Consider the following 98,680-nt stretch of genomic DNA (forward strand, 5'->3'; position numbering starts at 1 on the left):
ATCTCGATCACGATTGCCTGTGGTGCGATTTCCGGCTTCCATGCCTTCGTTGGCTCCGGAACGACACCAAAGATGATCAATCGTTGGAGCGATATCAAACCGGTCGCCTTCGGTGCGATGCTCGTTGAGTGTCTGGTCGCTGTCATGGCTTTGATTGCCGCGACTTCCCTTGAAGTCGGGGATTACTTCGCCATCAACTCGACACCGGAAGTCTTTGCGACACTCGGGATGAGTACGGTCTACCTCGATGAATTGTCGCGGGAAATCGGTCTCGATCTCGCAGGGCGGACCGGTGGAGCTGTTTCACTTGCCGTCGGTATGACGTTCATCTTCCGGGCCATCCCTTGGTTCCGTGAAATTGCCGGCTTCTTCTTCCAGTTCGTGATTCTTTTCGAAGCGGTCTTCATCCTGACGGCAATCGATGCCGGAACACGAGTGGCCCGCTACCTGATCCAAGATTTCTTCGGTGAATTCTACAAACCGTTGAAACGGGTCGACTGGATCCCGGGTGCGATTTTCGCCAGTGCGCTTGGAACGTTCTTTTGGGGTTACCTGCTCTTCTCCGGTGATATCGGTTCGATTTGGGCCTTGTTCGGTGTCTCGAATCAATTGATGGCTTCCATCGGCTTAATCATCGGAACGACAATTATCCTAAAGATTGCCGATAAAAAAGTTTATGCGTTGACGACGTTCATTCCACTTGTCTATCTGCTCGTAACGGTCACGTTCGCCGACATCTGGATGGTCGCTAACGTCTATGCCAACCCAGCCTCTGCCGGCTTCAGTATTCTGAATACGATCTTATCGGTCACGATGGGTGTTTTAGCCATCGTCATCACGATTTCAGCTGTGCGGAAATGGATCGAATTGCTCAATTCACCACGTTGGGAAAAAGTGAAAAAATCAGCTTGATGGATGGAAACCCATCAAATGGGTTGACTCAAAAGTCAGTTTCTATAAAAGCAGGGGTGGCAGATTACAATTCTGTCACCCCTGCTTTGTTCTAAAAGAACTATTTTTCATATCTTCATCTGCTTTTAGCGAAAAGGATTATAAAACCGGTTCCCATCATAAAAAGTGATGAAGCAAGACAACAGTACAAGTAACCCGACACAGGCAATCGCTGTAAAGTCGGCTTTGGTCATGGGACGTTGATTGTACCAGGTCCGCTTTTTGCCTGCTCCGAACCCTCGCAAATCCATCGCGTTACTGACAGTCTCAATCCGTTCAAGACTTGTAAAAACAAGTGGCAACAGAATGTTTAAACTGTTACGGATTCGTTTGAACAACGGCGCATTGGATAAAGCGACGCCTCTCGCTTCCTGTGCATCTTTAATCGTTCGAAAGTCTCGCTGAACATCCGGAATGTAGCGTAAGGCTAAGGACACGGCAAAGGCAATTTTATAAGGAATACCGATCCGGTTCAAAGACGCCGCAAATTCTGTCGGATGAGTGGTCACCAAAAACAAGACAGCAATCGGCACAATCGCACTGTATTTTAAAATTAAATTCAGCATGTAAAACAGTTGTTCCGATGTCACGGTGAAACGACCGATTCCTTCTGCCAATACATGACGCGTTCCATAGATGGCAACTCCCTGCTCAGGAGCAAACAGGTAGACGGCAATCGAATTTAACAAGATAAATGACAGTGTAAACAAAAGGACGAATCGAACTTCTTTAAAAGAAATCTTTGAAACAGAAAATAAGCCGACACTTGCCAACAATAAAACAATGAGGACGCGTGTATCGTATGTGACAATCGTCGCAATCGTCCATAATAAAAAACAAATCAACTTTGTTGCTCCCGTCAGACGATGGACAGGAGATTTTCGTTCGATGTACCCTAGCATATCTACTGCCATCCTGCTCGCTCCTTCCGTTCTGCCTCAATCACCTGTGTCACGAGTCCTGCAGGATCAAGTTCATACTGCTGTGCTACTGTAAATAACGAAGTTTGCTTTAGGTGTGCTTGTTGTAGCAATTCTTTTTGCGACAATAGTGCAAGTGGGGTTCCTTCAAACTGAACCTGACCATTCTGGATGAGACAGACATGATCACTGTATTCCAAAACGAGATGCATATCGTGGGTAATGACGAGCAGCGTCATTCCCTCATGCTTCAATCGTTCCAAAAAGTCCATGATATCCGAGTAATGCCGGTAATCTTGACCCGCAGTCGGCTCATCCAAAATTAGCACATCCGGTTGACGGACCAGAATCGATGCAATCGTCACCCTTTTCTTTTGTCCAAAACTCAAAGCATCGATTGGCCAATTGCGGAACGGATACAATCCGCATCGACGAAGCGTTTCCTCAACCCGTCGATTTTCTTCTTCCTCACTCAGCGCAAGAACCTGCATGCCGTAGCGTATTTCTTCCTGCACAATTTGTTTTGAAATCATATGGTTGGGATTTTGCAGGACAAATCCTACTCGATCGGCCCGTTGACCAATTGATTGGTTTGTAACATCCGAACCGGCGAGATGAATTGTTCCGCTTCCCGCCCGGCGATAACCGCTCAAAATTTTAGCCAGTGTCGATTTTCCGGCACCGTTCTGTCCGACGATACTCGTTAACGTACCTTTGGCGAAAGAAGTCGATACTTGATTTAAAATCAATCGCTCTGCATCATAACGGAAATTCAGCTGTTTGACATCCAGCAATGGTTCACGACGTTGAACCGGCTCAATAGACTGTCTTTGCAACAGAGTATGCAGAAGCCCCCTGTCAAATCGGGTGATAAACGTCTCCATTCGACTTGGTTGCATCTGTGGATGAATCGGCATTCCGGCAAAACGGGCCAGACTCAAATATAACGGTTCACGCAACGCAGACGCGCTAATAATGCCTCCACTCAACACTTCATCCGGACTTGCATCCGCGACGATTGTGCCTTCTTTCATCACGATCATCCGGTCAAATGGAATCGAAAGCACATCTTCAATCCGGTGCTCGATCACAATCAACGTCTGTTCCGTCCGTCGTTGCAACTGATCAATCAATTCCATCGCTTCCATGCCGGCAATCGGATCCAAATTAGCCAACGGTTCATCAAATAACAGCACTTCCGCTTCTTCGACGAGGACACCCGCTAACGCAACCCGTTGCCGTTGCCCACCGGACAGTGCCTCCAGACGGGACCCCAACAAAGAGTCGACATCGACCAGACGGGCTGTTTTTTCTACCAAATGTCGCATGTCCTGCTGTTCGACTTGCTTATTTTCCAAAGCAAACGCAATATCTTCTGCTACTGACAATCCGACAAACTGAGTATCCGGATCCTGCATAACGGTTCCGACAATACTTGAACGGTCAAACAAAGAGAGCGTTCGGGCATCGATTCCGGTAATTTCGACAGACCCTTCCCACGTACCGGGATAAGAAAATGGAATTAAACCGTTGATACACTGGGCGAGTGTACTTTTTCCTGAACCGGATGGTCCAACGATTAATACACGCTCACCTTTAGAAATTGACAGGTTAATCTTCTGTAAAGTTGGTTCCGACTGGCTCCGGTACGTAAACGAAAATTCATTGAATGCTACACTTACCTGCTTCATGTTAATCCCCCCGACTAAAAAGACTGCCCCCCTTGAGGGGACAGTCCTGGTTTATGCTTCTCGCTTCAGACTGCCTGCCTTGCTTCTCGTTTTAGCATACGCCACTAAGAGAAGACTTCCGATAACACCAACTGTAATGATGTTGGATGCGGCCGCGACCGCTCCTTGAACGAATACTTTATTGGCAGGTTCTGCATAAATTAAAATATCTAAAACAGGTGCTAGAATGACCCAACCAATCAGTTGAACAAGTGCTTGTGTGCCGTTAAACAGCACTAATTTTTTTGTCGTCAAACCGCCTTCTTCAATCCGGATCCGACGGGCAATCAAACCGATTGAAAAACCGACAAATCCGGAGACGATGACCCAACTCCACCAAGGTGCACCATAAAAGATGGCATCTTTTAAAGCATGACCGATTAATCCAATTAATCCCGCTGCAATCGGTCCAAACAAAATAGCCATGAATGCTAAAAAGGCATAGGCTGTCTCAATCGATGTATTCGGAATTCCCGTCGGTAATGCAGCAAACCGTCCTAAGATGACGAATACTGCTGCCCCAACGCCTGTCGCCACAATTTGTTTTGTCGTTAATCCATTCATGTCACTTCTCTCCTCTACTCTTTTGAATACGAACCTGCCATGCGTTTCCGATACCGACCTGATACCGTTCAGCAAACGAATCTTGATTTAATGCGAGCGCCAGATGATCCATTGAATTGACATAGACCAGTCCCTTTCCCAGTTCAACGTTGGCAAATGAATGTCCCCACGTCAGTTCATCTGAAAATACGATATTCCCGTCGTGGACCACTTCCACTTGCACCGAACATCCGATTTCCAGCCCGATATGCCGTATGAAAGTAGAAGGAATGTTGGTCCAGACGTTCCCAAACCGGACATCAAAAATTTCAATAATCCCTTCCAGCCGTTCATCTTGCTGACGAGCCGGCTCCCGGTTCAGCAAAATCAGCGACTCCAAGTCAATCAGCGGACCAATATCAGAGTACGTGATGGTTCGACTCGATAGCCGGGCGCCTGTGTAAGCGTAAATATCACGACCATGGAACGTATACGATTCACCCATGACCGGCAGACGGTGGATTGTATCGTCCAACAAACGGGCATCCGCTAATAAGTTCCCTTGCACCAAATGTGTTAATGTCCCATTATCCGGTGTGATGATGAATTGATTCGTATGGGTCCGGGCGACGACACTCTTCCGATTCGATCCGACTCCGGGATCAACGACAGAAACAAATACCGTCTGTTCTTTCCAGTACGGAACCGTCTGAATGAGTCGATACGAGGCTTCCCAAATCTGAAACGGCGGGATATCATGCGTTAAATCAAAAATACGGATTTCGGGATTAATACTATGTGCGACACCATACATGGCACTTACCGCCCCATCACTCATTCCAAAATCGGATTGTAACACCAATGCCTCTGCCATCTTTCCGACTCCTTTCTTATCTCATAAAAAAAGACATCCCGCCCTTATCAGATAAGGACGTGATGTCTCACGTGGTACCACCTTCGTTCATCATCTGACTCGCATCAAATGACCTCATAGAGTCGAGGACTCCCAAGAATGATAACGGTATCCGTTCGTACCGGTCGATTCTACTTACGAAGTTCGTGTTCTATCGACAGCTCAAGGACCATCTTCCGACAGACTGTTTCACTTCATTCCCACCAACAGAAGCTCTCTGTTCAAACAGTCGCGTCGTACTCTTCCTATCAACGCCAGTATATTTAATTAGTCTGAAAATTTAAACTTATCTTACAACCCTTTTTTTATTTACGCAAGTCTTTTATTTACGAACACTCAAATCAGTTGCCCGAACCGTACCCCATGGCGAGACATCAGCTCTGACTTCTAATTTTTTCGCATCCTCATATCCTTTTCCTGTTCCCTGCGCCACATAATACTGATTCAATTGGGGGATGGTGACGTATTTGTCGTAATAATCTCCGGCAACTGAACCGAAAAAGCGTTCATTCGAGATCCGGTCGATCTTGGCATAACCATCAGAATCCGTCGTAAACGTAACGTAGACCAATCCTTTTTTGACGGAATCTGCCGGCTTCAGGTCAGGATACTGCAACATGACATATTCACCGAAGACCGGGCTAAACGGATCGTACGGTTCCGCCCGAAAACGATAGCTGTCACCGAACCAGGAAATGGAATAAAAACTGAGGATCACACCGAGGACAACGATGATTTGCAGGACTGGAAACAGATACCGTTTCATGACGGAACCCCTCCTTCATGACGTTTTCGAATCCACCATAAGACACCGGCAATCAGGAAGACGAGCAGTGCTCCGACGAGGAAGAACAATGACATATCGAGACGATCCCAGGCATAGATGAAATAAATCGTCAGTTGGACCGCGATGAAGTAGATGAATGGAATCGTCAGACGACGACCTTGACGCTCTTGCTCAATCAAATAGACAAAGGCAATGAGTTCGACGAGCGCAGCAATCAAGATGGCTTGTTCATCAAACCAAAGGAATCCGAACAAACCGAGCGGTAAAATCCAAAACAACGGACGAAATTTTTGATACATCAAGTATCCGATTGCGAGACCGAAAACAGCAAGCGCGATTGCTTCTCCCAAAGGAATGACGGAGTCCGTCGTTTCCGCACGTATCGTTAAATAGATCAGTGAATTGATTGCGGCGACAATCAAATACAGATGGTATAAAAAATGACGGTCCTGTTCCTGTTTGACGACGAGTAACAGCGGGACAAGGGCAAACAAGGTCCAAATCGGCCAAAGGAGACCGTCATAAGAGACAAGGGCAAACAACTCAAGTCCCGATAGATAAAGAAATAACCAACTGAGAATGAGGGACGGAAAAGACTGGCTGAAATAGAACCAGGCAAGCGAAACAATCACGACGAAGACAATCGATGTCCAGTCGAGAAACGTGGCGTGCTCACTTCCGAATCCGCCGACTCCGGTAAAGATATTCAAACCCGAGATGAATGCGAGAATGGCATAGGCCGGATGACGCCACGTGAAGAAGTGGGCAAGCGCGGCAAGAAAGACGGCCCAACCGATGAAGGAACCTTGCATCGACATATGGAAGCTCTGAACGGTGACGATGAGGGCTCCGGCAAAAGCGATCAGTCCAAGGATCCGGAAAGCGACGGGATTCCAAATGGTTCGACGTTCCGATACATCTGCCAAGACATAACAACCGACCATGATGACTAAAACCAAACCAATCTTAATGAGGGCAGGAATCGCCTGCCAATTCGCAGCTAAAAAACTGAGTAAGGCTAAACCGACAAAGGTCAGTCCGACAATCAACAACAATGGGACACGCTTTTTATTTTTCCGATGAGCTTCATACTCCTTAATTCGTTGAATCGTCTCTGCATCAATCAAACCGGCCTGTTGCCACTCCATTAACTTCGTCAGTCGCGCCATCATTGACACCTCCCGATTACAAGTTGCTAGGCTACATTTATATTTTCCCGTTTGTCGTCGAATCTATGCGGACATTAACAGAAATACAAGTCACCACCATGACTTTTCCCGACACAAAAACGACCGCCTCCGTAAAGGGGACGGTCGTCTGCTGAATTAGACTTTGAAACGTGAAACCAGCACTTGCAATTCTTCCGCCATATCAGACAATGTTTTCGCCGATTGCGAAATATCTTCCATCGAGCCGAGTTGTTCTTCCGTCGTTGCTGCGACGCGCTCTGATGCGGCAGAATTTTCATCTGCGATATGGGCGATTTCCGTTGCGGATGCCGAGACTTCCTGGACGTTGGCAGCAATCTCTTCGACCGTTGCCGTGACATCCTCGATCCGCGGTGTCATCTCTTGGGTCCGCAACATGATTTGTTTGAAACGAACGGCCGAATCTTCCGTCGTTTCCAGTCCCGCTTTCGTATGATGCGATACTTCTTTCATCAGGAAGACCGAACGTTCCGTTTCCTGTTTGATATTTTGAATCAGATGGGAGATTTGTTTCGTCGATTCCTGCGACTGTTCCGCAAGCTTCCGCACTTCACTGGCAACGACGGCAAATCCTTTTCCGTTTTCCCCCGCCCGTGCGGCTTCAATCGCTGCGTTTAAGGCAAGTAAATTTGTCTGGGTGGCAATGCCGTTGATGACATCGACAATCTTTCCAATCTCGTTCGAGCGGTGTGCGAGTGATTGGATGACCTCACCAAAATTCTCGACCGATGTATCGATTGCCTTCATCTGCTCCACGTTTTTAGTAACAGCGGCCGTACCGTCTTCTGCTTCTGAAGCCGTCGCACGCGACAATTCCGAGACGTTGGTTGAACTTTCGGCAATCCGCATGACACCTGACGTAATGGCTTGAAGTGATATAGCATTGCCGTCCAGCTGACGTTTCGATTGACCGGCGCCTGCCGCCATCTCTTGAATCGAACCGGCAATTTGTTCCGAGGCTGCCGTCGTCTGCGCCGCATTTGCCATTAATTCTTCTGAAGAGGCCGCGACCTGTCCAATCGATTGATCAAGATTCGTGATGATGCCACGCAACGACAGAATCATCGTATTGAAGCTTTCTGCGACTTGTCCGATTTCATCATCCGACTCGACGACGACCTCTTCCGTCAAATCGCCTTCTTGAATCCGTTCCGCACTTTTCGTCAATCGATTCAGCGGGCTGATGATCGAACGTAAGATAAAGAATAACAGTAGTGCAGCCAGGAGGAACGTACCAGCAATGACACCTAATGTCGTCCATAAAATACTGGATGTTTCATCCGTGATTTCATGATCGTATAATGTCCCGGCGACTTTCCAACCGGTCAAACTGTTCGTCATGAAATCCATCTGCTTTTCTTCATCTTCAAATAAGTAGGAAAAGCGTCCTTCCTTACCCGCATAAAGGGAACCAACCCAACTGCCGGACGCTGTTTCACCCGGTTTCAACGTCGGATGGGTAACGAATTTTTTTTTCGAATCCAAAATCGTGACGTAACCTTCTTTTCCGATTTTGATTTTTTTAGCGATTTCTGCAATCCGGTCGACATCAACGTCGACTGCAATGACACCGCGTCCGTTTCCACCCGTCTGCGAGAGCGTGACCATCATCTTGCCCGATGCCGCATCCACATACGGATCCGTGATGACGACTTTCCCACCAGCGTCTTCTGCTGCTTTGTACCAAGGACGGTCCCGAGGATCATAATCATCCGGCATCGACTGTTCCGGATAGATTGTCATCTCTCCTGATGTCGTCGCATAATAAATATTAGCGGCTTGTGGATGGGTATCTAAGTATTCGGTCATTTTTTCTTTTAAGTCGAGGTTCTGTTTACCTGATTGATAAAGTGTCCCGTCAATCCGGTCCGCGAAAAAGGCGACATCGCGTCGCATCGGATCGATGATGTTCATGATTTCATCGTTCATCCGGTCGACTCCGGCATGAGCTGACTGCAGGATTTCATTCGTAATTTTTTGTTTGGCCTGACTGTAAGAAACAAAGCCAATCAATAAAGACGGAATCAATAATAAGAGCATCGATGTCAGGATCAACTTCTGTTTAATACTCAACGTACGCTTTTTCTTCTGTTTCATATCCAACTCCCATTCTCGAGCTAAGTACTCGTCGTTCTAGTTTCTTTATCGGTTAAAATGTATGTTTTTTCACAGAAAATCAAAAAAAAGAAACGGATCCTTTTAGGAATCCGCTTCCATTTTTTAAACACTTACGCTTCTTGATCGCCCTTCCAGTTCATCATGCCGCCTTCGACGTTGACGACGTCATAGCCATACTGTTCGAGGAACCGTCCGACGTTTTCACTTCGTCCGCCTGCCTTACAAATCAGATAATAGGTCTCGCCTTCTTGCAGCTCTGTATACCGCTCACCGATCTCAGACATCGGCAGAAAACGGACATTCGGAATGTGGCCGGCATCGTATTCGTCTTGTTCCCGGACATCCACAACGTGTAACGCTTCACCAGCTTCAAGCTTTTCTTGCAGTTCATCAACATGAATCGTTTTCATAATTAATCCTCCTCTGACGTATCTGTGTCCAGTGTAGCAAAACTGACGTCGAAACAGAACAAAAGAGACCAGCCGAAGCTGATCTCTCCTGTTATTATTCCCCGGACGCTTGATCCAGTGGCTGACGCTTTTGTTTATGCATTCCCCGTGCATAATACACAGCAATCAAAATCACATACCAGAGTGGTCCGACAATCAGTGCAATCCGTGTTCCGGCATCAAATGCCATCAGGACAATGACCCCCGCGAGAGCGGCTAACGCAAGATAGTTCGCAATCGGGAAGAATGGAACGGCGAATTCAGCCGTACCATGCACTTTCCGTGCCCTCATTTGAGCAATCAAAATCATCGCCCACGTCCAGACTGCTCCGAATGTCGCGATACTTGTGACAATCGCAAAGACATCGTCCGGCAAGAAGTAGTTGAGTGCGACACCGACTAGCAACGCAACCCCAGAAAGAATCGTCGCGAGTGCCGGTACACCATTTTTCGAAATTTTTGCGAAACGTTTTGGTGCTTCCTGATTTTGTGACAAGTTCATCATCATCCGGGCTGTCGAGAAGATCCCGGAATTACATGATGATAACGCTGCCGTCAAGACAACGAAGTTGATGATTCCGGCAGCTGATGGAATACCAAGTGATTCAAATAATAACACGAATGGACTGCTGTTATTCTGCCCGACTTGATCCCATGGATAAATCGAAAGAATGACGAACAGAGCACCGATGTAGAAGACTAATATCCGTAAGAAGACATTGTTGACCGCTTTGCGAATCGTTTTCTTCGGATTTTTCGCTTCTCCTGCTGTGACCCCGATCACTTCAATCCCTAAGAAGGCAAACATGACCATTTGCATCGCCAGTAAGACGCCACCGAACCCATTCGGCAGGAACCCGCCATGCGACCAAAGATTTGAAATCCCGACCGGCGTACCGCCGTTCCCGAAGCCGATGACGATCGTCAACGTTCCAAGGATAATCATTGCGACGATGGCAACGATTTTGATTAATGCAAACCAGAATTCAAATTCCCCATAAAACTTAACCGCAATGAAGTTGATGCTTGTCATCAAAATCAGTGCACCAAGCGCCCACATCCAAGTGGGTGAATTCGGGAACCATTCTTGCATATAAATCCCGACGGCCGTAATTTCGGCCATACATGTGAAAATCCAGAGTAACCAATAATTCCACCCTGTCAGAAAACCGGCTAGCGGACTGACATATTTTCGGGCATACTCGGCAAAACTGCCTGCTACCGGTTCACGGACCGCGAGTTCCCCAAGAGCCCGCATGATAATGAAGATAATAAGACCACCGATTAAGTACCCGATCAGTATTCCTGGTCCAGCTAATTGAATCGCTTTTGCGGACCCCAAGAACAGTCCGACACCGATCGCCGCCCCCAGCGACATCAATGTAATGTGACGTTCTTCTAATCCCCGATTCAGTTCTGTCTGTTGTTTCATCTGTACGACGTCCTTCCCGTCTCTGTTTGTTTCCTAGCAGTTCCCCTAACCGCTACGTTGTCAGTATAAAGAAATTGTGTCCGTTTTGTAAACGTTTTCAAGAGATATTTTCTCCGAATCCCACATACTCGAAATATTCTGATTTATGTAACGGTACATAAAAGGAGCAACCACCTATACCGAATAGTATACATGACTGCTCCTTTCATAAAGGTTACAAATCTTATTCAACCTTTGCCAAAGGTGATTTTTTCATTGTGGTTTTCTTTTCCGTCAATCGGAATAAACCGTTTAAGAGCAACGCCGTTACTGATCCGGCAACGATCGGGCTATCTGTCAAGACACGGACCTGATCCGGAAGTGACGCGACAATCGCCGGATTCATGCTGATACCGAGTCCGACACCAAGCGCAAGAGCCACCGTGATGACATGGTCATTTTTAGAAAAATCGACGCGGGATAAAATCCGGATTCCGCTCGCTGCGACCGTTCCGAACATGACGAGCATCGCTCCACCGAGAACTGGTTTTGGAATCAGCGTCGTGAATGTTGCGACTTTAGGTAAGAAACCAAGCACAATCAAAAAGAACCCGGCAAAAATAATGACTTTTCGTGTTTTCACACCCGTCAACTGAACGAGACCAACGTTTTGACTGTACGTCGTATACGGGAAACTGTTGAAAATCCCGCCAATGATCGTTGCGGCCCCTTCCGCCCGGTAGCCACGGGCCAAATCTTTATCCGTCAACTTCTTATCGGTGATTTCCCCAAGCGTCAAGAAGACCCCTGTCGACTCGACCATCGAAACGAGCCCGACCAGCGTCATCGTCAAAATGGCCGTCGCATTAAAGGTCGGAACACCAAAATAAAACGGTGTCACCATCTGGAACCACGACGCTTCGGCAACCGGGCTAAAATCAATCATGCCCATACCGAATGCGACCAACGTGCCGATCAAAACAGCAATCAACACCGCTGCCGCTTTTGAAAAGACAGTCCCGTATCGGTTGAAGATCAAAATCAGAACAATCGTCAACGCGGCGAGTCCCAAGTAGCGTAAGTCACCAAAATCCTTTGCTCCCTGTCCGCCGCCGATATCGTTAATAGCAGCCGGAATCAGCGAAATGCCGATAATCGTCACGACAGAACCGAGGACGACCGGAGGAAACAAAATCGCAATCCGGCTGAACCAACCGGAAATCACTAAGATGATTAATCCACTGGCAATCAATGCTCCGTAAATCGCGGTGATACCTTGCAGACTGCCAATCGCAATCATCGGACCGACGGCTGTAAATGTACAACCGAGGACAACCGGCAAACCGACACCCGTGTACTTCGTCACGAACACCTGCAACAATGTCGCCACGCCGCACATGAATAAATCGATCGCGACGAGATATGCCAGTTCCTCACCGGATAAACCAATCGCACTACCGACAATCAACGGAACAATCGCTGCTCCCGTATACATCGCGAGGACATGTTGCAGACCAAGACTCGCCGCTTTGACGTTGGATAGCGTCTTCATGTCGTCACCGGGTCAACAAATGTCGCTTGTCCGGCTTCGAGCTTTTCGATGCGGGCAAGGGATTCAACACGGAAACCGGCATCAAGTAACTTTTGACGTCCGGGTTGGAAAGATTTTTCAATGACGATGCCGAAGCCTGCGACTTCCGCTCCTGCCTGTTCGACGAGTTTCGCGAGACCAAATGCCGCTTCCCCGTTCGCTAGGAAATCATCGATGATCAAGACTCGTTCTCCCGCCTGCAAATACTTTTCCGCGACCGTAATCGTACTCGTCTGTTGTTTTGTAAACGAGTAGACTTCCGCTGAAATCGTGCCTTCGTTTAACGTCAACGACTTCGTTTTCCGGGCATAGACCATCGGTACACCAAGGCGCAGGGCTGTCATCATCGCCGGTGCGATTCCGCCTGCTTCAATCGTCAAAATCCGGGTGATTCCGGCATCTTTGAACCGGTCCATGAATTCATAAGCAATTTCCCACATTAAAGTCGGATCGACCTGGTGGTTTAAAAAGGAATCGACTTTTAAAACTTGATCCGATAAGACTAATCCTTCTTGTGTAATCATTTCTTCCAAACGTTTCATAACTGATTTCTCCTTTTTTTGAACGAAAAAAAACGTACAGCCGCTACCCGGGGGCAGCCACTGTACGCTAAAAAGAGAGCAGTAACTCACCACCCGTAGTCGGACCGTTACGGCGATCCGGTAGAGACTCGTGGGCCAATTCCCACTATTATACGAGCGTTGCTATACGTTTATTCGTTGATGCGTGATGTGTTCCATTTTACGGAGTTCGCTGAAAAAGTAAAGTCTTTTTCGAAAATGGCTTACGCTTGGCGTTCTTCAACAGCTTGTGCTGCCGTGATGATTGCCAATTTGTAGACGTCTTCTTCGTTACATCCGCGTGAAAGATCGTTAACCGGTTTGTTAAGTCCTTGGAGAATCGGACCAATCGCTTCGAAACCACCAAGACGCTGGGCGATTTTGTAGCCGATGTTTCCAGACTCAAGGCTTGGGAAGATGAAGACGTTCGCTTGACCGGCAACATCTGACTCCGGTGCTTTTGATTTCGCGACACTTGGAACGAAAGCTGCATCAAATTGTAATTCTCCGTCGATTGCGAGTTCCGGCGCCCGTTCTTTCGCGAGACGTGTTGCTTCGACGACACGTTCTGTTTCCGGTGATTTCGCCGAACCTTTTGTCGAGAAGCTGAGCAAAGCAACTTTCGGCTCGATGCCGAATGTTTTTGCCGTTTTGGCAGATGCGATCGCATTTTCAGCTAAATCGTTAGCATCCGGTGCAATGTTGATTGCACAGTCAGCAAACACATACTGCTCGTCGTCACGGACCATGATGAAGACACCTGATGTCTTTTTATAACCTTCTTGCATTTTGATGATTTGAAGTGCCGGACGAACCGTATCACCTGTTGCATGCATCGCGCCGGAAACAAGACCTTCTGCTTTTCCCGTATGAACAAGCATCGTACCGAACGTGTTGACATCTTTAAGGATGACTTCACGTGCCTGCTCGGCTGTTGCTTTTCCTTTACGACGCTCGACGAATGAGGCAACCAGTTCTTCGATTCCTTCATATGAAGCCGGGTCAATCGTTTCGAGATCTGCAACGTCGATGTTATTCGTTGCTGCTGTTTCTTCGATTTGACCACGTGGTCCGATAACGATTGGTGTGACTAAACCGTCTTTTTTCAAACGTACAGCTGCACCAAGAACACGGGCATCGATTCCTTCTGGGAAAACGATTGTTGGTTGATGGGCTTTGACTTTTGTCTCAAGCATTTCGAATAATTGCATGGTATTGGCTCCTTTTGTGGCGAATAAGTGTCGGTTTCTATTGTTATTCCATCCCATTGTTCATTATACACAGTTCTGTTTCGTTGTTAAAACAATTTGCAAAAAAGTGTGTTTTTCATTCTGATGCCTGACTTTTCGAATACTATTACAGTATTTTTTTCAATATAGTACAGGTAAAAAGAGAGACTGTTCCTCACACCCTTTTACCTCATACCCCGCTTTCCGTTTTTGTATGTCGGTCCCACTTCAAAATCAAACCCGTTTTCTTACGGGGAAGACAAAAAGATATGGTAAGATTGAACATGGATTAACACGTTTAACATTACAGATTCAGGAGGTTTTCTTATGCAACATCAATCATCCGAACCAACCGTTACGCAACAAGCTGCCGAAACACTTGATGGCTGGTATACATTCCATGATTTCCGCCGGATTGACTGGTCCCGTTTAAAACAAGTCGACGCTTCTGTCCGGACTAAGATGGTGCAAGAGTTCCAGGCGTTCTTAGGAGAACTCGCACAAGTCGAAGAACAAAAAGAAGGCAGTCACGCCCTCTATACGATCATCGGTCAAAAAGCGGATCTCGTCCTGATGGTCCTTCGTCCGACAATGGAAGACATTCAAGACGTCGAAGTGAAGATGCAAAAACTTGATTTATACGACTACTTGATTCCAACGTATTCATACGTCTCTGTTGTCGAACTTGGAACATACCGTGGGTCAGGAGAAGGCAACCCGTACGAAAATCCGTATGTCCGCGACCGTCTCTATCCGATCCTGCCGAAATCGAAGCACATCTGTTTCTATCCGATGAGCAAGTCACGCCGCGACGGCGACAACTGGTACACACTCTCGATGGAGAAACGCAAAGAACTGATGTACCGTCACGGGATGATCGGTCGGAGCTACGCCGGGAAGATTCAGCAAATCATTGGCGGATCAACTGGATTTGACGACTGGGAATGGGGCGTCACATTGTTCGCAAACGATATTCTGCAGTTCAAGAAAATCGTCTACGAAATGCGTTTTGATGAAGTCAGTGCCAAATACGGTGAGTTTGGCGAGTTCTTTATCGGTAATCGCCTTGAAACTACGGATCTCGAAGCACATTTCGCACTTTAATCTGCTAAATCACGTTTCATAGGAAAACCCTACGGGAATATACTCTTTGCGGTCACAAAAACTGTCAGATTTGTACCTGAAGGAGGAATTACCATGGGGAATGCTATGAACCGATCAACGCGATCGCGTGAATTGCAATTCGCTGTGCTTTCAAAAGAGCTAAAGCCAGTCGCGGAACGTGTACTGGATCGCTATGAGCAAGCATTATCGAAGTTAAATAAAACACAACCTGCCAAGCGCTAAAGCAATTGCTTTTGTCGCTCTATCGTACCGGTGAACAGACAGTCGTCTGTTTACCGGTTTTTTGCGTCCATCAAAAAAGAATCTATCCGCTTCATGTTTCTCTGTCAGAGTCACGTGAAGCGAGTAGATCCTTATTGTCTTTACAGTCCTTTATAAGCCCCGATGGCAACAAAAATCCATGCTGCGATGAACAAGACGCCACCAATTGGTGTAATCGCACCAAGTTTTGTTACACCCGTCAGCGCCATCACATACAGGCTGCCTGAGAAGAAGACGATTCCGGCAAGCATCAACCAGCCGGCCAATGAGAACTGAGAAATCGATACTTTCAATAACATCCCACCGAGTGCGAGGATTCCAAGTGAGTGAACCATTTGATATAACACACCCGTCTGCCAGTTCGCGAGCATCCGCTCCGATAACATATCTTTTAAGGCATGGGCACCGAACGCACCCAGTGCTACGGCGAGCATCATCGATAATGCTCCGATCATGATGAAAATTTTCATTCTTTTTCTCCCCCTAAGCGTCGTGCTGGTAAATTCCATTCATAATAATAGGATAGCATACGTAAAATCGTGATCAGCCCTAGTAATGTGAACAAATGGAGTGGATTCGTCAATTCAAACCGGTCGATGACGAGCGCTGCCATGACGGCCCACATCGCATAGATTTCTTTATGCAGGACAAGTGGTTTACGTCCGGCGAGTAAATCGCGGATGACACCCCCACCGACTCCTGTAAGAACGGCTGCCGAGATTGTTGCGGATAATGGCAACCCTTTAGCGGAAGCCATCAAGGCACCTTGAATCGCAAATGCTGCTAGACCAAGTGCATCAGCGAGAACGCCCCATCGCGTCCAATGCGGTAAAAATAATTGCGGTAAAATGAAAATCAACAAAGCGACTAAAATCGCGATTAAAAACAGTCCGCCTTGCGACCAGAGGGCAGAAACCGGGACACCAATCAACAGGTTACGGATAGCACCGCCACCAAAGGCCGTAATCAAAGCGAGCAGCCAAACGCCAAACAGATCATACTTTTCTTCCATCGCGACAATCGCGCCACTCATCGCAAATGCTAACGTGCCGATGATATTTAATAAGTCCCAGGACATACGCACATTTCACCTTTCTCAATAGAAATTCCAATACTTACTATACGCTCTTTTTCAATTCCGGCAAGCTTATTTTTTCTGTCACCGATTCGACCGTTTGTAAGTGTCGTTTTTAGGTAAAGTAACCTATACTGAAACAAACTGTACAGGAAGCTAGGTGACCGTATGAAACGTTGGGCGCTTTATCGGATTTTCATCATCGTAACGATGTTCGCTCGTTACATTTGGACGATTTATCGATTCACCCGGAAGAACCGACCCGGTACGAATAATGAAGAATTTGAGCGCATCATGATTACGATTGCGCGTGACTATAAGAAAAAAGCCCTTCGTCTCGAAGGACTCCTCATTAAACTCGGGCAGTTTCTCTCGATTCGGGCCGATCTGTTTCCTCCGTCCGTTTTGATGGAACTGACGGAGCTCGTTGATAAGGTCCCATCAAGCAAGCTCGGCGAATCCCGTAAAATCATCGAAGAAGACTGGGGAACGACGATTGAAGACATTGTCGATGATATCTCCCCCCGACCGGTTGCCTCTGCTTCGATCGGAGAAGTCTACAGCGCGACGCTTAAATCCAACGGACGGAAAGTGGCAATCAAAGTCCAACGGCCGAACATTGAACAAATCATCAAAACCGATTTCCGGGCGATGCGGCTCGTCATTGCGATGCTCCGCCGGACGTCACTTAATAAATCAACCGATTTACAGAGTCTGTACCGCCAAATGGTCTTCGTCATCGGAGATGAGCTGAACTACCGGACAGAGTTGAAAAACGGTTTGTATTTCAAAAAGATGTACGAAACAAATCCTGTCATCTATATTCCGGATTACTTTGAAGAACACTGTACCAACCGTGTTCTCGTCATGGAATGGATTGAAGGGACACGCATCACGGATCTTGATTACTTAGCGGAACATAACATCGACCGCGATGAACTGGCCCGGAACCTGTTCCTGAATGCCGGAGAACAGTTATTGTTCGGCGGAAAATTCCATGCCGATCCCCATCCGGGTAATGTCCTTGTCCAAAGTGACGGCCGGATCGTCCTGCTCGATTTCGGGATGATCGGTGCGACGACAGCTGACGATATGCGGGCTATCCAACGCATCCTCCAGTCGTTTGTTACGCTCGACTATGATGCCATCGTCGATGGACTCGAAGATTTACGCTTTTTATTACCAAATGCCAACAAGCAAAACATCCGTCAAGCGATCGAAAAAGCCGTTACTTTCTATCTTGAAAGTGACATGGAAAACGTCGATACGAAGTTGATTGAAAAAGTATTATCTGATATTGAATTACTCGTTCGAAACGAACCGATTCAACTCCCGGCAGAGTTTGCCTTTTTCGGGCGTGCTGCCTCGACAATTCTCGGTATCCTGCAAATCTTATCACCTAAAATCAATTTGCTGGATCTTGCCAAGCCGATGGTTCGGAGATGGCTCGACGACGAAGGAAAAAACCAAAATCGTTACTTGCAAATCGCCGCTTCCTACGGAGCACGATTACTTGCCTTCCCCCGTCTTGTCAACGATGCCTTAAGTGAACCGACCCGGTGGCGATTGTTTGAACAACAGAAGTTTTCCCGTGTCGCTAATATGGAGTCATTGAAAATCCGCCAGTGGACGAGTTCTCTCGTCGGTATCGTCAGCCTTCCGGTCAGCTACACCGGCTATTTCCTCGCCCACTATGATTTGATGGGCATTTCGCTGACCATCGCCGTCATCGCTTTATGGAACGGACGACGCATCGGACGACAGATTGTCCGGATTGCCGATGAACCGTTTAAATAATCATCCCAACGTCCTGTTTCCAGGACGTTTTTTTATTTTGAAATAATGTTTTTTCATTCTTCTATGTTTTTTGTATCTATTCCCGGGGTACATCTTCAAGTAGATAGAAAGAAAATTAGAAGAGGTGAAACACTTGATTGATATCTTAATCGCGCTCGTACCCGCCTTGATGTGGGGGACACTTCCGTTAGTCGTCTCTAAAATCGGTGGTACGACGGAACAACAAATTATCGGAACGACACTCGGTGCGTTGATTTTCGCCATCATCACGTTCTTTTTCGTCAGTCCTGAGTTGTCGGCAACGGCTTGGATCGCCGGATTCTTCTCCGGGGCTTTTTGGGCGCTTGGACAAATGAATCAGTTCGCGGCCTTTAAACAGATGGGGGTCTCGAAGACGATGCCGATCTCAACCGGGATGCAGCTCGTCGGTACGTCATTGTTCGGTGTCCTCGCTTTTGGTGAATGGTCGAACCGGACTGCCTTGATCCTCGGTATCAGTGCGCTCGTCTTGATCGTTGCCGGTGCTGCTTTCACTTCTTATAAAGAAGATAAAAGCAAACAGGATGAAAATATCGGAAAAGGTTTACTGTTGCTCCTGATTTCGACTGTCGGTTATGTCGGTTATGTCGTCATCGCCCGTTGGTTCAACATCAACGGTTGGGAAGCCGTCTTGCCGCAGGCAATCGGTATGGTCATCAGCGCCCTCCTTCTGTCGTTACGTAAAGGCAACCTGTTCACGAAAAAAACAGCCGGCAACACAATTGGTGGTCTCATGTGGGCAGTCGGTAACATCGCTCTATTGTTTGCTACCGCCAAAGTCGGCGTCGCAACAAGCTTCTCACTGTCGCAAACCGGTGTCGTCATCTCGACAATCGGCGGTGTCGTGTTGTTAAAAGAAGCGAAAACAAAAAAAGAAATGACGTTTGTCATCATCGGCTGTATCCTAGTCGTCGCCGGTGGTATCATGATTGGATTTACGAAGCAATAATAAGGAGGAGTTCATCTTATGTACAACAGTCTAAAAGGTAAAGTTGCCATCGTCACCGGTGGATCAATGGGAATCGGTGAAGCCATCATTCGCCGTTATGCCGAAGAAGGAATGCGTGTTGTCATCAATTACCGGAGTCACCCGGAAGAAGCGAAGAAAATTGCAGAAGACATCAAACAAGCGGGCGGCGAAGCCATCACTGTCCAAGGTGATGTCTCAAAAGAGGACGATATGATCAATCTCGTCAAGGAAACGGTCGATCATTTTGGTCAACTCGATGTCTTCGTCAATAATGCCGGTGTCGAGATGCCGTCTCCTTCGCACGAAATGTCACTTGAAGACTGGCAAAAAGTCATCGATATCAATTTGACCGGTGCTTTCCTCGGTGCCCGCGAAGCACTGAAGTACTTTGTTGAGCATGATGTGAAAGGAAATATCATCAACATGTCGAGTGTCCACGAAATCATTCCATGGCCGACATTCGTCCACTATGCCGCGAGTAAGGGCGGCGTCAAACTGATGACCCAAACGCTCGCCATGGAATATGCGCCAAAAGGTATCCGGATCAATGCCATCGGACCTGGTGCCATCAATACACCAATCAATGCCAAGAAATTCGAGGATCCAAAACAACGTGCTGATGTCGAAAGCATGATTCCGATGGGCAATATCGGAAAACCGGAAGAAATTTCTGCAGTCGCAGCGTGGCTTGCTTCAGATGAAGCGAGTTATGTAACGGGGATTACCCTGTTTGCTGACGGCGGTATGACACTTTATCCATCATTCCAAGCCGGACGCGGGTAATCCCCGCGTTTCTGCTATCTAAAGGGAGGAACCCTCATGTCGAATTTCTTCACGCTGCTCAGGCGCGGAAATAAATCTGCTCTCGCTGCTGCCATCGTCAATACCATTATCGCCATTATAAAATTCGTCGCTTACATCCTGACGGGAAATATCGCCATGTTTGCAGAAATGATGCATACCATCGGTGACGCAGCCAACCAGTTTTTTGTTTATGTCGGATCAGCATTAAGTAAAAAAGCACCTACCAAACGGTTCCCAAATGGATTCGGTCGACTCGTCAACCTTGTTTTACTTGCCGCCATTCTTGTCGTCGCCATTTTGGCCTACGAAACGATTCGTGAAGGTATCCTGCATATTCTTCATGCACCAGGTGAGAAGACAAGCGGTCTTTGGATCATCCTGACCGTGCTTGGAATCGGTGTCGTGCTTGAAGTCGGTGTCTTTTACAAAGCAATGATCGAGATTGCCCATGAGACCGGATTAAAATCCCGCGGTCTGACGCTGGTCGGTCAAAGCTTTGCTAACTTGTCGCAGGCCAAGCCGGCGACACGACTCGTCTTCATGGAAGATTTGGTTGCGACACTCGGTGGCCTCATTGCCATCATCGCCGTCTTGATTTCGCATTATACGTCGTTTTATCAGGCAGAAGGGATTGCTTCGATTTTGATCGGCTTGATGATGTTCTACGTCGTCTATAATGTCTTCATCCAAAATGCTGCCGGTGCCCTTGGTGAGATTGATGAAGTCCTGACGGCAAAAATCGGAGAAATCCTGATGCGCGATCCAGACGTTCGTGACATCGAAAAACTCGAAGTCATCAAAGAAGGAGACCACTTCCACGTCGAAATTGAGATTGAAGTGGATCCGGGACTGACGATCGCTCAAGCAGATGATATTAAAGACCGTCTTGAATTGCAGATTCGGATTCTAAAAGGGATCACGGATGTTACGATTTCCTTTGATGAAGATGATAAGATTCAACACTATCAACCACCGACACAACCCTAACACATAAAAGCAGGAACGTCCTTTTGGGGATGTTCCTGCTTTTTTAGTCAATTCGCCGCCCGGACGAATCCGGCTTCTCTCGCTTCCCGTTCACTGCAAAACATCTCTTCCGGGTTCACTTCATCATATGAACGTCCCCCTTGGATGTGATAGATTTTCTTTCCTTGGCGGTTGATATTGCCTTTGATGTCGGCGCAGCCTGTTGCCTCTGCCGATGTTCCCTTCATGACCGAAGTATCGAATCCACGATCCGTCGCATATCCGTTTGTCTGCCAGATTCCTAACTGTTTCCCTTTTGCTTCGTCTTCGATTTCCTGAAATGTCTCGACGTACCGGGTGTCCGGCTCATAAATATAGGCGACCCGGGCCAAGCCTTTTCGCAACAGTTCCTGATTGATCATCTTGCCGTCTGACCAGACATAAGCGAGCAATCGCCCATAGCGGTCTGTCTTTGACTGATCCCGTTCAAGCAGGATGTCGCTCCCTGTCGGTAATGCCTCTTTCGTAAAACGGGAGGCTTCCGGACCATACGGTTGAACCGGCTTTTCCGGATTTACGGTTTCCGGTGTATCGACTAATAAAAAACGGACATCTTCCGTTTGACCGTTTTGCAGCCGGACTTTCACCGTATCCCCGTCAATGACACGCTCGACGGTGGCTTCCGTCACCTTTGCTTCATCCGGTTGTGTGATGCCTGTCTGTTGATCACCCGGTTCTGAATCCAGTGCGCATCCGCTCAAAAATAGGATAGTCATTACTAAAAACAGTTGAGATAACACCCGTCTCATAGGTTTTTCCCCTCTCATTGGATTCAAAAAGGCGCCGACATCAGACGCGTCGACGCTTTCCAGTCTAAATCGTATCTCATGTTACTTGTGCTGATTCCCGGTTACTTCGCTTCGAGCACCTTTTCGACATCAGTGCGATTCGTATATAGCGTATAGAAGGCTTCAGCAACATTTTTCGGATCCAATGCCGTTCCGCGTTTGACTTCACCGGCAATCGTCACTGTCCCGACGTAGACATTGTCGTCTTTCAACGTATCATGCAACATATGCGTCAGTTGACGGACACCGGCTTTCCCGATCGACAGACCCGGTAAAGATTTAATCGCATGGAGTGCTGCTCCGCCGCCTGTGATTAAGATGGCTCCGTCTTTCCGTGCCACCATATCCGGTGCGACGATTTGTGCGGCATGCAACGCTCCGAGAACATCAATTTCAAATTCTTTCGTGATTTGTTCAGCTGATACCTCAAGTACAGACGCTTGATGCAGGATTGAGGCATTATAGACAAGGACATCAATTTGTCCGTATTGTTCTTTTGTCCATTCTACAAGTGATTCGAGATCTGCGCGGCGTGAGGCATCACATTCAACTCCAACGGCTTCAATGCCTTGCTCTTTCAGTTCTGTGATGACGGCTGCCAGTGTTTCCTGTGTCCGTGCGGCACAGACGACCTGGAATCCTTCTTTGCCGAACCGTTTGCTGATTTCGGCTCCGTTCCCCGGACCTGCTCCGATGACGATGACTGTTTTCATGTTGTACTCCCCCTTATTTTTTCCTTTTACTCTATTCCCACAATTGATTTGATTTACTCAAAAATCGAGTAAGGAAGGTCCTTTTTCTTCTTTTTCCTGGGCGACTCCCATAAAACGTGCCAGCATCGGATCTACTTCCGGCGTTTTTTTCTCCGTTACCGGAGTTATAACCGAACGAGTCGTCGATTCTGTCATCGGTTGTTCGAGCAGCAACTCACAATAGGCTTTCATTGCGGCCACATATTCGACCTGTACTGTACCGTTCGCCTGCTCGATTTTTGACATCATCTGACGCATTTTTTCAATGACTTGTTGTTCTGTAATCATCTTGCTCACCTCATATGATAGATTGAATGTATTAACTGAAAAGGAAGTGTCCTCCATGATTCGTACTGCTTTAATTGGTTTTGGACTTGCCGGCGAACATCTGCATGCCCCGTATCTCACAGCACCTGATTATCAACTTGTTGCGGTTCAATCCAGTCGTCCGGAAGCAGTCGCCAACCGTTATCCTGATGTGCCGGTTTATTCTTCGCTTGAAGCGTTATTAGCTGCTGAAACGGTTGAACTGGTCGTGATCGCGACACCGAATGCCGAACATTATCCCCTCGCCAAGACCGCATTGCTCGCTGGCTGTCATGTCCTGGTCGAGAAACCGTTTACGGTCACGTTGACGGAAGCCGAACAGCTGACGAATCTTGCACGTCAGCAAAATCGATTACTGACAGTTTACCATAACCGCCGTTATACAAAAGACTTCCGTACGCTGCTCGAACTGGTGCAAGCCGACGAACTGGGAGTTGTTCAAACGTTCGAAGCACACTATGACCGCTATCGTCCGACCGTCCGGGCGCGGTGGCGGGAACAGGATGTCCCGGGCGCTGGCCTGCTTTACGATTTAGGCTCCCATTTAATTGATCAGGCGTTGATGTTATTCGGTGAACGACCGGACCGTGTTTTTTGTGATCAGACAATCCAGCGCCCGGATGGTCCGGTCGAAGACTATACGCATCTGATTCTCGCTTTCGGAACACGACGCGCCGTTCTGCATATCGGCTCACTTGTTCCGGCTCCCGGTCCTTCGCTTGCCGTCCACGGTACGAAAGCGAGTTATTTCGTCGACAGCGTCGATACGAAACGCTCGACCTATACATGGGGAAGACCCGAACAGCCGCTTGAGGAGCGTTCTTTCGTCGATTCCGGTTTTGCCGACTACTATCATGAGTTAGCGCAAGCCTTACGTCACGAGTCCCCTCTTGCCGTCACGACGGAACAAGCCCTGCTCGTCATGAAAATTATTGATTGTGCTCAAAAAAGTGTAAAAGAGGGTACATGGATAGAAGTAGAATAAAATAATCCACTTCAGACGAACAGGGGGAAAAATGCATGTTTTCAAGTACGGAACGAACCGCATGGTTAGAAGAGATGGGACAAGAATTGCTCGATGTATTGGTCATTGGTGGTGGCATTACAGGTGCAGGGATTTTACTCGATGCTCAAAGCCGGGGTATGCGGACCGGGTTGATTGAGATGCAGGATTTCGCAGAAGGCACATCAAGCCGCTCGACGAAACTCGTTCACGGGGGCTTACGTTATTTGAAGCAATTTGAAATTAAGTTAGTCGCAGAAGTCGGGAAAGAACGGGCCATCGTTTATGAAAATGCGCCTCACGTCACGACACCTGAATGGATGATGTTACCGCTTGTCGAAGGTGGGACATTCGGCAACTTTTCGACGTCGATTGGTCTGCGGGTTTACGATCAACTGGCAGGCGTCCGACGCCATGAACGACGGACGATGTTATCTAAAGAAGAAACGCTTCGTTATGAACCGCTTTTACGGTCAGAACATCTGGTCGGAGGCGGCCGTTATGTCGAATACAAAACGGATGACGCCCGATTGACGGTCGAAGTCTTAAAAGCTGCAGTCGGATACGGTGGACGCGCCGTCAACTATACGAAGGCACAATCACTTGTCTATCACAACGGAAAAGTCGTCGGGGTTGAAGTTCAGGATGTCTTAACTGGAAAGACCTATACGATTCGCGCGAAAAAAATCATCAATGCGACCGGTCCTTGGGTCGATGAATTACGCGAAAAAGACGGCTCAAAATCAGGTAAGTCGCTTCATTTGACGAAGGGAATCCATCTCGTCATCGACCAAGCCCACTTCCCACTGCAACAAGCTGTCTACTTTGATGTAGCGGATGGACGGATGATTTTTGCGATTCCACGCGAAGGAAAAACGTACGTCGGCACGACGGACACGAATTACCAAGGCGACATTCTAGAACCCGGTGTGACGGAAGAAGACCGGGACTATATCCTGGATGCGACGAATCAGATGTTCAACGTCGATTTGCACGCGGACCACGTCGAATCGACATGGTCCGGCTTACGTCCGTTGATTCATGAAGACGGCAAAGATCCGAGTGAATTATCGCGCAAAGATGAAATCTTTGTCTCGAAATCCGGATTGATGTCGATTGCCGGCGGAAAATTGACGGGCTACCGGAAGATGGCGGAACGAATCATCGATATGGTCGCCAATCAGTTCAAGGAGGAGGAGAACCGGATTTATCTCGCTTCCCGGACACACGACATTTTACTGGGCGGTGGTCATCCTGACGGCAGTAAAGGATTTGTCCGTTACTTGAAAGAACAGCAACCTAAAGGTGAAGCACTTGGACTGTCTCCAAAGGAAGCAACCTGGCTGATTCAACGTTATGGCACGGATGTCGAACGTGTCTTTGAATTGATTCGCTCGCGTGGCAGTGAAGCAGAGCGTTATCAACTTCCCCTCCACTGGTTCGGAGGACTGTTATACGGACTCGAAGCAGAACTCGTCATGCAACCGGGTGATTTCTTGAATCGACGTGCCTCTGCCGTCTTCTTTGATTATCCTAATGCTGAAAAACATGCCGACGGCGTCCTCGCCTTGATGCGAAGCGAACTCGGTTGGTCGGCAGAAGAAGAAGCTAAAGCCAATGCCAGCATCCAACGTGAGTTTGATGCGGTTCGAATCAAAACCTCTTTACCGTCTTAACCTAGTATCAGTTATCTCCTGTCACTACAAAAAAATGCGACCCCTTAACGGGATCGCATTTTTTTATTTTTCGTCTGAAGCTGCGATTTCAGTAGCCGGCATATTTCCCGGTTCCAGATTTGAGTTCTTCCGGGCAAAGGCGAAGTAAAGGACAAGTCCAATCGCCAGCCAGATGAAGAAAGCAATCCATGTTTCGAGTTTCAAGTTGAACATCAAGAAGAGACAAGAAGCGATCGCTGCAATCGGCACGTACGGCATTCCCGGACATTTAAATGCACGTGGAAGATCCGGTTGTGTTTTACGAAGGATCAAGACAGCAACAGAGATTAAAACGAATGCTGCGAGTGTCCCCATGTTGACGAGGTTTGCGATGACATCGAGTGGAACGAGTCCTGCGACTGTCGCACTACCAAGACCAATCATCCATGTTGCTTTGAACGGCGTTTTGTATTTCGGATGTACTTCTGAAAATACTTTCGGGAACATTCCGTCACGTGAGATGGCGAACGCTAAACGTACCATTCCGTATGTCATGACGAGGATGACTGTTGTGATTCCGAGAATCGCACCTAAATCGATGAAACCTGCGACCCAGTTTTGTCCTGCCATTTGAATGGCGAGTGAGACCGGGTGATCGACGCCCGCAAATTTTTGGTACGGGACGATTCCTGTCATGATGGCTGCCACGATAACGTAAAGGACTGTACAGACAGCAAGAGAACCGATGATACCACGTGGTAAGTTCTTTTGTGGCTCACGTACTTCTTCTGCTGCCGATGTGACGGCATCAAAACCGATGTAAGCAAAGAAGACGATGGCTGCTCCAGAGAAGACGCCGCCCCATCCGAATGGTGTAAATGGTGCCCAGTTCGTTGGTTCAACATAGCCGACACCGACGACGATGAACAAGACAACGACTGCTAACTTAATGATAACCATGATGTTGTTGACACGTTTTGTTTCCTTGATTCCCATCGATAACAAGCCTGTGATTGCAAGTAAAATCAGGAAGGCCGGTAAGTTGAAGAATGTTTTTGCACCTTCTACCGCACCTGGAGCTGCTGAGATTGCTGTCGGAAGATGGATCCCAAATCCGCCGAGTAAGGACTGGAAGTAACCGGACCACCCTGCCGCAACGGCACTGGAGGCGAGTCCATATTCCAAAATTAAGTTCCATCCGATGATCCAGGCAAAGATTTCTCCCATCGTGGCATACGTGTACGTGTAGACGGAACCACTGACTGGAATCGTCGAAGCGAATTCCGCATAAGCGAGTGCCGCTAACCCACAGGCAATGGCAGATAAAATGAATGAGACGATAAGACCAGGTCCTGCTGTCAATGCTCCTGTTCCGGTTAGGACGAAAATCCCCGTACCAATGATGGCGCCAATTCCTAAAAACGTTAAATCCATCGCGCCAAGATTTCGAGCAAGTCCGTTATTACGCTGACTCGCAGCAATCATAGCGGAAACATCTTTTTTCCGCGTCAAACTCATGATGATACTCCCCCTGTTGTGTGTTTAGTTCGAATTACAAAAAATGTTTTGCAATTACTTAATCCAAAATTTACGAAGTTTTCAGATAAATTGATATAGGTCATTAGACCCATTTGTGAATTGCGTTCCGCTTACATGATTTTCAAACCATCAAAAAATCCCTTCTTAAACCAGTATGAACTGGTATTCAGAAGGAATCTTTGTCTAAAAAAAGGTCTTCGAAAATAGTGTTTAACGCGTAGCTAACCAACTTAAAAACACTTGGAAATCAAGCGTTGTCCGTGCTGCATAGGCACTCGACCACCGATGAATTTGACGGGTGAATTCTGCATCCGATACCCCAATCGATTCGATGATGACGACGTCCGCATGATGGTTTAAAACTTCCATATCAATTCCTGCATCCATATCGGCCCGTGCATGGATTTTGGCGGTAATTTGACCTTGAATCGAAAGGACGTTTTCGAGGTCATACTGGCTTTTAATGTGTTTTGCTTTCAACTTTTTTTTGTATGGAGAACGTTCCCGTACATAATATTCTTTCCCCTGCATCGTTACGTAACCGAGATACGGATCTTCATGTGCCTGCATCGCCTTTTGTGAAGTGATGATACGACGACCTTGGTGAACCGTCTCCACCTCCTGCAAATAAACCGGTACAAACAAAGACGGCACAGAAGACTGGGCTTGCTTCATCTCAAGAATCAAGTCTTCATGCTCTCCGCCTTTTCCTTCGACCAAAATATAATACCGCTCAAGGCCGATCGAAGCTGTCCCGCTGTCGAGTTTATAGACGATATCCTTAATGTCGTAGAATCCGTCCTCTTGCCGATCTTCAGGATCAATCGATGCGATGTACTCCGGCCAAACGGCTTCAATGGCTGCGTAAGTCGAGGTATCGAGCCGCTTCATATCCGGTAAATCGGTGAACTGGCGTTGCCCATCGACGACCGTCGTCCGTTCTCCGAGTAATTCAGCCTTCTTTTTCTCCGCTTTTTTGATCAGCTTACGGATTGGTCCTTTCGTGTTGTCGATCGTAAAACAGACCTTGCTTGGATTTTTACCTTTGGCATATTGGCGTAAGTCATCTAAGTAATGTTGAATATAGGCGGCAATCGCCGGCTCTGCATCATACCCTGCTTCTTCCGCGAATAATTGAACGGAGACCGCCATCCGGATCAAATCGTATAAATAAGACCCGAGATAACCTTCATCAAAGTCATTGACATCATAAATGATTTCGCCCTTGGCATTGCCATGAACCCCGAAGTTTTCGAAGTGGAGATCCCCTTGAATCCAGGTTGGTGTCTCAACCGGCGTATCAAATCCGAGCGGAATGCGTGTCAAATCATAATAAAACAAATGGGAACTGCCGCGGAAAAAGAGAAACGGACTTGCACTCATCTTTTGATACTTCGTTTGCCGTGCGGCTTCATCCAGTCCACGGACTTCATGATCGTAAAAATCCAATACTTTCGCAATTGTCAGCTGCCGAATTTCTTCATAGACTTGTGTGAACATGCAAAACCCTCCTTTTTCTAGAAAAAAGACAGCAAAACGAATCCGCTTTGCTGTCTGACTGTTACCTTCATTCGAAGTGTTTTTTATATTCCCCATATCCTGCCGAATCAAGCTCTTCTACCGGAATAAACCGGAGTGCTGCTGAATTGATACAGTAGCGGAGACCGCCAAGTTCGGTCGGACCGTCATCAAAGATGTGACCAAGATGACTGTCCGCATTAGCGGAACGGACTTCTGTCCGTGTCATACCGTGTGTCGTATCGAGTTCAACTTCCATCTTGTCCTCTGAAATCGGTTTGGCGAAACTCGGCCATCCGCAATTCGAGTTAAACTTATCTTTTGACGTAAAAAGTGGAGTTCCGTCGACGATATCAACATAAAGACCCGGTCGTTCCTCATCCCAATATTCATTGCGGAAAGCCGGCTCAGTTCCGTTTTCCTGTGTGACTTTGTACTGGATCGGTGTCAGACGTTGTTTTAGTTCCTGTTCCTTGCCTTGATCCTTCCAGGCTTCCTTGACGAATTTAGCACGTCCCGATCCGACACTGTACATCTGATAACGGAACGGATTTTTTTTGTAATAATCCTGATGGTAGTCTTCCGCCGGCCAAAACGGTTTTGCCGGACGGATGTCGACGGCTACCGGACGTGAGAAACGCCCGGAGGCATCAAGCGCCGCTTTCGAACGTTCTGCCGCTTGTTTTTGTTCTTCATCGATATAAAAGATTGCCGGTTCGTACGATTGACCGCGGTCGTTGAACTGCCCGCCGCCATCCGTCGGATCGATTTGCCGCCAAAAAATTTCAAGTAACTCATCGTATGTGATGACAGACGGATTATACGTGACTTCGACCGCTTCTAAATGTCCTGTTGTTTCAGAACAGACCTCTTTGTAAGTCGGGTTTTCTGTATGACCACCTGTATAACCGGAAATGACTTGTTCGACGCCATCATATTTATGAAATGGCTTAACCATGCACCAAAAACAGCCACCTGCGAATATTGCTTTTGCCATCTAGCTTCCCCTCCTCTGTATATGCCTATTTTAACGCGTTCCGTGCCGCTACCCTACTATCTTGCTCAGTCAATCTTCGGGATTCGTTTTTAAGCGGCGCATGACAAAATAAATCGCCGCAAACACTAAAATCAATCCACCAAGCGAATACCACATGTTATTCATGCGGTACAGCATCTGATAGATCGCTAACGTTACAAGCAAAATCGCAATCGGGATGAATGCCCGTTTAAAGTGATACCAATAGTTCACTGAGGTCGCCTCCATTTTTCTTTTATCTTAAACGATTTTTTACTACTTGATACGTTTTAAGAATTATTTCTTTTTTTAACATGCATCAAAAAAGTCGACTCCGTTTGAAACGGAATCGACTTTTAACTTACGGACGCGGATGTTTCGGGAATTCCATTTCTGAATAAGGAACGACTGATGTCCGATTTTTAAATTTATGACCTAACCAGAAAGCAAGGAATAACGGAATACCAACATATGTCGCGGCGATTCCAACCCAATCAATTTGATCTGCGAGGAACGCGGCATAGTTTTGACCGACGATGACAAGGAAACAAAGTCCGAAGGCAAAGAGCGGTCCAAACGGGAAAGCAGGTGCAACGTATGGCAGGTCGCTTAACGAATGACCTTGCGCGAGGAACCCTTTACGGAAACGGTAATGGCTGATGGCGATTCCGAGCCACGCGATGAAGCCGGTCATACCGGAAGCATTCAACAACCACAGGTAGACTTGACCGCCAAACATCGAAGTCAGGAAGCAAAGTGCGCCGATTGCGCCTGTTGCGAGCAAGGCATTACGGGGTACACCGTTTTTCGAGACTTGTGCGAATAATTTCGGGGCATCACCTTGGCGTGCCAATGTATACAGCATCCGTGTCGATGCGTACATCCCAGAGTTTCCTGCTGATAAAACAGACGTCAAGATGACGGCGTTCATCAAGGCTGCCGAGAAAGCGAGACCGGCTTTTTCAAAGACGAGTGTAAACGGGCTGACTGCTACATCGGTAATATCGTTTGAAACCAGGTTCGGACTTGTATACGGAATCAACATTCCGATGACAAAAATCGCAAACACATAAAAGAGAAGAATCCGCCAAAAGACTTGTTTAACAGCTTTCGGGACATTTTTTTCCGGATCTTCTGATTCACCTGCCGCGATTCCGACAAGTTCTGTTCCCTGGAAACTGAAACCGGCAACTAAGATGATACCGATGACGGCTGGAATGCCTCCGACGAACGGTGCGTCACCTAGTGCAAAGTTTTTAAAGCCGACCGGTGCTTCTGATGTGAAGACACCAAAGATCATGGCGACTCCGACAATCAAGAAGATAATGACTGTGACAACTTTAATCATGGCGAACCAGTATTCTGCTTCACCAAATCCTTTAACGGAGAAGTAGTTCAAACCAATCATCAGTAACAAGAAGATGGCGCTGAAATAAAAACCTGGAACATCAGGGAACCAGTATGTCATGACGATTTGTGCTGCAACGAGTTCAACGGCAATCGTCACTGCCCAGTTGTACCAGTAGTTCCAACCTAACGCAAAACCAAACGACGGATCAACGAATTTTGCACCGTATGTGGAAAATGAACCGGCGACCGGCATATAAGCTGCCATCTCACCAAGACTTGTCATTAAAAAGTACACCATTAATCCGACGACGGCATACGACAACAAGGCACCGCCCGGACCGGCAGCGGCAACAGATGCACCGGATGCGATGAAGAGTCCGGTTCCGATAGCACCGCCAATCGCAATCATCGACATGTGACGGGCTTGCAGGCCACGTTTTAATCCTTCTTCGGTTGAATCGAGTTTTCTTTGGGGTTGTAAAGTATTCATCTTATTCGCTTCTCTCTTTTTTAAATTTTTGAGAGGACACTTTTTGAATCAAAAAAAACAAAAAGCGCCCTCACCTTCCAGAAGGAAGATGAGAACGCAACATAGTAAAAGGATGCGCCCCATTCTACCGTCGTGAAAGATAGCTCCCCACAAGTCATATCTGACCTGTGACAGTATTAGACCTGTTCGATCTAATCCCAATCGATCATCTTCAAAGCGATGATTGATTTCGGCAATTCTTCCTTTTCAATCACCTCATCTGCCGCTTGACGACATCCGTGACTGTACTTATAAGAACTGCAACCTCCATCCCACTGGTTGAGTGAGAACTAATTAAGTTAATTATAATTTCGTTACTACATCGTCATATTACACAAAACGTCTTTAAATTGTCAATTCTTTTTTTGAAACACCCTCTATTCATGGTAAAATTTCGTAATTTTTAGTACACTAAACTATAGAAGTTAACCGAGAGAAAGGATGTTGCTTGAATGCCACAAGAACGTGATCAACTGACCTATCGATTAGAGGAACAAATGCGGGTCATTCTCCGGACATTACGCCGTGAACTCAACCGACTATTTGAAGGAACCGCGACGCGGAGTGAATTTTTCATTTTGCGCAGTCTGTCCGAAAATGGTCCCCAACGTCCGACTCTACTCGCAGAACAGTTTGAGCTTGCGACAAGTCAGGTAACGGCTTTAACCGATCGCCTGTATAAAGCAGGCTTCGTCACTCGGACCCGTTCAACAGATGACCGGAGATCGATTGTCCTTGCTTTGACGGATGAAGGAGAAACGGCGTTTCGTGAACTCGAAGTTGTCCGCCGGAAATACCTGCAGGAACGGTTCGGCACATTGACGGAAGAGGAACTGAATGTCATGGTTCGTGTCTTCGATAAGATTCTTTTGACGATGGATGAAGAAGCCGTTTCTTCCTAAAAATTGTGTGTAAAAAATATTCAACTTATTTTTCAGACAAAGTTCACTTGACTGTGTACTTTGTCTTTTTTGTCGACTTTTCCTGTTTCACTTCACATTTTTCCATTTCTTGCCGTTAGTAAAATGAGTATACTGGAAATATGTTACGGAAATGCGTTTACGAGGAGCTGGGAGGATTTGTTGTCCATCATGAATAATTTCATCATCAATTTTTGTCTACTGTTCACAACGATCACTCTTTTGTTTCTACCCTTTCGAAACCAACCGAGGATCACCCCTAAAACACATGTAAAAACGCGACTTTTCTTAGGAGGAGCAGCCGGTCTCATCGCTGTTCTCTTGATGTTCAACAGCATTCAGATCGATGTAGCGCGGGTTGACTTACGGATTATCCCGGTCGCCATCGCTATGATGTTCGGTGGATTACCGAGCGCCATCGTAACCGGTCTGATGATTATCGGAACTCGTTTTGCGATCACACCGCTCGACCAAATCGATGCGGCGATTCTTTCGGCGATCGTCATCAGCCTGTTCATCCTCACGATTAGTGTCGTCAGACGCTACGTCCACATGACATTTTGGAATTTTGAGTTGATGATTGGCATCGGAATCTTGTGTTCTTTACCCGCCATCTATCTGTTGACCCATAGTTGGTCGACATTCTTTAAAGTATCGGTGGCATATATCTTCTTTAATTTGATTGCTGGTTTTGTAACCTATCATTTATTGACAGAACTCCGTCGCCACTTTGAGAACATTCAGTATCAACAAAAACTCGCGATGACGGATGCCTTGACCGGTCTCGCCAACCGGCGCCGGCTGGATGACTCCTTATCCCTTGTCGGATCTGCGGAAGACGGCTATTCCCTCGTCTTGATTGATATCGACTTCTTTAAACATGTCAACGATACATATGGTCACGATGCAGGCGATGATGTCTTGCGCCAACTCGGTACGACTCTTGCTTCTCTCGCCCGTCCGGACGATTTAGTCGGTCGGTATGGCGGTGAAGAGTTTTTAATCATCTTGCCGGATACGTCCGTTGATGAAGCGAAAAAAATCTCCGAGCTCGCCCGGATGACTGTCGCCCGGAATCTTTTCCCGACGACAGCGGTTCCTGATTTACAAATTACGATTTCCCTTGGTATCGCACATTCGAGCAGCTCCCACTCATCTCTTGAAGCCTTACAGCAGGCAGATAAGGCGTTATACCATTCGAAAGGCAGCGGACGAAACCGGAGTACGATTTACACCAAACAACTGGAACTCGAACAAGCCTGATCCCCGCCCTTTCGCGTCGTTCGGCGAAAGGGCGTCTTTTTTAGAGATTCTTTTGCGCTTTTCAAGTCGATTGTTCCGGAAAACCGATACTCTTGACCGTTCCCAAAACAATCATCCGGCTGAGTTGATCCGCCATATATACCGCTGAATAAGGACGGCCGTTTCGTAACCAGGAAATCAATAATCCGAGCTGTCCGCCGATCACGTAATTCAATAGTAAATCACGATCGACCAGTTGGGTTTCATTCACCGCATGTGCTTCAAACACACGTTGATAATTTTCTTTTAATGTATCCAAAAAGCGCGAAATGAACGTTTTTACCGGACCATTCAACAACATCGTCCGGTAAAATTGTTCATGTTGTTCAATATGGATAAAAAGGCGTTCGAAATAACGGCTGACCCGATCGAGCGATGGATAATCCGATGATCCGGTCCCCTGAATCCGGATTGCTTCCACAAGAAGCCGCATATGATCGTCTACAATCTGATTCATCAAATCATATTTATCTGTAAAGTGCGCATAGAAGGTCGATCGATTGACTGCCGCCCCATCCGTCAACATCTTGACTGTGATCGTCGAAAAAGGATGATGGTCAAGCAAACGAAACAATTCTTTTGTAATACGGTCACGTGACCGTTTTGGTCGTGGATCTTGTCCTGGATTCATCTACTAGAACCACCTTTTTTTGATATTGTATCCGCTCTCATCGACTTTTCCAACACTTTGTCGGAAATTGTCGGTTGTATGTTGATTCCTTCTCCATATAATTAACTATATTAACTACTCCTCCCCCAGAGGAGTATTTTTTATTTTATGACTAGGGAACTCAGAGTATACGGAAGAAAGGATGCATTTCATATCATGAACATGAAAAAAGTATTACTGATTAACATTTTGACACTGGTTGTTTTAATCGGCGGAGGCGCGATCGGCTATTACTATTACGATCAAGCGACAAGCTATGTGAAAACAGACAACGCAAAGATTGACGGAAAAATGATTACGATTGCCAGCCCCGGTGCCGGTAAACTGACAGACTGGACAGCAAAAACAGGTCAAACGCTCGACAGTGACGCGACACTTGGTCACGTCATGATGGCGCAAGCCGGTCAAAAACCGGTCAGTACAGCGGTCTCTATGCCAACAAAAGCAACAGTCGTTCAGTCGATGGCGACAGAAAACGGCGTCGTTGGAGCAGGAACACCGCTCGCTTACGGTTTTAACTTAAATGAGCTTTGGGTAACAGCAAACGTCGAAGAAACTGATATCGATGAAGTCAAAGTCGGACAGACTGTTGATGTTTATGTGGACAGCTATCCGGACACGACGTTATCCGGTGAAGTCGAACAAATCGGTATGACGACGGCTGGAACATTTTCGATGATGCCGTCTTCAAACGGAACTGCCAACTATACGAAAGTTGCGCAAGTCATTCCCGTCAAAGTCTCACTGTCACAAGAAAAATCACTCGACATTCGACCTGGTATGAATGTGACCGTCCGCATTCATAAGGATTAAGGAGGGACGTCTATGTCTACGACCTTCCTTTTTGGATACATCGCCTTTATGGTTGTCACGATCATCGGTGTCAACCTGATTGTCCGGCGTGCACGTCCAGCCGTGGCTGGTGATGTTCCTCTTGACGAGATGCAGCTCGACCATCTCGATAGCGTTCCTGTACCGCCTGCACCGCAAGTGCAAGAACGGACGCCGCTCGCGACGGCAGATATCAGTATTCCAAAAGTCTTGACGGTTCTCTTGATTGGGATGTTTATCGCGATTTTGAATCAAACGCTGATCAATGTCGCTTTACCTGTCTTAATCAACGATTTTAACGTCTCGACCTCGACAGCACAATGGTTGACGACCGGTTTCATGCTCGTCAATGGTATCTTGATTCCGATCAGTGCCTTTTTAATGCGGAGTTATACGTTCCGCCAATTGTTCCTCGTTTCCATGACGTTGTTCTTCTTCGGCTCCATCATTTGTTCGATGGCGATGAACTTTCCCGTCATGATGATCGGACGAGTCGTGCAAGCAGCCGGTGCCGGTATTTTGATGCCACTCGGTTCGAATGTCTTCATGACTCTGTTCCCGCCGCATAAACGCGGCGCGGCGATGGGGATGCTCGGAATCGCGATGATTCTTGCTCCCGCAATCGGTCCGACGATTACCGGCTATGTTATTCAGAATTACGATTGGCATGTCATGTTTTACGGAATGGCCTTTTTCGGTCTTTTGACACTGTTACTTGGTGTCGCCTGGTTCAAACTCGTGCAGCCTTTATCGAAACCGAAATTCGATGCGCTCGGTGTTGTCTTCAGTACGATCGGTTTCGGAAGCCTGTTGTACGGATTCAGTGAAGCCGGCAATGACGGTTGGGATAGCCCGCTCGTCATCAGCACGATTTTGATCGGTATCTTAGGGATTGCAGCGTTTGCCCTTCGCGAACTTTCAATGGATGATCCGATGTTGAATATCCGTGTGTTGAAAGTGCCGGAGTTTTCGTTCACTTTATTCATCAATATCATCGTCACGATGGCGTTGTTTGGCGGGATGCTCCTGCTTCCGATTTACTTGCAGAGTATCCGTGGTTTCTCACCGATTGATTCTGGTCTCTTGTTGTTACCCGGATCATTGATCATGGGGATCACGGGACCGATTGCCGGTCGACTGTTTGACCGATTCGGTATCCGACCGCTCGCGATTTTCGGATTGACGTTAATGACCTACGGAACATGGGAATTGACACAACTCGATATGAATACCTCTTACAATTCAATCATGGGCATTTATATGCTTCGGTCGTTCGGAATGGCTTTCATCATGATGCCAATCATGACAGCCGGTATGAACGCCTTACCGATGAAGATGATTCCACACGGTAATGCGACACAAAATACGTTGCGTCAGGTCGCAGGTTCGATTGGGACAGCGATTCTCGTCACGGTCATGACACGACAAACAACGGCTCACCTCGCCGATGACGCCAATCAATTTACAACACTTGATCCAACACTTTCACAGCATTTGAATGAGCTTGGACAACAGTTGGGCAGTCCGCAAGCCGCATCCGTCAGTTGGATGACGCAGTTGACGAAACAAGCCACGATCAGCGGAATCACAGATGCCTTTTGGGTTGCGACGGTCTTATCCGCACTCGCTTTGATCTTGTCGCTTTTCATGCATGGAAAAAAAGAACCAAATCTCGATTAAGACTTTTCTTGGACCCGTTGGCGGCACATCGTCAACGGGTTTTTAGTTGTTTGCCTTTGCACTTCCTTCATAAAATCGCTACACTAGGGTCATTGAGTTTCATATCTAAAAGGAGTTGCTTTATGGTTGCCTTTCTGCAGTTCTATGCTTTCATTTTCGCCTGTTGTTTCGCCTGGCAAGTAGGACGACCTTCATCCTGGTCTCAAAAGGTCACACGTGCCTTTCTAATCAGTATCAACAGTCTGTTCATCTTTTTTCGAGCGTCCGTGTCCATCTTTCTGTTGATCGGACCGTTACTGCTCGTTTCTTACGTCTTATTTCCGAACTTATTATACTTCGCAGGACCTTTGTCCATCATCATCAGCATACTTGTCATCGGCCTGCTCGACCGGCTCGTCAGCTTCGTCATCCTGCCGATTGTCCGTTCGTTCTTCCTCAAAAAAAATCGGATGATGCCGCAGATACTTGAAGCTGCACTTTATACCTTCTCGATGGGTGTTCTCCTTTATGTGAATTTGACGGTCGTACCCGGCGTGCAGATTAACGTGATGATGGCGGTTTTCTTTGGCTTCACCCTCTATTTTGCACACTACTTGTTTGCCTTGTTTCGGATTCGCCAACTTAAGAAAAAAATAGCTTCCACACCTGAAAAACGCTGATTTGAACCAGCGTTTTTTTAATTAATCATTGACAATGATAATCGTTATCAATTATATTCTAAGAGTACTTACGTCAGGAGATGATTACTATGAACGCCCGACAACTGATTTTAGAACGACGGTCTGTGCGTGCTTATACGGATCAACCGATTCCAAACGAGATGATTGAAGAAATTCTCGAAGCCGCTATTTATGCACCGACTCATAAATTGCGTGAACCTTGGCGATTCGTCCTGGCAAACGAAGAAAGCCAAGTCCGGTATGTCGATCAATTGATGACGTTGCTTGCTGAGCGTGGTCAACTGGATCAAAAAACAGACGAACAACGTCAGATGATGCGTCAAAAATTTGCTGATGTTCCTGTTTACTTGACTGTTTTATATGAAGTAAAAGGAACAGAAGATCAGCAGATGGAAGATTTACTCGCGACCGCTGCCATGATTCAAAATATTCAACTCCTCGCGACTGAACTGGGTTTAGGCTGTTGTTGGAAAAGTGGAAAACATTGGTTCACGGATGAATATGCTGACATGATCGGTGCTTCAGAAAATGAACGTGTCGCAGGAGTCATTCAATTCGGATGGCCTGCCTTGATTCCCCCGCTGAAAAAACGAACGGCTGCACGTGACAAGTTAACGCACTTCTAAACCGGTGCGCATTCTGCGGGCTACCCCTGCTCGCGCCAATCAAGCCCCATAAAATCAGTTAAAGCGCCCATCTTCTCATTCCCTCCCCAAACGGAATCGTGAAAGATGGACGCTTTTTTGATGTCTGATTCTGAACGACAAACAGAGGTGGCGGATTTAATATCCACTACCTCTGTTCTGTTTCATCCGCTTCGATTAAATCAAACGGTCTTCAGTTCTTCCGGACGCATCGGCGCATCAGGAAGCGCTCCCGTCAAAATATGATCGACAATTCGTTTCGTCGCCTGTCCATCTTGATACGTAAAGAACCGGCCCGCAAACTCTTCAATCTGTTCCGGTTCGAACTGGTTCGCCTTGATCCAGGAAATGACGTCATTGAATGACGAGACAATCGGTCCCGGTACAAACGATTCGTAAGGGAAGTAAAAATCACGTTCTTCCTTATACGAGTTCAAATCGTTAACGAGGAAGATGATCGGTTTCTTCAGCAAAGCAAATTCAAAAATAACAGAAGAATAATCCGTCACTAAAATATCCGCCACCTGCATCAAGTCATTGATGTCCGGATAATCCGTCATATCGATGATTTGATTCGAAAACTCTGCCGGCACGACCGGTCGGTTCAAGACAAACGGGTGCATCCGTAACAACAGAATATGATCCGGTCCCAGTTGTTCACGGAACTGCCGGAAATCCAGCTCCTGATCGTAATGGGCGGTTGTTTGCCCATTCCCACGGAACGTCGGTGCCAGTAGAATCAGCTTTTTCGACCGCCATTCTGGATACTGATCATACAGTTTATGCTCAATTTGAACTTGCCGCTCCCGATTTAACAACTGATCCGTCCGCGGAACACCAAATGGATGAATCCGGGTTGAATCCATGCCAAAAGCTTCTGCAAACGGCGCGATGCAAGCTTCTCCCGAAACATAGACTTTCGAATAGTTGCGGTGGATAGCTACCATCTTCAAATAATCGTCATCCGGTGAATAAGACTTATCGAGGACACTGTAACCAAACTTCTTGAATGCCCCACAGGCGTGCCACAGCTGGATGACTTCTGTTCCTTTACGTAACGTCGAGACATAAACGGGATAATAATAGTCATCAATGATAAAGTACCGGGCCGTCGCCAGCTCGTATGTCGCACGCATCATATGGAAGACGTATTTGATTTGTCCCATTAAATTTTGCGGGAACCGTTTCAATAAAAACACATACTGAAATCCGAGTTCCCGGCTTTCAAGTTCATCATAAACAGCGCGGAAGTTATCGACGAGCTTATCGGAACGATACGTCGCGAAGACGACTTTTTTTGTCTGTACCGGAAAAAACTTCGAGATCCAATACGTCACCACAAGCAAATAATGGACCGTTCGTCGCTGAATCAAACGTAATTTCTGTTTCATAACGTGATCCCTTCTCTTCCCACTTTCATTGTTACATGCACCATTCCATGACGGTTTTACCGAAACGATTCGTCAAATCACTTTCAAACGCTTGATGAATATCTTCGATTTGGCGAATCTGGAATACACCGGACACGAGGTTCGACAAATAGGCCGGAATATCTGGATACAGCTGATACAATTCCATCGTCCGTGCGAAATCAGCCGGGGTACTCCGACTTGATCCATAGACACGTAAACCTTTTTCAAGAATCATCCGTGTGTTGACAGCGACCGGTTCTTCCGAAACACCAAGCAATGCCATCGTCCCTTCAGGAATGATGTAATCAATCATCTGATTGATCGCATATTGACTGCCGATTCCACCGACACATTCAAATCCATGATTAAACGAGACATCGTCTGGAATTTGATCGATATGATACGTCTCATCCGCAAACGAGAAGTAATCCAGCTTAGATTGCGTTTTTCCGAAAACAAGCAATTTCGCTTCCGGATATAATTTACGTAACATCAACGCGGTGATGAACCCGAGGTTGCCGTCTCCCCAGACGCCGAATGTTTCACGACGGCTGTGGGCGATCTGATCGAAACGTGTCATGGCATGAACGGACACACTGACAAGCTCCGTGAATGCTGCGACTTCCGGATCCAGATCAGCAGGTACTTCGACGAGACGATCAGGCTTGATGAACACATAATCCTGCATATAACCGTCATAACCACTCGAGCGGAAACGGCTTGTCCGCAAGTAGTTTTCCCCGATGATGTCATCCGTTTCCGCTGGTGTGTTCGGAACCATCGCCACCAATGTACCGATTTTAAACGTTCCGGACGGATCATGGACTACCTTACCAATGCCTTCATGAATCATCGCCATTGGTAACTTCTTCGCTAACACTTCCGCACTGCGGCTTCCCGTAAAGTAGCGTTGATCCGCATGACAAATCGATAAGAACGTCGGGCGAACGACGACCCGGTCTGAATTGAGTGACCGTTCGTCATACGTCACCTCGATTTGGCGTGGCGCCACGAGTTGGTAGACTTGGTTTATCATTGGTGAATCCGCTCCTTCAAAATAGCATTGGCGATGCGGAGATCGTACGGCGTCGTTACTTTGATGTTGAACAATTCACCTGTGACGAGCGCGACCGCTTCACCTTTGAGCAAAAGAATCTTACATGCGTCTGTCAGAATCGCCCGCTCATCGGTTGATAATGCTTCGTAATGATTTTTCAGCTTTGTGATTTGGAAACTTTGCGGCGTCTGTCCTTGATACATTTGATCACGGACTGGAATATCGGAAATCGTTTTTCCGTCTGTCGAGGCGACAATCGTATCGATGGCTGAGATGACCGTATCGCATGCTCCGTATTCGAGTGCTGTCGAAATGTTTTCTTTGATGATCCGGTGCGTCAAGAACGGACGGACCGCATCATGTGTGACGATGACATCCTCGTCTGATAAACCATTTTTATTTTCAATCCAGTTGATGGCTGCCATGATGGATTCGTTGCGGTCACTGCCGCCTGCCGTGATGACAATCCGCTCATCGGTTCCAATATATTTCTCCAAGATATCACGTGTATAGTTGATCCAGGCCGTTGGAGTCACAATGATGATTTGATCAAAATCTTCGTGTAACAGAAACTTTTCAACGGTATGCACGAGAATCGGACGTTCTCCGATTGAAAGGAATTGTTTAGGACGATCGACATTCCCCATTCTTGTTCCTTTTCCGCCAGCTAAGATTGCTGCATAAATCATCTTGTATCGCAAAGTTCCCATCCATAGACAATGGCGCTGCCATGGGTCACTTCGCTTCCCTCCCTTATATAAAAAGTTTTTTTGTTTCCACTTACCAGCGATGTGGGTATGTCTCACAATATGGTCTTTTTTTGACGATTCTATCCACCAAACCAAAAAAAATAGACAAAGTTCTATTTTTTTTGCACCATCACGATATAATGATGGGTGATTTCTAATATCACTATACTATGTTCGTGATGATTTTAAAAATCTGTCATTGTTGTGTAAATGCATTGTAATCATTTAAGCGAGGAGAGATTGTTTTGACAGAAGAAACACAGATACCGACATTACAGGCACACGTTAACTATCTAGAACTAGCGGGAACGAAATTCCGATTCGAGGCACGTCTTTTCGGATTAACTGATTTCCTTCAGGCCGAGCAGCTACTTTTTGAGAATCCTGCCGTTCCTGAAGACACAGAAGAAATACAACCGGAAGATGGATACATCCAGTCCGAAGCACCGGTCGAACCGATTCCTTTAGAACGGGCCGTCATTTTCCGTAACAAACGAAATAAACGGACATTCATACTTCGCTTCCCGTTTGAAGGGGACTGGACGGAAGAAACGTTCAGCGGCGAGCTTGATCTCAACCATCTGACTCCGACCGGACGACCTTTGCCAATGGGTTACTTCGATGCTTTCTTCGGAATCGTCCAAGGAAAATCAATTTTACATGAAGCTCCATTTGGTGATACACGGTCCTTGATTCCGGTCATTTATCGTGTTGAAACGAAACATAGCAATGTCTTGCTCAAACTCGAATATGAACTGGTCGTCCAGTATTCAGAATACAGCAATACCCTAAGTTTCCATTCCCTTAAGCAAGGAGAGACGAAACGTTTTATCCGCTTGATCGAAAAATTCAACAAATCGAAAAAGAATTGGCGGAAACGCGCGTTTAAATTCCGTCGTTTTACATTCAAGAGTATTTACAATGTCGCAAAATGGACGCAACCAATCCAAGACAACAAAGTTGTGTTTGCTTCGGATTCCCGAAGTGATGTCAGCGGGAATTTCGCCTATATCTTAAACGAAATCGAACGCCGGGATCTCAACCTGGATGTTAAAACGTTCTTCAAACCCAATTTGCAGTCCCGCCGCGATTGGCGTGATAAATTTACGTTGCCGTATCACCTCGCGACAGCCAAAACGATTTTAGTCGATGATTTTTATCCGATGATTTATCCGCTCAGCATCCGGAAAGGAAGCGATCTTGTTCAAGTCTGGCACGCAGTCGGAGCCTTCAAGACATTCGGATACAGCCGTCTCGGTAAGCCGGGTGGCCCAAGTGCCAACTCGCTCAGCCACCGAAACTATACGAAAGCCATCGTCAGCTCGCATAACGTCGCTCGTCACTATGCGGAAGGATTCGGATTACGGGAAGATCAAGTCATCGCAACCGGAATTCCCCGGACAGATATGTTCTTTGACCAAACCTACATCTCCGATGCCAAGGAACGGATTTACGAAGAATATCCTGTCTTCAAAACAAAAAAAGTCATCATGTTTGCTCCGACTTTCCGTGGAAACGGCGCGAAAAGTGCCCATTATGATTTCAGTCAACTCGATTTGGATGCTTTGTATGAAGCTTTCCATGAAGACTACGTCTTCGTCTTGAAGATGCATCCGTTCGTCCGCCGCCGGATGGAGATTCCGGAAGTGTATGCTGACTTCTTCCTCGACTTGACGGACCACCGGGAGATCAACGAATTACTGTTCGTCTCTGATATTTTGATTACCGATTATTCATCGACTTGTTTTGAATTTTCACTGCTTGATCGCCCGATGCTCTTCTTCGCTTACGATTTAGAAGATTACATCTCAAAACGTGACTTCTATTATGACTTTGAAGAATTTGTTCCCGGACCAATCGTCCGTACCTCGGAAGAGTTGATTGAACGGATTAAGAACGAAGATTTCGAGATGCAAAACGTCAAAGCTTTTGCTGAATACTTCTTCGAGCATCAGGATGGGAAGTCGAGTCAACGTTTCGTCGATCAAATCATTCTTGGAGAAAACGAATGAATCAAACACCAAAACCAATGACCTTTTCCTATGATCATTGGCTCGGGAACTACAAAGTACTGCTGATTTTCATGGTGGTGTTCGGACATCTAATTGAGACGTTCCGTAATCTGGATGGGAATGATCCGGTCCAAATCGTCTACAACATCATTTATTTGCTGCATATGCCGGCTTTCATCTTCATGAGCGGATATTTTTTCAAGGAAGTCAGACCGAAACGAATCATTTCGTTTGTCGTCCTCTATTTCATCTGGCAATCGATTCATGAAGTCTATCTTGCTTACGTCAATGAGAAGACGGCCGATGGATTGATGGACGGTCTCCTTCATCCGCTCGTTCCGAGTTGGACGCTCTGGTACCTGCTCGGAATCATTATTTGGCAGATCGTGACGCCGGGATTTCTGACCTTGCGTTATCCGTTGTTGATCAGTATCGCGTTTGCGCTGCTGATTAACGCCAATCCGGGTTCGATTACGAACTTCCTGTCTTTGCAAAAGGTCATCAGTTTTTATCCGTTCTTTTTGATGGGCTATCTCATCAAAGAGCGGGGATGGCTCGCGGACGGGCGGATTCGTGACCGGATGACGTCACCCCTCGGCCGTTTGACCGGATTGATCATTTCTGTTTCCATCGCCATTGCCATGGCGGTCTGGACAAAAAATGGATTCGATACGGTCTGGTTGTTCTACCGGGACACCTATGGCGAGTTTGACGTTCCGATACTCAAAGGCGCATTGATTCAACTCTTTTTATATGCAGTCAGTACCGTGATGATTTTCTCCATATTGATGATGGTTCCACATCGTTCGTTCGGTGAACGGTTTGATCAGATCGGAATTCAGACGTTGGCGATCTATCTGTTACATTCGTTCATCGTCCGTCTGTTTCGTGACTCTGTTCCACCATGGATTGCCGAATCGCCGGCGTTGCTGATTGGTTCCTCCTTCTTGCTCGCCCTGTTCTTCGTTTGGATGTTATCCAGTCGTCCAATCGTTCGATTGTTCCGACCGTTGTTATCTCCAAACGTTAACTGGCTGTTCAAGAAAACGCTGTAAATGTCAATTCAACAAACAGTTGATACAGGACCAGAGCTCATTTCTTGAGATCTGGTCCTTTTTGTAACGGGGCGATAAAATTGACAGGTTCTTTCTCTTGAAACTAAGATAGTAAAGGTAGATCAAATAAACGCTTACACCAGCGTGCAGAAAGAAGGGATCCCCTTGCAAGCGGATCAACGTAAAAAATTAACGGTCCTGATGATTAACATGTTCATCGCCGTCGGGAGCTTCGGGATCATCATTCCGATTCTGCCCGCTTACTTAGCTTCAATCGGTCAAGGCGGTACTGCTGCCGGTTTGATGATCGCGATTTTTGCCGGCGCACAGCTTGTCATGTCACCGGTCGCCGGTAAATGGGCCGATCAGTACGGTCGCCGAAAGATGATCATCTACGGTTTGATCGGACTGACGTTATCGATGTTCGTCTTTTATTTCTCGAACTCGGTTACAATTCTCTACATCTCGCGGGCAATCGGCGGTGTCGGTGCCGCGCTGTTGATCCCTGCGATTTTTGCCTACGTCGCAGATATCACGACGATGGACCAGCGCGCAAAAGGTAACAGCTTCGTCTCCGCCGCGATGTCACTCGGAATCGTCATTGGTCCCGGGATCGGCGGTTTCCTCGCCGAGTTTGATTTAAAATTACCGTTGCTCGTCTCAGCACTCGTTTCACTCCTTGCTGTAGTTTTCAGCGTTCTGTTGCTTCAAGAAAGTGACGTTCATGATGCAACCGCGATGGCACCGGACGAAGGATCGATGTGGAGCAAGCTCGGCGCATCGTTCCATAAACCGTACTTCGTCCCGCTCGTCATCACACTGGTCATGAGTTTTGGTTTGATGGCGTACGAGTCCGTGCTTGGCCTGTTCGTCGACAACCAGTTTGGTGCGTCACCAAAAGACATCGCCATCATGGTGACGTCGACTGGAATCATCAGTGTCATCGCCCAGATTTTCGTCGTCGATAAACTGTCCCGCAGTCTCGGCGAAGGCAAAGTCTTGAACATCTTCCTTTTAATCGCGACGCTTGGCTTCTTGTTGTCACTTCTGACAGCAAGTTACGGCGGCTTCTTCGCCGTCACACTCGTCATCTTCCTTGCGACGTCAATCCTGCGTCCTGTTTTGAACACGATGATTTCAAAACTGGCCGGAAACGAACAAGGATTTGCTATGGGGATGAACAACGCCTACATGAGCATCGGGAACGTGCTCGGTCCGACACTGGCCGGATTGTTATATGATGTCAACATTCTTTATCCGTTCATGCTCGGACTTGTTTTCCTTGCCGTGACACTGATCGGATCTGTCATTTGGCAACGTCGTCAGTCCCGTTTGATTAAAAAGATTGAACAGACATCTTGATTCAGATGTCATAACAAAAGCAGGAGGTCGTCCGATTGGATTATCGGAGAACCTCCTGCTTTTTTCATATGGTATGGAAATATCAGCCATGCAACGTCGTCCGGTCCCACCAAAGCGCCTGCAGGAAGCGGAGGGTTTTGACAAACGTTTCGACGACGAGCAAGACGAGTAAAAATGCTGTGAATCGTAAATCCAGGGCATGGTTCAGGACCAGTCCTAACAGAAGCGTCGTCACAAAGACACGTCGTGTCAGCTCAATTGAAGACACTTCGAACGTCGTGACGATACTGAGTCCGATACTGTATACCAACAGGCCGACCAAGATGCTGACAGGAACGGTTTCTACTGTATAGTCCACCAACAGATACATACTTATAATCAATCCGATCAAAGCTATCCAGTACGTGTATCGCATATCTGTTCCTCCCTTTTGATCTCATCATAGCAAATTCTGATTCCTTCATTTTCAGTGCCACGAAACAGGCAAATGGGAAACTAAAAATCCGTTCATCCGTACTGTTTTTGATGAGCTTTCTTTAGCTTCAAGTACTCTTCATCCGCCCGGATCAAATCCCATTTTTCCTGAAAGATTTCTGCCGATTTTGCTTTTTCCGGATCAATTTCCCGTTCGTTTAACTCACCTGTCTCTTTATTCTTGTACTTACGTCCGCCTTTATAATTCGTATACCGGCGTGCCCGCGTATGTCCCATTTGGATGAACTTCCGCGCCATGTCCATTCCGACGAAGTCTTCGGCCTCTTTATAGTCGAGGTACATCTGATAGATTTTTTCGGAAGATTCTTTGGCAATTTCCGGCGTCTTGAACCGCCAATGCGGCAAGATTTCTCCTTTATACGGTTCGACGAGCAACACACCCTGTTCGCCCCGTCCGACCCGGTATTTTTCCGGTTCCTTCCGAAAATCCGTTGTCTTAAAATCAAGATCGTAATCAAATGCCATGTGCAGCGCTCCCTTCTTCTAAAGGATTCCCAGGAACGTTCTTCTTTAATCGTGTTGATACAATCCGGTCGTATACACAGCCGTCAAGGTTTTAGCGATTTCTTCAATCGATGCTGTCGTCTCTTCCCGGACGACTTCGAACAGATACATTTCGTTGGCAAAAAACCAGCCGCGGCCAACGAGTGTCGGATTCAAGTCCGGACGTGCAAGTCCCGCTGCTTGCGCATAATGAATATCGTGACTGATTCGTTCGATGAACCGTTCGCGGATCTGTTTCCATTTCGCCCGGATGACATAGGATACGCCGATTGCCTGCTCGACGACCCGGAGCATCTCCCGCTCCTGCTCAGCCAGCTGTAAAAAAGCCGTCGCCTGTTGCTCGATTTGTTTTTTCGCCTCTTCAGCCGTTCCAGGCTCAAACGGCTGTTCCGCCACTTGATGGAAACGATCCATCACGTCTTCCATCAGGACGATCAACAGTTCATCTTTTCCTTCAAAATGGACATATGCCGTTCCGTAGCCGACACCCGCCCGTTTGATGATTTGCGAAATCGTCGTCGTCTGAAAGTCATTTTCAAGAAATACTTCCCGTGCTGCGACTAATAACTTTTCCCGCGTCCGGACTGTCCGCAAATGCCGTTTGTCCATTTTTGATTCATCTGCTTTCATCGTGATCAACCACCTCTCCTGATTCTCTATCCGATAATATTGACACAGTGTCAATTTGTTTGCTACGCTTTTCTCAAAATTGATTACTGATTCATTTGAGGAGGAACGGACATGACATTGAACGCATCACGCAAGCATGCCATCGAACAGGATCAACAGGATATACTCGCTCCATACCGGAACGAATTTTATCTGCAGGAAGGTTCGATTTACATGGACGGCAATTCGCTTGGTCTGTTGTCGAAACGGGCGGAAGCAACGTTACTCGAATCACTCGCCGATTGGCGGGAACTCGGAATTGACGGCTGGATGAAAGGACGCCATCCGTGGTTTGAACTGTCGGACAAACTGTCTGCCTTGAACGCTCCGCTCATCGGCGGAAGTGCGGATGAAGTCATGGTGACCGGTTCGACGACGGTCAATCTGCACCAACTGGTGGCAACATTCTTTGCCCCGTCCGGACAACGGACAAAGATTTTAGCAGACAGCTTAACATTCCCGTCTGATATTTATGCGCTCCAAAGCCAACTTAGGTTGCGTGGACTCGATCCGGCAGAACATCTCGTTCAGGTCGAGAGTCGCGACGGACGATTCCTCGACGAAGCAGACATCATCGCCGCGATGACGGAGGAGATTGCGTTGATCGTCTTACCGACCGTCCTTTACCGGAGTGGTCAGATTTTAGATATGGAGCGTCTGACACGGGAAGCCCATGCCCGCGGTATCTTGATTGGCTTTGACGGCTGTCATTCCGTCGGTGCGATTCCACACGCCTTTCATGACTGGGGCGTCGACTTTGCCTACTGGTGCAACTACAAACATTTAAACGGCGGTCCAGGAACAGTCGGCGGACTGTTTGTCCACGAACGGCATTTCGGTACATTGCCGGGTCTGACCGGCTGGTTCGGCTCCCGTAAAGATAAACAGTTTGATATGGATCATACGATGACTCCCGCCGAAAATGCCGCTGCCTTCCAAATCGGAACGCCACACGTCTTGAGCCTTGCCCCGCAAATCGGTGCACTCGAGCTGTTTGCCGAAGTCGGGATCGACGCAGTCCGGACAAAGTCATTGGCATTGACGGACTACATGATGACGCTCGTCGATCAGGAATTGACGCCGTACGGCTTTATGATCGGGAACCCGCGTGACGACAAACGACGTGGTGCTCACTTGAGTCTCGAACATCCGGAAGCAGCACGGATCTGTAAAGCGTTGAAGGCGCATCACGTTATTCCTGATTTCCGGGCACCGAATATTGTCCGCCTGGCCCCTGTTGCCTTGTATAATAGCTTTGAAGATGTCTATGAGGTCGTTTCGATTTTGAAAACGATCATGGACGAAAAACAATATGAACAATTCAAGAACGAACGCGAAGTCGTCGCGTAAGGAGGAATTATGAAAGAACACCCTACTGAACTACGGCGTGACTTAAAAACACGTCAACTGACAATGATTGCGATGGGCTGTGCAATCGGAACGGGACTCTTTCTCGGGAGCGGTCTCGCCATCAGTCTCGCCGGACCAAGCGTCCTCGTCAGTTACGCGATCGGTGCCTTCATCGTCCTGCTGTTGATGGGTTGCCTCGCGGAAATGACCGTCGCCCATCCGACCTCCGGCTCATTCGGAACGATTGCTGAAATGTACATCAGTCCCTATGCCGGTTTCCTCGTGCGTTATTCTTATTGGGTCGCGAATGTCTTGGCGATCGGCGTCGAAGTCAGCGCCATCGCCATCTACATGAAATACTGGTTCCCCGACGTACCCGGTTACATCTGGATTTTCGTCTTTGCAGCGGCGTTGATTTATATCAATGCCACGACCGTCAATACGTTTGCGACATTCGAATACTGGTTTTCTGTCATTAAAATCAGTGCCATCCTGATGTTCATGATTCTCGGGGCTTACCTGGTCTTCGGGAGCAGTTCACCGGAAATCGGTCCGCAAAACTTCACGAATGACGGTGGCTTCATGCCGTTCGGATTCTCCGGTCTCTGGATTGCCGTCTTCATCTCGCTGTTTAGTTTCCTCGGGACCGAATTAATCGCCGTTACGGCCGGTGAAGCAAAGGATCCGGACGTCGCTGTGCCGAAAGCATTGAAAGCAACGGTCTTCCGGCTGTCGACGTTTTATGTCATCACGATTGCTTTGATGCTGATGATCGTACCGTGGCAGCAGGCCGGCGGTGTCGATGAAAGTCCGTTCGTTAAAGTGATGGAAATGTTGTCGATTCCCGGTGCGGCCGGTATCATGAACTTCATCATCCTGACGGCTGCTTTGTCCGCGATGAACAGTCAGTTGTATGCCTCGACACGGATGATGTATTCATTATCGAAAGCTACCTATGCCCCACGAATCTTCAGCCGCCTGAATGCGAAAGGCGTACCGCTCTTCGCACTCGCTGTGTCGACACTCGGCATATTCCTCGCTGCCGTCATCAGCAGCCAATCGAGTGTCTCCTATCCGTTCATGATGGGGATTTCGATGTTCGGGGCGATCTTCACCTGGTTCATGATTTTCATCTCTCATCTCTACTTCCGGAAAGCTTGGGAACGGGACGGCGGACGAAAACTGCCCGTCCGGATGATGGGCTATCCGTATTTGACGGCACTCGGCGCCCTTCTGTTATTTGCGCTTGTCATCACGACCTGGTTTACGGATTTCCAGATTGTCTTGAAGTTCGGTATTCCCTGGTTAATCTTCCTGACAATTGCCTATGTTTTTTGGAAACGTAATAATCCGCCGCAAGCGGATCAGACGAAACGTTCACAATCACTTTGATGTAAAGGGGATCGAGTGGAATGAAACAGACAGATGCGACAAAAATTGAGGAAACGATTCAAACCGACTTCAAAAAAGACATGTCTTACGGGGATTATTTACAGCTCGATTCGCTTTTGACAAGCCAGCAACGGTTGTCGGATCATCATGACGAGATGCTGTTTATTGTCATTCATCAGACAAGTGAGTTATGGATGAAACTGATTTTGCATGAGATGACGGCTGCCATTCAGGCGATTGCCGACGATCAACTCGAACGGTCGTTTAAGATGCTGGCCCGCATTTCAAAAATTCAACAACAGTTGATCCAGTCGTGGAGTGTCCTCTCGACGCTGACACCGGCTGAATACCTCGAATTCCGGGATTCGCTCGGACATTCGTCCGGATTCCAGTCGTACCAAAACCGGCAGATTGAGTTTGCGCTAGGCTTTAAGAATGCCCAAATGTTACGCGTCTATGAGCATGAAACGGCGTTGTTCGCTCAATTGAACGATGACTTAAAGACACCGAGCATCTATGACGAAACCGTCCGGGCGATGCACCGGCGCGGCTTACCGATTGACGAGACGATTCTCAAGCGGGATGTCACGGAAGACTGGGAAGCTGATCCGAGTGTCGAAGCTGCCTGGGCCATCGTCTATCAAGACGTCGAACAGTACTGGGATTTGTATGAACTCGGCGAAAAGTTGCTCGACATCGGCAGCCAGCAACAAATGTGGCGCTTTAACCACATGAGCACCGTCGAACGGATTATCGGTCAAAAGCCGGGAACGGGTGGTTCGTCCGGCGTCAGTTATCTGCGCCGTGTGCTCGATCATCGGTTCTTCCCGGAACTGTGGTCGGTCCGGACAAAACTTTGAGGGGGAATCTTGCATGAACCGTTGGATAGATGTCTCACAACCTTTAACATCGTCGATTACGACGTGGCCGGGTGATACGAAATTTGACTACACCATCAATTGGAGTAAAGCCGATACCGGCTCCGTCAACGTCGGACAGGTCACGATGAGTCTGCATACCGGCACTCATATCGATGCACCGTTCCATTTTGATGATGCCGGTCAAAAAGTCATCGATTTGGATCCGGATCTTTATATCGGTCATGTCCGTGTCATTTACTTGCCCGGTCGGACGGAACTCGTGGCAAGTGATCTCGAGGCATTTGATTTAACCGATGTCCGCCGGTTGATTATTAAAACAGACGGCTGGGTCGATAAATCGATTTTCCCGGAAACGATCCCGGTGCTGACACCAAGTCTCGCCGAACGTCTTGGAGCACTCGGCGTCGAATTGATTGGTCTTGATTTACCGTCCGTCGATGCGATTGACAGTAAAGAGATGAGTGCCCACCATGCGCTCGCCGCACATGGAGTTCATATACTCGAAGGGTTGGTTCTTGATGCGATCACACCGGGTGATTATCATCTCAATGCCGTCCCGCTTCCGCTCGTCGACGGTGACGGCAGTCCTGTCCGTGCGTTGTTGCGACCGTATTAAAAAAACCGACAGAACGCTCTTCCGAGAGTTTTCTGTCGGTTTTTCAGTTTTCCTTGACCGTTACGGGGAACAATACGTCTTCCGTCCGTTGCATGATCTGTCCGAGTACTTGAAGAGACGGATCGACTTCAAAATCAATGTCGAGCGAATGGTTGGCTCCTTTTATTTGTTCCAGCATTAGGTTCGAGCTGCCGCACCGTTCCAACGCTTCCGGACTGAACTGACGATCGTGGTCACCGATGACGAGTAAACCGTGATGCCGGCTGTTCGCAATCGCCTCGACGATTGCCGGATCTTTTAAGAGAGGCGTCAAGAGAACAACACGCGCTTCCGGAAACAATCCGCGGTGCATCATCGTAACCAGCGGTACCGTTCCGAGCGATTTGGCAATGAAGTGAATCGTTTGATATGTACGTGAACGTAACACCTCATCGATGACCGCTTCAATCCGCCGACTCATCTCCGCATCTCCCTGTTCGTCCGGCAAGCTGAACAAATCATCCGAGACATACTGAATCTCAATCACGTTCACGCCCCGCTTCAATAACATCATTCGACTGAAGTAAAAGTATGGATGATCATACGCATAACCTGCGCCGGACAACATAAAGCAGACCTCATCCGACTCGGAATAATAGTGATTATAGGCAATCGTTTGATCCCCCAGTCGTGTCTCGCAACGCCGAATTTCCATCATGGCTCCCCCTTTATTTTTTCCTTACTTTACCATTCCCATTATCAATCGTCTATTTAAATCCTCTACATACTAAACAGCCCCCTCCAACGCTTTAGTAGCGACAGAGAAGGCTGTTGGTTTAACGGACCAGTTGATCTGGTGTAAAGACTGACTGTTCAACTTGTTTTAAGGCATAAAAAGCACCTTGTCGTGCCATTAAATCTTCATACGTCCCGACTTCGATGACTTGCCCCTGGTCCATGACGACGATTTGGTCCATCGTCTCTAGTCCTGCGAGACGGTGACTGACAAGCAACAGCGTTGCATCCGTTGCACGTACGAACAAGTGCTCTAAAATCGTCTGTTCCGTCAAAGCATCAACCGACGAGGTCGGCTCATCCAACAGATACAGTGGTGTCTGACGCAAGAAAATTCGGGCAATCGCTAGCCGTTGTTTTTCACCGCCGGACAGGTTTTCCCCTTTTTCAAGTACCCGGTCGTCGAGTTCAAGCAACGAAAGACCGACCTGTTCGAGTGCCCCGATCATCTGCTCATCCGTTGCCTCGCTACTGGCGAGCTTCAGATTGTCGCGAATCGTTCCGTAAAAGAAATGGTTCTGTTGCAAGACGACATTCGAATGTTGCCATAACGCTTCCGGATTAATCTCTTGACCCGGAGTTCCTTCAATCCGTATCCCGTCGGCCGGGTACATCCGCAACAACAGTTGCAACAGCGTCGATTTTCCGGAACCGCTCGCTCCGACAATCGCCGTTTTACTGCCTGCAGGGAACGTCACGTTGACATTTCGTAAGACCGGACGATCCTGCCCGGGAAACGTGAAGCTGACGTGTTCCGCACGGAGTTCCGGAGCCCGCGTCAATGCAAACGGGCGATATTCCGGTTCCGCTGTCGCTTCGACGACGTCATCGAGCCGACGTGCCGCATGACGGCTGTCTTCGAAGAAGCCCGGTAAGATCGCCATCGGTGCGGCATTTTCAAACACCGTCAACGAGGTCATGACGAGTAAGGCCAGGAAGACACCGTCGAGCTGCCCGTCAGCAACCAGATAAGCACCGAGTCCGAGGACAATCCAGGAAATAATCAATGTCGCCAGTGTATTCAACGCAAGGTTCGAGACGGCGTGTAGCCCGTTGCGTTTTTCTTCTGCCACGTAACGTGCTGCGACGGCATTCAGTTCCGCTTCCTTGTTCCCGAGTTGTTGATAAATCTTTAAGTCCCGGTAGCCTTGGAACAGTTCCGTCACTTCTGTCGACAGTTCCCCGCGCCGTGCCCGAACGGACCGGGCAAACCGTTGTTCCCGGTAGGCAAACCAGCCAGGAATGATGAATCCCGTCAAAATCAGACCGAACACGAGGACAAGCGCAACACTGAGTGAAAAGAAACTGACGAAAAAGATCGTACACAGGAAAACGAGCACCAAAATGATCGGTGGATACACGACGCGCAAAAATGTATTTTGCAGACTTTCGACGTCCCCGACAATCCGGGCGAGCAAATCACCACTCCGGTACTTCGCAAAGATGCCCGGTGCGAGCGTTTCAAGACGTTTATAAAACGTCGTCCGTAAGTCGCTGAGAATCGTAAACGTCGCCCGGTGCGAGTAATAACGTTCTGCATACCGGCTGACAGCCCGTGTCAGGCTCGAGATTTTCTGCAGGGCAATCAAAACAGCAAGTGTCTGGATCGGTGGCAATAAGGCGGCTTTTGAGATCAAAAAGCCGCTTGCGGCAAACAAGCCGACCGCCGTGATGCCGGCCAAAACACCAAAGAAAATCGAGAGCACGATGTCCCGTTTCTGGTGCAACATCAAGCGAAAAATTCCCATCAACTCTTTCATCGTGTTTCCTCCCCTCGTTGAACGGCACGCATCATCGCATACTCCGATTCGCGTCCGAGTAATTCTTCGTGTGTCCCACGGTCGACGATCTGTCCCGCTTCCAGCACGACGATTTGATCCGATTGTTCGATCGTATGCAGACGGTGGGCGACCGTGATGACAGTCGCTTCACGTCCTAAGACGGTCATTGCTTCCTGTAATATCCGTTCCGTCTTGACGTCAAGACCGGTCGTCGGTTCATCAAACAAGATGACGTTCGGTCGTTTCAGGAAAGCACGTGCTAACGCAACACGCTGTTTTTCGCCGCCGGATAAGCCGCGTCCGCCTTCCCCGATTACCGTGTCGAGTCCGTTCGGCAGTTGTCCGATCAATTCAGTCAGACCGGCATCAGATGCCGCCTGCTCAATCGCCGGTCTCGATGCTTCGCGCAATTCACCGATTGCGATGTTATCCGCAAGTGTCCCGGCATACAGGTACGGATGCTGGGAGATATAACTCAGTTGACGGAACCAGCTTGCTTCCGTAATTGTCTGACGATCTTGACCGTCCAACAACAGCTGTCCGTCCTGCGGATCGGCAAGACCTGCCAGTAATTGAAGAACGGTCGATTTTCCGGCACCGCTGCGGCCAATCAAGGCAACCTTCTGATACGGTTCGATGACAAGATTCAGTTCAGTCATCGCAAACCGGGCATCGCGGTACGTAAAGGCGACATCTTTCAGCTCAATCCGCGGCGGATGGCCTGCTGATAATTCAGTTTGTCCGAAGACGACACTCCGGTCATCTTCCGTCAGTTCAGCCGCAATCTGTTTTGCGGCGGCGACACTACCGCGCCCCGTATGGAAGGCAGCGCCCATCTCTTTTAAAGCTAAATAGTATTCCGGTGCCAGAACCAACATCAGAAAGGCCGGCACGAAGGTGATGCTTTGGAACAAAATCAACCGTAAACTGACTTCAAGCGCAATCATCCCCATGCTGAGCATCGAGATGAATTCGAGCATCAGCGATGACAGGAAGGCCAGTTTTAAGACAGTCAGCGTAGCGTCCCGAAAGTCGAGACTGCTCCGTTCGATGACGTCCTGCTGGGCTTTCGCCCGACCAAATAACTTCAACGTCGTCAGTCCCTGTAACGTATCGAGGAACGTTCCGGAGAAGGCATTCATCTTCTCGAGCTGCGTATCGGCCCGCTTTTGCGTCATGATCCCGATGACGATGTAAAACAGCGGAATGAACGGCGCCGTAATCATCATGACCAGTCCCGTCACCCAGTCATAGCTGAAGGCGGCAATCAGCACCATCAGCGGAACGATCGACGTCTGGATAACTTTCGGCAGGTACTGGCTATAATAGCTGTCCATCTCATCGACGGAATCGAGCAGGACACTGACCTTTTTTCCGGATTGTCCTTCGAGCATCGATTCAACAGAGTTTTTCGTATATTTCGCGACAAGTGCCTGGCGTAAGTCTTGTTTGACCCGTGCCGCAAGATTCGTCCCGAGACGTCCGTTCCAGTACGTGACGCCGACGCGCAGGACAAGCATCCCCAACAGGACACCAAGCAATGGAATGACTGCCGCGAACGGATCCCCTTGCAGGAAAATCCGGTCGACAATGATGACAATCAGATAGGATTGACCGATGACGGCGACGCCCATCAGGACGGCTGCAAGCATCAGTTGTATAAAAATCGTACGCGGAATCGTGATGATTCCTTTGAGTGGATTCATAAGAAAACGTCCTTTCACTAAGTGTGAACGACTTTTAGTGAATATTTTCACATATCGTACATTCAGTATACCGAATCCATTCTGTTGATGCCACGGGTATGCTGTCGAAAAGGTGTGACGGTTTTGTGAGGGACCTTTTGTTGGACAATTCATCTATCCGGATGTATTGTAGATAATAGTTATCCACGTTATATAGAAAGGAGAATGTTTCATGCAAATGAAAACAGGCGTCGAACAATCGGTGTACGCGATGCTCTTATTGACGTTTTTACCGGAGAAGGGTGTGTTGCCTGGAGAATTCATCAGTCAGCAACTCGGCGCTTCCCCGACCTATTTTCAAAAACTGCTTCGGAAGCTCGTGAGTGCGGATCTGCTGATTTCTGTTCCCGGTGCCAAAGGCGGCTTCCGTCTGAAAGCGTCACCGGAAACAATTCGTGTGTTTGATATTTATGAAGCCATCGAGGGCAAACAGTCATTATATGCTTCAAGCGGTGTCTTCGAAGACTTGATGGGCATCCAAAACCAAAACATCTGCCTGTTATCCGACCTGATGGCGGAAGCGGAACAATCCTGGCAGTCGACGCTTAAACGCGAGACGATCGATTCGATCCGCCGTGAAATTTATTTGAACTGTCCGCCCGACCATCTGACAAAACTGCAAAGCTTAATCGAAGAAAAAATGATTCGCAACTAAAAGGAGATTATTATGATGAACACTACTACACTTGACCGTTATTTTGATTTATTTGACGCTTCCCGGACCGATGAACAAGCCTTCACCGATCTTGTTTCCCTGTTCTCGGACGATATCACGTTCGTCTTAAACGGACAGGAACAGCATGGAATCGAAGCCTGGAAACAGTTTGTCCGGATGGTGTTCACCGCTAATCAGGATATTAAGCACATGTATGCAGGATGGCTGCCTTCAGAAACAGGCGATACGCTTGAAACACGATGGGCCGTTTGTGGTAAGCGTGCCGACGGATCGGTCTTCACGCAAGACGGAACGGATATCGCCCGACTGGATGCGGACGGAAAAATCGTCTATCTCGCCAACGTCCCCGATGATACTGCGATGTTCAATCAATACAATTCTTAATCACAGATGAAAGACAAAAGGTCTCACTTCATGCGAAGTGAGACCTTTTAATGCTGCTTTATAAATTTTTCGCCTTGAAGGTGTCGCCACCTTCAATCGTTCCATTATCAAATCCTTTTTGGAACCAACGTTCTCTTTGCGCCGACGTACCGTGTGTAAAGCTTTCCGGTACGACATAGCCTTGCCCTTTTTTCTGCAATGTATCATCTCCGACGGCATTCGCCGCACCAAGTGCTTCGTCGAGATCGCCTTCTTCAAGCAGATTTTGCCCTTGTGCGTGATGTGCCCAGACACCGGCATAATAATCCGCCTGCAATTCAAAACGGACAAGATACTTATTGAACTTCTCTTCGCTCATCTTTTGGCGGAGCGGCATGATTTCGTCTGATTTCCCAAGCAACGTTTGGACATGGTGCCCGACTTCATGGGCAATGACATACGCCATTGCGAAGTCTCCCGGTGCCCCGTATTTATTTTGTAACTCATCATAAAAACTAAGATCGATGTATAATTTCTGATCACCCGGACAATAAAACGGTCCGACCGACTTTCCGGCTTGCCCACACGCTGAACTGACCTGATCGGTATATAAAACGAGCGTCGGTTCTTTATAGGTCATACCGTCCTGTTTAAATTCCTTCGTCCATACTTTTTCCGTATCCGCCAACACAACGGATACAAAATCAGCCGCTTCTTTTTCTTTGGCAGTTTCCTGGTACTCGCCTTGACTGTCACCTTGCGAATCGGACAGCCCCCCGAGGATATCCGCCGGATTGCCACCCATCAACGTGACGACGATTAAAATGATGATTCCGAGTCCGCCACCAATCCCGGCGACTCCTTTACCGCCCATCCCCCGGCGATCCTCGACGTTCGAACTTCTTTCCCTACCCTTCCATTTCATACACAGTTCCTCCTACAAGTCTCAATGCATTTCTATACCCTAGATCGTGTCTGTTTAGCCGTGATTTCCTATTTTAAAATTTAATTTTATTTTAAGTATCTTGAAGCTAAACAATCTTATTTTCCCGACCGATAGTGGTATACGTTTAACATGTTTACTCGTGATTTGTTTCACTTTTTAATAGAAAATGGGGGAATTTTATTTTATGAAACGTCAAAATCAGCTTATGCTTTGGATCAGTTTCTTTGTCGTCATCTTGTCACTGATTGTTCATGGTTTACACCGCTTCACAGATTTTGCTGACGGATATCAAATCATTCGTGGAAACGTCAGTGCTGCCCCACCGACCGCTCTGATTTGGATTGCTTTGTTACCGGTCATTTGTTTGCTTGCTGCTGCTGTCCTGTACCGGATGCAATCACGAAGTGCGACCGTTCCGCTTCTGTTGACGCTGACATTGACATTTTCCAGCATGTCAATCGTCGCTGGCGGAAACGGACTCGTCGAATACCATTTCTCGATTTTTATGGTCTTGGCATTGATTGCCTACTTCCGTCGGATTGATTTGATTCTTGTCAGTACCGTTCTGTTTGCCGTTCAACATTTTGCAGGCTTCTTTTTTGCACCGGCGCTGATTTGCGGTACGACCGGTTATCCGTTCAGCATTCTGATGATTCATGCCGTTTTCCTGATTTTAACCAGTGCTGCGCTTATCATTCAAATTGCCGTTCAAAATAAAGAGCGTCAAGCGGCATCACGCCGTGAAGCGGACGCAACGACGCTGATTACGAATGTCAGTCAGCAGATTGAATCTCTGGTCGGCAGTTTAAAAACGAATACGAAACACTTACAGCAAGCGGCTGTCCAGTCCGTCGAAGCAACGAACCAAATCGCGACGGCGATCGCACCAATCGTCCATTCTGCCGACGGCCAACACCAATCGATGCAACAAGGAACAGATCAGTTGCACCAGGTTAACACGTCCATCGCCTCGATCCAATCGAAAATGGCACAGACCGTCACGACGACGGAACATATGACGAAACGCGCGTTGACCGGAAACGAGGAGATGAATCTGATGGACCGCCGCGTCGAAGAGATGGTTGAATCGACGAATGGTCTGCATACTTCTGTCACGGCAATGGCCAGCCGGTCGGATAAGATTCAAAAAATCCTCGCCAGCCTGGAAGCCATTGCCGGTCAGACCAATCTATTGGCATTAAATGCTGCCATCGAAGCGGCACGTGCCGGGGATGCCGGACGGGGATTTGCCGTCGTCGCAACGGAAGTCGGGCATCTCGCTGTTCAGTCCCGTAGCTATGCAAACGAAGTAACGGAAGTCTTGCAGGCCCTGATTGCCGATACCGATCAAATCAAAACGACTGCCGCCGGTTATACGAAAACACTGGCTGAAAATCAAGAAATGACGAGCCGTGTCCGTCAGACTTTTTCTGATATCACGCAACTCGTTCAAGAAGTTGAACAAAGTATCAACTCGATTCAAACAGCCCGTCACGGAGTTGGTGTTCAGATGCTCGACATTGAACAACGAATGGAAACGACCCGAACCGCTTCACTCGAAGTCCGGCATGGCATTGAATCGACTGCCGTCTCACTCGAACAACAAACGACTGTCCAACACGAATTTGAAACGATGACCCAGTCACTCGGTCAGATGACAAGTTCCTTGGAACAATTGGTTGATGAATTGACCAATCACATCGAAAGGTAATTTAAACCAGGCAGGCTCCTCCTTCAGACGGAGGAGCCTGCTGTCATTTTTGTTAAAATTAAGTGAAGCTGTTCTAGGAATCATCCCAGTACATCCCGAATAGTAAGAGAATTGACCTTTTTTGAGAGAGGAGTTCCTTGATGCAGACCTCACTACAATCACTACTCGATGCTGCCCGCAGATTTGGTCGAACCTATCGCAAAGATGCTCTCGTGTTAACCGGCGTTCTCATTTTGATTGTTCTGTACGGCGCCCCCCTGCTGAAACCGGGAATGGTCGTCTTCAGTGATATGTCATTTGGTCTCTCGTCCAACCGGTATCTCGAGGAAATTTTTGGCGCCTGGAACAACCGCTGGAGTACGACGACCTTGTTGAACGTCGCCCGTCTGATTTACATCTTTCCTTTTTACCTGCTCAGTCTACTGTTTGGTGCGTCCGGTCCGATCTTGATCAAGTCGTTTATTTTTGGCTTGTTGATCGTCTCCGCTGTTTCGATGTTTGCTTTGACGAAACGGTTGCATTCGGTCTACGTCTCACCTCACTTTTCTTTTTTATCACTCGTCGCCTTTGGTCTCGCCGCTTTGTTTTATGCCTTGAATCCATGGGTCATCACGCGGATTCAGCACATTTATCTCTTATGTGGCTACTCCGTCTTTCCACTCGCCTTGTTGTTGTTTTTTAATATATTTGATCCCAAATTCCGTGAACAGCTGAATCCGAACTTTTCATTATCCGAACGGCTATCTCGACGGACATGGATCGACATTACCGGACTGTCCGTCGTCTTTGCTTTCATGGCGGCCGGCATCCATTACTTTTTCTTCTCCTTGATCTACATGGGGATCATGGTCGCCCTGATTTTTGCGAAGACCTTCTGGACACACCGCAAGGAAAAGATCATTAAACCGTTGATCGGTTTTTATGTCCGCTCCACGATTGCCTTTTCTCTTGTTTTCCTTTTGTTTAATTCGTACTGGTTTTTCATGTATGTCGGTTCCATCTTGACCGGATCACAAGCTTCGCAACATAACATCAATGTCTCCGATACGTTGATGTTATTCAGCCGTCATTCTTCGTGGACAAATGTGTTTTATATAACGAGCTACTGGTGGCCGATGTTCGATCTGACGACGTTACCGCTTAGTTTCTGGTTAGGCGGCGGTGTCATTCTGTTGTTGATTTCGCTTGGTGCGTTCGTCTCCTATCGTCAGCCGATCCTGTTATTCTTCACCGGACTGAGCATCCCGTTGATTGTGTTTGCGACAGGGACTCACGAGCAGGTCGCCGACCTCTTTGTCTTATTCGTCACGAAGACACCGCTGATTGGTGCCATGTTTCGTGACCCCAACAAGTTAGTCGGATTGCTGATGGTGAGCTATAGTTTGTTGCTCGCTTCAAGCCTCGCGACCGTGTTTAACCGCCCTTCCAAAACGTTGCCGCTTCCGGTTTACCGCCTGCTTGCGATTGGAACGACAGTCATCGCCCTCGGGTTGTTTTTCTGGCCGTATCGCGCCGTTTACATGGAAGGTTTTTATCATCCGGTGAAGATGCCGAAAGAATATACCGCCGTTCAAGAACTGATTGACGGGAAATGGCTCCAGTTTCCGATTGCGGATGAAATGACACAACCGAGTACGGGGGTCGCGACACCGACCTGGAATAAAAATCCGCTTCCGGACGGCGAAACCAAAGCGACCGGGGACGTCCAAGTCTACGGTTCGCAGGCAAACACGGTTTTTCATCACGAAGGTACCACCCAGACGGTCCGCTACATGATGACGTTCATGCAATATTTACTCGATACCGGCCGCTCCGATCAAGCCGGGCAAATTGCACAGGCGTTTGGTCTGCAACAGTTTGCGTACCGGACGGAATATACGGGCATGCAGGAGCGGCAAGCCTTCAATAAAAAGATTCTCGCCACCCAACACGATCTGCTCGCGACAAAACAAGTGGGGCTGTTTACGTTATTCGATTTAATCGAGCCACTTGACAGTCGGACTGTTCCACAGTTGATTCTGACCCCATACGGTCTCGAACGGTCAGTCACTTTCTCGACTTTGGATGATTATAAACTTGGTCCCCAATCCATTTTGTATGCGACCCAAGCCCATCAAGACGGCTTATCGTGGTTAAAGAAAGACGACATCATCGAGATGACGGAAGAAAACGATGTGTTACTGAGTCAGGTACCGGAACAATACTTCTGGAAACCTTTCGACGCAATCGATTCAGCTAACTCTTTTTTAAACTGGGGAAAAACGTTTTTGGCAAACAGTGATTGGCGCTGGTATTTACGGACACAAGGAATCAGCAATCCATCGTTTGATCTCGACTTCGGTGATGGCGTCGGCTTATCCTTTGCTTCCGCACGAATCGATGCTCCCGTTTATAAACTTGATCAATTAAAGACAAAACAAGTTGCTTCCTTCAATTCAATGCTTGAGGACGAGACATTTTTCAAAGCGGATAATCCGGACATCGTCGACTTATCCCCCAATCCTTTGTCAAAGGAAAATAACCTGCCTGTCCTGCGGGCGGAAGTCGCAGAGGGTGATCCGAAATACATTTGGCAGGTCGCGAAATCCGGCAAGCTGGACGCTTTACCGAACAATGCGTACCGGTTTGACATCACAGCGTCCGGTCGTGGTGTTGACCGGTTGCACGTCAAAGTCCGGTTTTACGATGCACAGGATCGTGAACTGAATCAGACGTATGTCGTCGCTCCCCGCGACTCCGGTGATCTTGACGCAATCCATCTTCAAGGCGAGTACGTCACCCCGAAAGACGCCAAGACGATGCGGATTGATTTGCTGAGTTTTCAGCGTCCGGAACGGAAGACGTATTGGTGGGTCCACGATATCAAGATTTTCAGTTTCGAGGACTATATGGTACCGAACACGATTGAGATGACAAAAGAGACTACCCGAGGTCGTTATGCCGGTTACGCACGTGTCTTATTGAACCAAAACGGCGGCCAGCTTGACTTTGAATTCAACGACCAAACATTCTCTGTCAAGACGAAGCAAGCGGCAGGCGCAAAACTCGTTTGGGTGCCTCTCGGAAACTTCGTCGCAGACAACACAAGTTCGACACTCCGCATCACGAATACGTCCGGCTTTAATGCCGTTCAAAACATCGTCTTGATTCCGAAAACAGAATGGACGAAAGTTCAGGAACGACTGGAAGAGAAACTTCCAATCACCAAAACGTTGATGGTGCTCGAAGCAGAAACCGCCTTTGATTACGAGGGACACCTTCAATCCGAACGTAACTATCCCGGATTCAGTTTCGGAAAAGGTGTAGCTGCTCAAAAAGGAACGTTACGCCGGACGATTGATGTTGCTGAGGATGGAACCTATGACATCCAGCTGAAAGCGACACGACCGACGAACACGAATGGCCGGTTGACCGTCTTGCTGCGCGATGGGAAAAAAATCATCTACCGGCGTGTCTTGACAGCGCAGGATTTCAAGACGCCGGACATCCGAAAACAAGCGATTGGTCAAGAAACCGTGACCTTCGATCCGTTGCACCGGGATTTTCCGTATCAACTCGAATCTTTGCCGGATGTCTACTCGGCACTTCATCAGATTACGCTGAAAGACATTCCGTTGATGGGTGGTCGTTATGAGATTGAACTGGTTTATGCGAGTGCCGTTCCGTCACTCGTTACGATGGACGATCTGCATCAGTTTGACCCGAGTGAAATCGTCACCGACAAGCCACTTACGGAACCGGAAGCAGCCGCCAATTGTGCGACATGTGTCTCGATCACGGACGATATGTTTAGCGGGAGCGAAAAAGACGGTACGTATCGAATGGAATATGAAGCAACTTGTTCGTGTGACTGGTATATCTTCGCCTCCCAAAAAATCAAGGCACGCCCGAATCATGAATACTTGTTGCAGTTTGATGCGGTCAGTAAAAATGTCCGGCAACGCCACTTGAAAGTCTTTTATTTGGATGAAAAAGACCGTGTCATCGGGACTGATTTCATCAATGAAGTCGAGGAAGACAAAAAGAGCCGCTGGAATCATTACGAACAGATGATCATTCCTCCGAAAAAAACGGTGCGGATGCAACTGCATATCTGGACACGCGGTAATGAAAAAAAGGCGGGCAGCTTACAGCTTAAAAATTTGGAGTTTCTCCCTTACGATCAACTGATTCTCGTCGATCAGTTCGTGATGGCGGAACAGACCGGAAAACCACTGTTTTCTAAAACACCAGCCGAGAAATTGGGTGTCACTCCGTCATTGATGAATCGACACATCACAAGTGATGCGCCTCTTGGTCGTTTTACAGTCAACGATTCGCCGACATCGCTCTTTGAGTTACGGGACGGCATCGAACCGATGCGGGGAAACATCGCACTGAACGGCGTCAGCCAACTGTACCGCTCGACTCAATCAACCGCCGATGTCACCGTCGTCTTACGTCCCGTCTATTACGTCGGACTGACCGTCCTGCTGCTTGCGTTCCCCTTGAGCGGGCTGCTGATCTGGTGGATGACGGGTCACCGCTTCATGACGGTTCGTCAGCGGCTCCGCACGAAACTGTTGTCAGCGATTCGTCGCCTTAAAAAATCGAAGACATGACAAATACCCTGTACCGACCCGTTGCATATCGAGTCGGTACAGGGTATTTAACGATGCCGTCGATACAAGGCAACCATCGTCTTTAAAAAAGCAATCGAGTCCTTGACCAGATTGACGTGTGACCCTTCCCGCTCGATACAGGTCACGGGCTGTTGGAACACACGCAACCGTTCTTTTTTCGCGGCATACATCAATTCCAAATCGATCGCAAGACCGCTCTCGACGTTTAAATACGGCAGGATCCGCGGGACGACACGACGATTGATGATTTTTAGACCGGTTTGTGAATCCGTCACCCCTTTTGGTAAAAAGGTCCGTGTCAGATTCCGTTTGGCAAAACTAAGCAGACGCCGGACAAGACCGCGGTCTTCGATCGTTAAGTCCTTCGTTCCGATGACGATATCATAGTAATCATTTTGGGCAATCGTCAGCAGACGGGCGATGTCTTCTGTCTTAAACGAATTGTCGGCATCGACGAACACGTAATAATCACTCGAGATATTTTTCATCCCTTCGATGAAAAGTCCCGCTTTCCGAGTATTCCGTTCCACCTGATGGACTTCCAGATATCCGACTGTAAACAGTGTATCCGTCGCTTCCATGACGATGGACCGATAGTCATGTAACAGCGCCTTTGAACGGTCGGAAGAAGCATCATCAAAGAAGTTGATCGAGGCATGGATGTAATCTTCACTGATCAGCTCTGCCAAGGCCTCTAAAAATTGTTTTACATGCATAAAACGTTTCTCTTCGTTAAATATTGGTAATATAAAGGCTATAGTGTCTTTTAAAATGGGATATTCAGGATGGATGATATGTTGGATTTCAGCAAATAGTTCATTTGGATAACCTGCTCGATAGGAAAATGTGTGGAGAATGCCGTCCCCCTTAACCGCTTCATAGGGGAAATCCCCTTTCATCTGTACGACATCTTTGATCAACAGAATTTTAGCTCGCGAACGGATACTTCGGATTTGATTCAAAATCTTTAACTCGTCTTCACGCGTCTGATAATCGACGATATACAACTTGATATCGTGTTCACTTTCTGCCTCCTGCACTTCTGTAATGGCAATTTGTTCAAAAGAAGCAGGACATTTACCAGGCTGCGTGTAAAAGAGTACAGGATAATAAGAAATCAGGCTCTCGTACGGAATATGCCGTCCGTGGTCCGTAAAGACTGCGATATGACCTTGATTCATGCTGATTCATCCTTTCCGTATCATTCAAACTGATTGATGGGAGGTGTTCCGATGACTGGTTTTCTGAACCGTCATGCGGTAATTTTGATTTTTCCGGTTCTCGATATTTTATTGAACATTGTCAACTATGCCTATCACTTGTTGTTAGCCCGTCAATTATCGAGTGTCGACTATGGATTTTTAAACGGTTATCTCGCTTTACTTGGTCTGCTCCTTATCATCGGAAGTGCTTTGCAGTGGACGGTCACACGCGATCTCAGTCAGCATTTAACGAATCATTATCGTGTTTTACGAAACCGGTTGCTGGCTGTCGTTGGAGCCATTTTACTTATCTTACTGTATGTCTTACCTATCCTTCTACCTTTTACCAGAATAAACCTTCTTCTTGTTGTGCTTACAGTCTTCTTCCATATATTATTATCTTTCAGGCGTGGTGTCATTCAAGCGCAAGAACGTTTTTACGCCCTGAACCTTTCTTATTATGTTGAATCATTAACAAAAGTAATCGCCACCTGGCTCTTGCTTCAGTATACGAACGTGACACTTGCCTTAGCCTTTATCTTGATCGGGATGCTAATGGCTTATCTTGTCAGCCTGCTTCAGACACCGTTCCCAGAGAGTACCGGTCCAACCCGATGGCACGGTCTGACGCATATGATTCATACCCAGGTCGTCATGACCCTCTTCTTTACACTCGACAGCCTGCTCGTGACACGGTTTTTCCCGACCTTTGCCGGCGACTATTCCGTCGCCTTGCGGTTCGGTCAGTTATTGTTGTTTGTCGCCCTCTCCTTATCGCAGCTTCTTTTGCCGCGTCTCAGCAGCCTTAATCACCAACAGTCCTTTCACATCTGGGAACGTAAGTTGTACGTGTTTCTATTGAGTGGTCTTGCCTGTGCCATCATCTTTTACGTCACGGTTGTCCCGTACCTTATTCCCTTATTATTCGGAGCCGGTTATGACTTAGCCGGACAATATGTCAAATACATGGTGCTCGTCTACGCCGGGATCACGCTGATCCAGTACGAAGCACTTGTCCAATTTTCGCTACACCGGACAAGCTATCTGAAGTGGTTTTGGGGGATTCTCGTCTTGTTGGTCCTCTCTCTCTTGTTCGTCCGCCAAACGGTTGAAATTTGGTTGACCGGACAAGCGGTCGTCTTGTTAGGAAGTGCCTTTGTCCTGAGATTCATTTTGCCGAAACAGCGATTGATTGCGAAAAAGGAGGAACGATTATGAAACCCCATCTCTTATTTTTATCGTGGCGTGACATCAAACACCCGAAGGCCGGTGGTGCCGAGGTCTTTACACACGAAATGCTTCGCCGTGTCACGGATGACTATACAATCACGCACATTTCCCCCGCCTTTGAGGGGGGGCATGACGTCGAGTTTTTGGACGGCGTCACGTATGTCCGCCACGGTACACTCGCAACCGTCATTCCCTATGCGGCTTCTTACTATTACAAACACGCTTCATCGATCGATCTCGTCGTCGATCAGGTCAACACCCATCAGTTCTTCACGCCGTTTTACGTCCCGCGCGCCAAGCGTGCTTTGTTCATTCATCAGTTCACGCGTGAAATCTGGCAGATCAATGTCAAGCGCCCTTACGCCTGGCTCGGCGAACAGACCGAGACGCCCCGGCTTCAGCTGTACCGCAATGGCCGCGCCTTGACGGTCAGTCAGTCGACGGCGGACGACTTGCGCTCCATCGGCTTTTCCAAACAACAGATCACGATTCTTCCCGAAGGACTCGATTTTGTTCCTTGGAAAGAAGACGTCTGGCAGCCCAAAGAGCCGGTCCCGACCTTTTTATACGTCGGACGGATGTCTGCTTATAAAGGAATCGACGATGCCATTCAGGCTTTCGTCATCCTAAAACAAGAATTTCCGACAGCGAAGTTTTGGGTCATCGGCAAAAAAGATGAGCGCTATATCCAACAGCAGCTGGACCCGCTTGTCCCGGAAGAGATTCGGGGAGATATTACGTACTTCGGCTTTGTCAGCGCAGAAGAAAAACTCGAACGGATGAGTCGGGCGACCGCCCTCCTCTTCCCTTCCAAACGCGAAGGCTGGGGATTGACGGTCAGCGAAGCGGCGGCTGTCGGCACACCGACGATTGTCTATGACGCCCCCGGTTTACGAGATGCCGTCCAGTACGGGATGGCGGGTTATATGACCGTCGCCCAGTCGCCCGGTGCGCTCGCTTCCGAAATGCGTTCCTGCATTCAAGACACCGAACAATACGACACGATTCGTTATGCCGCCTATCGTTTCGCTCAGACACTGCACTGGGATAACACCGGTCAACACTTTCGAAACTGGCTTCAGAACGAACTTCCACTACCTGATGTGAAGGAGGAGTATGTATGATTGGAATCGCGATGTCGACGTATCAAAATGAAGCCATTATCGGGGAAACGATTCGTTCTCTCCAAGCCCAAGCTTCACCTTTTCGTTGTATCATTGCCGACGACGGCTCGACTGATCAGACGGTCCAAATGATTCAGCAGTTGACACAACACGATGAACGCTTTGAGGTCATTGCTCTGCCGCATGGTGAACGTGGGATTGCAAGAAAGACAGCCATCGATCGTCTAAAAGCACTCGACGTCGAGTATCTGTACATCATCGATTCGGATATGGTGCTTTCGGATGATCTGCTGAAGAGTTGCCTGTTGTACCTCGAAGCCCACCCGGATATTGGAGCACTTGTCATCCCGGAACAGGCATACAGCGACCATTCGAATTTTTTTAGTCAAGTCAAAGTGTTCGAACGGAACTTGTTTAATATTCCGACCGATCAGCTTGATGCCAATTCGATTGAAGCCGCTCGTTTTTGGCGGCTCGACGCCTATGTAACTTCAGGTGAAATTGATCCGACGCAAATCAGTTTCGAGGAAACCCAACCAACCATCCGTTACCTGGAGCAAGGAGGACAAATCCGGCGGGCGACCTTCACCTTTGTCCGGCATAATGAAAAACAGGTCGAGCTTAGCGACCTGCTTCAAAAAAAACGCTATTATTTTGAAGTCATGCCGACAACGCTTCAAAACGAAGAAAGCGGACTGGCAAAGGCATTGCAACGATGGTACTTTTTCCGGCCTGTTTTATATCACAAAACGAATCTCAAAAAATACGTTCGCCATCCGCTTCTTGCAGCTGGTGTCATCTACATGTATATCCGCCTCAGCTTCATCGGGGTCGAATCGCTTGTCTTCAAACGTGTTTCATGACCGTTCCATTCATGGCTTGATACAAGATATAGGTTCCGAATTGCGTCGGAAATTCAAAGCGGTGTAAACCGTTCATTTCATCATCCGGCGCTTCTTGATTCGGAATCTCCAGTGCACGGCGACCCACAATCGTCCCATCTTCAAAAAATAAGCAATACGGCCGATTGGCATTGGTTAAAATCCCGTTAAACATGACACCAATATTTTTCTTCCGGTGTTTCGTCTCAACGACTTCTGCTCCGATTTTCTCCATGATGCGGAGAATCGTTTCATCAATTTTTAATGGTTTTGTCATCAAACGACTGATGTTTCCGGAATTGACGGCGGCAAGTAACGTATGCAATTGCATATAATCCGTCAGTACAATCTGTTTCGTTAACGGGTACAGTCGCGTGACCTTTTTCAGCAGTTCGACACCGTCGAGTTGTGGCAACCGCAATTCTGTCACGATGACATCAACATCCTGTACTTCGAGCAAGGACAAGGCCTCTTCTGCCGATCCCGCTTCTAGCACCTCCTGCTCTCGTTCGAGTAACTTCCGTTGCAAAATCTTTCTTGTCGGCTCATGTGCATCAACTAATAAGTATAGTGCCATCTTTAAAACCTCCAGTTCAGAAAGGGTGTTGGATGATGTATATTCTCTTATTATCAGGTGGATCCGGAAAACGACTTTGGCCGCTATCAAATGATTTGAACTCCAAACAGTTCCTGCGCATTCTTGAAGATGCGGATGGACACAAACAATCAATGATGGAACGGGTGTTTCAACAGTTAGAAGCGAGCGGTTTGGCGGACCGGACCGTCATCACGACGACGGAAGCCCAACTCGATGCGATTGAACATCAACTCGGCACCAAGGTGTCCGTCATCCATGAACCGTCTCGGCGGGATACGTTCCCGGCCATCATGCTCGCAACGAGTTATCTGGCAGAACGGATTGATCCAACGGAAACGATCATCGTCATGCCGGTTGATCCTTACGTCGACGCTTCTTTTTTCCAACGGTTTTCCGCGCTCGACGAGGCCGTCCAGGCTCACCCTGACGCGCTTCATTTAATGGGAGTCGAACCGCTTCATCCAACTTCTAAATACGGCTATATCATTCCTGAATCGACAAGCACGATGTCTCCGGTTCAACAATTTCGTGAAAAACCCTCCCTGGAGACTGCAGTCGAGTTGATTGATCAAGGGGCGTTGTGGAATTGCGGTGTCTTCGCCTGCCGGCTCGACTTCTTGACGGAACGCCTGAACGAGCAACAGGTGCCTGTGACGTATCAGGCATTGCGAACGGCGTATGATTCGCTTGAGAAAACATCGTTTGATTATGCCGTCGTCGAGAAAACAACCCACCTGTTCGTTCATCGGTATGATGGATACTGGAAAGATCTCGGGACGTGGAATACCCTGACGGAAGAAATGCCAAGTTCCATTCATGGAAATGCGCGGTTGATCCATTCCACCAATACGCATATCGTCAATGAATTACAAGTCCCTGTCCTCGGAATCGGCTTGACCGATTTAATCGTTTCGGTCAGTCCCGATGGTGTGCTCGTTTCGTCAAAAGAGGAAACACCTCACCTTAAAGAATATCTTGTCGATCAAGAGCTTCCCCCGCAATTTGAATGGAAACGCTGGGGATATGCGACGATTCTTCATCAACAACAATTGGAAGACGGACGGTATGCCGTGACACGCCGGCTGCATATCCAAGCTGACCATCAGATCAGTCATCACTACCATGCTCAGACAGACTCGACGTGGAGCATTCTCCAGGGACAAGCCGAAGCGATCATCGACGGGAAACATCAATTGCTTGGTCCCACTTCCGTCGTCCACATTCCACGCGAGATACCGCATACATTAAAGACATTGAGTGACTTGATTATGATTGAAATCAAATACTCCATCGACTGGACGGAGGAAGACAACTACCCGTTTCCGATTTCACTCGGTTCGAATTAATGGCGGCACGTATCGCAAAGGCGATACGTGCCTTTAACTTGGAAAGACTTCACTCGTCACGCACTCCAGCCGCCCGGAGATCCGGTATTCCCCTGCCGAACAGGGAATGAAGTACTGATCCCCTTTTTGTAACAGGCGTTGTTCGGAACCATCAGCTGCATGCACTTCACCTTGACCTGATACGACGGTCAGCAGTCGAAACGTCGGACTGTCGGATAAGCAGTACTCCGCCCCGTTGATATCGTGATGGACGACCGTGAAGAAGGGGACTTCCAGTAACGTCGTTTTCGTCCCGGAAGTCGTCATCTCCCGAATCGGTCGGATTGTCAACGGTTCATCCGGAATCGTCGTAACGGCGATTGCTTTTTCGAGATGCAGCTCACGGCGGTTTCCATCAGCGTCGAGACGGTCATAATCATACAGTCGATACGTCCGGTCACTCATTTGTTGAATTTCAAGCAACACGATTCCCGGACCAAGAGCATGAATCGTTCCACTCGGAATGTAAATGAAATCCCCTTTTTGGACAGATTGATGACGAAGGCAGACATCCCACTCTTTCCGCTCCGCACACGTCACGAGTTCTTCGCGACAAGACAGATGGTGACCAACAATGACCTCCGCCCCTTCCTCCGCCTCAAGGATATACCAACATTCATTTTTCCCATACGGTTCGCCTTCCAACCGTTTTGCATCTTCATCATTCGGATGGACTTGGACGGACAAATACGAGGAGGAATCGAGTAGCTTAACGTGTAAAGGAAAAGCCTCCAGTGCGTATGGACCAAATAAACTTGTCCGATGAGTCTGCCACAATTGATCTAGTGTCTGTCCTTGATAAGGACCGTCCGCTAAAGGAGTTTGTCCGCTCGGATGTGCCGAAACCGTCCAGCATTCTCCGATTGATCCTGCCGGTAAATCGAAATGAAACAACTCTTCAAGACGACGACCACCCCAAATCCGTTCTTTGAATACTGGCTCGATTTTATACATAGACACAGCGAACTCCTTGATTGAAAAAGGAGCAACGCCCACCTCCATTTCTTCAATTCGTTACCTTTATATACCCATTTATATACATTTATCAACAAAAGAATGGCACACCACGACAAAAAAATCCCGCCTCGATGAAAGACGGGATTTCATTCTTGGTTCATGCGATTTTTACAACGCTTCGATGATCGTCAGCGGATCTGTCCGTTTTGTATAATCAGCCGGGACGTCAGCAAATGAAACTTTTCCGGACGGCTGAATGATGAACGTTGCCGGTTTTGGCAACTGCCAGTCCTCATTGCCGTTATGACCGGCAACGTCAAGACCGGACGCCTTGTACACGTCGATTAAATAGTCAGGCATACCGAACACAAGGTCGAATTGACGGGCGACGACGTTATCGACATCACTCAACACTTGAAATGCCAGGTCATTTTTTTCCTGCGTCGAGAGCGAGTGATCCGGTGTTTCCGGACTGATCGCTACTATCGTCGCTCCTTTTGCTTCAATTTTTTCTACTTCCCGTTGGTAGGCCCGAAGCTCCAGATTACAATACGGGCACCAGCCGCCACGATAAAACGTTACGATGACCGGACCATCTTGCAGCAGTTCCTCTAACGACACCGACTGACCGGATGCACTCGGCAACGTGAAGCGGGGTGCCTCATCTCCGACGCTCAATCCTTTGGCGCCGTCTGATGCGGCTAACTCGTTTGTCGCTTGTGCCATCAATCGTTGTTTTTCCTGCGGCGCCTTTTGACGAAATTGTTCTTGATACGCTTGGATTTCTTCGAGCAATGTAGACATGACGTGTCCCCCTTTATGTTTGTCTTACAGCATAGCAGGGACTTCCGCAATCTGTCCGTTATTTTGCTCCGTCTGATTTCTTGCGGAACTTTTTGATCAAGCCCATCAAACTTTCCGGTGTCAGTTCCAGTTTGTTCTCATAAGCGTATTTCGTCCCGTACCCGAGGGCGAGTGTCGCTGTCGAGGCAACCCCTGCACCGATGACAGCCCCGTATCCCGGGACCATCTTCGCCAGTTGCCGGAATGCCGTTTTGCCGGAATTGCCGACAATCGTCACGACCAACAGTTCTTTCGCACTTTCCTTCGAAAGATTCCGCTCATACAAGTTCGACAGCTTCAGCATCAGTCCGATTTGAATCGATGTTAACGGAATGATGTCGGCTCCCGGAAACGGTACCGCTCCAATTGCTCCCGCTGCGGTCCCTGCTCCGACGATCCAATTGTTCGCGATTTTCCCCCGCAACGCCGGATCGATCTCGCGAACAAACAGATTATCCTTGTTGAACTTTTTTAGGATATCGAGCACCTCACGCCGCAGACGGTCAATGTTCGTCCCGTCCATCGCGGAGACCGGTACGACTTTGGGTCCCGGCAATTTTGACTCAATATGCGACAGAATCGTCGTGAGGTCATTCGTCGCATCAATCTTCGTGACGACGATGACGATGTTTTTGTTGTGGGCATAAATCTTCTTGAAGTTTTTGGTCTCCGTTTCCGATAAGACGGTTCCGGCGGCGTTCAAGAAGTAGAGGATGACGTCCGCGCTCTGGTAAAACTTCCACGTCGTATCCGAGTTTAAGCTGTTTGCATCGTTCAATCCCGGTGTATCGACGAAAACGACCTTATCTTCCGGATGTTGCCGGATTTGATCGATCCGTGTCGTCTCCCCCGGCTTTGCACCAACGGTCGCGACTTCCCGACCAAGAATCGCATTCAGCGTCGAGGATTTACCCGCATTGACGTCCCCGATTAAGGCAACGGTCACTTCCTGTTCGAGTGACTGGTTAAAGTCGCGGCGTTCCGACTCAAACGATTGGTCAAACACTTCTTCGAGTTTTCGTTTTCGTTTCTGCTCATTGGTCTCAAGACCTTCTCCAAAAAAATCATCCATCTTTATCCCTCCTGAAAATACCTGCTGTCGGTCTTTTCCCGTTCTCCATTGAAATCATCCCCAAAAAGCAATACGATTAATTATGGGTAATATTACCAAAAATGAAATGAGGCGTTTTTCATGAAGAAATGGCTTTACATACCACTTGCGGCACTTGTCTTGACCGGCTGTAATCAAGAACAGGCACAAGAATCCGTTCCAAAAAAAGCAGCATCGGCTGACTACACATCGAGTCTGACGATTTCTCCCGTCTCCATCACCGAAGGCGAAGAAAAATTTGCGGCGCTTGGCAATCAACAGATCGGCAGCGTCCAGTTAAAAGGAAAGCTGACGAAGACACACTGGCTCAAAGGGGTCGAATACCTGCCGAATAAAAAAGAGCGATCTCTCTTTACACTTGAGCTTGAACCCAAAAGCTATGACACACAAGTCCGCTTTGCCCAGTCTTTCTCCGACGATAAGATCCACCTTGGCATCGACGTTGATGACACGACAGTCCAAGGGGACCATACCTTTAAACAGCTTGATGATTACATGGTGCGTGGTGCTGATTTCCGCTCCGGTCCTTCTGCCGCTACCCCGTATAATCTGTTGATGGTTTATCACATGACAAAAAAGAACGGAATTCGCGGCTTTAATTTAAACGATGTCACCCGACCGGCTGACGTCCCGCTTAAAAAGGGTGAACGGATTTTCGGGATTGTCTTATCGAATCACAAGTAATGACATCCGCGTCTTGTCTTTCTCGACAAGACGTTTTTTGTTTGTTACCTTAATCCTTTAAGAAAGGATGTTTTTTCCATGAGAAATTTTTGGATGATCTGCCTGTTGGCTACTTTTTCACTCAGCGGTTGCCTCGCAACTCAAAAAGAGACAGTGACGGTGACACCGCTCAAGTTAAAAGCCGGTGAACAAGCCTTTGCGCAAATCAACGATCAGGACATCGCTGCATTTCATTTAAAAGGCAAACTCAAGAAACCGTATCTCCTGAAAGGTGTCGAATACTTACCAAATCATAAAGAGCGGACACTCTTTTCAATGGAAATCCCCGCTAAAACATATGACTCGACGTTGCGGATCGTACAATCTTCTTCGGCCAAATATACTCGGTTTGGTGCTAATTTGAATGGTGTAAGCCTGCGTTCACACGAAGCTTTAAAAATAAAACCGGATGCCGTCAACACACAAAATCCGTCAAGTGAGTTCACGCTGGAAGATTACAATGTCCTGTTCCTCCGTCAGTTGTCCGCAAGCGGAAACCTCTCGTCGAATCCATTTAACGATATTCATGGTCCTGAGAACATCACGATGAAAAAAGGTGAACAGATTTTTGCCTTTGTTCTGACCAAACAGAACTGATGATGTTAAAACAGCCATCACCACACAAAAAGGGAAGACGGATGTGACATCCGTCTTCCCTTTTTCCTCTCATCTGCTTTTACATCTGACTTCTCCGCTCCAGTAAAATCGTATCCCGCCAGACGCCGGCCAATTGTCCGATCCGTTCCCGCCGACCGACTTCCCGGAAACCAAACCGTTGGTGCAGCTTTAAACTCGCAGTGTTTTCCGGGAAGATTTGTGAGTGCAACGTCCAGATGCCCGCCGCTTCACTCGCTTCAATGACAGCATGCATCAATGCGGTACCGATTCCTTTACCACGTGCGTCTTCGTCAATATAAAGACTGACTTCCGCCACCCCCTGATAGGCGGGAATCGACGAAAATGGACTGATGGCGACCCATCCGAGCACCTTCCCGTCTTCTTCCGCTACAATCCGGCTGTGTATGTGATGATGGGCATCCCAGTAGTCAAACGGCGGTACTTCCGTTCGAAACGTCGCATTCTGCGTCTGTATCCCCTGTTTGTAAATCCGGCCGACTTCCGGATAATCTGCTGCGGTCATTGCCCGTATCTTCATACTCTCCCACTCCTTATTCAATCGTCATCCGTTTGGAGTTCGACGTCCGGTCAGGTTTTCCTGTTAGTTGACCGTAAACGGAATCGGGCGAAGGGAAATTGGCGTATTGAGTACGGTATTACCGTATCCAGTCTCAAGATAATACTCTTCCTTCGGGTGTTCAGACGATTCTGGCAGATTGAACGTCGCTTTAAACGTTTGTTTGTTGGCATTCAGGACCGCTAATTTCGGTTTAATTTCCCGACCGTCCGGTGGTTCTGTTCCTTTCAGTAAATACATGGAATTACGGATATCAAGCTTTATATCCGATTGTGACGAACGGGAATTCGTCGAAAATTCAACCACGACTTGATTGGAAGTCGTCTCGATAGATGTAATGGTCATTTTAAGAGGATGCCTAGCGGACTTTTGATGATAAGGTAGCGATTGTGTAAGTGGCACCTTTTTCGTTCGCGGGCTTATTTGCAACATTGGATGCAATGTATAAGTTCCCGGTTTAATCACATAGTTCCCGACGACTAATCGTGACTTTTCAATTTCCTTTATTTTTGTTTTTGTTCGTTTAATGGACTGAGTCGACCATGTCCAATTATGGATTACTGGTTTACCCGACTGATCAAATAATGACATCTCGACATAAGTCCGTTCTCCTTTTGGTGAACGTGTCGTATATTCGAATGAAGTGCTCCCTTTCCCCTGAATTAATTTATCTAGCGTAATACTCGTTTCATAATCCGGATTGTCTGCGACTGTCTCATAAATATGTTCAGAAGTTTCTAGTCGTTTAATCGGAATTTCAAACGTCCAATTTCCTTTGACACCAAACATTTCTGTCAGCACGATTGGAACACGAATCTTATCTCTCAGTTTATTTTCACCAAGCATATATTCGATCCGCCCTTGCCAAACACCGTTCACCTTTTTGAAATAAACCAGTTCCATGGTCTCCGTCCCGGCAAAACGTTTATCCCCTTTGAACAGTTCATATAATCCTGACCGAATTTCTGGCTTCACATCCGGGACGCCGGTTGCTATAAGGTTCATCCCAATCGTTGCTCCGTCGTAATACGCATCGATGACCTGGATATCAATCCCCTGATCACTTGCGACTTGATTGATTTTGGTTGCGAGCTGTTTTTGACCAATTGCGGTACCGGTGTTTTCCTGTTCAGCAAACGGTCGATAGATTTGTCCGAGTAACGGAACTTTTGCCATCGCCGTCGCAAAGGACGGGATGACGAACGTTGATGTGATCAACAGTGACGCCGCAAGTCCCGTCGAGACAACTAGGCGTCGCAGGCGTTTCGGCCGTTTGATTTGTTGCTCCTGCTTTCCCTGCTCCATTCCCTGACGAATCCGTTCCTGTAAGGCGGCCTGCGGCACAGGAATCTGTTTATACTCATTTTGAAGACTGCGCTTTGACATAGTCGATTCCTCCTAACTGTACCTTTAATTCTTCCCGTCCCCGTTTGAGATACGTCTTGACCGTATTCAAGGTGATGCCGATAAAAGAGGCAATCTCCTTCATTGGGACATCGTGAAAATAAAAGAGCACTAAAACATCCCGGTATTCTTTTCGCAGATGCGACAAGGCGTCAATCAGATCCAAATGTTCTTCCCGTGAAGATTCCTTCACCGGAATCTGTTCAATCAGATCCACTACCGCTGTCTGTTGATTCAGAACACGGTAACAGTTCCGGATCAGGATTTTCGTCAGCCAAGTCACGAAGTATTTCGGCTCTTTGACTTGTCCAATGGAAATGAATGCTTTATAGACCGTTTCCTGGACGACGTCGAGCGCATCCTGTTCGTTTTTGACATAGACGTAGGCCGTCCGGTAGAGCTGTTCACTATGTAGGAGAATCAATTGTTCAAATGCTGCCTCGTCTTGCTTGATGGCACGCCGGACAAGCTCCGTGTGCTCCGTTCGTAAGTCCAATTCCATCCCCTCCTTTTACTCATTAGAGCACTCGGTAGTTCAAAAAGTTTCAAAAAATATCCATCCCAGAAAAAAAGACCTTAGCAGGGCTAAGATCTTTTGGTTTAGAACGTATACCGGACCGCCATCTCTTTGCCGAACCGGTCCCCGTGATCGATAAAGCCGAGTCGTGCATACAGACGGTGTGCTGCTTGATTGTCCGGATGGTAACCGACGACGATACACGCCGCTTCCGGAAGCTGTTGCATTTCTGCAAGCAATAACCGCACCGCTTCACGACCGATGCCTGCTCCTTGGTGGCGTTGGTCGATCATCAACCGGTAAATCCAGTAGCCGTCCAGTTCTTCCCGTTCCGAATTGTACATCAAAAATCCGACCAACTCATCCGCTGCATAAATCGCCCGCATGACGAGCGTCGGCTCAAAGCTAGCCTGAGCAATCGAGTAGACGTTCGGTTCTAAAAATCCCTGTTGTTCCGTCGTTAATTCAAGCGCACAACAGGCTTCCCAGTTCTCGTTCGTGACTGGGCGTAATTCAATCTGCATATCCATTCCCCCGTTTTTTTAGAAAAGCGGGTTACACGTCGTGCCCCGTTTCCTGTTTTGTCTGCGTCATGTTCACCATGATCGCCCCCTTTCGTGATCTTTTACCTATTATCGGACGGTATCGAGAATATCTTGAATCAACTGCATCGTTTTGACGTTGTCCCGAAAATCGGAGTGGGATACGACATCGCCTTGAACCGCCGCTTGAAAATGTTTCATCTCGCCGACGAATCCGCGCAAATACAAATCTTTCATCCCACCGGACATCGTCGACATCGGGGACCGGTAATACATCTGCCGTTCTTCGAGCTCCTGCCAGGATGTCGGTGCTTGTTTTTCCTCGATGATCAAATGCTCCATTTCCGCGGCTTGGCACACAGCCCGTTCAAAGCGCAGCGTCAGCTCCTCGACTTCTCTTGTATAGAGCGGAGAGTTAATCAAGGTCACCTGTCCGACTGCCCCGCTTGTCATCCGAAGTGACAGCTGAAGGTGCAGTTCACCGTCCGCTTCGAGCGACATGCCGGTGATTTGCTCGACCTCACCCGCCAAGAAGCGGATCAAATCGAGTTGATGAATCGCGGCGAGTGATAAAAAGTCGGCTCGGTCGTTACAGAAGCCGGACGCATCACATGCAAACCGTAATTCGAACGAACGAAGATCGCCGTATGTGTTTTGGACCAGTACTTGCTTCAATTTCGTATAAACCGGTGCATACCGTTTCATGAAGCCGACACTTGTCACCTGATCCGTGACGAGTTCGGCCAGCTCTTTCGCCTGTCCAACCGATAAGCCGAGCGGTTTTTCGACGTAGACGGCACAACCCACTGCCAGACACGACCGGACGACCTCGACCTGATCCGCCGGTTGAAGACAAATGAGGACTGCATCCATCTGTTCCTCTGCAAGCATCTGCGTGTAGTCTATATAGGCACGGCCGGTACTGCCGATGTCACGTAACGCCCGTTCCGCACTTTCAAGACGGCGTGTCGTCACCGCAACCATCTCAAAATCGGCTTCCTTCATTGCCGGAAATAAGTTCGTCCGGGCATGGAACCCGGCACCGATCAATGCCACTCTCATCGGACTTCCTCCTTTGTTTCAAGTACGGTCACAAGCTGGTCGAGTCGCTCGATCGTATAGGTCGGCGTCAGTGTTGCCGAAGCCGTGGCATGACCGGGATTAAACCAACATGTCGCAATTCCTGCCGAGATGCCTCCCTGGATGTCTGCCGTCAACGAGTCGCCGATGATCAACGTCTGATCGCGCGTCGCGTCCGGAATCCGGTCAAACACGTAATCAAAAAAGGCTGGCATCGGTTTTTGATAGCCGGTTTCTTCCGAGACAAAAATCCCGTCAAAATAAGGCGCCAGACCAGATCCTTTGAGTCGTGCATGTTGCGTCGCGGCGACACCGTTCGTCACGACATACAGCTGATACTTCCCTTTGAGCGCGTCGAGCAACTCAATCGCTCCTGCAATCAATTCCGTCCCTTGACTCAAGTAAGCACGGTAACGCGTATCCATTCGACTGCCGTCGACCGTCCGGCCCTGCTCGGCAAAAAACGCCACAAAACGTGACGTAATCACTTCCTGCCGTGTTACCTCTCCCCGTTCAAGTGCCTGCCATAAGGAGCGGTTGATCGTCCGGTATCGGGCTTCCCGCTCGTCCGTCCATTCGAGCTGTTCCTCTTCAAACAGTTGCCGTAACGCCGCACGTTCCGTCGCATCAAAATCAAGCAAGGTATGATCGATATCAAATAATAGTGTCTTGTAATTCATCTGTCAGGCTCCTTTTCGTAACATCCGTCGTTCAGTCAATTTGCCGCCGAGTTGGAATAATAAAACACCGCCGCCAATCAGGACAACGCCGACGGCTTTCGTCCACGTAAATGCCACTTGATCGAGACCAAACCAACCGAGCGTATCCCACAACAAGGCAAACAGAATTTGTGAAACCATGACGATTGAGATCGCATAACTCGGTCCGAGCTGTTGCACCCCTTGCGTCACACACAGGACGACGCCGACGCCAAGGATGCCGCTGAACCAAAACCACGGTTGCATCCCGCTCATGGAAAAGAGATCGCTGCCTTCAACAATCAATCCGATGGTCAAGGATGCCAGGAATCCGAGTCCGAGAACAAGCGTCGTTGTCGCCCATGCGCCGACTCGTTCCTTGACCTTGGCATTAAACGTATTTTGAATACAGACCATCATCCCGCCGAATAGGGCGAGGACAATTCCAAGTGTCATCTTCTCTCCTCCTCACTCATAAATACTTTCGCCGACCCGTTCCGTCAAACCCTCCCGGTCCACGATCGTAATCGTCCGGTTCGTCCGCTCGATCAAGCCGTCCTGACTGAACTGCCGCAGGACACGGTTCAGGTGACGGTAACTCGTACCGATTAAATCCGCCGCATCGACGAGATCACTGACCGGTAACGTCGGTGTTTCCGGTGTCATCGACAAGAGGTAACTGGCGAGTCGGACTTCGACCGGATACAGCAGGTTAAAGCTCATCGAATGCGACTTCAGCTCAAACTTCATCGTAATTGTCTCGAGTAAAAAGCAGAGCAGTGCCGGATTATCGGCTCCGTTTTGTTCCAGTGCAGTATAGGAAATGCTGACCGCTTTGACCGGTGTGACTGCTTCGACCGTATTCATCAACGGGGTCCGACGGACGTATTCGATATCGCCGACCAGATCAAACGGATGTTTAAACGATAAGACGAGCCGTTTTCCGGTCGCTGACATATGGGTAATCTTCAGCTTCCCCTCGAGCAACAAGTACATCCGGTCCGCCGCGTCGCCTTGACGACACAGCCAGTCCCCGGCTTGAAAAGCGACCGGTTGTAAATGCTCCCGCAACCCGCCGGCAAACACTTCCGTCAATTGAAACCGCGCCAAGTACTCATCCAGTTGTGCTTGTTCCACGTTCTTTCCCCCTTACCATTTTAAGATCAGCACGCCGCCGATCATCATTAAAATGCCGATCACTTGCGGCAACTGCAACCGCCGTTTGATCATTCCGAACCATCCGTTCCAATCAATCACCAGTGCCAAGCCGAGCTGGGCAATCAGGAATAAAGAAATCGTCAACGTCACACCCATCAAATGAACAGCTGTCATGTTACTGAACAGGACGGCAGCGGCCAATGCTCCTCCGGATAAATAGAGCAGCTTAACCTCTTTCATCTGCCGGAACGTCCGGTCACGCAGGATCAACGTAATCAATAAGGCGACGACAAAACCGGTCATCTGAGTCAAGGTCGCTGCTTGCCACGTCCCGATGCTGTTGCTGATTCTGGCATTGGCGACACTTTGGAGTGTCAGAAAAAAACCTCCGCTGATTGCAAAAAGAATTCCACGCATACTAGTTCCTCCCTTCCTGATTTTTCATACTTTCATTTAAACGAAGCCTCCCTGAATGATAAAGGACATTTGTCCTGAAAGGAAACTTATATCTTTTCCCATGAAAAAACCGCCTCGTCGTCAGACAGGCGGTGAAAGTTTAAATTTTCTTCACAAACTCCGACTTCAACTTCATCGCACCGAGTCCATCAATTTTGCAATCGATGTCATGATCACCGTCGACGAGACGGATTCCTTTGACGCGTGTCCCTTGTTTGACGACAAGCGACGTTCCCTTCACTTTTAAGTCCTTGATGACTGTGATTGTATCACCGTCGCTCAGTACATTGCCGTTCGCATCTCGGATGACGTTGGCTTCTTCTGCCGCTGCTGCATCGGCTGCCGTCCATTCATTGGCACATTCCGGGCACACCAATACGTTGCCGTCTTCGTATGTATACGCTGAGCCGCAGTTCGGACAGTTCGGGTATTCATTCATGCTGATTCCTCCAGTACTTGATCGATTCTTCCCTTTGATTATAACAGCGATCCTGCAAAAGAAAGCCGTTTTTCCGCACAACAAAGGAGACAGATGTTAAAGTCTGTCTCCCGTTGTCATCTGAAAACTGACTGCTGCGTCAGTTCGCACACTTATTCATTTTCTAATTTTTTAATCGCTTCATCGAGTTTTTCCTGATCCTCGTCCGTCAGCTTCGGATACTGCGGATCGATTTCACGCAGGACGTCATTCATGACCTCTGTCACGATGTAACGGGTAAACCATTCGTCATCGGCCGGCAGGACATGCCACGGCGCGTGTTCCGTTGATGTGTGCGAGACGAGCTCGGCAAAGATGTCCTGATACTCATCCCAATGCTCCCGTTCTTCGACATCACTGAACGAAAACTCAAAGTTTTTCTTCGGATCTTTGATCCGTTCAAGCAATCGTTTTTTCTGCTCGTCTTTTGAGACGTTAAACAAAAACTTGACGACGCGGAAACCGTTCTCGACGAGATAACGTTCAAAGTCATTGATTTGACGGTAACGCATCTTCCAAACATCTTGATCGTCCGGCACTTCCTCTTCTTCCAGCAGATCATGAATCCGTGGTGCGATGACTTCCTCGTAATATGAACGGTTCAAAATACCGACTTCACCTTTTTCCGGCAAACCTTCGTGAATCCGCCAGAGATAGTCATGCTTTTGCTCCGTATCGGACGGTTTTTTGACGGAAAGCGTCCGTAATCCTTGGGCGTTGAGGTTCGAGAAGATATAACTGATGGCTTCATCTTTTCCGCCGGCATCAATCGCCTGCAAAATCACAAGAACTCCGTTTTTTTCTTCGGCATGCAGACGCCAATGCAATTCTTTTAATTCCTCGACACTTTTCGGAATGTGCTGATCCAGTAACTCGTCTTCTGCAATCCGGTTGTCATCCGACGTCGGATAATCGGATAATCGGATTGATTCCCCTGGTGTCACACGGTATTTTTTGATGTTCATGGTAATCCCCCTCGTTTTTATGTACGTAAGGGATATTTACCCAAAGCACTTCAGAAGGAAACGTTCAGGTGAACTTATCTTTTAACAAGTTGTCTTAAGCCGTCTTCGAGAGAAACCGGTGGTCGACCAAGGATCTGTTCAAAATCCTGACTCTCCACCGCCAGTGTTCCGGCCGCAATACCTTCCTGAATCGCCTGTAACATCGGCAGTAAAAATTCCGGAACTCCTGCTTGCTGCATGATTGCCGTATAAGTCGCGCTGTCGACTTGCTTCACCTGTACCGGGCGCCCGAGGACCTGCCCGAGTGCTTCTGCAATCTCTTGTTGCGTGTGCAGAGGACCTGACAGTTCGTAAATGGATTGTTCCGGTTTCGGATCGACCAGCACTGTCGCGATCGCTTCCGCATAGTCTTCCTGCAATGCCCAGCCGACTTTGCCGTCCCCGGCACTCGTCAACCAATCCTGACCGGCACGAACGGCATCAATCGTCGACTGTTCGTTTTCCAGATACCAGTTATTCCGGAAGAACAAAAACGGAATTCCTGTTTCGCGAATTAACTGTTCCGTCACTTGATGCGTCCGGGCCAGGAAATTTTGACTGGCTTCCGCGTTGGCGATACTCGTATAGGCAATCAAGCCGACTCCGGCTGCTTCAGCTGCCCGGACGGCTGCCGTATGTTGACGGATTCGTGTCGTTTCTTCGCCGGCGGTCGAGATGAGCAAGATCCGGTCGACACCCGCAAAAGTTTCTTGCAGCGTATCCGGTTTATCAAAATCACCATGACGCACTTCAACACCGCGCGATGCTAAATCCGATGCTTTTTTCGGATCGCGGACGCTGATTATTACATTCTCCGCTTCGATTTTCGTTAAGAGGTGCTCGACAATTTTAGTTCCCAATTTTCCGGTTGCACCGGTCACAAGTAATTTCATGGACGTAAGCTCCTTTTTTAATAAGTTTCTACCTGTATCCAATTGTATTACAGGTGGTACACTGTGAGTAGTAGGCACTTTTTCGATACCAGGTCATACAAACCGAACTATAGGAGGAATTCCCGATGAATCCAGCTTCGACAACTGACTCCCCTCTTTCACAACGGACGGCGTGCCCCGTTACCCGAGCCCAGACCATCATGGCCGGCAAGTGGAAAATCGTCCTGCTTTGGCATCTCAGTACCGGAACAAAACGGTTTCACGAACTGGAACACCTGTTGCCGGGGATTTCAAAAGGGATTTTGACGCGCCAATTGCGGGAGCTTGAAGCCAACTCCATGATCGACCGAAAAGTATATCGGGAAGTCCCGCAGAAAGTCGAATACTCGTTAACGGATATCGGACACAGTTTTCTGCCGATCCTCGATCAAATGGCGGCTTGGAGCAACCGCCATTTTCCACCCGAATCCGAATCGTGATACTAAAAAGGGCGACTTCCGTTGTTGGAAATCACCCTTTTTCACGGCTTATTGTTCTGTTACGACCGCTTTGAAGTGCGCATCCATTGCCGCTGCAACACGCAGACCGGAAATGACGGCACTCTCGACCCGTGTCCGTCCGGACGTATCTTTCGGATCGAGAAAGGCATCTCCCGCAAGCCAGAGCGGATGTTGATCGAGCTTCAGATAAGGCGTACGGAAGACGTCGCGCGCCTGCGCATACCGCCAACGTTTGAGTTGGCGGGAGATAATCGTGACCGGTCCGAGCTGCTCCTGCAACAACCGTTCGATTTCCGCAAGCGTCGCGTCTTCCCCTTTGTCATACCACGATTCACTCCAGTCCCCAGCCATATAGACACTCAGAAGCGGGGTCGCCGACACTTCTTTTTGCGCATTGTTGACGATTTTCAACATCCCGGTTGCGAGACCTTCGTCAAGTAGACCGACCTCACCAATTTCGAGTGTTTCCTGAATCTCGAACAACCCGACGAACGTCGGCTCAAACGTCACTTTCCCGAGACGGGCGTGATCGGATTCAACTAACGTCAACGGAGATGCTTCCAGTAAGTCATAGGCTTGTGGCACCGGTGCCGTCAGCAGGATGGCATCATACGTCCGTGTTTCTTCAGAGGCGATGGTTTGAAGTCCGGGTGCATCCGACACAATCCGTTCGACCTGTTCATTTAGATGCACCGGAATTCCACGGGCAATCGATTGGACCAGCTGATTCATCCCGTTGACCGCAATATAGCGGGGAAAGTCATCCCCGAACCATTTTCGGATCAGTCCCTGTTCCAGCCATTCGTCGACTTCCTGCGCCAACTCGTCCGTCCGGACCGTAAAGAAGACAGCCCCATGATCCGCTGTTCCCTGGTCGATCCGTCTCGTCGCCATCCGTCCCCCGACACTTTGGCTTTTTTCGATGACCTCGACCGCATAACCTTCCGTCACCAATTGACGTGCCGCAAAAATTCCGGCGAGCCCACCACCAATAATCCCAATCCGTTTTTGTTGTTCCATCCATTTTCCCCCTCTACTTGCTTCATTTCCACAAGTATAGCGGTTCGCTTGTCAAACCACGCCTTTTAACGTTCTTCGAATATGCTCGTCAGTTCCAGTTCCACCAACAAACGGGCATGGTTGTGATTGAAAAACTGTTGGTGATGCTCCAGTCCGCGCTGGACACACCAACCGATTCCCGTCAGCGCTTCAAACAGACGATAATACGGTAAGTAGACTTCAATCGGCTCCGGTGTCCTGACTTGTCCGTACCCTTGTTGATAGGCGTCAAGTAACCCGGATTCGCTCTGGAACACGTCGCGGTCAAGTTTCGTAAAATCAATTTCCGTCGCCCCGAAACGTGAGGTCTCAAAGTCAATCAGTCCGGTCAGTCTTCCATCGTCCACGAGCAGGTTGCCGAGCCGGAAATCGAGGTGGACCGCGACAGGTCGAGAGGGCTCCGGTAACTCACGTTCACGCCGCTTCAATTCCGTAAAGGCAGCTTGATACAACACGGGTGACAAGGCTTTACGAATCGCCGGCTCGAATGAGGTCATCTTCGCATTTCGGAAGACACGCCAGTCCTGTGAGCTAAAGGCAGTGAAGCCGTTCTCCTCAAAATCGCCGTACGCGTCGCGTGTACAGTTGTGGAGTGTTGCATGCAATTGTCCGATTTGCGAGGCGAGCGCCGATGTGACCGTCTCAATCGTCGAACCGGTAAGTGCTTCGAGCACAAATGCACCCGTCGTCTGTTTGGTTGGTCGCGCCTCCATAAGAATCTTCGGCACGGCGACACGATCGGCTAAATACGTCAACCATCCGTGTTCCCGATACCACTTGTCAGCGGTATAAGGCCGTTTCAAAAAGACGGTCCGACCGTCGCTCAGTACTAACCGGTCGACATCTGAACTGTATGAATCGGTGACGGAAAAGATATCCGCGACATCGAGATCAAACGATTGAATCCACTCTTCCCGCGTCATGAGGATTCCCCCAATCGTTTTTCGAGAATTTCACCAGGCAGCCCGTCAATCGGTCCAACATACGTCGAGTGAAATCCAAGATTCGTCAAAATCTTTCGCGACGCGAGATGATTCGGATCAATCGTTGCCGTGACGACGGTCAATTCGTGTTCCGTTGCCAGTTCGAGCAACCGTGTGGCGAGCAATGATCCGTAACCGTGACCCCACTGTTCCGGCAATAACATGTAGCCGAGTTCCGCTTCAAACGGTTGCCGTGTATCCCGCGTGACATGACCGATGCCAATCCATGTTCCGTCCTGATAGACGAGGTATGATCCGAGACGGTCATGCCGCTGTTGCTCGATGATCGACGCGAACCGTCGTTTGGCTTCTGTTTCGATTAAGGGATGTTCTGTGATATAGCGCATGACCCGCTCATCGGTGACGAGTGTCGCGTAGGCGGGATAATCCGTTTCTTCCATTTTTCGTAGTTCAATCATGAGGTCGCTCCTTTTACGTTCTATAGTGATCGTGGATAGGTTCAAACAACTTCTCCGTCGAGGGACGGACAACCGCAAAATGTTCGACATTGTAGTGTCCGTGCAAGACTTGATTGTGATGGGCAATCATCTGCTCTGCCGATAAGACATCGGAACCGTTCGTCGTATGTCCGTCAGCAACGAGTGTCACATCAAATCCGTTGACGGTTGCACTGCGGACAGCCGTATCGATACAGTGTTCCGTCTTACAGCCGAGGATGACGACATGTCCGACCTGTTGCTCTTTCAAATGACTGAGCAATGGCGTGCCATGAAACGAATTGGTTGCGGCTTTGTCGAACGTGACCGCCTGATCCGGAATCTGAATCGAGGAGTGCACCGCAAAGCCGGCTCCTTCTCCATTCGCGACATCAAGATCCCGGATGAAGACAATCGTATGATCATGATCGCGCGCTTCTTGCACCACTTGATTGATGACTCCGATGACAGATTCCTTCGCATAAACACCGGACTCTTCGGGTGTCCCTTCGACAAGATCCTGTTGAAAATCGATGACGAGTACCGCTTGTCGCATCTGAATGTACCTCCTTTTGGTTTCTTTACTTTCTTCTTTCCCTTCCCTACTGGAAAATCCTGTTTTTCATAAGAAATTTCAAGTCTTTACGAAACTTTTGATCGGCTTGATGCGTTGAATAAGACGACGGAAAGGATGTTATGTATGGAATTGTTGCCGCTCTTTTTTGTAACCTTCACCATCGTCTTGGCTGTAAATCTATTTCTCGACAAGATGATCATGAACCGTGAGATGACACGACATGTCTTTTTTAATAATCTCTTTATCTGCTTCTTGATTTCACTGGTCCTGATAAATATTTTTTATTTACAATCCTTAATGAGCTGACAACAAGACCGTTCACTTGATACAAGTGAACGGTCTTGTTGGATTCAATAGACTTCGTAGTTTTGTCCGGTCTGTGCCCCTTCGATGCTTTTCTCAAATGCTGTCGCGACACGCGATGCCGGAACCGCTTCGAATCCACGGAAAAATGGTCCATACTTCTCGAGTGACTCAATCAAAACGTTTGGACTGACACTGTTGATCCGGATACCCCGCGGCATCTCAATCGCCGCGGCATGGACAAACGCTTTGACCCCGCCATTCGCAAGGGCCGCTGACGCGCCTTGGCGAATCGGATCGTCCATCATGATACCGGTCGTCAACGTAAAGCTGCCCCCGTCCCGAACCGTCTCCAAACCAAGCAGGACGAGATTGACCTGCCCCTTCAGTTTACTGTCGATTCCGATCTGGTTTAACGCCGGTGTCAAATCCGTCAATGGTCCAAAGTGTGCCCCGCCGGTCGCACTGACGACGGCATCGACCGGACCGACCGCTTCGTACATTGAACGTATGCTGGCTTCCGACGTGATGTCGACTTGAACATCCAAACCTGTTCGTCCGGCCTGAATAATCTCATGCCGCTCCCCTAATTGCGTGACGACCGCTTGACCGATTGTTCCACTTGCCCCAACTACTAAAATTCTCATCTGTTTATCCCCCTTCTGATCTGGATTACGTGTTCAGCCTACCGTAAACCGGAAGTTTTTTTCAAGAATTAGCACGATACGTGCGGTAGAACTGAGCAATCCGAAAGCCGACATAGGTCGAATCCCATAACACCGGATAGGTCGTCCTTTGATATATATCCCAATAGCTGATGATGCGTCGTTCAATTCGTTGCAGATAACGGTCGTTTGCTGCGGCAAAAGTTTTCAGCTGTTCTTCGGACCAAGTCTGTAACATCGGTTCAATCCGTTCGAGAATCTCGTAGACATATTCTCCCGTCAGTTCAATTAAATAAAGCAGTACCCAGTCCGTTTTTGCTTGTTCCTGTTCCAGCCGACGAACATACTTTTCACGGATGTATCCGTCATGGTGACGGGTGTACATGCAGTACAGTATCCACCGTTGACGATCCGTTAGGTTTTGAATTTTTTCTTCTTTTACTTCATTTAAGTACAGTCGGGACGGAAGAATCAATGGTTCCCCGAAAAACGTGACATCAATCGTCCCCCAGCTTACCGGCTTGGAAAACCTTAGCGGTAGAAGCCGTATTACGGTCTCAACGTCTTTCGCATAGGACTCGGGAAAAGCCTGAACCCATACTGATTTCTTAGTATGTAGACAGAAATTAAACATTATTCATCTTCTCCTTCGTTAAAAAAATGTTCCATATAAAAAATACCCTTTCAGATATTCGGATCTGAAAGGGTTAAAAATTATTTAATTACTCGACCGTTACCGATTTCGCCAAGTTACGTGGCTTGTCGACGTCGCAATCACGGCCGAGTGCCGCGTAGTACGAAATCAACTGAAGCGGTAAGACAGACAAGAGTGGTGACAAGAGCGGCTCGACTGCTGGGATGACGAATGCATCCGTCGGCAATTCGAGACCTTCCGCTGCGATGACACACGCGTTAGCGCCACGTGCGACGACTTCCTTGACGTTGCCTCGGTTGTTGAGGTGAACGTGTGGTTGTGTCACGAGGGCGATGACCGGTGTGTTGTCTTCAATCAAAGCGATTGGACCGTGTTTCAATTCGCCGCCGGCGTAACCTTCTGCTTGGATGTACGAAATTTCTTTGAGCTTGAGAGCCCCTTCCATTCCGACATACGCATCTTGACCACGACCGATGAAGAACGCATTGCGTGATTCAGACAAGTATTCTGAAGCGATCTCTTGGAACCGTTCTTTTTGTGACATGACGGACTCCATTGCGCTTGAGATTTTTCCGAGTTCTTTCATGAGATCGAAGTTAACTTCGACACCTTTTGCTTGAGCAAGGTCAAACGCAAGGACTGCGAGAACAGCGATTTGTGCTGTATACGCTTTTGTTGACGCAACGGCGATTTCAGGACCCGCATGCAACAAGAGTGTTGCGTTTGCTTCACGTGACAAAGTAGAACCCGCAACGTTCGTGATCGTGAGTGCCGGGTGACCGAGTTTTTTCGCTTCAACGAGAACCGCACGGCTGTCCGCTGTTTCACCTGATTGTGAAAGGAAGAGGAAGAGTGGTTTCTCAGTCAAAAGTGGCATGTTGTAGCCGAATTCAGATGAGATGTGAACTTCTGTCGGGATACCCGCGATTTGTTCGATCAATTGTTTTCCAATCAATCCTGCATGATAGCTTGTTCCGCAACCGATGATGTAGACACGGTCACGTCCGAGGACTAAATCACGGACCGATTGATCAAGTGTGATTTCGCCTGACTCGTTTTGGTATTTCTGAACGATGTTCCGGATAACAGCCGGCTGCTCATCCATTTCTTTGAGCATGTAGTGCGCGTACGTGCCTTTTTCGATGTCTGATGCATCGATTTCTGCTGTATACGCCTCACGCTCTTTGACGTTTCCGTCTAAGTCCTGGATTGTGACACTGTCACGCGTCAAGATGATCATTTCGCCGTCATGCAACTCAACGAACTGATCCGTTACTTGAAGCATTGCCATCGCGTCAGATGCGACGACGTTGAACGTACCGTCACCGAGACCAACGAGAAGCGGTGATTTGTTTTTAGCGACGTACAAGACATCCGGGTTTTCAGCATCGATCAACGCGAGTGCATATGAACCGTGAAGCACACGAAGTGTTTGACGGAATGCTTCTGTCACGTCACCTGTTGCATCAAAGTTCTTTTCAATCATCTGAACGATGACTTCTGTATCCGTGTCGCTGAGTAAATCAACATTGAGTTCTGCTTTTAACTGCTCATCGTTTTCGATGACACCGTTATGCACGAGTGTGAAACGTGATGAAGCACTTTGGTGTGGGTGGGCATTCGGTACACTTGGGACACCGTGTGTCGCCCAGCGTGTGTGACCGATTCCAACAAGACCATCTGCTTCTGCAGGAACGACTTCGCGTAGCGCAGCAATCCGGCCGACTTCTTTATGGACTTGAACGCCGTCGTTGACGAACGCAAGACCAGCCGAATCATAGCCGCGGTACTCGAGTTTTTCGAGTCCTTTTAATAAAATTTCCTTTGTGTTAACCTGTCCGATCATACCTACGATACCGCACATAATGTTTTTCTCTCCCATTTACAAGTATTTCCCTGAAGAGGAAACGGCTCTTGTCGAGAGTTGTCATCACGCATCTGCCTGTCCGTCTAATCACTTAAACGATTTCAGATGAGTTTACGGTACTGACATGGTACCGGGAGGCATCCGCCGAATGATTCGATAAACCCCCACCTCGTCAGCTGCCTATTACATAGTCAGCCCTGGCGCTTTCATTTCCGTCTGACCCCGTTTCTGTCCGACTTTACAATCATACGAACTTTATTTAGAAAAAGCAAGAAAGGTAACGTATTTGTAACTATTCCCGATATTTTTCTAAATGATACCTCTAATACCTAGATTATGTAAAAAAACTGTTTGGTTTTTGTTATTGTTTTTCTTGTGTATCTTCTTTATGATTCGTAATATTTTAAAATATGCCAAAAATCTCTTGTTTCACGCGACTTCTACAGAAAAAGGAGCAGATTTTCATCCGCTCCTTCCGTTCACTCAGTTTTCTTGTAAGGCGTAGTTTTCACGAACAACGTTTGCAATCCGTTCCACATACATATCACATGCTTCTTGCGTCGGTGCTTCCGCCATGACACGGACGAGTGGTTCTGTCCCTGACGCGCGGACGAGGATCCGACCGTTGCCTGCCATTTCCGCTTCTACTTCAGCAATGATTGCTTGAACAGCCGGACCGTTCATCGCACCATTTTTATCCGATACGCGAATGTTGACGAGGCGTTGTGGGAAGACCGGCATCTCCGCTGCGAGTTCCGACAATTTCTTGCCTGTCGCCTTCATGATTTGTAAGAGCTGGACGCCTGAAAGCATCCCGTCTCCTGTTGTCGAGTAATCCATGAAGATGATGTGACCCGACTGTTCGCCGCCGAGTGTATAGTTGTGTTTACGCATTTCTTCCACGACATACCGGTCACCGACCGCTGTCTGTAATGCCGTCATGCCGTGTTCAGCGACTGTCTTATGGAAACCAAGGTTACTCATGACTGTCGCGACGATTGTGTTATCTTTTAAGCGACCAATTTCATTAAGGTATTTTCCACAGATGAACATGATTTTATCGCCGTCGACGATTTTACCGTTCTCATCGATTGCAATCAAACGGTCGCCGTCGCCGTCAAATGATAGACCAACGTGAGCGCCTTTTTCAAGAACGAAGTCAGCTAAATGTTCAGGATGCGTCGAGCCGACACCTTCGTTGATGTTCAAACCGTTTGGTGTCGTTCCGATTGTCGAGACTTCCGCTTCCAGATCACCGAACAGACGTGGTGCGAGACTTGATGTTGCCCCGTGTGCCCCGTCGATAGCGACGTGGATGCCTGAGAAATCTTCATCCGATGTCTGACGTAACATATGGAGGTACTTTTGTGCCCCTTCATAGTAATCATGAACGAATCCAAGTTCTTTACCTGACGGACGTGGTAATGTATCTTCTACTTCATCCAGTAGTCCTTCGATTTCAAGTTCTGTTGCGTCATCGAGCTTAAAGCCGTCTGATCCGAAGAACTTGATCCCGTTATCTTCAACCGGGTTATGCGACGCGGAAATCATGACGCCCGCAGTCGCATCCATTGTTTTCGTCAAATACGCGACACCGGGTGTCGAGATGACACCAAGACGCATGACTTCTGCACCGATTGATAGGAGTCCTGCGATCAATGCGTTCTCGAGCATTTGTCCAGAGACACGTGTATCGCGACCGATTAAGACTTTCGGACGTGTGCTTTCGTGTTTCGTTAAGACATACCCACCTGTCCGACCAAGACGATATGCCAGTTCAGGTGTCAATTCTACGTTTGCGACGCCGCGGACGCCGTCAGTTCCAAAATACTTACCCATGTTCTATTTCCTCATTTCACAAAGTTGATTTAATTGGTTTGGACCGATGTCCGGGGAATCGCTTTCAGTGTGATATCCATATTATCCGGACGAAGAACGTCGAACGCTTTTGACGTCTGATATGAGATCGGTAAGCCGTGTGTACCTTCTTTTAAACCGGTCACATCAATGACCGCTTTAATATCTGTTGCATCAATCGATGCAAGATCAGCTTCACTTCCACGGACGACGAGATCAATCGTCTGTTCGTAATCAATCGTATACTTCGACTCATCAAATCCGTTTAATGTCACCGTGACACCGGAAATTGTTTTTTCGGCCCGGTCCTCGACGGTTTCTGTCGTCGCTTTCGCATTTTCCTTCTCGACGACGATGCTGACTGTAATCGAAGTCGGTTCCATTGCTGTTACGTTGTCCGGTTCAATCAGTTTGACCGTTCGATCGACAGTTTTCGTCAACCCTTTTAAGGAGACAGCTTCCGTCGACACGGAACCGATCCGTGACAGTTCTTCTTTTGTTCCATATAATCGGGCTTCCGTCGTGACGGGAACAATCTTGACGACTTTATACCCTTTCTTGACCGCATCTGTTGTTTCGACGTTAATCGGAACGGTTTTACTTTCTTTATAGACCGGAACCGTGACTTCCAGCTGTTCCGGATCATACGTGGCACTGATGGCATTTCCATTCGCATCCGTTGCTTTGACGTTAAAGGATTCTGTAAACGTCTCCGCCCGGCCCGTTACATCGATCGGAACTTGGATTGCTGTGATGGCCTGCAGTTTTTCTGCCCCGCCGGTCACGGAGACCGTTTGACGGGTCGGCTGTGCTTCACCGACAACATATCCTTCAGCGATTTTATTTTTGTTTAATAATGCCACTTGAACGGGAACTTCTTTCGTGACTTTTTTATCAAGGAATACTTCAATCGTTTCCTGTTTTGGTGTCACTTCGACATCTTTTCCAAATCCGTTCGCTGTCAACCGGACACGATGATAGCCGGGATCAAGACCGGTCAAGTCAATCGACAACCCAAAATCTTTGACGAGTCGAAGCATCGTTAAACTGCTCGACGGGCCTTTGACCGTCGTTTCAATCGTTTTTGGAATATTATAGGCGACCCACTGCGTTTCATCATAATTGACTGTAACCGGTACGTCAAACTTCGTCGAGCCTTGTCCGGCGATTGGCAACAGACTCGCCGCATCACTTTTACCGGTCGAATTAGACCCTGCGACCATCAGATACAGCATGACAGCCAGCAAAACCGCAACGATACGGAGAAACCAGCGTTCATTGAACCATTTTTCGAACATTATTTTTTCGCCCCCATCCAGTTCAAGAAGGAAGTATTCGTCGGTTCGACTTTGACGATTGTCTCAAGCAGCTTCGTCCGGAGTGATTCTTCATCGAGCTCTCGGTACAGACGACCATTGATGGCAAGTGAGACACCACCTGTTTCTTCCGATACGACCAGTGTGACACTGTCCGTCACTTCACTGACTCCGATGGCTGCCCGGTGGCGTGTCCCGAGGTCCTTTGAGATATGCGCACTCTCGGATAACGGTAAGTAGCAAGCCGCTGCTGCCAGTTTCCCTTGTTGGACGATGACGGCTCCATCATGCAGTGGTGTATTCGGAATAAAGAGATTGATCAATAACTGACTTGTGATTTGTGATCCAAGCGGAATGCCCGTCTCAACGTATTCACTGAGACCCGTTTCCCGCTCAATCGTCACGAGTGCTCCGATCCGGCGTTTGGACATATATTGCGCAGATGTCACGAGTGCGTCCACGATCCGGACTTGTTCATCTTCGTCACTGATGGCACTCCGCGAAAAGAATTTACTCGTTCGACCGAGGTGTTCGAGTCCCCGGCGTAACTCTGGCTGGAAGATAATGATGATTCCTAACAAGCCATACGTAATGATTTGATTCAACAGAAATTGTAACGTCTTCAGTCCGAAGAATCCGCTTAAGAACCAGCTGATCAAAATGACGGAAATCCCTTTGATCAATTGGACTGCTTTTGTTCCTTTGACAATGATCATCAAACGGTAAATGACGAATGTCACGACCGCGATATCAATCACATCATTAATATAATCGTACCAATGTACGTTTTCTCCCAGTTTCAACAATTGAAATTGAAGTGGTTGCCAGTTGAAGTAATTCACCAACCGTGCCCCCTATCTCATCTGATTTAAACAGCTTTCATTATAGCACAAAGGGACGAGTTAGACTCGTCCCACCTGATTCATTCAAAGATTCGTTTAATTCCGTACCAGACACGTTCAAAGAGTTGATCAATTTGTTTGATTTCGCCTGTGACGCTCCCTGCACTCGCGGTATATGCTTTTCCGTCGACGGTCATCACGTCTCCGTTGACCTTGCCTTCGATCCGGACATTTCCGCCTTCGACATACAGGTCCTGGTTGACGGTAACGCCTTCCGGTACAACGACTTCGCCGTTCTCTGCGACGATTCCCGGTACATTCGTATACGATAAGTCATGTTCTTCCTGTGTCAGGTAGCCGCCGAGACTTCCGACAGACAACAACATGAAAATCGAGGCTGCTGCAAGCAACGGGTACTGTTTCATTTTCCCGCCAAAACGGGATGATTTCCTAAGCGGAGTCACATTCGGTTGGTCCACCTGTTCGGGCAATTGTGCCAGCACGCGGGATGTAAAATCCGCCGAAAGCTTAGGTGCTGAAAGCGCGCGTAACTCTGCATCGAGGAGCCGATACTCTTCGAACTCGTCCATCGCATTCGCTTCCCGTAACTCCGCTTCAAGTCGTTTGAAGTCTTCTGGAGGTTGGTTTTGGTCTAAATAATCCTGTATCCGTTCATACACTTTTTCTCGTGTCATGGTGAGTGCCTCCTTCTCATCTCATCGCTTGCCGAAATGCTTTTTCAGCGCTTCGCGTCCCCGATGAATTCTGGTTTTAACTGTAGCGACGGGTAAATCGATCATCTCACTGATTTCTTTAAGTGAAAGATCTTCAATGTATTTCAAAACAAGTGGAACCCGGTATTTTTCCGGCAAGCCGGCGATTGCCTCTCCCACATCTTGTCGCTGCTCAGAATCAATGACTTGATCCTCCGGCAACTGATCCTTGCTTTCAAGCTGCGAATACAACGTCAGTCCTTCAGTCCCTGACATCTCAGCGTCAAGGGAATAGTCGGGACGTTTCTTGCGGAGCCGGTCAATCGACACGTTCGTCACGATCCGGTACAACCATGTCCGGAACTTCCACTGGGCATTATACGATTCAATTTTCGTGAACACACGGATAAAGGCTTCTTGCGTGGCATCCTCTGCTTCCATTCGATCACGTAAAACACGGAAAGCGACTAAAAAAGCACCTTCTTTATATAGATCAACAAGTGCCGCGAATGCATCACGGTCGCCCTGCTTCACCCGCTCAATCAAGCGTAGTGTTGTTTCTTCCACTTTGAATACCCCCCGCTCTATGCGGTCAATCTCTTATACGGAGTCGACCAACAAATGTTTCATCTCAATTTGAATTGTAACAAAAAAAACTTGAACTCTGACGAAAAGAGTTCAAGTTCCATCCATTATTTTACTAAACGGTGGTTCCGCATATACTGGAGCAAGTTTCCAATCAAGTCATTCGCAAGGATTGCTGTCCCGTTTCCTTCTTCCAACAGCGGATTGACTTCAACGAATTCAGCTGCGATGAAGTCATCCTGCTCCGCACAATGACGTAAGACCGTCTGCGCATCGTCGAGCATAATTCCGTCTGCAACCCGTGTCCCGGTTCCTTCAACAAGGCTTGGATCGAGCCCGTCCATATCGAAACTGAGATAAAAGGCATCCGTTGTTTCTTTTAAATAGGCAATTGCCTCTTCCATGATGGCATCCATGCCACGTGCCCGAATCGCTTCCATATCATAGACACGAATACCAAGACGGTCAATCAGTTCCTGTTCTCCTGCATCCACATCGCGTAAACCGATGAAGACTAGATGTTCCGGTAGCAGTTTGACCTCACTGCTGCCGATTTCCGTTAACCGCTGATGCCCTTCCCCTAACGCGACAGCAAGCGGCATTCCGTGAATATTGCCGGACGGTGATGTTTGAGGCGTATTCAAATCGCCGTGTGCATCAAACCAGATGACACCGAGACGCGGTACGACTTTCCGTAGACCGGCGATCGTTCCAATCGCCATGCTGTGATCGCCTCCAACGAGTAACGGGAAACGTTGCTCTGCCAGCGCCTCACTTACGATTAACTGTAAGTCGTTTGTCGTATGGACGACACCTTCCAGTCGTTTGAGTTGCGGATCTTCTTCCCGGACAGCATCTTCAGACAAAACAGCCGCTTCCCCATAGCGTGCTGCTTCTTGTCCGTGTACCGCAAGTGTTTCCAGTAAGCCTGCTTCTTCAACAGCAGCCGGTCCTTGCTCTGTCCCCGGTTTTCCTTGACCATAACGATACGGTACGCTGATATATGCAATGTTCATCGACGTGTTCCCCTTTACTCAGTAAGTTACCTTAATTGTAAGCGGTAACAAGACAGTGGTTCAACTCGACACGACGACGCATGATTATACAAGATCAGACGACAAAAAAGCACCGTGAGAAACTCTCACAGTGCTTTCGCGTACGTACTTTAATTGCAGGCATTTCAAGTATAAAAAAACTTAAGACGAACGAAACTCGCTTAAGATCTTTAAGCAAAATTTGGTGGAGCCTAGCGGGATCGAACCGCTGACCTCCTGCGTGCAAGGCAGGCGCTCTCCCAGCTGAGCTAAGGCCCCAAAAACATAAAAAGCGGAAGACGGGATTCGAACCCGCGACCCCGACCTTGGCAAGGTCGTATTCTACCACTGAACTACTTCCGCAAAATATGAGCCATGCAGGATTCGAACCTGCGACCCTCTGATTAAAAGTCAGATGCTCTACCAACTGAGCTAATGGCTCGACATGGTGGGGGGGGGCGGATTCGAACCGCCGAACCCGAGGGAGCGGATTTACAGTCCGCCGCGTTTAGCCACTTCGCTACCCCCCCAGTTTGTCTAGGAACTATAGAATTAAAAAAACAGTGCCGGCAACAGGAGTCGAACCCGCGACCTACTGATTACAAGTCAGTTGCTCTACCAGCTGAGCTACACCGGCAAAAAATAAAAAATGGTGACCCGTACGGGAATCGAACCCGTGATACCGCCGTGAAAGGGCGGTGTCTTAACCGCTTGACCAACGGGCCATTGGCTCCGCAAGTAGGATTTGAACCTACGACCTACCGGTTAACAGCCGGTTGCTCTACCACTGAGCTATTGCGGAATAAATAAAATAAATTGCCTGGCAACGTCCTATCCTCACAGGGGGAAGCCCCCAACTACTTTCGGCGTTCAAGTGCTTAACTTCCGTGTTCGGCATGGGAACGGGTGTGACCACTTGGCTATCG

Annotated in this window: 96 protein-coding genes, 7 tRNA genes, 1 rRNA gene, 2 riboswitches and 1 other annotated feature (1 of these 107 cut by a window edge); of the genes, 33 read left to right on the top strand and 71 right to left on the bottom strand. The window is 48.1% G+C overall.

Translation table 11 applies throughout. The features are described 5' to 3' along the window. On the top strand, window positions 1-912 hold the 3' portion of the coding sequence (locus tag P402_RS0115510; RefSeq protein ID WP_026829516.1) for a carbon starvation CstA family protein. The gene continues 882 nt to the left of window position 1, outside the view; the window shows 912 of its 1,794 coding nt (coding positions 883-1,794); its start codon lies off the left edge, out of view; its stop codon occupies window positions 910-912. A 125-nt stretch (window positions 913-1,037) separates the two neighbouring features. On the opposite strand, the gene P402_RS0115515 is transcribed toward P402_RS0115510, so the two are convergent. From P402_RS0115515 to pta, 12 genes are all read right to left on the bottom strand, one after another. After that, window positions 1,038-1,865, bottom strand: coding sequence for an energy-coupling factor transporter transmembrane component T family protein (locus P402_RS0115515; protein ID WP_026829517.1), 828 nt, complete (start codon window positions 1,863-1,865; stop codon window positions 1,038-1,040). Next, window positions 1,856-3,562, bottom strand: a complete 1,707-nt coding sequence (locus tag P402_RS0115520) for an ABC transporter ATP-binding protein (protein WP_026829518.1) — start codon at window positions 3,560-3,562, stop codon at window positions 1,856-1,858. Before P402_RS0115520 ends, P402_RS0115515 begins: the two co-directional genes overlap by 10 nt. A gap of 51 nt (window positions 3,563-3,613) precedes the next feature. After that, the gene (locus P402_RS0115525; protein WP_026829519.1) at window positions 3,614-4,165 is read right to left on the bottom strand and encodes an ECF-type riboflavin transporter substrate-binding protein; all 552 of its coding nucleotides are present in this window, start codon (window positions 4,163-4,165) and stop codon (window positions 3,614-3,616) included. A gap of 1 nt (window position 4,166) precedes the next feature. Further along, complete coding sequence (locus P402_RS0115530) at window positions 4,167-5,018, bottom strand: SAM hydrolase/SAM-dependent halogenase family protein (RefSeq protein ID WP_026829520.1); 852 nt, start codon at window positions 5,016-5,018, stop codon at window positions 4,167-4,169. A 50-nt stretch (window positions 5,019-5,068) separates the two neighbouring features. After that, window positions 5,069-5,318, bottom strand: a binding site (T-box leader). A 61-nt stretch (window positions 5,319-5,379) separates the two neighbouring features. After that, window positions 5,380-5,823: a GDYXXLXY domain-containing protein gene (locus tag P402_RS0115535; protein WP_026829521.1), complete on the bottom strand. Its 444-nt coding sequence runs from the start codon at window positions 5,821-5,823 to the stop codon at window positions 5,380-5,382. Further along, window positions 5,820-7,013: a DUF2157 domain-containing protein gene (locus P402_RS0115540; RefSeq protein ID WP_026829522.1), complete on the bottom strand. Its 1,194-nt coding sequence runs from the start codon at window positions 7,011-7,013 to the stop codon at window positions 5,820-5,822. Before P402_RS0115540 ends, P402_RS0115535 begins: the two co-directional genes overlap by 4 nt. Before the next feature lie 156 nt (window positions 7,014-7,169). Continuing rightward, entirely contained in the window at window positions 7,170-9,125 is a 1,956-nt protein-coding gene (locus P402_RS0115545; RefSeq protein WP_235188896.1) for a methyl-accepting chemotaxis protein, read from the bottom strand. Window positions 9,126-9,280: 155 nt separating this feature from the next. Next, entirely contained in the window at window positions 9,281-9,580 is a 300-nt protein-coding gene (locus tag P402_RS0115550; protein WP_026829524.1) for a rhodanese-like domain-containing protein, read from the bottom strand. Between the two features lie 94 nt (window positions 9,581-9,674). Next, entirely contained in the window at window positions 9,675-11,051 is a 1,377-nt protein-coding gene (locus tag P402_RS0115555) for an amino acid permease (protein WP_026829525.1), read from the bottom strand. 223 nt (window positions 11,052-11,274) lie between these two features. After that, the gene (locus tag P402_RS0115560; RefSeq protein ID WP_026829526.1) at window positions 11,275-12,582 is read right to left on the bottom strand and encodes a nucleobase:cation symporter-2 family protein; all 1,308 of its coding nucleotides are present in this window, start codon (window positions 12,580-12,582) and stop codon (window positions 11,275-11,277) included. Next, window positions 12,579-13,163, bottom strand: a complete 585-nt coding sequence (locus P402_RS0115565; RefSeq protein ID WP_026829527.1) for a xanthine phosphoribosyltransferase — start codon at window positions 13,161-13,163, stop codon at window positions 12,579-12,581. Before P402_RS0115565 ends, P402_RS0115560 begins: the two co-directional genes overlap by 4 nt. A 76-nt stretch (window positions 13,164-13,239) precedes the next feature. Beyond that, a riboswitch (purine riboswitch) is annotated at window positions 13,240-13,339 on the bottom strand. Between the two features lie 66 nt (window positions 13,340-13,405). Further along, window positions 13,406-14,392 carry a phosphate acetyltransferase gene (gene pta / locus P402_RS0115570; protein WP_026829528.1) on the bottom strand — a complete coding sequence of 329 codons (987 nt, stop codon included), beginning with the start codon at window positions 14,390-14,392 and terminating at the stop codon, window positions 13,406-13,408. A gap of 345 nt (window positions 14,393-14,737) precedes the next feature. On the opposite strand from pta, the gene hemQ reads away from it, so the two are divergent. Beyond that, entirely contained in the window at window positions 14,738-15,514 is a 777-nt protein-coding gene (hemQ, locus tag P402_RS0115575) for a hydrogen peroxide-dependent heme synthase (protein WP_026829529.1), read from the top strand. A 105-nt stretch (window positions 15,515-15,619) separates the two neighbouring features. After that, window positions 15,620-15,757, top strand: a complete 138-nt coding sequence (locus P402_RS17095; RefSeq protein WP_200868745.1) for a hypothetical protein — start codon at window positions 15,620-15,622, stop codon at window positions 15,755-15,757. A gap of 140 nt (window positions 15,758-15,897) precedes the next feature. Here the strand turns inward: P402_RS17095 and P402_RS0115585 are convergent, their stop codons facing one another. After that, entirely contained in the window at window positions 15,898-16,266 is a 369-nt protein-coding gene (locus P402_RS0115585) for a DUF423 domain-containing protein (RefSeq protein ID WP_026829530.1), read from the bottom strand. After that, window positions 16,263-16,874: a trimeric intracellular cation channel family protein gene (locus tag P402_RS0115590; RefSeq protein WP_026829531.1), complete on the bottom strand. Its 612-nt coding sequence runs from the start codon at window positions 16,872-16,874 to the stop codon at window positions 16,263-16,265. Before P402_RS0115590 ends, P402_RS0115585 begins: the two co-directional genes overlap by 4 nt. 165 nt (window positions 16,875-17,039) lie before the next feature. Here P402_RS0115590 and P402_RS0115595 point away from each other — a divergent pair, with 165 nt between their 5' ends. The 4 genes from P402_RS0115595 to P402_RS0115610 all read left to right on the top strand — a co-directional run bounded on the left by P402_RS0115595 (window position 17,040) and on the right by P402_RS0115610 (window position 21,468). Next, a complete protein-coding gene (locus P402_RS0115595) occupies window positions 17,040-18,668 on the top strand; it encodes an ABC1 kinase family protein (RefSeq protein ID WP_026829532.1) in 1,629 nt (542 codons plus the stop codon). 136 nt (window positions 18,669-18,804) lie between these two features. Then, window positions 18,805-19,656 (top strand): GRP family sugar transporter, encoded by an 852-nt coding sequence (locus P402_RS0115600; RefSeq protein WP_026829533.1) that lies wholly within the window; start codon window positions 18,805-18,807, stop codon window positions 19,654-19,656. Between the two features lie 18 nt (window positions 19,657-19,674). Further along, window positions 19,675-20,460, top strand: coding sequence for an SDR family oxidoreductase (locus P402_RS0115605; RefSeq protein ID WP_026829534.1), 786 nt, complete (start codon window positions 19,675-19,677; stop codon window positions 20,458-20,460). Between the two features lie 36 nt (window positions 20,461-20,496). Further along, window positions 20,497-21,468 (top strand): cation diffusion facilitator family transporter, encoded by a 972-nt coding sequence (locus P402_RS0115610; protein WP_026829535.1) that lies wholly within the window; start codon window positions 20,497-20,499, stop codon window positions 21,466-21,468. A gap of 47 nt (window positions 21,469-21,515) precedes the next feature. On the opposite strand, the gene P402_RS0115615 is transcribed toward P402_RS0115610, so the two are convergent. The 3 genes from P402_RS0115615 to P402_RS0115625 form a co-directional block, all read right to left on the bottom strand. Then, window positions 21,516-22,256 (bottom strand): thermonuclease family protein, encoded by a 741-nt coding sequence (locus P402_RS0115615; RefSeq protein ID WP_026829536.1) that lies wholly within the window; start codon window positions 22,254-22,256, stop codon window positions 21,516-21,518. Between the two features lie 101 nt (window positions 22,257-22,357). Beyond that, the gene (locus P402_RS0115620) at window positions 22,358-23,008 is read right to left on the bottom strand and encodes an SDR family NAD(P)-dependent oxidoreductase (protein WP_026829537.1); all 651 of its coding nucleotides are present in this window, start codon (window positions 23,006-23,008) and stop codon (window positions 22,358-22,360) included. Window positions 23,009-23,065: 57 nt separating this feature from the next. Continuing rightward, the gene (locus tag P402_RS0115625) at window positions 23,066-23,335 is read right to left on the bottom strand and encodes a DUF5327 family protein (protein WP_026829538.1); all 270 of its coding nucleotides are present in this window, start codon (window positions 23,333-23,335) and stop codon (window positions 23,066-23,068) included. Between the two features lie 55 nt (window positions 23,336-23,390). Here P402_RS0115625 and P402_RS0115630 point away from each other — a divergent pair, with 55 nt between their 5' ends. Both P402_RS0115630 and P402_RS0115635 read left to right on the top strand, forming a co-directional pair. Beyond that, a complete protein-coding gene (locus P402_RS0115630; RefSeq protein ID WP_026829539.1) occupies window positions 23,391-24,359 on the top strand; it encodes a Gfo/Idh/MocA family oxidoreductase in 969 nt (322 codons plus the stop codon). Window positions 24,360-24,394: 35 nt separating this feature from the next. Continuing rightward, window positions 24,395-26,053, top strand: a complete 1,659-nt coding sequence (locus tag P402_RS0115635; RefSeq protein ID WP_026829540.1) for a glycerol-3-phosphate dehydrogenase/oxidase — start codon at window positions 24,395-24,397, stop codon at window positions 26,051-26,053. A gap of 63 nt (window positions 26,054-26,116) precedes the next feature. On the opposite strand, the gene P402_RS0115640 is transcribed toward P402_RS0115635, so the two are convergent. The 5 genes from P402_RS0115640 to P402_RS0115660 all read right to left on the bottom strand — a co-directional run bounded on the left by P402_RS0115640 (window position 26,117) and on the right by P402_RS0115660 (window position 31,944). Continuing rightward, on the bottom strand, window positions 26,117-27,550 hold the full coding sequence (locus tag P402_RS0115640) for an amino acid permease (RefSeq protein ID WP_026829541.1): 1,434 nt from the start codon (window positions 27,548-27,550) through the stop codon (window positions 26,117-26,119). A 231-nt stretch (window positions 27,551-27,781) separates the two neighbouring features. After that, window positions 27,782-29,071: a DUF2252 domain-containing protein gene (locus tag P402_RS0115645; protein ID WP_026829542.1), complete on the bottom strand. Its 1,290-nt coding sequence runs from the start codon at window positions 29,069-29,071 to the stop codon at window positions 27,782-27,784. 67 nt (window positions 29,072-29,138) lie between these two features. After that, complete coding sequence (gene msrA / locus P402_RS0115650) at window positions 29,139-30,086, bottom strand: peptide-methionine (S)-S-oxide reductase MsrA (RefSeq protein ID WP_026829543.1); 948 nt, start codon at window positions 30,084-30,086, stop codon at window positions 29,139-29,141. A 69-nt stretch (window positions 30,087-30,155) separates the two neighbouring features. Then, window positions 30,156-30,338: a hypothetical protein gene (locus P402_RS0115655; protein ID WP_026829544.1), complete on the bottom strand. Its 183-nt coding sequence runs from the start codon at window positions 30,336-30,338 to the stop codon at window positions 30,156-30,158. 127 nt (window positions 30,339-30,465) lie between these two features. Continuing rightward, window positions 30,466-31,944, bottom strand: coding sequence for an amino acid permease (locus P402_RS0115660; RefSeq protein WP_026829545.1), 1,479 nt, complete (start codon window positions 31,942-31,944; stop codon window positions 30,466-30,468). 132 nt (window positions 31,945-32,076) lie between these two features. Further along, window positions 32,077-32,261: riboswitch (Lysine riboswitch) on the bottom strand. 174 nt (window positions 32,262-32,435) lie between these two features. On the opposite strand from P402_RS0115660, the gene P402_RS0115665 reads away from it, so the two are divergent. Beyond that, a complete protein-coding gene (locus P402_RS0115665; RefSeq protein ID WP_026829546.1) occupies window positions 32,436-32,885 on the top strand; it encodes a MarR family winged helix-turn-helix transcriptional regulator in 450 nt (149 codons plus the stop codon). Window positions 32,886-33,074: 189 nt separating this feature from the next. After that, window positions 33,075-34,166: a diguanylate cyclase gene (locus tag P402_RS0115670; RefSeq protein WP_247857819.1), complete on the top strand. Its 1,092-nt coding sequence runs from the start codon at window positions 33,075-33,077 to the stop codon at window positions 34,164-34,166. A gap of 61 nt (window positions 34,167-34,227) precedes the next feature. Here P402_RS0115670 and P402_RS0115675 read toward each other — a convergent pair whose 3' ends face one another. Continuing rightward, window positions 34,228-34,836, bottom strand: coding sequence for a TetR/AcrR family transcriptional regulator (locus tag P402_RS0115675; protein ID WP_026829548.1), 609 nt, complete (start codon window positions 34,834-34,836; stop codon window positions 34,228-34,230). A gap of 195 nt (window positions 34,837-35,031) precedes the next feature. On the opposite strand from P402_RS0115675, the gene P402_RS0115680 reads away from it, so the two are divergent. The 4 genes from P402_RS0115680 to P402_RS0115695 all read left to right on the top strand — a co-directional run bounded on the left by P402_RS0115680 (window position 35,032) and on the right by P402_RS0115695 (window position 38,692). After that, entirely contained in the window at window positions 35,032-35,688 is a 657-nt protein-coding gene (locus P402_RS0115680) for an HlyD family secretion protein (RefSeq protein ID WP_026829549.1), read from the top strand. Between the two features lie 12 nt (window positions 35,689-35,700). Then, window positions 35,701-37,386, top strand: a complete 1,686-nt coding sequence (locus P402_RS0115685) for a DHA2 family efflux MFS transporter permease subunit (RefSeq protein WP_026829550.1) — start codon at window positions 35,701-35,703, stop codon at window positions 37,384-37,386. Between the two features lie 122 nt (window positions 37,387-37,508). Continuing rightward, entirely contained in the window at window positions 37,509-38,045 is a 537-nt protein-coding gene (locus tag P402_RS0115690; protein WP_026829551.1) for a hypothetical protein, read from the top strand. Window positions 38,046-38,134: 89 nt separating this feature from the next. Then, complete coding sequence (locus tag P402_RS0115695; RefSeq protein WP_026829552.1) at window positions 38,135-38,692, top strand: nitroreductase family protein; 558 nt, start codon at window positions 38,135-38,137, stop codon at window positions 38,690-38,692. A gap of 200 nt (window positions 38,693-38,892) precedes the next feature. Here P402_RS0115695 and P402_RS0115700 read toward each other — a convergent pair whose 3' ends face one another. Genes P402_RS0115700 through P402_RS0115710 form a run of 3 tightly spaced genes read right to left on the bottom strand, consistent with a single transcriptional unit; the run spans window position 38,893 to window position 41,868 of the window. Further along, entirely contained in the window at window positions 38,893-40,101 is a 1,209-nt protein-coding gene (locus P402_RS0115700) for a CDP-glycerol--glycerophosphate glycerophosphotransferase (RefSeq protein ID WP_026829553.1), read from the bottom strand. Window positions 40,102-40,132: 31 nt separating this feature from the next. Continuing rightward, window positions 40,133-41,158 (bottom strand): ribitol-5-phosphate dehydrogenase, encoded by a 1,026-nt coding sequence (locus tag P402_RS0115705; protein WP_026829554.1) that lies wholly within the window; start codon window positions 41,156-41,158, stop codon window positions 40,133-40,135. Further along, window positions 41,155-41,868, bottom strand: a complete 714-nt coding sequence (locus P402_RS0115710) for an IspD/TarI family cytidylyltransferase (protein WP_026829555.1) — start codon at window positions 41,866-41,868, stop codon at window positions 41,155-41,157. The genes P402_RS0115705 and P402_RS0115710 overlap by 4 nt, the downstream gene beginning before the upstream one ends. Window positions 41,869-42,173: 305 nt before the next feature. Here P402_RS0115710 and P402_RS0115715 point away from each other — a divergent pair, with 305 nt between their 5' ends. The 3 genes from P402_RS0115715 to P402_RS0115725 all read left to right on the top strand — a co-directional run bounded on the left by P402_RS0115715 (window position 42,174) and on the right by P402_RS0115725 (window position 46,357). Next, entirely contained in the window at window positions 42,174-43,940 is a 1,767-nt protein-coding gene (locus P402_RS0115715; RefSeq protein WP_235188898.1) for a CDP-glycerol glycerophosphotransferase family protein, read from the top strand. Beyond that, on the top strand, window positions 43,937-44,995 hold the full coding sequence (locus P402_RS0115720) for an acyltransferase family protein (protein ID WP_026829557.1): 1,059 nt from the start codon (window positions 43,937-43,939) through the stop codon (window positions 44,993-44,995). The genes P402_RS0115715 and P402_RS0115720 overlap by 4 nt, the downstream gene beginning before the upstream one ends. Window positions 44,996-45,160: 165 nt before the next feature. Then, entirely contained in the window at window positions 45,161-46,357 is a 1,197-nt protein-coding gene (locus tag P402_RS0115725; RefSeq protein ID WP_026829558.1) for an MFS transporter, read from the top strand. A gap of 82 nt (window positions 46,358-46,439) precedes the next feature. On the opposite strand, the gene P402_RS0115730 is transcribed toward P402_RS0115725, so the two are convergent. From P402_RS0115730 to P402_RS0115740, 3 genes are all read right to left on the bottom strand, one after another. Continuing rightward, window positions 46,440-46,772 (bottom strand): hypothetical protein, encoded by a 333-nt coding sequence (locus P402_RS0115730; protein ID WP_026829559.1) that lies wholly within the window; start codon window positions 46,770-46,772, stop codon window positions 46,440-46,442. A 92-nt stretch (window positions 46,773-46,864) separates the two neighbouring features. Further along, window positions 46,865-47,317, bottom strand: coding sequence for a DUF4385 domain-containing protein (locus P402_RS0115735; protein WP_026829560.1), 453 nt, complete (start codon window positions 47,315-47,317; stop codon window positions 46,865-46,867). 45 nt (window positions 47,318-47,362) lie between these two features. Next, the gene (locus tag P402_RS0115740; protein ID WP_026829561.1) at window positions 47,363-47,986 is read right to left on the bottom strand and encodes a TetR/AcrR family transcriptional regulator; all 624 of its coding nucleotides are present in this window, start codon (window positions 47,984-47,986) and stop codon (window positions 47,363-47,365) included. Window positions 47,987-48,097: 111 nt separating this feature from the next. Between P402_RS0115740 and kynU the strand changes: the two genes are divergently transcribed. The 4 genes from kynU to kynB are packed head-to-tail and all read left to right on the top strand — an operon-like array spanning window position 48,098 to window position 52,264. After that, window positions 48,098-49,375, top strand: coding sequence for a kynureninase (kynU, locus tag P402_RS0115745; RefSeq protein ID WP_026829562.1), 1,278 nt, complete (start codon window positions 48,098-48,100; stop codon window positions 49,373-49,375). 9 nt (window positions 49,376-49,384) lie between these two features. Next, entirely contained in the window at window positions 49,385-50,767 is a 1,383-nt protein-coding gene (locus P402_RS0115750; protein WP_026829563.1) for an amino acid permease, read from the top strand. Between the two features lie 20 nt (window positions 50,768-50,787). Next, window positions 50,788-51,627 carry a tryptophan 2,3-dioxygenase gene (kynA, locus tag P402_RS0115755; RefSeq protein ID WP_026829564.1) on the top strand — a complete coding sequence of 280 codons (840 nt, stop codon included), beginning with the start codon at window positions 50,788-50,790 and terminating at the stop codon, window positions 51,625-51,627. Window positions 51,628-51,640: 13 nt separating this feature from the next. Next, window positions 51,641-52,264: an arylformamidase gene (gene kynB / locus P402_RS0115760; protein WP_026829565.1), complete on the top strand. Its 624-nt coding sequence runs from the start codon at window positions 51,641-51,643 to the stop codon at window positions 52,262-52,264. A 43-nt stretch (window positions 52,265-52,307) separates the two neighbouring features. Here the strand turns inward: kynB and P402_RS0115765 are convergent, their stop codons facing one another. From P402_RS0115765 to cydD, 3 genes are all read right to left on the bottom strand, one after another. After that, window positions 52,308-52,958, bottom strand: coding sequence for a cyclase (locus tag P402_RS0115765; RefSeq protein ID WP_235188899.1), 651 nt, complete (start codon window positions 52,956-52,958; stop codon window positions 52,308-52,310). A gap of 121 nt (window positions 52,959-53,079) precedes the next feature. Beyond that, window positions 53,080-54,798, bottom strand: a complete 1,719-nt coding sequence (gene cydC / locus P402_RS0115770; RefSeq protein WP_026829567.1) for a thiol reductant ABC exporter subunit CydC — start codon at window positions 54,796-54,798, stop codon at window positions 53,080-53,082. Beyond that, on the bottom strand, window positions 54,795-56,525 hold the full coding sequence (gene cydD / locus P402_RS0115775) for a thiol reductant ABC exporter subunit CydD (protein WP_026829568.1): 1,731 nt from the start codon (window positions 56,523-56,525) through the stop codon (window positions 54,795-54,797). The genes cydC and cydD overlap by 4 nt, the downstream gene beginning before the upstream one ends. Window positions 56,526-56,736: 211 nt before the next feature. Here cydD and P402_RS0115780 point away from each other — a divergent pair, with 211 nt between their 5' ends. Together P402_RS0115780 and P402_RS0115785 are read left to right on the top strand one after the other, a co-directional pair. Further along, window positions 56,737-57,219: an RrF2 family transcriptional regulator gene (locus P402_RS0115780; RefSeq protein ID WP_026829569.1), complete on the top strand. Its 483-nt coding sequence runs from the start codon at window positions 56,737-56,739 to the stop codon at window positions 57,217-57,219. Between the two features lie 15 nt (window positions 57,220-57,234). After that, the gene (locus P402_RS0115785; protein ID WP_026829570.1) at window positions 57,235-57,624 is read left to right on the top strand and encodes a nuclear transport factor 2 family protein; all 390 of its coding nucleotides are present in this window, start codon (window positions 57,235-57,237) and stop codon (window positions 57,622-57,624) included. A gap of 58 nt (window positions 57,625-57,682) precedes the next feature. Here P402_RS0115785 and ypfJ read toward each other — a convergent pair whose 3' ends face one another. Continuing rightward, a complete protein-coding gene (ypfJ, locus tag P402_RS0115790; protein ID WP_026829571.1) occupies window positions 57,683-58,528 on the bottom strand; it encodes a KPN_02809 family neutral zinc metallopeptidase in 846 nt (281 codons plus the stop codon). Window positions 58,529-58,733: 205 nt separating this feature from the next. Here ypfJ and P402_RS0115795 point away from each other — a divergent pair, with 205 nt between their 5' ends. After that, window positions 58,734-60,260 (top strand): methyl-accepting chemotaxis protein, encoded by a 1,527-nt coding sequence (locus tag P402_RS0115795; protein ID WP_026829572.1) that lies wholly within the window; start codon window positions 58,734-58,736, stop codon window positions 60,258-60,260. Between the two features lie 140 nt (window positions 60,261-60,400). Beyond that, window positions 60,401-64,861 (top strand): hypothetical protein, encoded by a 4,461-nt coding sequence (locus P402_RS16650; protein ID WP_051525186.1) that lies wholly within the window; start codon window positions 60,401-60,403, stop codon window positions 64,859-64,861. Window positions 64,862-64,908: 47 nt separating this feature from the next. Here the strand turns inward: P402_RS16650 and P402_RS0115805 are convergent, their stop codons facing one another. Continuing rightward, window positions 64,909-66,063, bottom strand: a complete 1,155-nt coding sequence (locus tag P402_RS0115805) for a glycosyltransferase (RefSeq protein ID WP_034770114.1) — start codon at window positions 66,061-66,063, stop codon at window positions 64,909-64,911. Window positions 66,064-66,114: 51 nt separating this feature from the next. Between P402_RS0115805 and P402_RS0115810 the strand changes: the two genes are divergently transcribed. From P402_RS0115810 to P402_RS0115820, 3 genes are read left to right on the top strand one after another with little or no spacing between them, the layout of a single operon-like run. After that, window positions 66,115-67,302 (top strand): hypothetical protein, encoded by a 1,188-nt coding sequence (locus tag P402_RS0115810; RefSeq protein ID WP_026829574.1) that lies wholly within the window; start codon window positions 66,115-66,117, stop codon window positions 67,300-67,302. Continuing rightward, on the top strand, window positions 67,299-68,438 hold the full coding sequence (locus tag P402_RS0115815; protein ID WP_026829575.1) for a glycosyltransferase family 4 protein: 1,140 nt from the start codon (window positions 67,299-67,301) through the stop codon (window positions 68,436-68,438). Before P402_RS0115810 ends, P402_RS0115815 begins: the two co-directional genes overlap by 4 nt. Then, complete coding sequence (locus P402_RS0115820) at window positions 68,435-69,301, top strand: glycosyltransferase family 2 protein (protein WP_026829576.1); 867 nt, start codon at window positions 68,435-68,437, stop codon at window positions 69,299-69,301. Before P402_RS0115815 ends, P402_RS0115820 begins: the two co-directional genes overlap by 4 nt. On the opposite strand, the gene P402_RS0115825 is transcribed toward P402_RS0115820, so the two are convergent. Further along, window positions 69,285-69,896, bottom strand: a complete 612-nt coding sequence (locus tag P402_RS0115825; RefSeq protein WP_026829577.1) for a response regulator — start codon at window positions 69,894-69,896, stop codon at window positions 69,285-69,287. The genes P402_RS0115820 and P402_RS0115825 overlap by 17 nt on opposite strands. A gap of 35 nt (window positions 69,897-69,931) precedes the next feature. Between P402_RS0115825 and P402_RS16655 the strand changes: the two genes are divergently transcribed. Beyond that, entirely contained in the window at window positions 69,932-71,263 is a 1,332-nt protein-coding gene (locus P402_RS16655) for a sugar phosphate nucleotidyltransferase (RefSeq protein ID WP_051525187.1), read from the top strand. Between the two features lie 33 nt (window positions 71,264-71,296). On the opposite strand, the gene P402_RS0115835 is transcribed toward P402_RS16655, so the two are convergent. The 3 genes from P402_RS0115835 to P402_RS0115845 all read right to left on the bottom strand — a co-directional run bounded on the left by P402_RS0115835 (window position 71,297) and on the right by P402_RS0115845 (window position 74,174). Then, on the bottom strand, window positions 71,297-72,256 hold the full coding sequence (locus tag P402_RS0115835; protein WP_026829578.1) for a type I phosphomannose isomerase catalytic subunit: 960 nt from the start codon (window positions 72,254-72,256) through the stop codon (window positions 71,297-71,299). A gap of 171 nt (window positions 72,257-72,427) precedes the next feature. Beyond that, the gene (locus tag P402_RS0115840) at window positions 72,428-73,063 is read right to left on the bottom strand and encodes a peroxiredoxin-like family protein (protein ID WP_026829579.1); all 636 of its coding nucleotides are present in this window, start codon (window positions 73,061-73,063) and stop codon (window positions 72,428-72,430) included. 58 nt (window positions 73,064-73,121) lie between these two features. Beyond that, on the bottom strand, window positions 73,122-74,174 hold the full coding sequence (locus P402_RS0115845) for a YcjF family protein (RefSeq protein WP_026829580.1): 1,053 nt from the start codon (window positions 74,172-74,174) through the stop codon (window positions 73,122-73,124). Window positions 74,175-74,294: 120 nt separating this feature from the next. On the opposite strand from P402_RS0115845, the gene P402_RS0115850 reads away from it, so the two are divergent. Both P402_RS0115850 and P402_RS0115855 read left to right on the top strand, forming a co-directional pair. Then, window positions 74,295-74,897 (top strand): hypothetical protein, encoded by a 603-nt coding sequence (locus P402_RS0115850; protein WP_026829581.1) that lies wholly within the window; start codon window positions 74,295-74,297, stop codon window positions 74,895-74,897. Window positions 74,898-74,975: 78 nt separating this feature from the next. Next, window positions 74,976-75,533 (top strand): hypothetical protein, encoded by a 558-nt coding sequence (locus P402_RS0115855; RefSeq protein WP_026829582.1) that lies wholly within the window; start codon window positions 74,976-74,978, stop codon window positions 75,531-75,533. A 79-nt stretch (window positions 75,534-75,612) separates the two neighbouring features. Here P402_RS0115855 and P402_RS0115860 read toward each other — a convergent pair whose 3' ends face one another. From P402_RS0115860 to P402_RS0115915, 12 genes are all read right to left on the bottom strand, one after another. Further along, window positions 75,613-76,092 (bottom strand): GNAT family N-acetyltransferase, encoded by a 480-nt coding sequence (locus P402_RS0115860; RefSeq protein ID WP_026829583.1) that lies wholly within the window; start codon window positions 76,090-76,092, stop codon window positions 75,613-75,615. A 63-nt stretch (window positions 76,093-76,155) separates the two neighbouring features. Next, complete coding sequence (locus P402_RS0115865) at window positions 76,156-77,517, bottom strand: DUF4179 domain-containing protein (RefSeq protein WP_026829584.1); 1,362 nt, start codon at window positions 77,515-77,517, stop codon at window positions 76,156-76,158. Continuing rightward, window positions 77,492-78,037, bottom strand: a complete 546-nt coding sequence (locus P402_RS0115870; RefSeq protein ID WP_026829585.1) for a sigma-70 family RNA polymerase sigma factor — start codon at window positions 78,035-78,037, stop codon at window positions 77,492-77,494. The genes P402_RS0115865 and P402_RS0115870 overlap by 26 nt, the downstream gene beginning before the upstream one ends. 98 nt (window positions 78,038-78,135) lie before the next feature. Continuing rightward, window positions 78,136-78,576, bottom strand: coding sequence for a GNAT family N-acetyltransferase (locus P402_RS0115875; RefSeq protein WP_026829586.1), 441 nt, complete (start codon window positions 78,574-78,576; stop codon window positions 78,136-78,138). 108 nt (window positions 78,577-78,684) lie between these two features. Then, the gene (locus tag P402_RS0115880) at window positions 78,685-79,656 is read right to left on the bottom strand and encodes a Gfo/Idh/MocA family protein (RefSeq protein WP_026829587.1); all 972 of its coding nucleotides are present in this window, start codon (window positions 79,654-79,656) and stop codon (window positions 78,685-78,687) included. Beyond that, window positions 79,653-80,354, bottom strand: coding sequence for a YjjG family noncanonical pyrimidine nucleotidase (locus tag P402_RS0115885; protein WP_026829588.1), 702 nt, complete (start codon window positions 80,352-80,354; stop codon window positions 79,653-79,655). The genes P402_RS0115880 and P402_RS0115885 overlap by 4 nt, the downstream gene beginning before the upstream one ends. 3 nt (window positions 80,355-80,357) lie before the next feature. After that, complete coding sequence (locus P402_RS0115890) at window positions 80,358-80,828, bottom strand: DMT family transporter (protein WP_026829589.1); 471 nt, start codon at window positions 80,826-80,828, stop codon at window positions 80,358-80,360. Between the two features lie 12 nt (window positions 80,829-80,840). After that, a complete protein-coding gene (locus tag P402_RS0115895; protein ID WP_026829590.1) occupies window positions 80,841-81,509 on the bottom strand; it encodes a Crp/Fnr family transcriptional regulator in 669 nt (222 codons plus the stop codon). Between the two features lie 12 nt (window positions 81,510-81,521). After that, the gene (locus P402_RS0115900; RefSeq protein ID WP_026829591.1) at window positions 81,522-81,947 is read right to left on the bottom strand and encodes a DMT family transporter; all 426 of its coding nucleotides are present in this window, start codon (window positions 81,945-81,947) and stop codon (window positions 81,522-81,524) included. A gap of 139 nt (window positions 81,948-82,086) precedes the next feature. Beyond that, entirely contained in the window at window positions 82,087-82,425 is a 339-nt protein-coding gene (locus tag P402_RS0115905) for a zinc ribbon domain-containing protein YjdM (protein WP_026829592.1), read from the bottom strand. Window positions 82,426-82,577: 152 nt separating this feature from the next. Then, on the bottom strand, window positions 82,578-83,429 hold the full coding sequence (locus P402_RS0115910; protein WP_026829593.1) for a PPK2 family polyphosphate kinase: 852 nt from the start codon (window positions 83,427-83,429) through the stop codon (window positions 82,578-82,580). 74 nt (window positions 83,430-83,503) lie between these two features. Then, a complete protein-coding gene (locus tag P402_RS0115915; protein ID WP_026829594.1) occupies window positions 83,504-84,361 on the bottom strand; it encodes an SDR family oxidoreductase in 858 nt (285 codons plus the stop codon). Between the two features lie 125 nt (window positions 84,362-84,486). Between P402_RS0115915 and P402_RS0115920 the strand changes: the two genes are divergently transcribed. Next, complete coding sequence (locus P402_RS0115920) at window positions 84,487-84,840, top strand: winged helix-turn-helix transcriptional regulator (protein WP_026829595.1); 354 nt, start codon at window positions 84,487-84,489, stop codon at window positions 84,838-84,840. Between the two features lie 48 nt (window positions 84,841-84,888). Here P402_RS0115920 and P402_RS0115925 read toward each other — a convergent pair whose 3' ends face one another. The 21 genes from P402_RS0115925 to rrf all read right to left on the bottom strand — a co-directional run. Continuing rightward, window positions 84,889-85,881, bottom strand: a complete 993-nt coding sequence (locus P402_RS0115925; protein WP_026829596.1) for an NAD(P)/FAD-dependent oxidoreductase — start codon at window positions 85,879-85,881, stop codon at window positions 84,889-84,891. 65 nt (window positions 85,882-85,946) lie between these two features. Continuing rightward, a complete protein-coding gene (locus tag P402_RS0115930; RefSeq protein WP_026829597.1) occupies window positions 85,947-86,843 on the bottom strand; it encodes a phosphotransferase enzyme family protein in 897 nt (298 codons plus the stop codon). Beyond that, the gene (locus P402_RS0115935; protein ID WP_026829598.1) at window positions 86,840-87,322 is read right to left on the bottom strand and encodes a GNAT family N-acetyltransferase; all 483 of its coding nucleotides are present in this window, start codon (window positions 87,320-87,322) and stop codon (window positions 86,840-86,842) included. The genes P402_RS0115930 and P402_RS0115935 overlap by 4 nt, the downstream gene beginning before the upstream one ends. A 13-nt stretch (window positions 87,323-87,335) precedes the next feature. Continuing rightward, window positions 87,336-87,896, bottom strand: a complete 561-nt coding sequence (locus tag P402_RS0115940) for an isochorismatase family protein (protein WP_026829599.1) — start codon at window positions 87,894-87,896, stop codon at window positions 87,336-87,338. Window positions 87,897-88,267: 371 nt separating this feature from the next. Further along, window positions 88,268-88,867 (bottom strand): short chain dehydrogenase, encoded by a 600-nt coding sequence (locus tag P402_RS0115950; protein ID WP_026829601.1) that lies wholly within the window; start codon window positions 88,865-88,867, stop codon window positions 88,268-88,270. A gap of 61 nt (window positions 88,868-88,928) precedes the next feature. Continuing rightward, window positions 88,929-89,270 (bottom strand): hypothetical protein, encoded by a 342-nt coding sequence (locus P402_RS17210; RefSeq protein WP_235188900.1) that lies wholly within the window; start codon window positions 89,268-89,270, stop codon window positions 88,929-88,931. A gap of 337 nt (window positions 89,271-89,607) precedes the next feature. After that, window positions 89,608-91,404: a glutamine--fructose-6-phosphate transaminase (isomerizing) gene (gene glmS, locus P402_RS0115960; RefSeq protein WP_026829603.1), complete on the bottom strand. Its 1,797-nt coding sequence runs from the start codon at window positions 91,402-91,404 to the stop codon at window positions 89,608-89,610. A 486-nt stretch (window positions 91,405-91,890) separates the two neighbouring features. Then, on the bottom strand, window positions 91,891-93,246 hold the full coding sequence (gene glmM / locus P402_RS0115965) for a phosphoglucosamine mutase (RefSeq protein ID WP_026829604.1): 1,356 nt from the start codon (window positions 93,244-93,246) through the stop codon (window positions 91,891-91,893). A 29-nt stretch (window positions 93,247-93,275) separates the two neighbouring features. After that, window positions 93,276-94,562 carry a CdaR family protein gene (locus P402_RS0115970; protein WP_026829605.1) on the bottom strand — a complete coding sequence of 429 codons (1,287 nt, stop codon included), beginning with the start codon at window positions 94,560-94,562 and terminating at the stop codon, window positions 93,276-93,278. Then, entirely contained in the window at window positions 94,562-95,422 is an 861-nt protein-coding gene (gene cdaA / locus P402_RS0115975) for a diadenylate cyclase CdaA (RefSeq protein WP_014969179.1), read from the bottom strand. The genes P402_RS0115970 and cdaA overlap by 1 nt, the downstream gene beginning before the upstream one ends. 80 nt (window positions 95,423-95,502) lie before the next feature. Continuing rightward, the gene (locus P402_RS0115980) at window positions 95,503-96,117 is read right to left on the bottom strand and encodes an anti-sigma factor (protein ID WP_026829607.1); all 615 of its coding nucleotides are present in this window, start codon (window positions 96,115-96,117) and stop codon (window positions 95,503-95,505) included. Between the two features lie 21 nt (window positions 96,118-96,138). Then, on the bottom strand, window positions 96,139-96,702 hold the full coding sequence (gene sigW / locus P402_RS0115985) for an RNA polymerase sigma factor SigW (protein WP_026829608.1): 564 nt from the start codon (window positions 96,700-96,702) through the stop codon (window positions 96,139-96,141). 125 nt (window positions 96,703-96,827) lie between these two features. Continuing rightward, window positions 96,828-97,736: an arginase gene (gene rocF, locus P402_RS0115990; RefSeq protein WP_026829609.1), complete on the bottom strand. Its 909-nt coding sequence runs from the start codon at window positions 97,734-97,736 to the stop codon at window positions 96,828-96,830. Window positions 97,737-97,957: 221 nt separating this feature from the next. Further along, window positions 97,958-98,033, bottom strand: a tRNA-Ala gene (locus P402_RS0115995). Between the two features lie 12 nt (window positions 98,034-98,045). After that, window positions 98,046-98,117: transfer RNA gene (locus P402_RS0116000), tRNA-Gly, on the bottom strand. A 6-nt stretch (window positions 98,118-98,123) separates the two neighbouring features. Then, window positions 98,124-98,196 (bottom strand) — tRNA-Lys (locus tag P402_RS0116005). 4 nt (window positions 98,197-98,200) lie between these two features. Further along, a tRNA-Tyr gene (locus tag P402_RS0116010) sits at window positions 98,201-98,284 on the bottom strand. A gap of 34 nt (window positions 98,285-98,318) precedes the next feature. After that, window positions 98,319-98,391, bottom strand: a tRNA-Thr gene (locus P402_RS0116015). A 13-nt stretch (window positions 98,392-98,404) separates the two neighbouring features. Next, window positions 98,405-98,479 (bottom strand) — tRNA-Glu (locus tag P402_RS0116020). Window positions 98,480-98,481: 2 nt separating this feature from the next. After that, window positions 98,482-98,556: transfer RNA gene (locus P402_RS0116025), tRNA-Asn, on the bottom strand. Between the two features lie 16 nt (window positions 98,557-98,572). Further along, a 5S ribosomal RNA gene (gene rrf / locus P402_RS0116030) occupies window positions 98,573-98,680 on the bottom strand; the annotation flags it as partial.

The sequence above is a fragment of the Exiguobacterium sibiricum 7-3 genome, assembly GCF_000620865.1.
GTDB classification, from domain to species: domain Bacteria; phylum Bacillota; class Bacilli; order Exiguobacteriales; family Exiguobacteriaceae; genus Exiguobacterium_A; species Exiguobacterium_A sibiricum_A.

Bases quoted from the DNA above. Each gene is read 5' to 3' on its own strand.
- P402_RS0115515 (WP_026829517.1), bottom strand. From the start codon at position 1,865: ATGGCAGTAGATATGCTAGGGTACATCGAACGAAAATCTCCTGTCCAT.
- P402_RS0115520 (WP_026829518.1), bottom strand. From the start codon at position 3,562: ATGAAGCAGGTAAGTGTAGCATTCAATGAATTTTCGTTTACGTACCGG.
- P402_RS0115525 (WP_026829519.1), bottom strand. From the start codon at position 4,165: ATGAATGGATTAACGACAAAACAAATTGTGGCGACAGGCGTTGGGGCA.
- P402_RS0115530 (WP_026829520.1), bottom strand. From the start codon at position 5,018: ATGGCAGAGGCATTGGTGTTACAATCCGATTTTGGAATGAGTGATGGG.
- P402_RS0115535 (WP_026829521.1), bottom strand. From the start codon at position 5,823: ATGAAACGGTATCTGTTTCCAGTCCTGCAAATCATCGTTGTCCTCGGT.
- P402_RS0115540 (WP_026829522.1), bottom strand. From the start codon at position 7,013: ATGGCGCGACTGACGAAGTTAATGGAGTGGCAACAGGCCGGTTTGATT.
- P402_RS0115550 (WP_026829524.1), bottom strand. From the start codon at position 9,580: ATGAAAACGATTCATGTTGATGAACTGCAAGAAAAGCTTGAAGCTGGT.
- P402_RS0115555 (WP_026829525.1), bottom strand. From the start codon at position 11,051: ATGAAACAACAGACAGAACTGAATCGGGGATTAGAAGAACGTCACATT.
- P402_RS0115560 (WP_026829526.1), bottom strand. From the start codon at position 12,582: ATGAAGACGCTATCCAACGTCAAAGCGGCGAGTCTTGGTCTGCAACAT.
- P402_RS0115565 (WP_026829527.1), bottom strand. From the start codon at position 13,163: ATGAAACGTTTGGAAGAAATGATTACACAAGAAGGATTAGTCTTATCG.
- pta (WP_026829528.1), bottom strand. From the start codon at position 14,392: ATGCAATTATTCGAAATGCTTGAGACAAAAGTCAAAGCCCATCAACCA.
- hemQ (WP_026829529.1), top strand. From the start codon at position 14,738: ATGCAACATCAATCATCCGAACCAACCGTTACGCAACAAGCTGCCGAA.
- P402_RS17095 (WP_200868745.1), top strand. From the start codon at position 15,620: ATGAACCGATCAACGCGATCGCGTGAATTGCAATTCGCTGTGCTTTCA.
- P402_RS0115585 (WP_026829530.1), bottom strand. From the start codon at position 16,266: ATGAAAATTTTCATCATGATCGGAGCATTATCGATGATGCTCGCCGTA.
- P402_RS0115590 (WP_026829531.1), bottom strand. From the start codon at position 16,874: ATGTCCTGGGACTTATTAAATATCATCGGCACGTTAGCATTTGCGATG.
- P402_RS0115595 (WP_026829532.1), top strand. From the start codon at position 17,040: ATGAAACGTTGGGCGCTTTATCGGATTTTCATCATCGTAACGATGTTC.
- P402_RS0115605 (WP_026829534.1), top strand. From the start codon at position 19,675: ATGTACAACAGTCTAAAAGGTAAAGTTGCCATCGTCACCGGTGGATCA.
- P402_RS0115610 (WP_026829535.1), top strand. From the start codon at position 20,497: ATGTCGAATTTCTTCACGCTGCTCAGGCGCGGAAATAAATCTGCTCTC.
- P402_RS0115615 (WP_026829536.1), bottom strand. From the start codon at position 22,256: ATGAGACGGGTGTTATCTCAACTGTTTTTAGTAATGACTATCCTATTT.
- P402_RS0115620 (WP_026829537.1), bottom strand. From the start codon at position 23,008: ATGAAAACAGTCATCGTCATCGGAGCAGGTCCGGGGAACGGAGCCGAA.
- P402_RS0115625 (WP_026829538.1), bottom strand. From the start codon at position 23,335: ATGATTACAGAACAACAAGTCATTGAAAAAATGCGTCAGATGATGTCA.
- P402_RS0115630 (WP_026829539.1), top strand. From the start codon at position 23,391: ATGATTCGTACTGCTTTAATTGGTTTTGGACTTGCCGGCGAACATCTG.
- P402_RS0115635 (WP_026829540.1), top strand. From the start codon at position 24,395: ATGTTTTCAAGTACGGAACGAACCGCATGGTTAGAAGAGATGGGACAA.
- P402_RS0115640 (WP_026829541.1), bottom strand. From the start codon at position 27,550: ATGAGTTTGACGCGGAAAAAAGATGTTTCCGCTATGATTGCTGCGAGT.
- P402_RS0115645 (WP_026829542.1), bottom strand. From the start codon at position 29,071: ATGTTCACACAAGTCTATGAAGAAATTCGGCAGCTGACAATTGCGAAA.
- msrA (WP_026829543.1), bottom strand. From the start codon at position 30,086: ATGGCAAAAGCAATATTCGCAGGTGGCTGTTTTTGGTGCATGGTTAAG.
- P402_RS0115660 (WP_026829545.1), bottom strand. From the start codon at position 31,944: ATGAATACTTTACAACCCCAAAGAAAACTCGATTCAACCGAAGAAGGA.
- P402_RS0115665 (WP_026829546.1), top strand. From the start codon at position 32,436: ATGCCACAAGAACGTGATCAACTGACCTATCGATTAGAGGAACAAATG.
- P402_RS0115670 (WP_247857819.1), top strand. From the start codon at position 33,075: ATGAATAATTTCATCATCAATTTTTGTCTACTGTTCACAACGATCACT.
- P402_RS0115675 (WP_026829548.1), bottom strand. From the start codon at position 34,836: ATGAATCCAGGACAAGATCCACGACCAAAACGGTCACGTGACCGTATT.
- P402_RS0115680 (WP_026829549.1), top strand. From the start codon at position 35,032: ATGAACATGAAAAAAGTATTACTGATTAACATTTTGACACTGGTTGTT.
- P402_RS0115685 (WP_026829550.1), top strand. From the start codon at position 35,701: ATGTCTACGACCTTCCTTTTTGGATACATCGCCTTTATGGTTGTCACG.
- P402_RS0115690 (WP_026829551.1), top strand. From the start codon at position 37,509: ATGGTTGCCTTTCTGCAGTTCTATGCTTTCATTTTCGCCTGTTGTTTC.
- P402_RS0115695 (WP_026829552.1), top strand. From the start codon at position 38,135: ATGAACGCCCGACAACTGATTTTAGAACGACGGTCTGTGCGTGCTTAT.
- P402_RS0115700 (WP_026829553.1), bottom strand. From the start codon at position 40,101: ATGAAACAGAAATTACGTTTGATTCAGCGACGAACGGTCCATTATTTG.
- P402_RS0115705 (WP_026829554.1), bottom strand. From the start codon at position 41,158: ATGATAAACCAAGTCTACCAACTCGTGGCGCCACGCCAAATCGAGGTG.
- P402_RS0115710 (WP_026829555.1), bottom strand. From the start codon at position 41,868: ATGATTTATGCAGCAATCTTAGCTGGCGGAAAAGGAACAAGAATGGGG.
- P402_RS0115720 (WP_026829557.1), top strand. From the start codon at position 43,937: ATGAATCAAACACCAAAACCAATGACCTTTTCCTATGATCATTGGCTC.
- P402_RS0115730 (WP_026829559.1), bottom strand. From the start codon at position 46,772: ATGCGATACACGTACTGGATAGCTTTGATCGGATTGATTATAAGTATG.
- P402_RS0115735 (WP_026829560.1), bottom strand. From the start codon at position 47,317: ATGGCATTTGATTACGATCTTGATTTTAAGACAACGGATTTTCGGAAG.
- P402_RS0115740 (WP_026829561.1), bottom strand. From the start codon at position 47,986: ATGAAAGCAGATGAATCAAAAATGGACAAACGGCATTTGCGGACAGTC.
- kynU (WP_026829562.1), top strand. From the start codon at position 48,098: ATGACATTGAACGCATCACGCAAGCATGCCATCGAACAGGATCAACAG.
- P402_RS0115750 (WP_026829563.1), top strand. From the start codon at position 49,385: ATGAAAGAACACCCTACTGAACTACGGCGTGACTTAAAAACACGTCAA.
- kynA (WP_026829564.1), top strand. From the start codon at position 50,788: ATGAAACAGACAGATGCGACAAAAATTGAGGAAACGATTCAAACCGAC.
- kynB (WP_026829565.1), top strand. From the start codon at position 51,641: ATGAACCGTTGGATAGATGTCTCACAACCTTTAACATCGTCGATTACG.
- P402_RS0115765 (WP_235188899.1), bottom strand. From the start codon at position 52,958: ATGGAAATTCGGCGTTGCGAGACACGACTGGGGGATCAAACGATTGCC.
- cydC (WP_026829567.1), bottom strand. From the start codon at position 54,798: ATGAAAGAGTTGATGGGAATTTTTCGCTTGATGTTGCACCAGAAACGG.
- cydD (WP_026829568.1), bottom strand. From the start codon at position 56,525: ATGAATCCACTCAAAGGAATCATCACGATTCCGCGTACGATTTTTATA.
- P402_RS0115780 (WP_026829569.1), top strand. From the start codon at position 56,737: ATGCAAATGAAAACAGGCGTCGAACAATCGGTGTACGCGATGCTCTTA.
- P402_RS0115785 (WP_026829570.1), top strand. From the start codon at position 57,235: ATGAACACTACTACACTTGACCGTTATTTTGATTTATTTGACGCTTCC.
- ypfJ (WP_026829571.1), bottom strand. From the start codon at position 58,528: ATGAAATGGAAGGGTAGGGAAAGAAGTTCGAACGTCGAGGATCGCCGG.
- P402_RS0115795 (WP_026829572.1), top strand. From the start codon at position 58,734: ATGAAACGTCAAAATCAGCTTATGCTTTGGATCAGTTTCTTTGTCGTC.
- P402_RS16650 (WP_051525186.1), top strand. From the start codon at position 60,401: ATGCAGACCTCACTACAATCACTACTCGATGCTGCCCGCAGATTTGGT.
- P402_RS0115805 (WP_034770114.1), bottom strand. From the start codon at position 66,063: ATGAATCAAGGTCATATCGCAGTCTTTACGGACCACGGACGGCATATT.
- P402_RS0115810 (WP_026829574.1), top strand. From the start codon at position 66,115: ATGACTGGTTTTCTGAACCGTCATGCGGTAATTTTGATTTTTCCGGTT.
- P402_RS0115815 (WP_026829575.1), top strand. From the start codon at position 67,299: ATGAAACCCCATCTCTTATTTTTATCGTGGCGTGACATCAAACACCCG.
- P402_RS0115820 (WP_026829576.1), top strand. From the start codon at position 68,435: ATGATTGGAATCGCGATGTCGACGTATCAAAATGAAGCCATTATCGGG.
- P402_RS0115825 (WP_026829577.1), bottom strand. From the start codon at position 69,896: ATGGCACTATACTTATTAGTTGATGCACATGAGCCGACAAGAAAGATT.
- P402_RS16655 (WP_051525187.1), top strand. From the start codon at position 69,932: ATGTATATTCTCTTATTATCAGGTGGATCCGGAAAACGACTTTGGCCG.
- P402_RS0115835 (WP_026829578.1), bottom strand. From the start codon at position 72,256: ATGTATAAAATCGAGCCAGTATTCAAAGAACGGATTTGGGGTGGTCGT.
- P402_RS0115840 (WP_026829579.1), bottom strand. From the start codon at position 73,063: ATGTCTACATTGCTCGAAGAAATCCAAGCGTATCAAGAACAATTTCGT.
- P402_RS0115845 (WP_026829580.1), bottom strand. From the start codon at position 74,174: ATGGATGATTTTTTTGGAGAAGGTCTTGAGACCAATGAGCAGAAACGA.
- P402_RS0115850 (WP_026829581.1), top strand. From the start codon at position 74,295: ATGAAGAAATGGCTTTACATACCACTTGCGGCACTTGTCTTGACCGGC.
- P402_RS0115855 (WP_026829582.1), top strand. From the start codon at position 74,976: ATGAGAAATTTTTGGATGATCTGCCTGTTGGCTACTTTTTCACTCAGC.
- P402_RS0115860 (WP_026829583.1), bottom strand. From the start codon at position 76,092: ATGAAGATACGGGCAATGACCGCAGCAGATTATCCGGAAGTCGGCCGG.
- P402_RS0115865 (WP_026829584.1), bottom strand. From the start codon at position 77,517: ATGTCAAAGCGCAGTCTTCAAAATGAGTATAAACAGATTCCTGTGCCG.
- P402_RS0115870 (WP_026829585.1), bottom strand. From the start codon at position 78,037: ATGGAATTGGACTTACGAACGGAGCACACGGAGCTTGTCCGGCGTGCC.
- P402_RS0115875 (WP_026829586.1), bottom strand. From the start codon at position 78,576: ATGCAGATTGAATTACGCCCAGTCACGAACGAGAACTGGGAAGCCTGT.
- P402_RS0115880 (WP_026829587.1), bottom strand. From the start codon at position 79,656: ATGAGAGTGGCATTGATCGGTGCCGGGTTCCATGCCCGGACGAACTTA.
- P402_RS0115885 (WP_026829588.1), bottom strand. From the start codon at position 80,354: ATGAATTACAAGACACTATTATTTGATATCGATCATACCTTGCTTGAT.
- P402_RS0115890 (WP_026829589.1), bottom strand. From the start codon at position 80,828: ATGACACTTGGAATTGTCCTCGCCCTATTCGGCGGGATGATGGTCTGT.
- P402_RS0115900 (WP_026829591.1), bottom strand. From the start codon at position 81,947: ATGCGTGGAATTCTTTTTGCAATCAGCGGAGGTTTTTTTCTGACACTC.
- P402_RS0115905 (WP_026829592.1), bottom strand. From the start codon at position 82,425: ATGAATGAATACCCGAACTGTCCGAACTGCGGCTCAGCGTATACATAC.
- P402_RS0115910 (WP_026829593.1), bottom strand. From the start codon at position 83,429: ATGAACATCAAAAAATACCGTGTGACACCAGGGGAATCAATCCGATTA.
- P402_RS0115915 (WP_026829594.1), bottom strand. From the start codon at position 84,361: ATGAAATTACTTGTGACCGGTGCAACCGGAAAATTGGGAACTAAAATT.
- P402_RS0115920 (WP_026829595.1), top strand. From the start codon at position 84,487: ATGAATCCAGCTTCGACAACTGACTCCCCTCTTTCACAACGGACGGCG.
- P402_RS0115925 (WP_026829596.1), bottom strand. From the start codon at position 85,881: ATGGAACAACAAAAACGGATTGGGATTATTGGTGGTGGGCTCGCCGGA.
- P402_RS0115930 (WP_026829597.1), bottom strand. From the start codon at position 86,843: ATGACGCGGGAAGAGTGGATTCAATCGTTTGATCTCGATGTCGCGGAT.
- P402_RS0115935 (WP_026829598.1), bottom strand. From the start codon at position 87,322: ATGATTGAACTACGAAAAATGGAAGAAACGGATTATCCCGCCTACGCG.
- P402_RS0115940 (WP_026829599.1), bottom strand. From the start codon at position 87,896: ATGCGACAAGCGGTACTCGTCATCGATTTTCAACAGGATCTTGTCGAA.
- P402_RS0115950 (WP_026829601.1), bottom strand. From the start codon at position 88,867: ATGAGAATTTTAGTAGTTGGGGCAAGTGGAACAATCGGTCAAGCGGTC.
- P402_RS17210 (WP_235188900.1), bottom strand. From the start codon at position 89,270: ATGTACACCCGTCACCATGACGGATACATCCGTGAAAAGTATGTTCGT.
- glmS (WP_026829603.1), bottom strand. From the start codon at position 91,404: ATGTGCGGTATCGTAGGTATGATCGGACAGGTTAACACAAAGGAAATT.
- glmM (WP_026829604.1), bottom strand. From the start codon at position 93,246: ATGGGTAAGTATTTTGGAACTGACGGCGTCCGCGGCGTCGCAAACGTA.
- P402_RS0115970 (WP_026829605.1), bottom strand. From the start codon at position 94,562: ATGTTCGAAAAATGGTTCAATGAACGCTGGTTTCTCCGTATCGTTGCG.
- P402_RS0115980 (WP_026829607.1), bottom strand. From the start codon at position 96,117: ATGACACGAGAAAAAGTGTATGAACGGATACAGGATTATTTAGACCAA.
- rocF (WP_026829609.1), bottom strand. From the start codon at position 97,736: ATGAACATTGCATATATCAGCGTACCGTATCGTTATGGTCAAGGAAAA.